Source organism: Modestobacter sp. SYSU DS0290 (genome assembly GCF_054050955.1).
Map to the genome: position 1 here is coordinate 1 of NZ_JBJHAI010000001.1, position 112349 is coordinate 112349.

Below are 112349 nucleotides of genomic sequence, written 5' to 3' on the forward strand. Positions count from 1 at the left end.
GGCCCGGTCCGCGAAGCGGGCCGGGCCACCGGTCGGCCCCCGTGCAGGGGCCCGCCGCGAGCGTGCGAGCGGTGGGGGGCACGGGGGTCCTTCGTCAGGCGTCGCGGCGTCGGAAGACGACGTAGCCGGCGACCAGCACCACCAGCGCCTCGGCGGCGAAGACCGCGAACCCGGTCCACGGGGCGAGGGAGGCACCGCCGGTGAAGGGCACCACCTGAGCGACCGCGCCACCGGCGTTGCCGGGCATCAGCTTGGCCACCCACTCACCCCAGGTGCCGGGCAGGGCGTACGCCAGGTTCCCGACGACCAGCACCAGCGCGATGCCCACGGTCAGTGCCGCGCCGGTGTTCCGGATGAGGAAGCCGGCACCCAGGGCGAGCACCCCCATGCCGGCGAGGTAGAGCCCGTTGCCCAGCAGGGCGCGCAGCACGCCGTCGTCGGACAGCGCCAGGCCCACGCCCTCCCGGTCGAGGAACCAGTTGCCACCCAGGTAGCCCACGAACGCGGTGACCACGCCGGCCAGGAACAGCATCCCGATGAGGACGAGGGCCTTCGCCGCCACCACCCGCCCGCGGTGCGGGACCGCCGTCACCGTCGCCCGGATCATCCCGGTGCCGTACTCGCTGGTGACCACCAGCGTGCCCAGCGCGATGGCGGTGAGCTGGGAGAACAGCAGCCCCCAGGTGATGAAGGTGGCCGGGGACTCCCCCGTGTCACCGGCGGCCAGGTCCGCCGCGGCAGCCCAGCAGATGAGCGTGGTGAGCCCGGCGCCGAGGCCGAACAGCAGCCCCAGCGACCAGCGGGTGGAGCGGACGGACCAGAACTTGAGCCACTCGGCGTGCAGGGCCGCCCCGAAGCCGGGGTCGCGACGGCCGGGCACGTGCCGGTCGGGGTCGAGGGAGACGACGTCGGTCGGCGGTCGATCGGTCACGGTCTGGCTCATCGCACTGCTCCTGCGGTCGCGACCGGCCCGGCGGAGTACTCGACGCTGCCGGCGGTGAGGGTCATGAAGGCGTCCTCGAGCGAGGACTGGACGAGGGTGAGCTCGTGCAGGTGGAGGCCGGCGCCGCCGACCAGCTCCCCGACGCCGGCGGCGTCCAGGCCCTGCACCCGCAGCTCGTCGCCGTGCCGGTCGACGTCCAGGCCGGAGCGCTGCAGCAGCTCGGCGACCTCACCGGGCCGCGGGCTGCGCACCCGCACGTAGGAGGCGGCGTGGTCGGTGATGAACTGCGCCATCGAGCAGTCGGCCAGCACGCGGCCGCGGCCGATCACGATCAGGTGGTCGGCGGTCAGCGCCATCTCGCTCATCAGGTGGCTGGAGACCAGCACGGTGCGCCCCTGGCCGGCGAGCTCCCGGGCGAGGTTGCGCACCCAGCGGATGCCCTCGGGGTCCAGGCCGTTGACCGGCTCGTCGAGGACGACGACCGGCGGCTCGCCGAGCAGCGCGACGGCGATGCCCAGCCGCTGCCCCATGCCGAGGGAGAACCGGCCCACCCGCTGGTCGGCGACGTCGGTGAGCCCGACCAGGTCGAGCACCTCGTCGACCCGCTTGGCCGGGATGCCGTTGCTGGCGGCCAGCCACCGCAGGTGGTTGCGGGCGCTGCGGCCCGGGTGCAGCGCCCGTGCCTCCAGCAGCACGCCGACCGAGCGCAGGGGCGCCGGGACGTCGGCGTAGCTGCGGCCACCGATGGTGACGCTGCCGCTGGTGGGCCGGTCCAGGCCGACCATCATCCGCATCGTGGTGGACTTGCCGGCCCCGTTCGGGCCGAGGAAGCCGGTGACCCGGCCGGGCTCCACGGTGAAGCTGACGCCGTCCACGGCGGCCTTGGAGCCGTACGTCTTCGTGAGGTCCCGGGCGACGATCATCGCGTGGCCCGGACCTGCTGTGCAGCGGTTGTGTCCATGCCGAGAAGCCTGTCGGCGCGCGCTCCCGGAGTACATCGGGGAGCCCCCCCAACCGACCCTGAGGCTGCCCCGACCCCCGACCCTGGGGTCCCCTGACCTGCTCCCTGACCCCGTCACCTGCCCGTTCCCCGCGGTCCCCCGGCCGTTACCCGGCCGTTCGCCGACGATCAGCTGAGCCCCCGGGCGAGTGGTCCGGGCCGACCCGGGTCAGCTGCCCGCGGACCCGAGCGCGGTGCCGAGCAGGAGGCTGAGCAGGAACGCCCACCCACCGGTCAGCCGGCGGCGGCCGGGACGCGGCGCCGGCAGGCCGGGGAACGGCCCGGACAGCACCAGGAACGCCAGGGGTCCGACCGGGTTCCAGGCGAGCCAGAACCAGGCCCAGCGGGTGGCGCGCGCCGGCTCCGGGCCGCCGACCAGCAGGAGGCCCACCGCCACCGCGCCGAGGAGGAAGACCGGCCCGATCCAGGAGGACACCCGCCAGCCGAACACCTCCGACCAGGACCAGCGCTCGGCCAGCGGGACGACGCGCAGCTCCGGGTGCACCGAGCGCACGTCGTCGGCCAGGTCGCGAACGGTCGGGCGGGTGCCGTCCGGCGCCTGCTGCCCGGGGCTGACCTCCCACACCTCGGTGTGGTGGGCCAGCAGCCCCGACCGCCACACCGCGGTCCGGACGGCGGTGCCGGTGGTTCCCGGCTCCAGCCCCGCGGTCACCTGGACCTCGGCGACCTCGCCGTCGGCGATCGCGCGGTGCAGGTCGTCCAGCGAGGCCTGCCGCTGGCCGGTGAGGACGACGACGAGCGCGAGGCCCAGCCAGCCGATCGCGAGCACCACCCGCAGCGCGGTCCACGGGTCGCGCAGCCGGGCACGGGGCCGCGCGGGTGCGGTCGGTGCGGGGGCCGGCTCCATGGCAGCGACCGTAGGGCCCGCCACCCACGGCCGGGCGTGGAACACGCCCGGCCGACCCGTCAGCCGCGGGCGCCAGCGACCCCCAGCACGGCGGCCAGGCCGAGCGCGCTGCGCGGGGCGTACGGCGATCGCCACAGCCCGCCGTGCGCGGCGGCGTGCGCCTCGTCCTGCCACGGATGCGCGTGCGCCGGGCCCCCGCCGGTGTGCAGGTCGTACACCAGCAGGGCGGCCATCAGCACGTTCGACGTCGCGGGGTCGAAGACCTCCACCCCGAAGCGGTGCGCCCCGGCGTAGGCGGCGGCCAGTGCGCGGTTCTTCACCACCGAGCGGGTGCGCGTCGGGGGTGCGACGTTGAGCGACACGGTGGCCCCGCCGGCGCGGGCGACGGTCGCCCGCCAGCGCTGCACCCGCTTGGCCAGCGCGTAGTTGGGGCCCTGCTGCGGCACCAGGCTGTCGTTGACGCCGGGGTCGGCGCCGGGCACGTGGTTCCGCTGCAGCAACCGGCCCGCCGACAGCGTGCGCAGCGGCCGGCCCAGCAGCTTCGCCGTCCGCGACCGGTCGGCGTAGGCCGCGACCGAGGCCGCCACCGCGTCCCGGGGCACCACGAAGACGTCGGTGGGGGTGGCCAGGAACGCCAGCGCGAGATCGGGACGCTGCCGCTGCACGCGCACGGTGAGCGCGTCGACCGCGGTGGAGACCCGCACGTTGGTGGCGCCGTCGGCGTAGACGTAGTTGCCGAGCACCAGCCCGTCGGGCAGGCCCAGCAGCCACTCGGCGACCTCGGGCACCTCGGCCACGAGGTCGGCCCCGGCCTCGGCGGCCGGGTCGGCGTGGTCCCGCCGGGCCGGCAGGAGCACCGTGCCCGCGCCACGCTGGGCGGTGTCCAGCAGCCGGCGCCAGAGCGCCACGCGGGGCAGGTCGACGGCGGCCACCCGGGCGCCCCAGCGCAGCAGGGCGGGCAGCGGGCCCATCTCGGCGCCGGCGCCCAGCACCGCGACCGTGCGCCCGTGCAGGGCCAGCCACTCCGGGTGGTCGAGCACGGTGCGCACCGCGTCGGCGCAGCTGGGCTCGACCACCCCGCCGTCGACCCAGGTGTCCAGCCGGCGGCGGACGTCGTCGCCGCGCAGCCGCTGGCCACGCCAGGGCAGGGTCAGCTCCCGCTCGGGCTGCGCCGCGCCGCGCACCTCGACGGTGGTCAGCGTCCGGCGGGGCGCGGCGGTGCGCAGCGTGCCCAGCTCGGCCTCGCCGTCCGGGCCGGCAACCCGCATCCGGACGTGCAGGGAGTCCAGGCCGGCCGCGGCGATGGTGCGGGCGGCCGCCGGGGAGGCGAGACCGGCCTCCACCGTGCGCCGGACGTGCGCCAGGTAGCCGGCCCGCCAGTTCGTCTCGTGCTCGGCGGCGCGGGCCCCGGTCGGGTCGACGGGGCGCAGCGCGTCGGCGATCACCGCGCGGCCGACCGCCGCGGTGCTGCGCCGGCCGTCCGGGCCGGCCGGGAAGACGACGCCGCGCTGGTCCGACTGCTCCGGGGAGGTCATCCGCAGATCCTGCCGGACCTGCCGGGGCCGGCGCCTGGTGGCGGCGCCGGCCCGCGGGGATCAGCTGCCGTCGCCGGGGCGGCCGATCCGGTCGTCGGCGAAGTCGCGGCCCTTGTCGATCTGGGCGTCGTGCGTGCCGCCGGTCTTCTGGTCGGCGAACTGCTCGCCCTTGTCCAGGCCCTTGTCGCTGACCTGCTCGCCCTTGTCGCTGTTCAGCGCGCTCTTGGCCTTGTCCATCATGCCCACGGTGTCCCCCTGTGGTCCGGCCGCGCCGGGCGGCGCGACGTCAGGGACTCCATGCCCGCGGCGGGACGGGCGGACACCCGTCAGTTGCCGACGATCTGCGCCGGCGGTGCCACGGGCGCCCCGGCCTGCAGCCAGCGAAGCAGGGTGCGGACGGCGAACCCGGTGCCGCCCTTGACCACCTCGGCGGTGTCGGTGCCGGCGCGGGCCGGGCCGGCGACGTCCAGGTGCGCCCACGGCAGGCCGCCGGTGAACGGCTGCAGGAACAGCGCCGCCGTCGTCGACCCCGGGTTGCCCGGCGCGTTGTTGGCGTCGGCGACGTCGGAGTCCAGCTGGGCGCGCAGGTGACCCACGTGCTCCTCGGCCAGCGGCATCCGCCAGAACGACTCCCCCGCGTGCCCGGCGGCGGTGAGCAGCCCGTCGGCCAGCCCGTCGCCGGTGGCGTACAGCCCCGCGGTGCGGGCGCCCAGTGCCGTCTTCATCGCCCCGGTCAACGTGGCGACGTCGACCAGGACGGTGGCGCCGAGCCCGGTGTGCGCGTAGGCGAGGGCGTCGGCGAGCACGAGCCGGCCCTCGGCGTCGGTGTTGCGCACCTCGGTGGTGCGCCCGCCGACGTGCCGGATCACGTCAGCCGGGCGGTACGCCGAGCCGGAGACCGCGTTCTCGGCGAGCGCGACCACGGCGGTGACCGTGACCGGCAGCTCCAGCCGGGCGGCGGCGTCGACGGCGGCGAGCACTGCGGCAGCGCCGGCCATGTCGGTCTTCATCTCCCGCATCCCCGCGGTGGTCTTGATCGACAGGCCGCCGGTGTCGAAGGTGATCCCCTTGCCGACCAGCACCGGGTGCCCGTCCCGCGCGCCGGGCGGTGCGTACCGGACGACGACCACCCGCGGCGGGGACGCCGAGCCGCCGCCGACGGCGAGCACCCCGCCGAAGCCACCGGCGCGCAGCTGGTCGGGGCCCAGCACCGTGACCTCGACGTGCGCCAGCCCGGCCAGGCGGGCCAGCACCTGGTCGGCGAGCCAGGCCGGGGTCTTGGTGTCGCTCGGGGTGTTCACCAGGTCGCGTGCCCAGGCGACGGCGTCCGCGGCGACCGAGCCGGCGAGCTCCCCGGCGGCCACGGCCGGGTCGTCGGCGTCGGCGACCACCACGGCCACCTCGGCCAGCCGGGGCGGGTGCGGCGCGGCCGAAGTGCGGAAGCGGTACCCGGCCAGCACCACCGCCTCGACGGCGGCCCGCACCTCCTCGGCGCCGGCCGGCCCGGCGGCGGAGTCCAGCGGCAGCACCAGCCGGCGGGCACCGTGCTCGGCGAGGGTCTGCGCGCGGCGCACCGCGACAGCCACGTAGCTGCGCAGCTCAGGCACGGTGGCGTCGCCGATGCCGACCGCGACCACGCTGCGCGGCCGCCGGCCCGGCACCGGCAGGTTGGTGATCCCGCCGGGCTTGCCGCCGTTGCCGGTGTCCGCGAGCGCGCCGGCCAGGAACTCCGGGTCGACGGGGGCCTGCTGGCCGGCGTCCGGGCCGGTCAGCCAGGGCGGCAGTGCCCCCTGCGCACCGACCGGCACGGCCAGGACGTCGTCGGGACCGAGCGGCGGCAGTGCGGGCAGCACGGTGACCTGCGGGAACGGCGCGGCCCCGGTCGCCGGCGTGCTGCCGGCGGCCGGGGCCGTGTCGTCGCCCGCGGGGCTGCCCGGGGGCAGGCTCGCGGCGGTGTTCAGCTGATCGCGCCCTTCAGGGCCTCGGAGAGGGCGCTCGCCTCGTCGGGGGACAGCTCGACGACCAGCCGCCCGCCACCCTCCAGCGGAACGCGCATGACCAGGCCGCGGCCCTCCTTGGTGACCTCGAGGGGACCCTCACCCGTGCGCGGCTTCATGGCCGCCATGCGTGCCTCCTTCGCCCGCCACCCGCGGCCGGACGGCCGCGGTGTGGCACCTGTTGTGCAGAGAACCGGGTGCCATGATCCCGTATGGGGGGCGGATCGACCAACCCGGACCCTCCGGCGCGGCTCGGACGGGTCAAGCGGGGCGGGCCCGGAAACACGTCGCGACGTGGTCGTCGACCATCCCGGTGGCCTGCATCAGCGCGTAGCCGGTGGTCGGCCCGACGAACCGGAAGCCGCGCCGTTTCAGCTCCTTCGCCATCGCCACCGACTCCGCCGAGGTGGCCGGCACGTCGGCGAGCGTCCGCGGCCGGGGACGCGGCCCGGTCGGCGCGAACGACCACAGCAGCGCCGAGAGGCCCTCCGGCACGGCCAGCGCCGCGCGGGCGTTGGCGACCGCCGCGGTGATCTTGGCCCGGTTGCGGACGATGCCGGCGTCGGCCATGAGCCGTTCGACGTCCTCCTCGGTGAACTCCGCGACCGCCGCGATCGAGAACCCGGCGAACGCCGCCCGGAAGGCCGGCCGCTTGCGCAGGATGGTGATCCAGGCCAGCCCCGACTGGAACGCCTCCAGGGTGAGCCGCTCGTAGAGCGCGTCGTCCCCGGACAGCGGTGTGCCCCACTCCTCGTCGTGGTAGGTCACGTACTCGGGGGCGCTGGTCGCCCAGCCGCATCTCGGGCGGTCCACGATCACCGACGTTAGCGTTCGACGTCGTGCGCATCCTGATCACCGGAGGGGCGGGCTTCATCGGCTCGCACGTCGTCGCCGCCTGCCGGGCGGCCGGGCACGAGGTGCGGGTGCTCGACGCCCTGCTGCCCGCGGTGCACCCGAGCTACCCCGACGGCGTCCCCGGCCTGGACGGCGTGGAGCTGCGGCACGGCGACGTCCGGGACGCCGCGACCGTCGACCGGGCGCTGGCCGGGGTGGACGCCGTCTGCCACCAGGCGGCGATGGTCGGCCTCGGCGTCGACGTGCAGGACATGCCCGACTACGCGGGGATCAACGACCTGGGCACGGCGGTGCTGCTCGCCGCGATGGCCCGCGCCGACGTCGGCCGGCTGGTGCTGGCCAGCTCGATGGTGGTCTACGGCGAGGGCCGCTACGAGTGCCCCGAGCACGGCGTCGTCCCCGCTGCGCCGCGGCGGCGGTCCGACCTGGACGCCGGGGCGTTCGAGCCGCCGTGCCCGGCCTGCGGGCGGCAGCTGAGCTGGGGCGAGGTCGCTGAGGACACCCCCGCCGACCCGCGGAACACCTATGCGGCGACCAAGCTCGCCCAGGAGCACCTGGCCGCGGCGTGGGCCCGCTCGACCGGGGGCGGCGCGGTCGCGCTGAGGTACCACAACGTCTACGGCCCGCACATGCCGCGGGACACGCCCTACGCCGGGGTGGCCTCGATCTTCCGGTCGGCGCTGGAGGGCGGCCGGGCGCCGCAGGTGTTCGAGGACGGCGGGCAGATGCGCGACTTCGTGCACGTCACCGACGTGGCGCAGGCCAACCTGCGGGCGCTGGAGGCGGCTCCCCCGTCCGCCGGGGGGCACGATGGAGCGCTGCGCGCGTACAACGTCGCGTCGGGCGTGCCGCACAGCGTGGGCGACATGGCCGCCGCGCTGGCCGAGGCGTTCGGCGGCCCGGCGCCGGAGGTCACCGGCGAGTACCGGATCGGCGACGTCCGGCACGTGGTCGCCTCCCCGGCGCGGGCCGAGGCCGAGCTCGGCTTCCGGGCGCGGGTCACCTTCGCCGACGGCATGCGCGAGTTCGCCACCGCCCCCCTGCGCCCCGCCCCCTGAAGGCAGGAAGGGCCATTCCCGCCCTCAGGGGCGGTCAGCGGCGCAGGTCGAGCAGCCCGATCGGCGCGCCCCGCCAGAGGTCGCGGGTGGCCTGCCCGGGGTAGGGCCGCACACCGCCCCGCTCACCGGTGTCGAACACCCGGGTGAGCGCGCGCCGCTCGTCGAACGCCGGCCAGCCGGGGTCGCCGTCCCGGGCGAAGGCGGCCCAGGCCCCCTGCAGCTGCGCGGAGACCTCGGCGGCCTCGGCCGGCGGCGGGCTGCCCAGCAGCTGCGCGCCGAGCCCGACGCCCAGCCCGCCGAACACCAGCGGGACGTCGAGGGCGTGGCAGGCGCCCAGCACGCCGCCGGCCCCGGGCGCGGGCCAGGTCAGCTCGTACAGGTGCGCCCGACCGCCGCCGGCGGTCTGCGCCCGTGCGACGTCCAGGCTGGGCACCCGGAACATCCGGTCGGAGTGCGCCAGGACGAACAGCTCCTCGGTCCCGGCCTCCGGGTACGCGGCCCGCATCCGGGTCTCCGGCGTCGCGCCCGGACCGAACACCGCCATCGCGGTGGCGGCCATCTCCTCGGTGACCTCGCCGACCTGACCGGCCAGCGCGAGGAACAGCCGCCACTCGTCCCGGTTGTGCCCGACCAGCAGCGGCACGTCGCGGGCGGCGCCCTCGGTCAGGCCGGTCCACGGGTCGGTGGTCAGCACCTCGCCGTCGACCACCGGCGAGAACGGCGTCGGGGTGTGCGCCACCAGGCCCCAGCGGTCCAGCTCGGGCAGGCGCCGGTCGAGCTCGCCCAGCGCGTCCACCAGCCGCTGCGGCGGGACGTCGGCGAGCGCGGCCGCCGTGGGCGGCACGCCCAGCGGCACGACCAGCTCGGCGCTCACGTCGCGCGCCAGCTCCGGGGTGAACCAGGTGCCCGGCACGCTCTGCAGCACCGCCCGGGAGAACAGGCCGCCGGCCGCCGGCATCACCAGCAGCCCGGCGATGATCCCCGCGCCGGCCGACTCGCCGAACACCGTCACCCGCGCCGGGTCCCCGCCGAACCCGGCGATCTCCTCCTGCACCCAGCGCAGCGTCGCCTCGACGTCGAGCAGCGCCCGGTTGGCCGGCGCGCCGTCGAGCTCGGCCCAGCCCTCGACGCCGACCCGGTGGTTGGCGGTGACCACCACCGCACCGGTGCGGGCCAGCGCCCCGCCGTCGTAGTCGGGCGCATCCGCGCTGCCCAGCCGGTAGGCACCGCCGTAGACCCACACCAGCACGGGCAGCCCGGTCGCCCCGGGGTCCGGCGTCCACACGTTGAGGGTCAGCCAGTCGGTGGGGTCGTGGCGCACCGGCCCCGTGCGCGGCTGCACCGGGGGCGGCGGGCCCATCGGGGCCTGCGGCGGCGGGGGGCCGAAGACGTCGGCCTTCCGGACCCCGTCCCACGGCTGGGCGGGCCGGGGCGCCTGGAAGCGCAGCGGGCCGACCGGCGGCGCGGCGAACGGGATGCCACGGAAGACGGCCACGCCGTCCGCGCGCTGCCCGCGCAGGGCGCCGGCACGGGTGCGGACCACCGGAGACGTCATCGGCTCGGTCATCGCATGCTCCTCGGGAAGGGGTCAGGGGACGGCGCTGTCGACCTCGGTGAGTTCCGAGCGGCTCGGGCGGGTGGGGCTGCGGCGGGTGGCCAGCACGCAGCCCAGCAGCACCAGCGGCAGCCCGACGGCGAGGCCGAGGGTGAACGGCTCGTCGAGCAGCAGCACCCCCAGCAGGACGGCGACCGCCGGGTTCACGAACGTGATCACCAGGGCCCGCTGCGGACCGGCCTCGCGGATGAGCGCGAAGAACAGCGCCATGGCGAGCGCGGTGCACACCAGGCCGAGCGTGGCCAGCGACACCAGCGCGTCGACCGGAGCACCGGGCAGCTCCCCCAGCTGCGGCAGCGCGAACGGGGCGTAGACCACCGCGGTGACCGCGAGGGCGATGGAGGCGGCCGCGACGCCGGGCACGTCGGGCAGCGCGCGGGTGACCACCATGGGCGCGGTGGCGTAGCCGATCACCACCAGCCCGACGGCGCCGATCGCGGACAGCTGCGCGCCGGCGACGTCCAGCCCGAGCAGCGCGGCGATGCCGACGACGCCGACGAGCATGCCCAGCACCCGCACCGGCGAGAGCCGGTCCTCGTCGCCGGCCAGCCGGGCGGTGAGCGCGGCGACGAACGGGACGGCGGCCACCAGCAGCCCGGTGAGCGAGCTGGACAGCGACTGCTCGGCCCAGGACAGCAGCAGCCACGGGCCGGTCATCTCCAGCACGGTGAACAGCAGCAGCGCCCGCCAGTGCCGCAGCGCCGGGCGCAGCTGGCCGCGGGCGATCGTCCAGGGCAGCAGCACCGCGGCGCCGATGACGCAGCGGGCGAAGACCACCAGCACCGGGGAGAACTCGCCGACGGCGACCTTGATCAGCAGGTAGGGCACGCCCCAGATCAGCGACATCGCGACGAACAGCGCCCAGCCCCGCCGGCTCACCGTCGTCCTCCCGGGGTCCGCACGCCGGTCATCCTGGCCCACGCCCCCGCGCCGTCGTCGGCCCGGTCACCACTCGGCCCGGTCACCACTCGGCACGGTCACCACTCGGCACGGTCACCACTCGGTGCGGACGAGCACCTCGATCGCCAACGCGAGCACCACGGAGCCGGCCAGCCACCCGCGGCGCTGCCGGGACGGCAGGAACGCCGTCGCGGCCAGCAGCCAGACGTAGAACGGCAGCCAGATCCGCTCGGTCTCCCCGCGCACCAGCCCGGTGGCGTCGGAGACGAGGACGCCGGCGAGCGCGGCCAGCGGCACCAGCGCCAGCCGGTGCCGGCGGAGGGAGGCGAGCCCGGCGACGGCGGCCGGCCCGATCGCCAGCGCGGCGGCGGCCAGGTTGCTGACCAGGAAGAAGGGCAGCGGGCGGTTCGCGTACGACGGGCCCGAGCGCACCCGGTCACCGGCGACGGTGAAGCCCTCGACCCACCAGTAGCCGCCGGCGGCGAACGCCGCGACCACCAGCAGCACCCCCACCGCGCCGACGCCGAGCACCCGGGCCACCCCGGCCCAGCCGAGCCGGTCGCGGTGCACCAGCACGACGACGAGCACCACCAGCCCGAGGGCGGTGAGCCCGAAGGAGAGGAACAGCGCGAGCCCCACGAGCAGCCCGCCGACCAGGGCGCGCAGGTCGGCAGCGGTGCCCGGCGCGCGGGCGGCCGCCGTCGCCAGCAGCGCGACGCCCCAGGCGGCCACCCCGGCGAAGAGCGCGTCGGCGCTGGTCGCCACCCAGAGCGCGACCGGGGCGAGCACGAGGAACGGCGCGACCACCCGGGCGCTCGCCTCGTCGGCCACCGCCCGCACCGCGACCAGCACCGCGGGGACGGCGAGCGCGCCGCCGGCGATGCACAGCGCCGCCGCCCAGCCGAGGCCGCCGAGCCCCAGCCGGTCGAGCAGCACGAAGGACAGCAGCGCGCCGGGCGGGTGGCCGGCGACGTGGGTGGTCCACGGATCGGCGGAGTCGGCCGGCACCGAGGCGGCGAACCCGGTGAGGAACTCCCCGATCCCCCCGACCCGCGGCACGTCGTTGGGGTACTCGTAGACCGAGTCCAGGGGCTCGCTGAGCCGGTGGACCCCGGAGCTCAGCGCGAGCGCGACCGCCCAGCCGGCGGCGGCCAACGCGGAGCCCGGCAGCAGCAGCCGCCAGCTCGCCCGGGCGGCCAGCGCCGGCCCCCAGAGCACGCCCGCCAGCCCGACGGCCACCGGCAGCAGCACCGCCGGGGTGAGCACCGGGTCGACGGCGCCGCGCAGCACCCAGCCACCGAGGAGGTGCAGGCGCACACCGTCCTGGGTCAGCCGCCGGCCGACGACGCCGGTGCCCACGACGACGACGGCCGTCAGGGCGACGGCGAGCGGCGGCACCCACGGGCGCCGCGGCCCGCCCGCCGGGGAGTCGACCGGAGCGGGCGCCGTCTGCACCGGGTCGACCCTAGGGGCGCGGCGGCGGGCCGGCCGGGCGAGGTCAGCCGATCGGTGGTCCACGACCGAACAGCGGGCGAGGTTCGTCGAACCCCGCTACCGTCCGTCCGTGCCGGACGTCGTCTTCCCCTGTCTCGACGAGGCCGGGGCGCTGCCCGCGGTGCTCCCCCGGCTGCCCGCCGGCTACCGCGCGATCGTGGCCGACAACGGCTCGACCGACGGCTCGGCGCAGATCGCCGCCGACCACGGTGCGACCGTCGTGCACGTGCCGCAGCGCGGGTTCGGCGCGGCCGCGCACGCCGGGCTGGAGGCCGCCACCGACGACGTCGTCTGCTTCTGCGACGCCGACGCGTCGATGGACCCCGCCGACCTCCCGCGGGTCGCCGACCCGGTGCTGGCCGGGGAGGCCGACCTGGTCCTCGGCCGGCGCCGCCCCACGCACCGCAGCGCCTGGCCGCCGCACGCGCGGGTCGCCAACCTGGCGCTGTCGGTGATGATGCGCCGCCGGACCGGGCTGGCGCTGCACGACCTCGGGCCGATGCGCGCCGGCCGCCGGGAGGCGCTGCTGGCGCTGGGGATCACCGACCGCCGGTTCGGCTACCCGCTGGAGATGGTCACCAGGGCGGCCGACGCCGGCTGGCGGATCGTCGAGGTCGACGTGGACTACGCCCCGCGGGCCGAGGGCACGAAGTCGAAGGTCACCGGCACGGCCCTCGGCACGCTGCGCACGATCCGGGACATGCGGGAGGTGCTCGCCCGATGAGCGCGACCCAGCTGCTGGTGATCACCAAGGCGCCGGTGCCCGGCCGGAGCAAGACCCGGCTCACCCCACCGTGCACGCCGGAGCAGGCCGCCGCGATCGCCTCGGCCGCGGTCGGCGACACCCTCGACGTCGTGCGCGCGGCACCGGTCCAGCGCCGGGTGGTGGCCCTGGACGGCGAGCCCCGCGACCTGGACCTGTCCGGCTGCGTCGTCGTCCCGCAGGCCGACGGCGACCTGGGCACCCGGCTGGCGCACGCGTTCGCCGACGCGATGGCCGGCCCGGACGGTGCGCTGCCCACCCTGCTGATCGGGATGGACACCCCGCAGGTGACGCCGGAGCTGCTCGCCGACTGCCTGGCCCGGCTGGTCGAGGCCGGTCCGGGGACGGCGGTGCTCGGCGTCGCGCCGGACGGCGGCTGGTGGGCGCTGGGGCTGCACTCCCCCGACGGCGCGCAGGTGCTGCCCGCCGTCCCGATGTCCCGGGAGGACACCGCGGTCACCACCCGCGCCGCGCTGGAGGGAGCCGGGCTGACCGTGCTGGACCTGCCGCAGCTGACCGACATCGACCACTTCCCCGACGCGGTCGCGGTGGCCGCGCACTGCCCCCCGGACAGCCGCACCCGCCGGGTCGTCGACGAGGTGGCGGCGGGGCTGCCGTGACCCGTCCACTGGACCGGGTCCTCGGCGCGCGGCTGCCCGGCCCACCGGACGGGCTGCGGCGCGGCCCGTTCCAGCGCGGCGCGTTCACCAGCCCGCTGCACTCCGAGCGCCGCTCCGCCCGGGCCGGGGTGTGGCTGGGTGCGGCCTTCCTGACCTGCTTCCTCACCGGGCTGATCAGCCACTGGATCCAGGACCCGCCCGGCTGGTTCGGCTGGCCGGCCCGGCCGGTCTGGCTGTACGGGGTCACCCAGGGGCTGCACGTCACGGTCGGGCTCACCGCGATCCCGCTGCTGCTGGTGAAGCTGTGGACCGTCTACCCGAAGCTGTTCGAGTGGCCGCCGGCCGGGTCGCCGTCCCGGGCGGTCAGCCGGCTGTCGATCCTCGTGCTGGTCGGCGCCACGACGTTCCAGCTGCTCACCGGGCTGGTCAACATCGCCCAGTGGTACCCGTGGGGCTTCTTCTTCCCCGACACCCACTACTGGACCGGCTGGATCGCCATCGGCGCGGTCGCCGTGCACGTCGGCGCCAAGGCACCGGAGATCCGCCGCGGGCTGGCCCGCCGCGGGTCACCCGGGGCCGTCGCCGGGCTGGCCCCCGAGCAGGCCGCCGAGCTCACCGCCGACGACGAGTCCGCCGAGCACGCGGCCGTCTCCCGGCGCGCGTTCGTGCTCGCCGCCGGAGCCGGGGCCGGGGCGGTCACGCTGACCATGGTCGGGCAGACGTTCTCCCCGCTGGCCGACGTCTCCGTGCTCGCCCCGCGGCACCCCGGCGTCGGCCCGCAGGACCTCCCCGTTCGGCAGACCGCCGAGCGCGCCCAGGTCACCGAGACCGCCGTCGACCCGGCGTACCGGCTGACCGTCGAGGGCCCGGACCGGCTGGAGCTCACCCTCGCCGACCTGCAGGCGATGCCGCAGACCACCGTGGACCTGCCGATCACCTGCGTGGAGGGCTGGAGCGCGGGTGGCACGTGGACCGGCGTCCGGCTGGCCGACCTGCTCGCCGCCGCGGGACTGCCCCGGGACACCGAGGTCGTCGTCGAGTCGCTGCAGACCGGCGGGCTCTACCGGACGTCGGTCGTGGCCCCACCGCACGCCAGCAGCCCGCTGACCCTGCTGGCGCTGCAGCTGCAGGGTGAGCCGCTGGACCTCGACCACGGCTACCCGCTGCGGCTGATCGCGCCGAACCGGCCCGGGGTCATGCAGACCAAGTGGGTCACCGCGGTGCGGCCGGCATGAGCCTGGAGGGCGAGCGCAGCCGGGAGCACGACCCACGCGCCGCGGAGCTGGTGCCGGCCGACCCGTACGCCTCCGACCCCGACCGGCCGCTGACCTCGGCGCTGCGGCCGTGGTGGCGCTGGCTGTTCCTCGCCCCGGGGCTGGCTGCGGTGCTGTGGGGCGGCCACGGCCTGGTGACCGCCGGGGCCCGGATCCCGCTGGGGTCGTGGGCCACCTGGTTCCTCGGCAGTGCGCTGCTGCACGACCTGGTGATCGCGCCGCTGTGGATCGGGCTGGGCTGGCTGGCCACCCGGTTCCTGCCCCGTCCCGCCCGGCCGCCGGTCGTCGTGGCTGCGGTGGTCAGCGGGGTGCTCACCCTGGTGACGCTGCCGTTCCTGCTCACGCCCGGCGACGGCCCGGCGAACCCGTCGTTCCTGCCCCGCGCCGAGGGCCGCAACCTGCTGCTGATCGTGGCCGGGGTCTGGTTGGCCGCCGCGGTCTGGGCGGTGGTCGCCGTCCGCCGGGGCCGGACGACGTCCTCATGATCACCACGGGCTGAGCGCGGTCATCCCGGTGGCGAGACAGCGCTGAGCCCGAGGTGATCAGCGCGCTCAGCCGAGCGAGCGGGCCGCGCGGTCGACCATCCGGCGGCTGGCCGCGGTGCCGGCCAGCACCAGCGTGCACCCGACGAGGACGGAGCCGGCGAACAGCACCAGCCCCATCGGCTCCTGGGCCAGCATGTCGCTGAACGGGCTGATCATCAGCAGCGCGGTCACCGACGCCCCGCCCACGCACACGGCCAGCGGCAGGCCGGTCTCCCGCATCCGGGCGGCGTGCAGCACCGACACCTCGGTGCCGGCCAGGTGCAGGGCGCGGTACTCGGCGGCGGAGTCCAGCGCCCGGCCGGCCTGGGTCACCCCGGTGGAGACCGCGGCCAGCAGCGCGGCGATCACCAGGGTCACCGCCGTCCCGACCGCGATGTCGCTGCCCAGGTGCTCCTCGCCCTCGGCGCTGGCGCCCATCGCCGGGCTGACGCTGAGCACGCCGGCGACGAAGGCGATCAGCGCCACCCCGCCGACGCTGCGCCAGGCGGCCTTCGGGTCGTCGAGCAGCCGCCGCGCGGCCAGCAGCGTGGGCACGCTCTGCGCCCGGTGGACGGCGACCCGGCCGACCACCGTCACCAGCCAGGGCCCGACCAGGGTGAACACCCACATCGCCCCGGCGAGGCTGCCCAGGAGCACGGCGAGGAGCACCACGAGCTCGGCCTGGAGCATCCCGCTGGCGGTCCCCGCGAACACCCCGCCGAGCACGACCAGCGGCAGCAGCCGGGTCCAGGACAGCCCCTTCGGCGGCAGCCGGCGGGCCACGCCGAGCGGGGTGATCGCCACCCGGCGCAGCGCGGTCAGCGCGGAGAGCAGCGCCACGACCGGGACGGCGGGCAGGGCGATCGCCGCCCAGCTGCCGACCCACAGCTCGGCGACGTCGAAGGTGCGCCCCTGGAAGGGCAGCAGCGCGACCAGCGGCAGCGTCGCGCCGTGGAGCACCGCGCCGAGCAGCGCCCCGGCCACCGCCTGGGTCAGCGCCTCGGCCACCGCCATCGCCGACACCTGCCCGGTGGTCGCCCCGGCCAGCCGCAGCGCCGCCATCCGGGCGTTGCGCCGGGCGACCGCCAGCCGGGCCGCCGCCCCACCGAGCGTCACCAGCGGCACCAGGATCAGCGCCGCCGCGGTCAGCGCCAGCACCACGTAGATCTCGCCGATGCCCTCGCCCTGCCCCTCGGCGCGCCCGACGAAGGCCCGGACCCCGCCGAGGGTCGTCAGCAGCGCCCAGGTCACCGCGGTGAACGCGAGCACCGCCAGGCCGGTGGTCAGCCGGTCCCCGCCCTGCCGACGGGCCAGGCCCGCCCACAACCGCAGCGCGGCGATCACCGCGGCACCCCGCCCGCGACCGGGGTGGTGCGCCGGTCGTCGACCAGCCGGCCGTCGGCCATGGTCACCACCCGGTCGCACCCGGCCGCGACCCGGTCGTCGTGGGTGACGACGACGAGTGCGGCACCGGCGGCGCTCGTGGCGCTGACCAGCAGGCGCAGCACCTCGGAGCCGGTGGCGGCGTCCAGGGCACCCGTCGGCTCGTCGGCGAAGACCACCCCCGGCTCGCCCACCAGCGCGCGGGCGATGGCCACCCGCTGCCCCTGCCCGCCGGAGAGCTCCCCGGGCCGGCGCTGCTCCAGCCCGGCCAGGCCGAGGCGGCCCAGCCACTCCGCGGCCCGGGCGGTCGCCGTCCGGCGGCCGGCCCCGGCGAGCATCAGCGGCAGCGCGGCGTTCTCCACCGCCGGCAGCTCGGGCAGCAGCTGGCCGGACTGGAAGACGAACCCGAAGTCGGTGCGGCGCAGCGCAGTGCGCCGGGCGTCCGACAGCCGGGCCAGGTCCTGCCCGCGCCACGTCACCGAGCCCGCCGTGGGCCGCACGATGCCGGCCAGCACGTGCAGCAGCGTGGTCTTGCCCGAGCCCGACGGGCCCATCACCGCGAGCGAGCCCGGGCCCACGTCCAGGTCGACGCCGGCGAGCGCGTGGGCGGCGGTGGGGCCGGCGCCGTAGGTCATCCGCACGTCGCGGGCGGAGAGCACTGCAGTCATGACCTGATCGTCGGGCGAGCGGGTGCCCGGCCGCGTCGCCCCGGGGACGGATCCTGTGCGGACGGCGTCCCCCGGTGGTCGTACGACCGGCGGGCGTCGCCGAAGATCACCCCGGGCTGAGCGCGGTCATCCCGGCGGGGAGGCAGCGCTGGGCCCGGGGTGATCATCCCCCGTGCGCGGCGGGGCGTTTCCCGGGCCGCGAGGCCGGGCAGCGAGAGGCGACCGCCGCCGGCCGAGGGAGCCCCGTGACCGAGCCCGCACCCCGCGACCACCGCCGGCTGCTGTGGGCCGGCCTGCTGTTCGGCGCGGGGGCGATGGGCGCGGTCGACGAGATCGTCTTCCACCAGCTGCTGCACTGGCACCACTTCTACGACCGCGCCGGCGGTGACCTCGCGCTGGTCTCCGACGGCCTGCTGCACGCCGCCACCTGGTCGGCGACCGTCGCCGGGCTGGCGCTGCTGGCCGACGTCCGCCGGCGGCGCACCTTCGCGCGACGCCGCTGGTGGGGCGCGGTGCTCACCGGCGCCGGGGCGTTCCAGACCTTCGACGGCGTCGTCGACCACAAGGTGCTGCGGGTGCACCAGGTGCGCTACGGCGTCGACCTGTTGCCCTACGACGTGGTGTGGATCGGCACCGGCGTCGTGCTGCTGGCCGCCGGGCTGCTGTTGCTCGGACGGCGGCGCGCTGCCGCGGGCTCGTGACCGGCGCGGTCCTCGCCGTCCTGGCGCTGCTGGCGGTCGGCTACCTGCTGGCGGCGGTCGACCTGCGCTGGTCACCGCTGCGGACGGCGAGCTGGCTGGCCGGGCTGGCCGTGGCGGCGGCCGGGCTGACCGGGCCGCTCGCGCAGGCGCACGGCGACCTGCGGGCGCACCTGGCCGCCCACCTGCTCACCGGCATGGTCGCTCCGGTGCTGCTGGTGCTGGCCGCGCCGGTCACGCTGCTGCTGCGCGCGCTCCCGGTCTCCCGGGCGCGGGCGGTGAGCCGGCTGCTGCGCTCAGCCCCGGCCCGGGTGCTCGGCGACCCGTTCGTCGCGGTCGGGCTGAACGTCGGTGGGCTGTGGGTGCTGCACGGCAGCGGCCTGCTCGGCACGGTGGTCCACTCCCCAGGCTGGCACGTGCTGGTGTCGGTGCACGTGCTGCTGACCGGCTGGCTGGCCACCGCCGCCGTGCTGGCGGTCGACCCGGCACCGCACCGGCGCGGGGTCGTCGCCCGGGCCGTCGCGCTGGGCGCCGGGATGGCCGGGCACGACGTGCTGGCGAAGTGGCTCGCCGTCCACCCGCCGGCCGGGGTCACGCACGCCGAGGCCGGCGCCCGGCTGCTCTACGACGGCGGCACCGCGGTGCACGTGGTCGTCGCCGCACTGCTGTGGTCGGGGTGGTACCGCAGCCGGGCGGCGGTCCGGGACGCCGAGCAGGCTGCCGCTGGTCAGTGGGCGCGCGCGTAGGCGGCGAAGCGTCGCAGCGAGATCCGGTAGGCGTAGGCGATCACCGGGCGGACCAGCGGCCAGCCGGCCCGGCCGAACGCACCCAGCGGCAGGTCGACCACCTCGGTCCACACGAACGTCGACCCGCCAGCGCCGCGGGGCAGCACCTCGAAGGTGCCGGTGCCGCGCACGACCTTCCCGGTGTGCCGGACGTCGACCCGCCGGGGCGCCTCCCAGCGGGTGACCAGCATGGTGTCCAGCACGCCGAGCCGGCGCCCGCCGCGGAGCCCGAACGGCAGCCGGACGCCGGTGACCGCGGCGATCCGCCCACCCACGCCCTGCGCCCCGGAGCCCTCCTCGGGCTCGACGTCGGTGAAGAGCATCCACTCGCCCTGCCGCTCCCAGTCGACCAGCGCGGCGAACACCTGCTCCGGCGGTGCGTCGACCTCGATCCGCTCGACCAGCTCAGGCATCGGTCCGCTCCTCGTCCTCGGTGGTGGTGGACCGTTCGGTCGTGGGGTGCTCGGCGGTCGCGGCGGCGGCACGCAGTGCCGCGATCTCCGCGTCGCGTTCCTCCAGGGCCTGCGCGAACTGCTCCAGCAGCCAGTCGACCTCGCTCATCCGGTAGCCCCGCACCGTGACCGACATCCGCAGCGCGCGCACGTCGTCGGCGGTCACCGGCCGGTCGTCGGGCAGTTCGACCGGGGAGCGGTCCGGGTCGGCCGGCGGCTGGGTCTCCCCGCGGCCGAGCAGCAGCGAGCCACCGAGGAACAGCAGGCCGCCGACGACCAGCAGGCCGAGGACGAAGACGACCGCGGACACGGTCAGTCGTCGACCGGGGCCGGCGCCGGGGCGTCCGCGGCCGGGTCCCGCACCCGCTCGGCCTCGGCGGCGGAGATGATGGCCACCGCCTCGGCGACGTCGTCGGTGACGTGCAGCAGGTCCAGGTCCTTCGGGCCCACCGTGCCGGCCTCGGTCATCGTGGTGCGGATCCAGTCCAGCAGCCCGGACCAGTACTCCGAGCCGAAGAGGATCACCGGGAAGCGGGTGACCTTGCGGGTCTGCACCAGGGTGAGCGCCTCGAACAGCTCGTCGAGGGTGCCGAAGCCGCCGGGGAGGATGACGAAGGCCTGGGCGTACTTCACGAACATCGTCTTGCGCACGAAGAAGTAGCGGAAGCTGATGCCGACGTCGACCCACTCGTTGAGCTCCTGCTCGAACGGCAGCTCGATGCCCAGGCCGACCGACATGCCACCGGCGTCGCAGGCGCCCTTGTTCGCCGCCTCCATCGCCCCCGGCCCGCCGCCGGTGATCACCGCGTAGCCGGCCTCGGCCAGCGCGGCGCCCAGCTGCACCCCGGTCTCGTAGTACGGGGAGTCCCGCGGGGTGCGGGCGCTGCCGAAGACGCTCACCGCGCGCGGCAGCTCGGCGAGCAGGCCGAAGCCCTCGACGAACTCGCTCTGGATCCTGAGGACGCGCCACGGGTCGGTGTGCACCCAGTCGCTGGGGCCGCGCAGGTCCAGCAGCCGCTGGTCGGTGGTCGAGCCCTCGGCCTGCGGGTCGGGCTCACCCCCGCGCAGGGTGATCGGTCCCCGGTGCCGGGTGGGGCGCGGCCGTCGGCCGTTCTCGGTCGAGCTCATGCGTCGCTCCCGCTGAGGTAGGCGATCAGGGCGTCCTCGGCCGGCTGGAGCCGGTCGATGCGCGTGTACTCCCCGACCTGGTGGGCGAGGTTCGGGTCTCCCGGGCCGTAGTTGACCGCGGGGATGCCGAAGGCGGCGAACCGGGCCACGTCGGTCCAGCCGAGCTTGGCCCGCGGCGGCTGCCCGACAGCCGCGACGAAGTCTGCCGCGGCCGGCTCGCCGAGGCCGGGCAGCGCGCCGCCCGAGGAGTCGGTGACCTCGAGCGTCACCCCGGCGGCCAGCGCGTCGGCGAACACCTCGCGCACGTGCGCCTCGGCGGCGTCCTCGTCCCGGTCGGGGGCGTAGCGGAAGTTCACCGTCACCCGGCACTCGTCGGGGACGACGTTCCCGGCGACGCCGCCCTCGATCCGCACCGCGTTGAGCCCCTCCCGGTAGTGCAGGCCGTCGATCTCCACCTGGCGCGCGTCGTACCCGGCGAGGGTGGTGAGGATGCCCGCGGCGCCGTGCACGGCGTTGACGCCCAGCCACGACCGGGCGCTGTGCGCGCGCGTGCCGGGGACGGTGAGGACGACGCGCAGCGTGCCCTGGCAGCCGCCCTCGACGACGCCGTCGGTGGGTTCGAGCAGGATCGCGAGGTCGCCGTAGAGCCAGCCGCGCCGCTCCCGGGCCACCCGGCCCAGCCCGTTGCGCGTGGCCTCGACCTCCTCGTTGTCGTAGAAGACGAAGGTGAGGTCACGAGCCGGCCGGGCGCCGGGGACGCCGAAGCGGGCGGCCAGCCGCAGCATCACCGCGTCGCCGGCCTTCATGTCGCTGGTGCCGCAGCCGTAGAGCCGCTCCTCGCCGTCGACGGTCTCCACCCGGCTGGGCAGGTTGCCCGCGATCGGCACGGTGTCCAGGTGGCCGGCGAGCACGATCCGGGTGGGCAGGTCGAGGTTGGTGCGGGCCAGCACCGTGTTGCCGACCCGCTCGACCTCCAGCCCGCCCAGCCCGCGCAGCGCCGCCTCCACCGCGTCGGCCAGCGGCTGCTCCGCGCCCGACACCGACGGGGTGTCCACCAGCGCCCGGGTGAGGGTCAGCACGTCGGCGGTCAGGTCCAGCGGGGCAGGAGCGGTCACGGGCCGAGCCTAATCAGGCCCGGCCCGTGACCTGTCCGCGCGCGCGGGTTCGGTCAGCGCGCCCGCAGCCGGACGAACACACCACCCGGGCGGTACACGGCCTCGACCTGGCAGCTGCCGGTCGTCTCGACCACGGAGCCGAAGGTGCCGCGCACCGACGGGGCCAGCAGCACCGGCACCTCGCCGCCGTGCGCCCACCGGCGCGGGTCGGTGACGGTGAGCTCCAGCCGGCTGCCCGCCCCCAGGGTCGCCGTGCCGATCACCGACAGCGGCGGCTGCGCGCCCGAGCCGAAGGTCAGCTGCAGCGCACCACCGGCGAGGGTGACGTTCCCACGGGCCGCGACCACGGTCGCGCCGGCGTCCAGGCGCAGGGCCCCGCCGTCGACCTGGACGGGGCCGTTGCCCAGCGCGCCGTTGGACCGGGCCACCAGGGTGCCGTCGGTCACCCGGGTGCCCCCGGTGAAGGTGTTCGCCCCGGCCAGCTCGAGGGTCCCCGAGCCGGTCTTCACCAGGCGGCCGGGGCCGGCGATGTCGTTGCGCCAGGTGTCCCGGGCGGCGAACCCGGTGGCGGCGGCGTCCAGCGCGACCCGCACCTCGCCGTCGAAGCGGCCGTAGCCGTCCGCGGCGGTGAACAGGTCCAGCCGGCCCCAGTACTCGGGCCCGTCCAGCAGCGGGTGGCCCGACGGGAGGGCGGTGGTACGCAGCACCTCGCGCCGCTGCTCGGCGGTCAGGTAGGGCAGCCGGGTCTCCAGCAGCGCCTCGGCGCCCTTGGGCACCACCATCGGGACGGTCGTCGACCCGCGGGTGGGCAGCCCGTAGGTCAGCCGCTGCAGGTGCTGCCGGCGGGTCGCCTCCCGGTCGACGCCGGACTGCGCGAACTCGGCGAGCGTGTCGGCCGTCGTGCCGGTGCGGGCGGTGAAGTACGCCAGCGCCTGCGCCCGGGCCTCTGCCTTGACCTGGGCGTTGCCCGCCTCGTACAGCTTCGCCGCGGCCAGCGCGGTGCCCAGGATGCGGCCGCCGATCACGTCGACCGGGGAGTGCATGCCGGTGACGATCCGGTAGTCGGAGAGCCGGGAGGCCCAGGCCACCATCTCCTGGTAGCGCTCCGGCACCGCGTAGGCCAGGGCGAGCGACGCCAGCCAGGTCGCGTTCGTGTGACCGCTGGGGTAGCCGCCGTCGCGCTCCGGGGTCGTGCTGCGCTGGCGCAGCAGCTGCGGGGCGACCACCACGTCGGACCGGTACACCGGGTAGCCGAACTCGTCGGTGGCACCGGTGGGCACGACGGTGCTGGCGCTGGTCAGCCGCCAGGGGCGCGGGTACTGGTAGGTGTACTTGGTGGGGTTGCTCGAGGTGTTCGAGCCACGCAGCGTGTTGACCAGGTCGACCACCCGGCCGAGCTCGGAGGACGACGAGCCGGCGCCGGTCGACGAACCGGCGGGCGCATCGGCCGGCAGGACGTCGTCGACCTTGGTGGGCGGGGTGCCGTCAGGCGCGGAGGTGATGCTGGTGACCGCCTTGGCCCCGGTGCGGTAGAGCTCGGTCAGCGGGCCGAGGCCGCCGGTCACCGAGTAGCTCTGGTGCTGGCGGTCGTAGATGAACGACTGCTTGGCCTCGGCGGCGGTGCGCGCCCGGGTGACCTGCACGACGTGGGTGATGTTCTGCCGCAGCAGCGGGTCGATCGCCACGCCGTTGTCCCAGCTGGACCCGGTCACCCACAGGTCCTGCATCCCGGACAGGATGACGACAGCGGCGTTCGTCTCGGCGCTGAGGTTGTCGGTGGTGTTGGTGTCGTAGTGGTCGACGAACGGCAGCAGCGGGCTGTCGCTCGCCACCTGGGTCGCCTCTCCCGGGGCCGCCAGCGCCCGCGCCGGGCGGAACAACGTCGCCGGCGCGAGCAGCAGGGCCGAGCCCGCCGCGCCGACCTTGAGGAAGTTCCGCCGGTTGACGCCCTGCACGACCTGGCCGTCCGACGACGCGCGGTCCTTCACCTGCACTGCATGCCTCCTGGGTCCGGTGGCGGCCTGTCCGCCGCGCAGGACCCTGGCCGAGCAAGGCCACGGCACGGCCAACAGCGGGCGTCATGATCACCAACAAGCCGGGACCGCCGGCTCGGATCGGCTGCGGCGTCGATCACGGGGATGGGTAGCGTGGTCGCCCGTGACGACCCCTGCAGAGACCACCGGCGCGAACGGCGTCGGCATCGCCACCGTCAGCGCCGACGGCACCGTCCTCGACGTCTGGTTCCCGGCCCCCTCGCTGAGCTCCGCCGACCAGGGCGGCAGCGGCACCCAGCAGCTGGGCGTGCTGGAGCTCGAGGGGCTGCTCGGGCCGGACTTCTCCGGGCTGGTCCGCTCCGACGAGGTCCGCGGGGTCACCTCGATCGCCGTCGCCACCACCATCGCCGACCTCGCCGAGCCCCCGGCCGACGCCTACGACGCGTGGCTGCGGCTGCACCTGCTGTCGCACCGGCTCGTGCGGCCGCACGGGGCGAATCTGGACGGCGTGTTCGGTCTGCTGGCCAACGTGGCGTGGACCAGCGCAGGGCCGGTGCTCGCCACCGAGCTGGACGCCGTCCGGGCCCGGATGCGCTCCGCCCACGGCCAGCTGACCGTCTTCGGGGTCGACAAGTTCCCCCGGATGGTCGACTACGTCGTCCCCTCGGGCGTGCGGATCGCCGACGCCGACCGGGTGCGGCTGGGCGCACACCTGGCCGAGGGCACCACGGTGATGCACGAGGGGTTCGTCAACTTCAACGCCGGCACCCTCGGGCCCTCGATGGTGGAGGGCCGGATCAGCGCCGGCGTCGTGGTGGGCCGCGACTCCGACGTCGGCGGCGGCGCCTCGATCATGGGCACGCTGTCCGGCGGCGGGAAGCAGGTCATCTCCATCGGCGAGGGCTGCCTGCTGGGCGCCAACGCCGGCATCGGCATCTCCCTCGGGGACCGCTGCGTGGTCGAGGCCGGCTGCTACGTCACCACCGGCGCGAAGATCACCCTGCCCGACGGCTCGACGGTGAAGGCCGCGGAGCTCTCCGGCCGCGACGGCCTGCTGTTCCGGCGCAACTCGGTCACCGGGGCGCTGGAGGCCACGCCGCGGGACGGCGACTGGGGCTCGCTCAACGCCGCCCTGCACGCGAACTGAGGCCGTCCCGGCCCGTCGGCCCGGCTGCAGGGGCCCGCGCCGAGCGGAGCGAGGTGCGGGGGGCAGCCGGGTCCTCTCTCTAGCATCGACGGCGATGGCGAGCTCCCCGGCCGCGACGCGGCGCCCCCCGGCCCGGTCGGGGCGGCCCCCGGCCCGGCCGCCGGTGCGCGGCACCCGCCGGGCTCCGTCGCGGAAGCGCCGCCGGCGGCGGCCGGCCGGACCGGTGGTGCTGGTCCTGGCGTTGCTGCTCCTCGGTGGGCTGGCGGTCTGGCGGGGTGGGGACGAGGCTGCGTCCGTGGCCAGCGGCACCTGCACGGTGACCGGGTCCGACGTCACCGTGACCACCGAGCAGGCGGCCCACGCCGCCACGATCGCCGCCGTCGCCCGGTCCCGCGGGCTGCCGGCGCGGGCCACGGTGATCGCCCTGGCCACCGCGCAGCAGGAGTCCCGGCTGCGCAACCTGGACCACGGCGACCGGGACTCCCTGGGTCTGTTCCAGCAGCGCCCGTCCCAGGGCTGGGGCAGCCCGGAGCAGGTGCAGGACCCGGTGTACGCCGCCGGCAAGTTCTTCGACGGCCTGGTCGAGGTGCCCGGCTGGGAGACCGGCCGGCTCACCGAGGTGGCCCAGGCGGTCCAGCGCAGCGGCTTCCCGGAGGCCTACCAGCAGTGGGAGCCGCTGGGGCAGGCACTGGGCGGTGCGCTGCTGGCCGACGGCCCGGGAGCGCTGGCGTGCAGCTACGCCCCCACCGCCACCGGCACCCCGGCGGACCAGCGCATCGCCACGGTGGCCGAGACCGTGCGGCGGGAGGCCGGCCCCGCCGAGCTGGGCGTCGGCGGGGCCCTGACCGTGCCCGGGGAGGGCTGGCCGGCGGCCCACTGGGCGGTGGCGTCGGCCGAGCGGCTGCAGCTGGCCCGGGTGTCGCTGGACGGCTGGCGGTGGACGCTGGACGACGGGTGGACGGAGGCACCGGGCACCGGCGGGCGGCCGCTGCGCCTGGAGCTGACCAGCTGACGTCAGCCGGCGGCACCGACGGCGAGCAGCGCCGCGGCGGCCGTCGCGGCCAGCGCCCGGACGGTGTTCCAGCCGGTCCACCGGCGCACCCAGCCCGGCCAGCGCTCCCCCGCCGCGGCCGACCCGGCGTCCAGCCGGGCCAGCGCCTCGTTGAGCGGGACGTTCCCGGCCACCGTCACCCCGGCGACGCCGACCAGGTAGGCCGCCGCGCCGGCGAGCACCGCCGGCCTCCCGTCGCCGGCCAGCTCCCGCACCCCGATGACCAGGCAGAGCGCGGCGGTGCCGAACAGCAGCGTGAGGAAGGCCGGGCGCAGCGCCGTGCGGTTCACCGACTGCATCGCCGCCACGCCCTGGGCCGGCGGCAGCGCCGCCAGCGCCGGCAGCACCATGAGGCTGAAGACCGCGAAGGCGCCGCCGACCAGGCCGGCGCCGAGCGCGGTCACCCCGGGCAGCGGCTCCACCGGGTCAGGCCGGCACGGACGCCGCGCGGTGGACGTGCGCGGCGACGTCGGCCGGCTCCCGCCCCAGCACCCTGCGCACGCCGTCGGTGGCGGCGGAGTTGCGGCCGTCGAGCACCTCGGTGAACAGGTGGCGCATCAGCTCCCGGACGTCATCGGGCACCCCCGCGGCCGCCAGCCCGGCAAGGTGCTCCTCGACCGGCTCGGTCCGGAACCGCGCCGGCCGGCCGGTGGCCGCCGCGACGGCGGCCACCGCCTCGGCGAAGGTGAGCGACCGCGGCCCGGTCAGCTCGTGCACCCGGCCGGCGTGCCCGTCGCCCAGCAGCGCGGCGACCGCCACGTCGGCGATGTCGTCGGCGTCGATGAACGGCTCCCGCACCCCGGCCACCGGCAGCGCGAGCTCACCGGCGGCCATCGCCGGGGCGAACGCCCCCTCGGTGAAATTCTGCGCGAACCAGCTGCACCGGAGCACGGTCCAGTCCACCCCGCCGGCGTCCGCGGCCGCGGCGACCGCCTGCTCGGCGGCCTGCGCCCCCGGCTCGCCCCGGCCGGACAGCAGCACCACCCGGCGGGCGCCGGCTGCGGCGGCCCGGCCGGTGAACGCGGCGAGGGTCTCCCCCGAGCCGGGCACCGCCAGGTCGGGGGCGTACGCCAGGTAGACCGCCTGCACGCCGACCACGGCGTCGTCCCAGCCGCTGGGCTCGGACCAGTCCAGCCGGCGCGCACCGCCCCGGCTCGCCGGCACCGCCTGGTGGCCGGCCGCCCGCAGGCGCGCAGTCACGCGGCTGCCGGTGGTCCCGGTACCGCCCGTCACGAGGATCGTCGTCATGCCCTGGGTCGTCATGTCCTGAGTACAGCCGCGGCCGGGAGGACGGTCCATCGCCAGGACTCCCCCGCGCATGCGCCGGCGTCTACGGTCCCGGGCATGGACGCCGTCTCCGCGCTGCTGACCGCGCCGCGCGCGCAGGACGCCTTCCTGCTGCGCTCCGTGCTGCGAGCACCCTGGTCGCTGCGGGTCGCCGACGAGGCGCCGCTGACCGCGCTGGCGGTGCTGGCCGGGTCGGCCTGGGTGCTCGACGACGACGGCCGGTCCACCCGGGTGGACGCCGGGGACGTGGCCCTGCTGCGCGGTCCGCGGCCGTACACGATCGCCGACGACCCCGGCACCTCCCCGCAGGTCGTCGTCGGCCCCGGGCAGGAGTGCGCGGCGGTGCCCGGCAGCGGCACGGGGATGGCCGTGCTCGGGGTGCGCACCTGGGGCAACGACACCGCCGGTGAGACGGTGCTGCTCACCGGCACCTACCCCGATCCCGGCGAGGTCGGCCGGCGCCTGGTGCGGGCGCTGCCCGAGCTCGCCGTCGTCCCCGGGAACGCGGGCACCGGTGCCCTGGTCGGGCTGCTGGCCGACGAGCTGGCCCGGGAGGCACCCGGGCAGACCGCGGTGCTGGACCGGCTGCTCGACGTCACGCTGGTCTCCGCGCTGCGCTCCTGGTTCGACCGGCCCGGAGCCCGTGCGCCCGGCTGGTACTCGGCGCACGCCGATCCGGTGGTCGGCCCGGCGCTCACGCTGCTGCACGACGAGCCGGCCCGGCCGTGGACGGTCGACTCGCTGGCCACGGCGGTCGGCGTGGCCCGGGCGACCCTCGCCCGCCGGTTCAGCACGCTGGTCGGCGAGCCGCCGATGACCTACCTGACCGGCTGGCGGATCGCGCTCGCCACCGACCTGCTGCGCGACCCCGACCTCACCCTGGCCGCGATCGCCCGCCGCGTCGGCTACGCGACGCCGTTCGCGCTGAGCACCGCAGTGAAGCGCTCCACGGGGCGCAGCCCCGCCCAGCACCGCAGCGCGGCCGGCTGACCGGGCGGGTTCAGCCGGCCAGGCGGGCGACGGCTGCGTCGATGCGCTCGTCGGTGGCGGTGAGCGCCATCCGGACGTGACGGGCGCCCGCCGGGCCGTAGAAGGAGCCCGGGGCGGCCACGATGCCCAGGCCGGCGAGCCAGTCGATCGTCGTCCAGCAGTCCTCGTCGCGGGTGACCCACAGGTACAGCCCGGCCTCGGAGTGGTCGACCCGCGCACCGCTGGCCCGGACGGCGGCCACCAGCCGCTCCCGGCGCGAGCGGTACCGCTCCCGCTGGGCCTCGACGTGCGCGTCGTCGGCGAGCGCGGCGGCCATCGCCGCCTGCACCGGCGCGGGCACCAGCAGGCCCAGGTGACGGCGGACCTCCCACACCCGGCGGACCAGCGCCGGGTCACCGGAGAGCAGCCCGCCCCGGTAGCCCGCGGCGGTCGACTGCTTGGACAGGGAGTGCACCGCGAGCAGCCCGGTGTGGTCGCCGCCGGCGACGTCCGGGTGCAGCACCGACCGGGGCGCGACGTCCCAGCCCAGCTCGATGTAGCACTCGTCGGCCACCACCGGCACGCCGTGCTCACGTCCCCAGGCGACCCAGGCACGCAGCTCGTCGTCGCCGAGCACCCGGCCGTGCGGGTTGCCCGGCGAGTTCAGCCAGACCAGCACCGTGTCGCCGGCCTCGGCCGGCGGGGCGTCGGTGCGGACGACGTCCAGCCCGGCGACCACGCCGCCCACCTCGTAGGTCGGGTAGGCGACCTCGGGGACCAGCACCGTGCCGGAGTGCAGCCCGAGCATGGTGGGCAGCAGCGCGACCAGCTCCTTGGAGCCGATCGTCGGGATCACCGACGGGTCGGCGCCCAGCGGGTCGGCCAGCTGCACGCCGTGCCGGCGGGCGAGCCAGCCGGCCGCGGCACGGCGCAGGTCCGCCGTGCCCAGCGCGGTCGGGTAGCCGGGTGCGTTGCCCGCCGCGGCCAGCGCCTGGGTGAGGACGGCGGGGGTGTCGTCGACCGGCGTCCCGATGGACAGGTCGACGACGCCCCCGGCGTGCTCAGCCGCGCGGGTGCGGGCCGCGGCCAGCGAGTCCCACGGGAAGTCCGGCAGCTGCGGCCGGCCGGCGGGCCCGGTGGTGCTCAGTGACCCTCGCCCTGCGGCGGCAGGGCGGCGACCAGCGGGTGGTCCTTGGCGATCTTGCCGGTCTTGGCGGCGCCGCCGGGGCTGCCCAGGTCGGAGAAGAACTCCACGTTGGCGTTGTAGAAGTCCTTCCACTTGTCCGGGACGTCGTCCTCGTAGTAGATGGCCTCCACGGGGCAGACCGGCTCGCAGGCACCGCAGTCGACGCACTCGTCGGGGTGGATGTAGAGCATCCGCTCGCCCTCGTAGATGCAGTCCACCGGACACTCGTCGATGCACGCCTTGTCGAGGACGTCGACACAGGCCTGGGTGATGACGTAGGTCACGGGTCTCCTCCGGGACGTGCAGGGGCGGCGACCCCGGACTGACCAGGGGCGCAGCGGTACGCCCTCAAGTATCACCCGGCACCCCCGCGGTCAGCGCGACGGGTGGTCGGTCGGCCCCCCGGCGGGTGACCCGGCGGCGCGCACGGGAGGGGCACCGCGCAGGATCGGGAGCATGGGACAGAGACGGTCACCGCTCGGCGTGGTCGACCTGGAGCGGGTCGCCGCCCGGGGCTGGCGGGCCACGGAGGAGCAGCCGCTGGGCGACTGGCTGCTGCGGGCCGGCGGCGGGTTCACCGGCCGCGCCAACTCCGTGCTCGTCGCCGGTGACCCGGGGATGCCACTGCCGGAGGCGGTCGACGCCGTCCGCGGCTGGTACGCCGAGCGGGGCCTCCCGCCGGTCGCGCAGCTGCCCGGGGTGCAGTCGCGGGCCGCCGACGCGGCGTTCGCCGCGGCCGGCTGGGCCCGGGACGAGGACGTGCACGTGCTGACCGCCCCGCTGAGCGCGCCGCCGGCGCCCGACGTGCCGGTCGACCTCTCCCCCACCCCGGACGACGCGTGGCTCGCCGGCTACCGGCACCGCGGGCGGGCTCTGCCGCCGACGGCGCGGGAGGTGCTGGTCAACGCCGAGCAGGTGGCGTTCGCCTCGGTGCGGCTGGCCCCCGCGCCCGCCCCTCTGGCGGCGGTGGGCCGCGGGGTGCTCACCGACGGGTGGCTCGGCGTCAGCGCGGTGACCGTGGCCGAGGAGCACCGGCGACAGGGCCTGGCCACCGCGGTGATGGGCGCGCTGGAGCGCTGGGCCGCCGGGCACGGCGCCCACTCGGTGTACCTGCAGGTGACGACGAGCAACGCCCCGGCGCGGGCGCTCTACCGCCGGGCGGGCTTCATCGAGCACCACCGGTACCACTACCGGCGGCTCGCGGGCTGAGCCCCGGACGACGCGGGCCGCCGAGGGCCTGCCCCACGGCGAAGGCGGCGGAGACGACGCCGAGCAGCAGGAAGGCCAGGTTGACCGTGGTGGTGACCGCATCGCCGCCGGGCAGCAGCAGGTCGCCCTCCGGGCGGGGGCTCGACGCGGCCAGCACGATCACCAACCAGGTCAGCGCCGGCAGCACGCCGACCAGCCGGGAACCGGACAGCTCCCGGGCCGCCCGGCCCAGCAGCACGTTGCCGACCACGGCGGCCACGATCGCGACGGGCACCGGGATGCCGGCCAGGCGCCAGGGCAGCCAGAAGACCTCGACCAGGGCCAGCCAGCCGGAGACGACGACGGCGGCGACCGCCCAGCCCGCCAGTCGCAGCGCGCTCACCCGGGCAGCCCGGCGAACAGGTCGTCCTCCCAGCCCTGGGGGCCGGGCCCCGCCGGGCCGCGGACGCCGCGGACCAGCCGGTAGTGCTCGGTGGCCAGCACCTGCTGGCCCAGGTTGTTCGACAGCGCGAAGAACGGGCCGTCGACGGTCATCTGGGTGCGGTGGGCGCGCATCGCGGCCTCCTTGCGGGCCGCCTGCGCAGGCGCGTCGACCACCGTGGTGACGACGTCGTCGGGCACCGCGAACGGCACCTCGTCGAGGTCGCCCAGCGACGCGAAGGGTGACGCCTCCCCCAGCGCGGCCATCGCCTCGATCCCCTGCTGCACCACCGAGCGGGGCATCGCGTTCCAGTAGACCTTCGCCACCGTCCAGGCCGGGCCGAGGTCGGGTCGGTGGCCGGGGTCGGCGGCGGCGTCCACGGCCGCCATCGCCACCCGGTGGGCCTGGATGTGGTCGGGGTGGCCGTAGCCGCCGTTCTCGTCGTAGGTGACCAGCACCTGCGGGCGGACCTCGCGGACGACGGCGACGGCGGCGTCGACGGCCTCGGCCAGGTCGGCCCGCCAGAAGGCCCGCGGGGCGTCGTTGGCCGGGGTGCCCATCATCCCGGAGTCGCGGTACCGGCCGGCCCCGCCGAGGAACCGCCGGTCGGTGACCCCCAGGGCGTCCATCGCGGCGGCCAGCTCACCGATCCGGTACCCGCCCAGCTGGTCGGCCTGGTCGGCGGCGAGCTGGGCGAGCCCGGGCACCAGCACCTCACCCTCCTCGCCGAGGGTGCAGGTGAGCAGCGTGACCTGGACGCCGGCGTCGACAGCGGCGGCCATCGTGGCGCCGTTGTTGATCGTCTCGTCGTCGGGGTGGGCGTGCACGAGCAGCAGGCGACGATCAGCGGTCACCGGGACATTGTCGCGGGCGCCGACCCCAGGCGGTGACCCCGGTACGGAACACGCGCTGGAAGCGCTGTCGGCCCCCGGCGCGGGGCTCGGAGAGCTCCCGCCGGGGGCCGACGCAACGGCTCAGCGCAGGTGCGGCAGGGCACCTGGCCGCGGTGCGACGCGGGAGCGTCGCAGTGTCACGACCGCGATGTCACAGCACCGACTTGACCTCGGCGTAGTGGCAGGCGTTGAGGTGACCGGTGCCCCGCTCCTCGAGCGGCGGGTCGACGTCGATGCACTGCTGCCGCTGGGAGTCGGTGAGGACGTTGGCGAACTTCCAGCAGCGGGTGCGGAACCGGCAGCCCGAGGGCGGGTTCGCCGGGCTCGGGACGTCGCCGGAGATGATGATCCGCTGTCGCTGCCGCTCGCGGCGGGGGTCGGGCAGCGGGATCGCCGAGAGCAGCGCCTGCGTGTACGGGTGCGCCGGCCGGGTGAACAGGTCCTCCTGGTCGGCGACCTCGATGATCCGCCCCAGGTACATCACCGCGACCCGGTCGGAGATGTGCCGCACCACCGACAGGTCGTGGGCGATGAACAGGTAGCTCAGGCCCAGCTCGTTCTTCAGGTCCTCGAGCAGGTTGATCACACCGGCCTGGATCGAGACGTCCAGCGCGGACACCGGCTCGTCGAGCACGAGCACCTTCGGCTGCAGCGCGAGCGCCCGGGCGATGCCGATGCGCTGCCGCTGCCCACCGGAGAACTCCGCGGGGTAGCGGTTGGTGTGCTCGGGGTTGAGCCCGACGGTCTCCACCAGCTCGCGCACCCGGGCGCGCAGCTCGGTGTCGTCCTTGGTCAACCCGTGGATGATCAGCGGCTCGGCGATGATGTCGAAGACCGGCAGCCGCGGGTTCAGCGACGCGTAGGGGTCCTGGAAGACCAGCTGGATGTCCCGCCGCAGCGGCCGCATCTCCTTGCGGCCCAGGCCGACGAGCTCCCGGCCCTGGAACACCACCGACCCGGCCGTGGCCGGCTGGAGGTTCAGGATGGCCCGTCCGGTGGTCGACTTGCCGCAGCCGGACTCACCGACCAGCCCGAGCACCTCACCCGGGTACAGGTCCAGGTCGATCCCGTCGACGGCGCGCACGGCCCCGACGGTGCGCTTGATCAGCCCACCACCCTTGATCGGGAAGTGCTTCTCCAGCCCGCGCACGGAGAGGATCGGTTCGCGGGTGGTCGCGTCCCCGTCGGGACGCTGGGTCGTGGGGGCGCTCATGCCCGTCCTCCGTTGCTGCCACCGCGGTCGCTGACCACGCTGCCGGTGTCACTGCCGGCGCGCGCGGCACCGGGCTCGGTCTGGTCGGCCGGTGGGGTGCCGCGGTCGCCGGCACCTCCCGCGCCGTCGAGGCTGGCGGGGTCCGCGGTCGACGGCCCGCCGGTGAGGACGGCGTCGCCCGACGACTGGTCGAAGACCTCGGCGGCGTGCCCGTGGGCCGCGGCCACCTGCTCGGTGCGGATGCAGGCGGCCTCGTGCCCCGGGGACACCTGCAGCAGGGGCGGCTCCGCCTCGTCGCACGCCGCGACGTGCAGCGGGCAGCGCGGCGCGAACGGGCAGCCCGGCGGCAGGCTCACCAGCGACGGCGGGGCGCCGACGATCGGGGTCAGCCGCTCCCGGGTGCTGGCGTCCAGCCGCGGCAGCGACCCGAGCAGCCCGAGGGTGTAGGGCATCCGCGGCTCGTAGTAGATCTCCTCGACGCTGCCGATCTCGACCGGCCGGCCGGCGTACATGACCAGCACCCGGTCGGCGATCCCGGCGACGACGCCCAGGTCGTGGGTGATCATCACCATCGCCGCACCGGTCTCCTGCAGCGCCGTCTGCAGCACCTCGAGGATCTGGGCCTGCACGGTGACGTCCAGCGCCGTCGTCGGCTCGTCGGCGATGATCACCTCGGGCTGGTTCGCCATCGCGATGGCGATGACCACGCGCTGGCGCATGCCCCCGGAGAACTCGTGCGGGTAGGAGCGCACCCGCTCGGCGGCGTTGGGGATGCCGACGAGCTCCAGCAGGTCGACCGCCCGGGCCTCGGCGGCCTTCGACGACAGCGACTTGTCGTGGATCCGCAGCGTCTCCTCGATCTGCGCCCCGACCTTGTAGACCGGGTCCAGCGAGGTCATCGGGTCCTGGAAGATCATCGAGACGCCCTTGCCGCGGACGCGCGACATGCTGCGGTCGTTCTGCCCGAGGAGCTCCTGGCCGCGGTACTTGACCGAGCCGGTGACCCGGGCCGACGCCGGGAGCAGGCCCATGACCGCCAGCGAGGTGACGGACTTGCCCGAGCCGGACTCGCCGACGATGCCGAGCACCTCACCGGAGCGCAGCGTGTAGTCGACGCCGCGGACGGCGTGCACCAGGCCGTCCTCGGTGGGGAACCGGACGTTGAGGTCGACGACCTCCAGCAGCGGGGCGTTGGGGTCGACGCCGGTGCCGGCGGCGGTGGCGCGGGAGTCGCTGAGGCTGCCCAGCGAGGTCGCGCCGGCGTGGGTGGACCCTGTAGAGGTCGACATGGAGCTCTCCGTCTTCAGGACTGTCAGGCCCGCACGCGGCGGTTGCTCGGGTCGAAGGCGTCGCGGATGCCGTCGCCGATCAGGTTGATCGACAGCACGATCAGCAGCAGCGTGATGCCCGGGAAGTAGAAGAGCCACGGCCGGGTGGAGGCGGCCTGGACCCCGTCGGAGACCAGCCGGCCCAGCGACGTCTGGTTCGCCCCGTTCACACCGAAGCCCAGGTAGGTCAGCGACGCCTCGAGGATGATCGCGGTCGCCGCGGCCAGCGTCGTCCAGACGATGAGCGAGCCCAGCGCGTTGGGGATCAGGTGCTTGAAGATGATCCGCTTGTTCGACGCGCCCATCGCATGGGCGGCCTCGACGTACTCCTTCTCGCGCAGCGAGAGGAACTGGCTGCGCACGATGCGGGCCAGGTCGAGCCAGCCGAACAGGCCGAGGATGATGCCGACGCCCAGCGGCGTCCGGGAGCCGGGGAAGTTGCTGGCGACGACGATCAGCACGACCAGCAGCGGCACGGTGAGGATCAGGTCGACGAAGCGCATGAGCACGCTGTCGACCCACTTGCCGAAGTAGCCGGCCAGCGCCCCGACCAGCAGCCCCAGCGGGAAGGCGATCACGACGTACAGCAGGACGATGAACATCGACCGCTGCACGCCCTGCATCAGCCCGGCCAGCAGGTCGCGGCCGATCTCGTCGCTGCCCAGCGGGTAGCCGGCGACGCCCGGGCTCACCGACTGGGCGTTGCGGTTCAGGGTGCCGTACTCGGTGCCGTAGAGCAGCGGGCCGACGAAGCCGAACACGAGCAGCAGGACGAAGGCGACCAGCCCGGTCATGCCGACCTTGTTGTGCAGGAAGCGCCGGGCGATCTGCTGCCGCTGGCTGCGCGCCTTGACCCCGAACTCGCCGTCGACCCCGCCGCCGGTCGGTTGGCCCGGCTCGGCGGGCAGCGCACTGCTCGCGGTGGTGGTGGCCTGGGTGGTGGCCATGTCTGTCTTCTCTCTCTCGTGCCGCGGCGCGGTCAGCTGAGCCGGATCCGCGGGTCGAGCACCGCGTAGAGGATGTCGGCGATCAGGTTGAACACGACGACGAAGAACGCGCTGACCAGCAGCCAGCCGAGCACCACGTTGAGGTCGTTGTCCCCGATCCCGTCGTCGAGCAGGTAGCGACCCATGCCGTTCCAGACGAAGACCCGCTCGGTGATCACCGCCCCGCCGAGCAGCGTGCCGACGCCGAGGGCCACCACGGTGGTGAGCGGGATCAGCGCGTTCCGCAGGCCGTGCTTGACCACCGTGCGGCGGTAGGTCAGCCCCTTCGCCCGGGCCAGGCGCATGTAGTCGCTGCCCAGCACGTCGAGCATCGCCGAGCGCTGGAACCGGCTCCAGGCGGCGAAGGAGAGCAGCGCGAGGCTGATCGTCGGCAGCACCAGGTGACCGATCCGGTCGGCCCAGATCTCCCCGCTGGTGGCGTACAGCTCCAGCCCCGGGGTCTGCTCCCCGATCGTGTAGAGCACCTGCTGGCCGAACAGGTCGTTGACCCCGCCGGCCACGAACTCCTTCAGCAGCGCGGCGAACCAGAAGGTGGGCAACGCGATGAGCAGGTAGGCCAGGAAGGTGAAGGTGTAGTCGGAGGCCTTGTACTGCCGGACGGCGCCGATGACGCCGACCACGATCGCCAGCAGGACCGCGATGATCATCGCGGCCACCAGCATCCGGCCGGTGACCCCGATCCGGGTGACCAGCTGGCCCGCGACCGGCGTCCCGTTGATCGTCTCGCCGAAGTCGCCGGTGAGCACCCCGGACAGCCAGTCCCAGTACCGGACGAAGAACGGGTCGTTGAGCCCGAGGGACTCGGCGACGTTGTCCAGGTACTCCTGCGTCGGGGGCGGCTGGATCTGCCGGAACCGGGCCAGCGGGTCGAAGCTCGCCGCACAGAGCGCGAAGACGAGGAGCGAGCTGGCCAGCAGGACCAGCACGGATGCGATCAGCCGTCGCACCACGAAGAAGAACATCAGTGCACCTTACGCCGGGAGCGGACGTCCTCCGGCAGGCAGGACGGGCGCTCGGACGGTCTGCGGTCGGGCGGCGGTCGGGCGAGACGCCGTCCGGGGAACGCCTGGCGCTGGCGCCGTCACGAGGACGAAACACCGGCGCCGGGCACACCGCAGCCCCCGGTCAGGTGCACCGGGGGCTGCGGGTCGCGCGAGGGGTTCGTGCAGGGGGCGGCCGGCGGGGCCGGCCGGGGTGGCCGACGCCCCTGGGGTCAGGGACGCCGGCCGGCGATCACTGGGCCAGGGCCCACTGCTCGGAGTTCCAGAGCGGACCGGCCTGGCTCGAGTTGTCCTCGACGTTCTCGATGTTGGCCTGGTGCGCGATGAAGGTCGGCTTCTGGAACAGCGGCAGCGTCGCCATCTGCTCCCACAGCGCCACGTCGACCTGGTTGGCCAGCTCGGCGGCGGCGTCGGGGTCGGGCTCGGAGACCATCTGCGCCAGCAGCTGGTCGATCTCCTCGGTGCCGGTCCGGGAGTAGTTCTGCCCCAGGCCGTTGGCCGGCGAGTAGTAGATCGACTGGTTGGACGCGACGAACGGCGTGGACACCCAGGCGAACAGCGCGGCCTGGAAGCCACCGGCCACGAGGCTGGTGGGCTTGTCGACGTCGGCGAAGATGTCCGGGTTGGCGTTGAAGTTGGCGTCGATGCCCGCCGCCTCCAGCTGCGGGATCATGACCTCGATCGTGGTCTGCCGCAGCGGGTTGTTCGTCGTGGTGTCGATCGTGATCTCCAGCCGCCCGCGCTCCGGGTGGGTGTAGATGCCGTCGGCACCGCGGGTGTACCCGGACTGCTCGAGCAGCTGGGCCGCCTGCTCCGGGTTGGCGCCCTTGTACTCCTCAGGGGCGTTGTCCTGGTACTGCGGCTGGTTGTTCACGTACAGCCGGTTGTTCAGCACCTGGGCGTCGGAGGAGAACTGGCCCACGGTCTGGGCCACGATCTCCTCGCGGTCCAGCGCCATGGCGAACGCCTTGCGGACGTTCGGGTCCGCCAGGTGCACGTCCTGGGTGTTGAAGTCGACGTGCTCGAAGGACAGACCGAAGGTGATCTCGCTGACCACGTTCGGCTCCAGGTCGCGGACCTGGTTGACCAGGTCCAGCTGCGGCTGCGGGTAGATGACCCCCAGCTCCTGGTTCTGCAGGCCCTGGACCGCGGTCGTCGGGTCGTTGCCGATGTTCTGGATGACCAGCTGGTCCAGCTCGGGACCGTCGCCCCACCACTCGGGGTTCGGCGTCAGCACGACGACCTGGTTGCCCACGTCGATGTTGCTGGCCTTGACCTGCCACGGGCCACCGGAGATGTCCTCGGGCAGCCCCTCGGAGATCGGCCAGCCCTCGCTGGTGGTCGCGCAGCGCTCGGCGTCGTCCTCGGCGTCCATGAGGTGGGCCGGGAGGAGCCCGTCACCGAAGACCGACTGCCAGTCCGCGTACGGCTCGGCGTAGGTGACGGTGACGGTCTTGCCGTCGTCGGAGCCCTCGACGGACTCGATGTTGGCGTAGCCGTTGGTCGACAGCACCGTCTCGCAGCCGCCGTCGGCCGGGTCCGCGCTGCGGTTGGCCTCCCAGGTGAACGCGAAGTCGTCGGCGGAGATCGGGGTGCCGTCGCTCCAGACCGCCTCCTCGCGGATCGTGTAGACGTTCACCTGCTGGCCGCTGCTGGTGTCCAGCGTCGGCTCCTCGGTGAGCAGGTTCTCGTCCCACTCCACGTTGAAGTCGGCATCGACGTTGAACGGCGCCGGCAGGACCCGGCCCATGATCGTCTGCACCGAGGTCGCGTTGCCGGCGGAGATGTACCGGTAGAGGTTCTCCGGGAAGTCGGTGGACTCCCCGAACACCACGCGCCCGCCCGAGGCGTCGCCGCCGCCCCCACCGCTGTCACTGCTGCCCCCGCACGCGGACAGCACCATCGAGCCGGTGACCCCGGCAGCGATGAGCATCGCGCTGCGCTTGCTCAACTTCACGTTCGATTTCCTCCTCGACCCGCGACTGGCACGGGAGGCGGTCGGGAACCGGGACCTGCCGAGTGACGGCGAGGTGGCCGGTCGGTGACGAGTTCGTACGCATCTGGCAGACACGCGGTCGTGCAGAGCGGACGGGGAGGACAGTAAGCAGCCCCAGCAGGGGCGTCCACGACCGTCATCAACTTGTGACCTGTGCTCAGGATCCGGGTCGGCGGCCCGAAACATCGGTGCAACACCTGCTCCGCCAGCCACGGGATTTCCGCATGGAGACCCTGCCGGACGAACGATCTTCCGTGTGGGCGGGGACACACCCGAACACGCCGGCAACACGCCCGGTGTGCACCCCGAGCACGCTGGGTATCCGTCGTCCCAGTCGACCCGACGACGGCCGACCCGACAGAGGAGAGCGCATGAGCGCCATGGACAAGATGAAGAACAAGGCTCAGGAGCTCGGCGGTCAGGGCAAGGAGGCCGTCGGCAAGGCGACCGACGATCGCGAACTGCAGGCCGACGGGCAGAACGACCAGGCCGCCGGCAACCTGAAGCAGGCCGGCGAGAAGGTCAAGGACACCTTCAAGTGACCAGCTGAACCAGCAGGTCGAGAGCGCCGCACCCGGTCCGACGGGTGCGGCGCTCTCGTGCGTCCCGGGGCTTTCGGTACCGAGAACCCCGGGCTCTCTGTCCGAAAGCCCGGGGTGGGTCAGAGGCGGGTGAGGAGGGCGCGGACGGCGGGGAGCAGCGGGCGGTCGGCGGGGATCCAGTCGAGCTCCTCGAGCTCGTCCTCGCCCACCCAGCGCAGCTCGCTGTGCTCGTGCGCGACCAGCTCGCCGCCGGTCACCCGGCCCCACCACACCCGCAGGGTGGAGGCCCCGGGCGCACCACCGGCGACGACGCCGTCCAGCGGCACCTCACCCAGGAACGCCTGCGGGGAGATCGCGACGCCGAGCTCCTCGCGGCACTCGCGCACCAGCGCGTCCAGGTCCGGCTCCCCCGGCTCGACCTTGCCCCCGGGGAACTCCCACAGACCGGCCAGCGGCCCGGACCCGCGCCGCGCGACGAGCACCCGCCGACGGTCGTCGACCAGGGCGGCGCCGACCACCTGGGTCACCGCCAGTGCGCGCTCCGCCGCCGCCGCCGCGTAGGCGTCCAGGTGGGCCTGCATGGCGCGGACCACCCGGCGGCGCAGCAGCAGCTGGTCGACCAGCCCGCCCAGGGCGCCGGGCAGCGCGGTCTCCCAGTCGACCTGCTCCTCGACCAGGGTGCCGGCGCCGGTGGCCGAGAAGGACCGGGTGTGCACCAGCCGGCGCAGGCCCCGGCAGGGGCCCGCCTCGTAGACGTCGGACCACGGCCGGTCGGAGACGACCTCCTGCAAGGGCCGCGACCACGGCCGGCCGAGGGACCGCGCCACGTCGAAGGCCACGGTGAGCGGCGCCTCCACCAACGTGGTGAACCTCAGCTGGAACACGCGGCTCAGCCAACCATGCACGGCAGGATGAGCGCCGTGCGCATCTCAGCCCGGGTCGACTACGCGGTGCGGGCGGCCGTCGAGCTGGCCTCCGTGGCGCCGGAGTCGCTGACGTCGGAGCGGATCGCCCAGGCGCAGGGCATCCCGGCCCGGTTCCTGCAGGCGATCCTCGGCGACCTCCAGCACGCCCGGCTGGTCACCAGCCAGCGCGGCCGGGAGGGCGGCTACCGCCTGGCGCTGCCGCCCTCGGAGGTGTCCATCGCCCGGGTCATGCGGGTGGAGCAGGGCTTCCTCGCCGAGGTGCACGGCCAGCGCCCGGAGGACGTCGAGTACCCGGGGCCCGCCGCGTCGCTGGCCCCCGTGTGGGTCGCCGCCCGGGAGGCCTACCGCCGGGTGCTGGAGAACGTGACGCTGGCCGACGTCGTCGCCGGCACCATGCCCCCGCAGGTCGCCGAGCTCATCGAGCTGGAGAGCGCCTGGCGCTCCTTCGGCGTCACCTCGGCCGAGTGAGCGCCGCCGCGGGACCGGTGTGGCACCATCGAGTCGTGACGGACTGCGGCGCCCTGCTCGTGGCGCGCCTGCACGTCGACCTGGCGCGGGTCTCCAGCGCCGCCTGTCGCGCCGCGCGCTGACCCCGGCTCCGCTCCCCCGCAGCCTCCCTGCTGCACCCCACCGGCCGCGTCGCGCACGCTCCCCGTGCCGGCGCAGAGGAGAACGACTGACGTGTCGACCCCCACCCGCAGCAGCAACCGCCCGGTCCGCGGTCAGGGCCAGTGGGCGCTGGGCTACCGCGAACCGCTGAACCCGAACGAGCGGATGAAGAAGGACTCCGACGGGCTGGACGTCCGGCAGCGGATCCTCGACATCTACGCGCACACCGGCTTCGGCGGCATCGACCCCGGCGACCTCCGCGGCCGGATGCGCTGGATGGGGCTGTACACCCAGCGGGCCCAGGGCATCCCCGGCGGCAAGACCGCCGTGCTGGAGCCCGAGGAGCTCGAGGACGAGTACTTCATGATGCGGGTGCGCATCGACGGCGGGCAGCTGAGCACCGAGCAGCTGCGGGTCATCGGCGGCATCAGCACGGAGTTCGGTCGGGACGTCGCCGACGTGACCGACCGGCAGAACGTGCAGCTGCACTGGATCCGGATCGAGGACGTGCCGGAGATCTGGCGGCGACTGGAGTCGATCGGCCTGTCCACCACCGAGGCCTGCGGCGACGTCCCCCGGGTGATGCTCAACTGCCCGCTGGCCGGCGTGCTCGAGGACGAGGTGATCGACGCCTCCGAGGTGCTGGCCGAGACCGTGGCGAAGTACCTGGGCGACCCGCAGTTCAGCAACCTGCCGCGCAAGTGGAAGACCTCGATGTCCGGCTGCGTCGACCACTGCACCGAGCCCGAGATCGACGACGTCTCCTTCGTCGGCGTGGTGAACGAGGCCGGCGAGGCCGGCTACGACCTGTGGGTCGGTGGCGGGCTGTCGACCAACCCGATGTTCGCCAAGCGGATCGGGGTGTTCGTCCGCCCCGACCAGGTGACCGACGTGTGGGCGGCGTGCACCTCGATCTTCCGCGACTACGGCTACCGCCGGTCGCGCAACCACGCCCGGATCAAGTTCCTGATGGCCGACTGGGGCCCGGAGAAGTTCCGCCAGGTGCTGCAGGACGAGTACCTGCACGAGCAGCTGCCCGACGGCCCCGCCCCGGCGCCGGCGAAGCACGACCAGCGCGACCACGTCGGGGTCAGCAAGCAGAAGGACGGCAACAACGCCGTGGGCTTCGCGCTGCGCACCGGCCGGCTCAGCGGCACGCTGCTCACCCGGATCGCCGACCTCGCCGAGGAGTACGGCACCCAGGGCGGGCGCATCCGGACCACGACCCAGCAGAAGCTGGTCATCCTCGACGTCCCGGACGAGCGGGTCGAGGACCTGGTCGACGCGCTGGCCGAGCACGACCTGCTGGTGCGGCCCAGCGCCTTCCGCCGCGGCACCATGGCCTGCACCGGCCTGGAGTTCTGCAAGCTGGCGATCGTCGAGACCAAGCACCACGCCCAGGAGCTGTACGCCGAGCTCGAGCGACGGCTGCCGGACTTCGACGAGCCGATCGGGATCAACGTCAACGGCTGCCCGAACAGCTGCGCCCGCTTCCAGACCGCCGACATCGGTTTCAAGGGCATGATCGTCCGCAACGCGGCCGGCGAGAGCGTCGAGGGCTTCCAGGTGCACCTGGGCGGTCACCTCGGGGTCGAGGCCTCCTTCGGTCGCAAGTTCCGCGGCCACAAGATCACCAAGGAGGAGACCGCGGACTACTGCGAGCGGGTACTCCGCGGCTACCTCGAGCGCCGCGAGCCCGGCGAGCGGTTCGCCGCGTACGTCTCGCGCGCGGAGGAAGAGTGGCTGGTCTGACGTGACGGAGCCGACCGAGCCCACGCGGCCGGGAAGGACCCGCCAGCTCCCGGTGTTCCACTGCCCGTACTGCGGCGACGAGGACCTCGTCCCGGAGGGTGAGGGCTGGCACTGCGCGTCGTGCCTGCGCACCTTCACCGTGCACCTGACCGGAACTGGGGTGAACCGACCGTGACCACGTCCCTCGTCCAGCCGACACCGGAGCTCGCCGCCGAGGCCGACGCCCGTTTCGCGGGCATCGCCGACCCGGTGGAGCAGGCCCTCGCCGTGCTCACCTGGGCCGGAGAGACCTTCGGCGACGGGTTCGCGATCACCTCGAGCATGGCCGACGGGCTGCTGGCGCACCTGGCCAGCCGCGCCGTCCCCGGCGTGAACGTCGTCTTCCTCGACACCGGTTACCACTTCGCCGAGACGATCGGCACGCGTGACTGGATCACCGGGGTGCTGCCGATCACGCTGCACAACGTGCAGCCACTGCAGTCGGTGGCCGAGCAGGACGCCGCCCACGGCGCCAAGCTGTACGAGCGCGATCCGGACCTGTGCTGCTCGCTGCGCAAGGTGCAGCCGCTGGCGCAGGCGCTGGCGGGCTTCGTCGCCTGGGGCTCGGGCGTGCGCCGCGACGAGGCGGTCACCCGCGCGGGCACGAAGGTCGTCGACTGGGACGCCAAGCGGGGCATGGTGAAGGTCAACCCGCTGGCGGCGTGGACGCAGGAGCACGTCGACGCCTACATCGCCGAGCACCAGGTGCCGGTGAACCCGCTGCAGGAGATCGGCTACGCCTCCATCGGCTGCGCCCCGTGCACCCGCCCGGTCGCCCCGGGCGAGGACCCGCGCGCGGGTCGCTGGGCCGGCAAGAACAAGGTGGAGTGCGGCCTGCACCTCTGAGCGCCATGATCGGGGCATGGCCCGCCGCACCCCACTGACGCCCGACCAGCTCACCGCCGCGCTCGCCGAGCTGCCCGAGTGGTCCGGGGACACCTCCGGCATCGAGCGGACGGTGCAGGGGATCGACTTCGCCGACGCAGCCGAGGTGATGGCCGACCTCGCCCTGGCCGCGGACGAACTCGACCACCACCCCGACGTCGACGTCCGCTGGCGCACGCTGCGGGTCTTCCTGACCACGCACTCCGCCGGCGGTGTGACGGACCTGGACGTCGAGTACGCCCGCCGCACCGACGAGGCCCTGGCCCCGTTCACCGACACCGACCCGGAGCTCGCCGCGCAGGTCGACACCCTGCTGGCCCGGGACCGTCAGCCCGGCAGCGGTGCGTAGAGGTCGACCGCGTAGCCGTCGGGGTCGGCGACCGTGGCGTACCGCTGGCCCCACGGCGCGTTCCACGGCGCCGTCAGCACGGTGTGGCCGGCCGCGACCACCCGGGCCACGGCGTCGTCCACCTCCCCCGGACTGCCGCACCGGCACGCGAAGGCCGAGCCGGTGCCCGGCCGGGGCACCTCACCCAGCAGCTCGGTGAGCATGGCGACGGTGTCGATCATCAGCCGGGCGCCGGGACCGGGCTCGGTCTCCACGTGGTCCTCCCCGTCGTCGAACGGCGGGAACCGGAAGCCCAGCAGCTCGTAGAACGCGACGGCCCGGCGCAGGTCGGTGGCGGCGACGCCCACCGCGGTGATCTCCATGCCGGTGGTCTACCAGCGGGATCCGACAGGACCCGGGCTGCCGGCGGGGATCAGACGCGGACCACCCGGGTACCGGCCACGAGGTCGTGCAGGGCGCGGTGCGCCGGGTCGCGCCAGGCGATCGCGATGCTGACCGCCGGGATCACCAGCGACAGCGCGTACGTGGTCGCCACGGTGACCGGCGCGTCCACCCCGGCGATGATCCGCGCCACGCTCACGTGCGCCAGCTGCCAGGGCAGCAGCTTGACCGCGTTGCGGACGGCCACCCGGCCGGCACCGGCCCGTTCGCCGTCCCCGGCGACCACGGCGAGCCCGGTTCGCCGCTTGCCCCAGGTGCCGCGGCGGGGACCGGCCTCGGTGACGGTCAGGTGGGCCCAGACCGGCAGCACGGAGAAGCCGAACGCGACTGCGTCGGCGGCCACCGGCGGGATCGGGCCGGGGTGGGGGAACGCCCGCCGCACCGCCAGGCCCAGCACGGTGAGCACGGCCAGCCAGCCGAGGATGACCAGGTAGTCCCACCCGGAGGCGCGCCACCGGTCACCGCCGGGGGCGGCGGCCGGTGCGGTGGCGACCATCGGGTCACCGTAGGGCAGCCGAGTGCGCAGCTGCGGTCGCCGACCCGCGAGGACACGCCGCCCCGGGCCACCACGACTGCGCAGTCGGGGCTCAGCCCTCGACGGGCAGCACCAGCAACCGGAGCAGGCGGTCGGCCTCCGCGTCGGGGTCGACGGTGAGCCCGGTGTGCACCGGACCCGGCTGGACGACGGTGCTCCGCGGCGCGGTGAGCCAGCGGAACCGCGAGCCCAGCACCTCCCGGCCGGCCGCCCCCGCGGCGGGCTCGGCCGCGCAGACGTCGCCGGCCGCCTGGAGCGCGGCGCCGATGGCGGCCGGGTCGGCGGTCGGGTCGAGCGCGCGCAGCCGGTCGACGTCCAGGTGCAGCCGGGCGCCCAGGTAGTCCAGCTGGCGGCAGTAGACCAACACCCCGGCGTTGAGGCACTCCCCCCGCTCGACGCGAGGGACCACGCGCAGCACGGCGTACTCGAAGGTCTGCCTCACCGCTGCGTCACCCCCTCCGGTGGTGGCGGCCCCAGCCACGACGGCCGGTTCTCCCCCCGGGGCGCCGAGCGCCGCCCGGCACCACCGGTCCGGGCGGCGCCGACCAGGCCGGGCAGCCAGGCGTCGCGGGCGGCCAGCCGGGCCAGCAGCTGGTCGACGTAGCGGGCACGCACGATGGCGGGCCCGTCGTCGGGGGCGGGACCTTCCAGCCACGCGTCGGGCACCAGCGCGAGCACCTCGGCCAGCAGCTCCCGGGTGACCCGTGGGGCCAGCGCGGCGTCGGCGGCCGGCACGTCGGGCTCGCACTCGACCAGCGCGTGCTGGGCGGCGTCGTACGGGCGGGTGACCGCGGCGGCGGCCCCGGCCCAGTTGTGGTGGAAGGTGAGCGAGGCGCCGTGGTCGATCAGGTGCAGCCGGTCGTGCCAGAAGAGCATGTTCGGGTTGCGCCAGGACCGGTCGACGTTGCCGATGAGCGCGTCGAACCACAGCACCCGCCCGGCGAGCTCCGGCGACACCCGGGCCGCGCCGGCCTCGAAGTCCAGCGCCCCGGGCAGGTAGTCCATGCCCAGGTTCACCCCCGCCGAGTTCCGCAGCAGCTCCTGCACCTCGACGTCCGGCTCCCCCACCGCGAGCTCCGGGGCGACGTCGACGGTGACCAGGGCCGGCACCGGCAGCGACAGCCGGCGGGCCAGCTCGCCGCAGACCACCTCGGCGGCGAGCACCTTCACGCCCTGCCCGGCCGCCCGCCACTTGACCACGTAGGTGCCGAGGTCGTCGGCCTCCATCAGGCCGGGCAGCGAGCCACCCTCGCGCAACGGGGTGACGTAGCGGGTGGCGGTGACGGCGGGCAGCACAGTGGGCACAACGTACCGCCCCGGGCCGGCGCATCCCGCTCGCCTGAAGGGGTGACCGATCCCGGGATGCCTCAAGCCGGGACGGGTGGCGACCGACCGTGTACCGATGGGCACCCGATCACGGAACGGTCGGCGCCCCGGCCGACGGGGAGGCAGCGTGGGCGGGACGGGCAGGGACGTCGCCGGGTTGCGCCGCACCGTCCTGGTGGAGTTCGGTGTGGTCGCCCTCCTCACCCTCGCCCTGGGCGTGGCCAGCGTGGTCGGGGACCTGCCCGCCACCCTGGCCCGGTGGTCCCAGGGGCCGGTCCCGGTCGACCACCTGGTGGTGCTGCTGGCCGGCAGCCACCTGTTCATGATCGTCTTCGGGGCCCGGCGCGGTGCCCAGCTCAAGCGCGAGGCCCACCGCCGGGCGTGCGCCGAGTCCGACCTCTCCTACCGGGCCGGCCACGACCTGCTCACCGGACTGCTCAGCCGCGATGCCTTCACCACCGCGGTCGCCGACGCGCTGGCCCGGGAGGTGGCCCCGTCGCCGGCGGTGCTGTTCATCGACCTGGACGGGTTCGGCGACCTCAACGCCACCCTGGGCCACGACACCGCCAACGACCTGCTGCGCGCCGTCGGCGCCCGGCTGACCGCGGAGGCGCCCGCCGGCGCCCGGGTGGCCCGGGTGGGCGGCGACGAGTTCGGGGTGCTGCTCACCGGGCCGGCCGCCACCGACCCCGGCACGTCCGCGGCCGGCCTGTTGACCGCCCTGCAGCAACCGGTCCAGCTGGGCGACCTCGCCCTCGACGTGTCGGCCTGCGCCGGCCTGGCCGCCGGCCCGGCGAGCGATCCGATGGAGCTCCTGCGGCGGGCCGACGTCGCGTTCGCCGCCGCCCGGGCCCGCCGGACGGGGCTGGTCGTCTACTCCCCCGCGATCGACACCTTCGACGCCGAGCGGCTGGTGCTGCACGGCGAGCTGCGCCGGGCCGTCGGCGCCGGCGAGCTGCGTCTGCACTACCAGCCGCAGGTGTGCCTGCGCACCGGCCGGGTGGTCGGGGTGGAGGGCCTGCTGCGGTGGGAGCACCCCCGGCGCGGCCTGCTGCTGCCCGGGTCGTTCATCGACCTGGCAGAGCACACCGGGCTGATCCGCGAGCTGACCGACGCCGTGCTGGCGCAGGCCGTCAGCGACAGCCGGGCCTGGGCCGACGCCGGCCGCCCGCTCCGGATCGCCGTCAACCTGTCCGCGCGCAGCCTCGGCGACCTGGATCTGCCGGGACGCATCGCCACGCTGCTGCGCGAGGCCGGGGTCGCTCCGGAGGCGCTCGAGCTGGAGATCACCGAGACGGCCGTGATGGACGACCCGGAGCGGGCGCTGGAGGTGCTCCACCAGCTGCGGTCGCTCGGCGTCGGCCTGTCGGTGGACGACTTCGGCACCGGGCACGCCTCGCTGGCCTACCTCACACAGCTGCCGGTGCAGACGCTGAAGATCGACCGGTCGTTCGTGATGGGCATGCTGACCGACGCCGGTTCGCGGACGATCGTCAAGGCCCTCGTCGGGCTGGCCCACGACCTGGGGCTCCGGGTGGTCGCCGAGGGAGTGGAGACCGCCGCCACGTGGCGGGCGCTCCACGCGATGCGCTGTGACGAGATCCAGGGGTTCTGGCTCGGCGGGGCGATCCCCGCCGCCGGGCTGCCGGCGTTGATCGTCGAGCTGGAGCACCGGCTGCGGGCGCACAGCACGACATCCTGACGGGGCCGGGCACACTGGCCGCGTGGGAATCCTCCGCCGCACGACGCTCGCCCAGCTGGCCGACGCCCCGTTCACCTACCCCGAGGTGGGCGCCACCCGGGACGCCGAGCTGCCGGCCGGCTACCACCACGTGGACCGCCGCGAGCGGATCGGCTCGGGTCCCACGGAGTTCGACCGCGCCGCCGCTGCGGTGTTCCGCTGGGCCGCCCAGCGCGGCGCCGGCCTGCGGATCCAGGCCAGCGGCCCGGCCAGCACGCCCGGCACCGTCGTGCTGATGACCGCCGGGCTGCGCCGGCTCGGTCTGGACGTCCCCTGCCGCGTCGTGTGGGTGGTCGACGAGCCGGACCGGCGCGGGTTCGGGTACGGCACCCTGCCCGGTCACCCGGAGAGCGGCGAGGAGAGCTTCGTCGTCACCCGGGCGCCCGACGGCGAGGTGCACTACGAGCTGCGCGCCTTCTCCCGGCTCGCCTCCCCGCTGGCCCGCCTGGGGGCGCCGGTCAGCAACCGGGTGCAGTCGCTGGCGCTGGACCGCTACGTGACGGCGATGCGCCGGGCGGCACGCGGCTGACCCGTCAGTCCCCGGCAGCGGCTGCGGCCCGCTCCTCCTGGATCATCCCCTTGCTGCGCACCAGCCGGAGCAGGGTCACCACGAACAGGCCGCCGGCCATGTTGAGCAGCGTGGTGTACCAGAACCAGGCCAGCCAGTCGCCGTAGCCGAACGGCGCCCCGGCGTGCAGCGCCGCGAAGATGATCAGCGAGTCCAGGATCGAGTGGAACAGCTGCAGGCCGGCGAGTACCAGGGCGCCGGCGACCGCCGCCACGATCTTGGCCGGGTCGGACTCGGTGCCGTGCTGCATCCGGGTCATCAGCGTGATCGCGATGCCGGCCAGGAAGGCCAGCGAGGCCGACTGCAGGTCCAGCGGGGCGTCGACGAAGTGGACGGCGCTCTCGATCGCGGTGGCCCGCAGGTCGGGGAAGGCCCGGACGACCAGCCACATGAACATCCACCCGCCGAGCAGGTTCGTCAGCAGGGTGCCGCTCCACAGCTTCCCGAGCTGCCCGTAGCCGGCCCGGCCGGCGGCCACGGCGGTCACCGGCACGAGGAAGCCCTCGGTGAACAGCTCGCTGCGGGCCAGCAGCAGCGCGATGAAGCCCACCGAGAAGGCGAGCCCGGCCAGCAGGTGGCTCTCGGTCTCGGCGTACACGGCGAACAGCAGGAGCACGCCGGTGGCCACCTCGAGCCCGCCGGCGAAGCCGGTGGTGAGGACCTCCCGCCAGCTGCGGTGGAGGCGCTGGGCGCCGTCGCTGACGATGACGTCGAACGCCTGCTGCAGCTCGTCCTCGGTGGGGCCCGGCGTCTCGCCGAGCTCCTCCCGTGCGTCCTCCTCGCGGATGCTCACGGCGTTCCTCCCCTGACCGGTGGCCGGGCAGGGCTCGCCACGGTCCGGCCGCGCACTACCCACTGGGGCGCGGCGCACACCCCTCAGACGTCGCGGCGGACGAGGAGCACCGCGGCGAGCAGCCACACCCCGCCGGCCCAGGCGGCGGTCACGGCCAGGCCGACCGGCCAGCCCGGCCCGTCGGCCAGGAACGGCACCCCGCCGACCCGCAGCACCGGCAGCGCCTGCGCCAGCGACGTGGTGACGTCGCCGAACAGCGGCAGCACCAGCGGCAACCCGAACACCAGCCCGATGCCCGCGCCCACCCCGCCGGCGGTCGACCGCAGCGCGGCGCCCAATCCCACCGCCAGCACCGCGGTCAGTGCGGCCCCGGCGGTCTGCAGCAGCAGGGCGCCGCCCACGCCGGAGCCGGCGAGCGGGACACCGCCCGGCACGCCGGTGAGCGTCCGGGCCGCCACCCAGCAGACCAGCGAGAGCAGCGCGGTCAGCAGCCCGACCGCGCCGGCGACGACGACGGTCTTGCCCGCCAGCCACCGCACCCGGCGGGGAACCGCGGCGAGGGAGGCCAGCACCATGCCGCTGCCGAACTCCCCCGCGCCGGCGACGACGCCCAGCACGACCACCACGAGCTGGGCGAAGCCGAACCCGATCAGCGCGATCCCGACGGCGTCGCCCGCGTCGTCGGCGGACGGAGTGGTGGCGGCCGCCAGCCAGCCGAACCCGACCGCCAGCAGGGCGTACACCGCGACGGCCCACCAGGTGGAGCGCAGCGAGGCGAGCTTGGTCCACTCGCTGCGCAGCAGGCCGGTCACCGCGTGCCGGTCCGATACTCGACGTCGGCCCCGGTGAGCGCGTAGTAGGCCGCCTCCAGCGACGACGTCGTCCGGGTCAGCTCGTGGACCGGCACGCCGACGGCGAAGGCGACGTCGCCGACCTGCCCGGGGTCCAGCCCCCGCACGGACAGGGCACCGTCCGGCTCCACGGCGACCCGGGCGCCGGCCCGCTCCAGCGCCCCGGCGAGCGAGGCGCTCCGGGGCGAGCGCACCCGGACCGCGGCGTCCGCGCCGAGCAGCTCGGCCATCGGCACGTCGGCCAGCAGCCGGCCGCGGCCCATCACCAGCAGGTGGTCGGCAGTGTCCTGCATCTCGCTCATCAGGTGGCTGGAGACCAGCACGGTGCGCCCCTCGGCGGCCAGGTCGCGCAGCAGCTCCCGGACCCACCGGATGCCGTCGGGGTCCAGCCCGTTGACCGGCTCGTCGAGGACGAGCACCTCCGGGTCACCGAGCAGGGCGACGGCGATGCCCAGCCGCTGGCCCATGCCCAGCGAGAACCCGCGCACCCGCTCGTCGGCGACGTCGGCCAGCCCGACCAGGTCGACCACCTCGTCGACCCGGACCCGGGGCAGCGCGTTGCTCTGCGCGAGCGCCAGCAGGTGGCGGTAGGCGGTCCGCCCGGGGTGCCGGGCACGCGGGTCGACCAGTGCCCCGACGCTGCGCATCGGCTCGCGCAGCCCCGCGTAGGGCACGCCCAGCACGGTGGCGGTGCCCGCGGTGGGCCGGGTGAGCCCGAGCACGCAGCGCATCGTCGTGGTCTTGCCCGACCCGTTGGGGCCCAGGAAGCCGGTGACCCGGCCGGGTTCGACCCGGGCGGTGAGCTCCTCGACCGCCACACGCGCCCGGTACCGCTTGGTGAGGCCGTCGAGCTCGATCACCCCACCACCCCAGCAGACGCCGGCGCACCCCGGCGGCGACACGCGGGGCCCCGTGCCCCCACCCCGAGCGTCAGCCAGGGATGGGGCACGGGGGCTCTGCCTCAGCCGAGCGCGGGCACCTCGGTGGCCGGGTCGCCGTCGGCCGCGGCGGCCAGCGCCGGCACGACCTCGTCCAGCAGGTAGGGCATCGACAGCGGGCTGCCGAAGCCGAGCGCGGCGGCGACGTCACCGTCGTAGCCGCCCAGCAGGACCGTGCGCCCCTCGCTGACGACGTCCAGGCCGGAGAAGAGCGGATCGGCCGCCGCGTCCTCGGCGGTGTACCCGAGGACGGCGAGGACGTCGGCGTCGAGCAGGTCCAGCCGCTCCGGGCTGACGTCGGTGCTGGTCTCGGGGACGGTGAACCCGAGGTCGGTGAAGAACTGGGTGCGCAGGTCGTCCTCGCCGAGCAGGTAGTGGCCGGAGCCGACACCGGTCAGGTCGACCGCGATCGGCGTCCCGGCGAACCCGGGGTGCTCGCTCGTCGCCTGCTCGAACTGGCCTTCGACCTCGTCGACGAGCTGCTGCGCCGCGTCCTCCCGGCCCAGCGCCTGCCCGGTGAGCAGGGTCTGCTCCTGCCAGGGGGTGGCGCCGTCGGCGTACTCGTCGGTCTGCGCGAGCGTCGGGGCGATGCCGGACAGCTGGTCGTAGACGCCCTGGTCCATGAAGGAGTAGACCCCGACGATCAGGTCGGGGTCGAGCGCCGCGACGGCCTCGACGTCGATCTCCGCCCCGCCGATCGTCGGCAGTTCCGCACCGTCGAGCTGCTCGGCCGCCCAGGGGCGACTGGGGGCGTCGTAGTCCCCGAGGTTCTCGCGGACGCCGACCGGGGTCACGCCCAGGGCCAGCACGAAGTCCGCGTCGTTGAAGCCGACGGTGACCACCCGCTCGGGCTCGGCCGGGATCTCGGTGGTGCCGAACTTGTTCTCGATGGTGACCGGGAAGGCCTCCGAGGACGAGGACGACCCGGCGGCCGGCGCGGTGCCCTCCTCGTCGGAACCACCGCAGGCGGCCAGCCCGAGGACGGCGGTGAGGCCGGCGACCAGGACGGCGGCGCGGCGGACGGGACGGCGGGGCACGGCGGGCTCCTCAAGATCAACGACAGACGGGCAGAGGTTAGCCTTGCCTTGGTCGACCTGGGAAGCCGCCCCTTCTGTCAGCGCGCCGGCTGCTCCAGCGCCGAGGGGCCGAACCGCTCCACCCGGATCGAGGACGGGTCCAGGCCCAGCCCGACGAGCAGCTGGCTGGCGGCCTCGGCGAACGCCGCCGAGCCGCAGACGAACGCGGTCTGCCCCTCCTCCCAGAGCGGCAGCAGGTCCATCGCGGTCAGCCGGGCGGCCGGGCGGATGCCGTGCGCCTCCCGGGTGGTCGCGATCAGCGCGCCGGCCGCCGCGAGCTCGTCGGCATAGGGCAGCTCGGCCAGCGTGCGGGCGGAGACCGCCACCCGGAGCAGGTCGAGCCGCCCGATGTCGCGGGCGTGCCGCACCATCGCCACCAGCGGGACGACGCCCGTCCCGCCGCCGACCAGCAGCGCCGGGGTCCGCCCGTCCCAGACGAACCACCCGCCGATGGGCCCGCGCACCTCCAGCTCGTCGCCGGGCTCCACCACGTCGGCGAGGTAGGTGCTCACCTCACCGTCGTGCAGCCGCTCGACGAACAGCTCGACCAGCGGGTCGCCCGGCGCCGAGGCGACCGAGTAGGACCGCTGCGCCGTGTAGCCGTCCTCGGCGGTCAGCCGGACGACGTAGTGCTGGCCGGGCAGGTGGTCGACCCGGTCGTGCACGTCGAGCCGCAGCTCCACCGACCGGGCGATCGGCCGGCGCACCCCGGCGACGGTCGCAGCCCGCCAGCCACCGGCCGGAGCGGGGCTGCCGCCGGGCGGTCCACCCGCGGTGACCGACGTCGCGCCGGAGGTGGGCGTCACGGCGCCCGAGTCCGGTCCCGAGTCCGCCATCAGTCGCCCTGGTACCGCTGCTGCTTCCACGGGTCGCCCCGGTCGTGGTAGCCGTTCTGCTCCCAGAAGCCCGGCTGGTCGCGCTTGAGCAGGGTGATCTTGCTGATCCACTTGGCGCTCTTCCAGAAGTACAGGTGCGGGACGAGCATGCGCACGGGGCCGCCGTGCTCGATCGGCAGCGGCTGACCCTCGTACTCCCACACCAGCCAGGCCTTGCCGCCGGTGACGTCCTCCAGCGGCAGGTTGGTGGTGTAGCCGGTCTTCGACGTCGCCATCACGAACCGCCCCTCGGCGGTCGGCCTCGCGACGTCCAGCAGCGAGTCGACGCTGATCCCGGCGAAGTGGGTGTCGAACTTCGACCAGGTGGTGACGCAGTGGATGTCGCCGCTGTAGGCGGACGCCGGCAGCGCGTGCGCCTCGTCCCAGGTCCAGGTCGTCGGGTTCTCCACCTCGCCGTCGACGGTGATCGTCCAGGTCTCCGGGGCGATCCGCGGCGTGGGCTCGGCGGTGAGCACCGGCCAGTCACCACCGACGTCGTACTGGCCGGGTGGGAGCCGTGGGTCGCTGGGGCCGCGACGGCGGCCGAGGAAGCCGCGAGTGGGTCCGGGCACGTCCGAAGTTCCTCTCTGACCGGCCCTGGCGGGCGGGTGCGGGGCCGAACGGCGGAGATCATCCTCCTCCTCGGCCGCCGGCGTCGCCTCCGGGTCGCCGCCGCCGCGGACGACGCCACAGGTGAGGGTCGCCTTACATGAGCCGTGTCACGGCGGGTTCACCTGGGTGTCACTGGGCACAGGGAATACCTTGGGTCCCGTGGCGACGACGACGACGCAGCAGGCTCCACGGAGGGCCCCGAAGACCGGCCGGTTCAGCAACTCGGTCGTCAAGAAGACGGTGATGGCGGTCAGCGGGATCATCATGATCCTGTACTTGATCGCCCACATGATCGGCAACCTGCACGCCTTCGAGGGTGCCGAGTCCTTCAACCACTACTCCGGGTGGATCCGCAGCATCGGCGAGCCGGCCGTGCCGACCCAGACGGTGCTCTGGATCATCCGGCTCGTGCTGCTGGTGTCGGTGGTGGCGCACTTCTGGGCGGCCATCTCGCTGTGGCGCCAGGCCAAGCGCGCCCGCCCGGTGGCCTACGCGACGAAGAAGCGCGTCCAGCAGAGCTTCGCCTCGCGCACCGTCCGCTGGGGCGGCGTCATCCTCGCGCTGTTCATCATCTGGCACATCCTGGACCTGACGCTGGGCACCGTGAACCCGGCCGGGCACGACACCACGCCGTACGAGCGCCTGGTCGCGAGCTTCTCGAACATCCCGATCACGCTCTTCTACGTCGTGTCGATGCTGCTGCTGGGCCTGCACCTGCGGCACGGGATCTTCGCCGCCACCCAGACCCTCGGGCAGACCAACAAGAAGCGCGAGCGCGCTGTGAACGCCCTGGCCTACGTCGTCGCCACCGTGCTCACCGTGGGCTTCCTGCTCGTGCCGCTGTCCATCGCCTTCGGCCTGATCGACTGACGGGAACCCAGCCATGCCTCTCGAGCTCTTCACCGTCGGCGAGCCGATCGCCGACACCAAGGCCCCCCGCGACGTCCCCATCGCCCAGCGGTGGGAGGAGCGCAAGTTCCGCGCCCGGCTGGTCAACCCGGCCAACCGCCGGCGGCTGTCGGTCATCGTGGTCGGCACCGGCCTGGCCGGTGGCTCGGCGGCGGCGACGCTCGCCGAGATGGGCTACCGGGTCAAGAACTTCTGGTTCCAGGACAGCCCCCGCCGCGCCCACTCGGTCGCCGCGCAGGGCGGGATCAACGCCGCGAAGAACTACCGCAACGACGGCGACAGCGTGCACCGGCTGTTCTACGACACGGTCAAGGGCGGCGACTTCCGCTCCCGCGAGGACAACGTGCACCGCCTGGCCGAGGTGAGCACCAACATCATCGACCAGTGCGTCGCCCAGGGCGTCCCCTTCGCCCGCGAGTACGGCGGCCTGCTGGACAACCGCTCCTTCGGTGGCGCCCAGGTGTCGCGCACCTTCTACGCCCGCGGCCAGACGGGCCAGCAGCTGCTGTACGGCGCCTACCAGGCGCTGGAGCGGCAGATCGGGCTGGGCAACGTCGAGCAGCACCCGCGCACCGAGATGCTCGACCTGATCGTCGTCGACGGCCGCGCCCGGGGCATCGTCGTCCGGCACCTGATCACCGGAGAGATCACCTCGCACATGGCCGACGTCGTCGTGCTCGCCTCCGGCGGGTACAGCAACGTCTTCTACCTCTCCACGAACGCCAAGGGCTCCAACGTCACGGCGGCCTGGCGGGCGCACAAGCGGGGCGCGCTGTTCGCCAACCCCTGCTACACCCAGATCCACCCGACCTGCATCCCGGTCAGCGGCGACTACCAGTCGAAGCTGACGCTGATGAGCGAGTCGCTGCGCAACGACGGCCGCGTGTGGGTGCCCAAGGAGCGCGGCGACACCCGCGACCCGCGGCAGATCCCCGAGGACGAGCGCGACTACTACCTGGAGCGCATCTACCCGGCGTTCGGCAACCTGGTGCCCCGCGACATCGCCTCCCGCCAGGCCAAGAACGTCTGCGACGAGGGCCGCGGCGTGGGCCCGAACGGGCTGGGCGTGTACCTGGACTTCTCCGACGCCATCCAGCGGCTGGGCCGCAAGGCGATCGAGGCCAAGTACGGGAACCTCTTCGACATGTACAACCGGATCACCGGGGAAGATGCGTACGAGACCGGCATGCGCATCTACCCGGCGGTCCACTACACGATGGGCGGGTTGTGGGTCGACTACGACCTGCAGTCCACGATCCCGGGCCTGTTCGTGATCGGCGAGGCCAACTTCTCCGACCACGGTGCGAACCGCCTGGGTGCCAGCGCCCTCATGCAGGGGCTGGCGGACGGGTACTTCGTGCTGCCGAACACGATCAACGACTACCTCGCCGACGGCCCGTTCCCCAAGGTCGACACCACCCACCCCGCGGTGGTCGAGGCCGAGCAGGGCGTCCGGGCGCAGACCGAGAAGCTGCTGTCGATCAACGGCACCCGCACGGTCGCCTCCTTCCACCGTGAGCTCGGCAAGCTCATGTGGGACCTGTGCGGGATGGAGCGCTCGGAGGAGAGCCTGCGCAAGGCGCTGGACCGCATCCCGGAGATCCGCCAGGAGTTCTGGACCAACGTCAAGGTCTCCGGCGAGCAGGGCATCTTCAACCAGAACCTCGAGCACGCGGGCCGGGTGGCCGACTTCATCGAGCTCGCCGAGCTGATGTGCGTCGACGCCCTGCACCGCAACGAGAGCTGCGGCGGCCACTTCCGGGCCGAGAGCCAGACGCCTGAGGGTGAGGCGCTGCGCGACGACGAGAACTTCGCCTACGTCGCCGCGTGGGAGTACACCCCGGAGGGCGTGCCGCCGGTGCTGCACCGCGAGGCCCTCGAGTACGAAGTCGTCCACCTCGCACAGCGGAGCTACAAGTGACCACCACAGAGCCACGCATGATGAGCCTGACCCTGCGCATCTGGCGCCAGCGCGACCGGACGCAGAAGGGCAAGATGGTGACCTACCACGTCACCGACGTCTCGCCGGACATGTCCTTCCTCGAGATGCTCGACGTGCTCAACGAGAAGCTGATCCTCGACGGCGACGACCCGGTGGCCTTCGACCACGACTGCCGCGAGGGCATCTGCGGCTCCTGCGGTCTGATGATCAACGGCATCGCGCACGGCCCGGAGCAGGCGACCGTCTGCCAGCTGCACATGCGGTCGTTCTCCGACGGCGACGTGCTGGACATCGAGCCGTGGCGCTCCGGCGGGTTCCCGGTGGTCAAGGACCTCGCGGTCGACCGCTCGGCGTTCGACCGGATCATCTCCGCCGGCGGGTTCATCAGCGTCCCGACCGGCACCGCTCCCGACGCGCACGCCGTCCCGGTGCCGAAGAAGGACTCCGACGCGGCGTTCGACGCGGCGACCTGCATCGGCTGCGGCGCCTGCGTCGCCGCCTGCCCCAACGGCTCGGCGATGCTGTTCACCGCCGCCAAGGTGGCCCACCTCGGTCTGCTCCCCCAGGGGCAGCCGGAGCGCGACACCCGGGTGCTCCGGATGGTGGCCCAGCAGGACGCCGAGGACTTCGGCGGGTGCAGCAACATCGGCGAGTGCTCCGCGGTGTGCCCGAAGGGCATCTCGATGGAGACCATCTCCCGGCTCAACCACGACCTGCTCGGCGCCCTCCGCGCCGGGGCGGTGCCCACGAGCTGACGGAGGACCCCCTTCCAGGCGGGCGGGCACCCTCTCGGGGGTGCCCGCCCGTCGTCGTACGGGCCCGCGGGGCCGTTCCTCAGGCGGCGTCGGCCGCCCGGCGCGCCACCAGCGCCCGCAGGTGCGGGGCCAGCGCGTCGGCGACCAGCGCGTAGCCGGCCGAGGACGGGTGGAACCGGTCGGCGGAGAACAGCCCCGGCTCGGCGGCGAACCGGGCGGACAACGCGGGGGTGACCGGGGCGACGACTGCGCCGGCCGCCTCCGCGGCGGCGGTCTGCCGGGCGCGCGCCTGGTCGCAGACGGCCGCCACCGCGGAGCGGAACGCCGGCGGCACCCAGGCCACCGCGGACAGGTCGGGGGTCGGGACGACGAGCACCCCGGTCCCCCGCCGGCGCAGCTCGGCGACCGCGGCACCGAGGGCCGCGGCCCCCTGGACCGGCGGCACCTGCCGGGTCAGGTCGTTGGCGCCGATCACCAGCAGGGCGACGTCGGCGTCCTGCGGGGCCCGGCGCACCTGGACGTCGAGGTCCAGCGAGGTCGCCCCGGGGACGGCGGCCACGGTGCGGCGCACGCGGTGCCCCGCCGCCTCGAGCTCGCGGGTCAGCCGCGCACCGAGGGTGTCGTCCGGCGTGGCGGCACCGGTGCCGAAGGCCAGGGAGTCACCGAGGACGAGGAGGTGCAGGGTCACGCCGGGTACAACGGCGCACCGTCGTGCGGTGTTGCGTGAGCTGCGGCTCGGTCCGGCGTGCGTCAGCCGCCGCGGGCGAACAGCTCGGCGGCCATGGCGTCGTCGATGAACGGGTACTTCACCTTGAACTGCGCCAGCGCGTCGGCGACGGAGAGGACGTGGGTCTCCCGCCTCCCGGCGGCGTCCACGGTCTGCACCGTGACCATCTCGCCGTTGATCGGGACCCAGTGCGTCTCGGCGTAGTCGGTGAAGACGTTCACCCGACCATCCTCCCCCGCGATCGCGGGAGGACCACGCCGGCCCGGCACGGCGCCGGGCCGGCGCGGTCGAGCCGGGTCAGGCGGCCTTGCCGGTCATCCCGTGCGGGTCGATGACGTACTTGCGCGAGGCCCCGGAGTCGAACTCCTGGTACCCGCGCGGGGCGTCGTCGAGGCTGATCACCGTGGCGTTGACCGCCTTCGCGATCTGCACCTTGTCGGCGAGGATCGCCTTCATCAGGCCCAGGTTGTAGCGCATCACCGGGCACTGCCCGGTGGTGAACGACAGCGACTTCGCCCAGCCGGTGCCCAGGCTCAGCGACAGCGCGCCGACCTTCGCCGCCTCGTCGATGCCGCCGGGGTCGCCGGTGACGTAGAGGCCGGGGATGCCGATGGCGCCGCCGGCGGCGGTGACGTCCATCAGCGAGTTGAGCACCGTGGCCGGCGCCTCCGTCGCCGCACCCTCACCGTGCCCGCGGGCCTCGAAGCCGACGGCGTCCACCGCGGCATCGACCTCGGGCACCCCGAGCAGCTGCTCGACCTGGTCCTTCGGATCGCCCTTGCTGACGTCGACGGTCTCGCAGCCGAACGACCGGGCCTGCGCCAGGCGGTCCTCGTTCAGGTCCCCGACGATCACCACCGAGGCGCCCAGCAGCTGCGCGGAGACCGCCGCCGCCAGCCCGACCGGCCCGGCCCCGGCGATGTAGACCGTCGACCCCGTGGTGACCCCGGCGGTGTAGGCGCCGTGGTACCCGGTCGGGAAGATGTCCGAGAGCATCGTCAGGTCCAGGATCTTCTCCAGCGCCCGGTCCCGGTCGGGGAACTTCAGCAGGTTCCAGTCGGCGTAGGGCACGGTGACGTACTCGGCCTGCCCGCCGACCCAGCCGCCCATGTCGACGTAGCCGTAGGCCGCGCCGGGCCGGGCCGGGTTGACGTTCAGGCAGATGCCGGTCTTGCCCTCCTTGCAGTTGCGGCAACGCCCGCAGGCGATGTTGAACGGCACCGAGCAGATGTCACCGACGTCGATGAACTCGACGTCGCGGCCCTTCTCCACGACCTCCCCGGTGATCTCGTGGCCGAGCACGAGGTCCGGCGGAGCGGTGGTCCGGCCGCGGACCATGTGCTGGTCGCTGCCGCAGATGTTGGTGGTGACCACCTTGAGGATCACCCCGTGCTGCAGCTGCCGGCCGACGTTCGCCGGGTTCACCCCGGGACCGTCCTGCAGCTCCAGCTTGGGGTAGTCGATGTCCTGGACCTCGACCTTGCCCGGTTCGATGTACGCAACGCCTCTGTTGCCGGCCATCTTCTGGCTCCTCCTGCTCGGGGACCGTGCTCCGGTGCGACTCCCCGGCCGACGGGACCGGCCGGCGGGCCACGGCCCGATCCTGCTCCTCGGCCCCCTCCCGCGCAGCCCTTCCGGCACGGCGCCGTCGGCTCCCGCGCGAGAGCCCGGACGATCTCGATCCGCGCACCGGACTCCATTGCGGAGAGATCTGGATCACACCAAGCTGGGCTCCGTCCACCCGCCGCCGCGTTGGAGGGGACCGTGTCCGAGCCCGTCAAGCAGCGCACGCTCGCCGCCGAGATGGCCGCCGAGTTCGCCGGGACGTTGATCCTGATCCTGTTCGGCGTCGGCGTCGTCGCCCAGGTGGTGGCCGGCGGGCTGGGCGACCACGACAGCATCGCCTGGGCGTGGGGCCTGGGGGTGGTGCTGGGCGTCTACACCGCCGCCCGGGTCAGCGGCGCGCACATCAACCCGGCGGTCACCCTCGCCCTGGCGGTGTTCCGCGGCTTCCCGTGGCGGAAGGTCGGCCCGTACGCGCTGGCCCAGACGCTGGGCGCGATGGCCGGCGCGGCCCTGGTCCGCTGGAACTACAGCGAGGTCATCGCCGCGATCGACCCCGATCACACGATCGCCACCCAGGGGATCTTCTCCACGCTGCCGGGCAACGGCGAGCTGCCGGTCGGCACCTGGGGCGCCTTCCGCGACCAGGTCATCGGGACGGCGATCCTGCTGTTCCTGGTGCTGGCGGTGACCGACCTGCGCAACACCGCGCCCGGGGTCAACATGGGCCCCTTCGTGATCGGCCTGATCGTGGTGGCGATCGGCATGGCCTGGGGCACCAACGCCGGTTACGCGATCAACCCGGCCCGCGACTTCGGCCCCCGACTGGTCTCCTACCTGACCGGCTACGGCGGGGCCTGGCGGGATCAGAACGGCGACGTGTACTGGTGGGTGCCGATCGTCGGCCCGCTGGTCGGCGCCGTCGTCGGGGCCCTCCTCTACGACCTGCTGGTCGGCCGTCGCTTGCCGGTGGAGGACGAACCGGAGGCCGGCCGCGCACCCATCGAACCCGACGCGGTCACCGGCGACCGCACCACCGCACGCCCGCGGGCTGTCGCGGACGAGAGCCACCCGGCCGAGGCACGCGGGCGGCCCCGCGCCGCCGACGGACCCTGACCACCCGAGGAGACCCGTGCAGAAGCTGATCAACTCCCCCGCCGACGTCGTCGCCGAGTCGCTGCGCGGCCTGGCGATCGCCCACCCGGAACTGCGGGTCGACCACCCGAACCGGGTCGTCTTCCGCGGCGATGCCCCCGTCCGCGGCAAGGTCGGCATCGTCTCCGGCGGCGGGTCGGGGCACGAGCCGATGCACGGTGGGTTCGTGGGGTCCGGGATGCTCGACGCCGCCTGCGCCGGGGAGGTGTTCACCTCCCCGGTGCCCGACCAGATGGTCGCGGCGACCACCGGCGTCGACGGCGGTGCCGGGGTGCTGCACCTGGTGAAGAACTACACCGGCGACGTCATGAACTTCGAGATGGCCGCCGAGCTGGTCGCCGCCGAGGCCGGCACCGAGGTCGTCTCGGTGGTCGTCGACGACGACGTCGCGGTGCAGGACAGCCTCTACACCGCCGGACGGCGGGGTGTGGGGGCCACCGTGCTGGCCGAGAAGACCGCCGGGGCCGCCGCCGAGCAGGGGCGCCCGCTGGCCGAGGTGGCCGAGGTCGCCCGCACGGTGAACGCCCGCAGCCGCAGCATGGGCGTCGCGCTGACCTCGTGCACCGTGCCCAGCGCCGGCACCCCCACCTTCGAGCTGCCCGAGGGCGAGATGGAGGTGGGCATCGGCATCCACGGCGAGCCGGGCCGCCGCCGGGTGCCGGTGGCACCGGCCCGGGAGGTCGCGGAGATGCTGCTCGAGCCGGTGCTCGCCGACCTGGACTTCACCGCCGGGGACGGGACGCTGGTGTTCCTCAACGGCATGGGCGGCACCCCGCTGATCGAGCTGTACCTGGTGTTCGGCGAGGTCGCGCAGGTACTGGAGAAGGCCGGCGTGCAGGTGGCCCGCTCGCTGGTGGGCAACTACATGACCAGCCTGGAGATGGCCGGGTGCTCGGTGACCCTGCTCCGGATGGACGACGACCTGCTCCGGCTGTGGGACGCACCGGTGCGCACCCCGGCGCTGCGGTGGGGGGTGTGAGCGTGGCCGACGAGCTCTCCCTCGACGCGCTCCAGGCCTGGGTGCGGGCCTTCGCCCGGGCCGTCGCCGAGCACCGGGACGAGCTGACGCGGCTGGACCAGGCGATCGGCGACGGCGACCACGGCACGAACATGGACCGGGGCATGGCCGCGGTGGTGGCCGCGCTGGACGACGCGCCGCCGGCGGATGCCGCCGCGTTGTTCAAGCAGGTGGGGACCACGCTGGTGAGCAAGGTCGGGGGCGCCAGCGGCCCGCTGTACGGCACCTTCTTCCTGCGCCTGGCCGCCGCGGGCGGCCCCGGCACCTGGGACGCGGCGACCTTCGCGAAGGCGCTGCGCGCCGGGCTCGACGGCGTCGTGGCCCGAGGGAAGGCCGAGGCCGGGGACAAGACGATGCTCGACGCGCTCATCCCGGCGTGCGACGCGCTGGACGCGGGCCTGGCCGCCGGACAGCCGCTCGGCGAGGCGCTCGCGGCAGCCGCCGCGGCCGCCCGGGCGGGCCGGGACGCGACCGCACCGATGACCGCGCGCAAGGGCCGGGCCAGCTACCTCGGTGAGCGCAGCGCCGGCCACCAGGACCCGGGGGCCACCTCGACCACGCTGCTGGTCGAGGCCGCGGCCGCCGAGCTGGGCTGACCGGCGGTGGCGCAGGTCGGGATCGTGGTCGTCTCGCACAGCCGGCCGCTGGCCGAGGCGGCGGTGACACTGGCGCGGCAGATGCTCACCTCCCGGGACGTGCCGATCGAGGTGGCGGCCGGGCTGGACGACGGCGAGCTGGGCACCGATGCGGTGGCGATCTCCGCGGCGCTGACCGCGGCGGACCGCAGCGACGGCGTCGTGGTGCTGATGGACCTGGGCAGCGCGGTGCTCTCGGCGGAGACCGCGCTGGAGCTGCTCGACGACGAGCTGCGCGAGCGGGTGGTGCTCTCCCCCGGGCCGCTGGTCGAGGGGCTCGTGGGCGCCGCCGTCGTCGCCGCGGGCGGCGGCGACCGTGGGAAGGTCGCCGCCGAGGCGGCCCGCGGCCTGGCGCCCAAGCAGGCACACCTGGGCTGATCCGCGCCGCCGGCGCGGGTTGCTTGCGGCAACTCAGTTCACTCCCGCCTCTCAAGCACCTCCGGCACCACGCCGATCAGGTGGTCAGGTCACCCGGACGGGTGAACGGACCAGCTGAGGAGCGCGATCGTGAGCACGCAGGTGTCGGCCGGACGCGGGGTCGGAGCACGGCTGGCGCGCCGGGCGGCAGGCGTCGTCGCCGCGGTCGCCGTCGCGCTGGTGGTCGCACCGGGCGTCGCCGCCGCCACGCCGGGGAACCCGAGTGACGCCCAGCTGCAGGCCGCCGAGCAGGCCAAGGCCGACGCCGCCGGGCAGGTGGGCGTCGTCGCCGCCCAGCTGGCCGGCGCCCAGGCCGAGCTGGCCGCCGCCCAGGCGCAGTCGGCGATCGCGCTGGACACCTTCCAGGGCAAGCAGGCCGAGTACGAGGCGGCGCAGGCCGCCGCCGAGGAGGCCGCCGCGGCGGCACGCCAGGCCGCGGCCGACCTCGCCGACGCGCGCGGCGCGGTCGCGGCCTTCGCGCGCAGCAGCTACGTCCAGGGCAGCACCTCCCCCGGCATCACCGCCCTGCTGAGCGCCGGCGGCCCGGCCGAGGTGCTGGAGCGCGCCGCGCTGCTGGACGCCGCCGGGGCGCACCGGACCGACGTGCTCGCCCAGGTCACGGTCGCCGAGCAGCAGGCGACCGCGGCCGACACCGCAGCCCGGGACTCGCTGGCCCACGCCGAGGTCCTGCGCCAGGAGGCCGCCGGCGCGCTGGCCGCCGCCGAGCAGGTCGAGGCCGGCGCCCGCCAGCAGGCCGCCGCCCTCTCCGCCCAGCAGGGCCAGCTGCAGGACCAGCTGGACGCCGCCCAGCAGACGCTGTCCGGGCTGCAGGGGGCGCGGACCGCCGCCGAGCAGCTGCAGCGGCAGCAGGCCGCCGAGGCGCAGCGCAGGGCGCAGGCCCAGCCGGTGCGTCAGCAGGTCTCGTCCAGCGGTGGGACCACGAGCACCCCGACCGCGCCGCGGGCCGGGGCCGGGGCCGGCTCGGCCTCGGCCGTCGAGACCGCGATCGACGCGGCCGAGCGCCACCTGGGCACCATCTACTCCTGGGGCGGCGGCTCGCTGACCGGCCCGAGCGTCGGCTGGGGCGTGGACGCCGGCGTCGTCGGCTTCGACTGCTCGGGGCTCACCCGTTACGCCTACGCCCAGGCGGGGATCAGCATCCCGCGCAACAGCCGCGCCCAGTACGCGGCGCTGCCCAAGGTCGCCCGCGCCGACCTGCAGCGCGGCGACCTGGTGTTCTGGGCGACCGACACCAGCAACCCGGCGACCATCCACCACGTGGCCATCTACCTGGGCAGCGGGCAGATCCTCGAGGCCCCGCAGAGCGGCTCGGTCATCCGGGTCACCTCGATGCGCTGGGGCGGCTTCATCGGCGGCGTCCGCCCCAGCGCCTGAGCGTCAGTCGGCGACGGCCTCGGCGGTCAGCTCCACCGAGCGCAGCCGACCCTCGGTGGTGGGCGACTGGTGGGCGACGATCAGCTCGTCGGCGTCGGCCAGCTTCACGAACCGGTCGAGGAAGTCCCCGACCTGGGCCGGGGTGCCGACGGCGGTGTGGGTGAGCATCGAGCCCACGTGGTGGCCGGCGCCCTGCTCGAGCAGCACGTCCGCCTCCTCGTCGGTCAGCGGCCGGCCGCGGCCGAACAGCCCGATCGCCAGGTTCCGGCGCACCGCGACCAGGTTCTGCTGCGCGGCCTCCTCGGTGTCGGCGGCGACCACGTTCACCCCGGCGATCACGTACGGCTCGGCCAGCTGGTCCGAGGGCTTGAACTCCCGCCGGTAGGTGGCGACGGCGGCCTCCAGCGCCTGCGGGGCGAAGTGGCTGGCGAAGGCGTACGGCAGGCCCAGCGCCGCGGCGAGGTGCGCGCCGAAGAGCGAGGAGCCGAGGATGTACAGCGGCACGTCGGTGCCCTTGCCGGGGATCGCGTCCACGCCGGGGACCCGGGAGTTGCCGGTCAGGTAGGCCTGCAGCTCCAGCACGTCCTGCGGGAAGGTGTCCGCGGAGTTCGGGTCCCGCCGCAGCGCGTACATGGTGTTCTGGTCCGAGCCCGGGGCCCGGCCCAGGCCCAGGTCGATGCGGTCGGGGTACATCGCGGCGAGCGTGCCGAACTGCTCGGCGATCGTCAGCGGCGAGTGGTTGGGCAGCATGACGCCGCCGGCTCCGAGCCGGATGGAGCTGGTCTGCGCGCCCACGTGGGAGATCAGCACGCTTGTCGCCGAGGAGGCGATCGTGGGCATGTTGTGGTGCTCGGCGTACCAGACGCGCCGGTAACCGGCGGCCTCCGCGCGCTGGGCGAGGGCCACGCTGGCCGCGATGCTGCTGCTCACGGTCTCCCCGCGGGCGATCGGGGCGAGGTCGAGGACGGACAGCGGGATGCGCATGAGGTGCAGGCCTTCCAGTCGGTTGCCCGGCACAACGCGCAGGTCGCGGGGCTGCTTCCCGGCGAGCGGGTGCGCTGCCACACTGCGCCGGTGACCCGCCCGGACACCCGCCGTCCGCGACGGCGCGCACTCGGGCACGGGGCCGCGAGCTACGTGCTGGGCGTGGCGGTCTCCTTCGTGGGCGGCCCGCTCCTGCTGGGGGCGGCCTTCGGTGGGCCGACCTGGGTCCTGGGGGCGCTCGCCGTCGTCGTCGTGGTGACCGCCGCGGGCTGCTCCGCCCTCGACCGGTTCGCCGGCCCGCCCGATCCCGACCGCACGGGCGTCGTCCTGCGGGGCACCACCGTGGCGGTGGTCGGCTGCGGCACCGTGCTGCTCGGCGCCTGGGCCGGGCTGCAGCTGCGGGTGCACGACGTCGTCCCGGCGCCCCTGCTGTTCGCCGCGGCCGGCGTGCCGTTCGCGGCGGTGGCCACGCTGCAGTGGCCGGGGCGCCCGCGCCGGATCACCGTCGGGGTGCTCGCGCTCGCCGTCCTCGCGGCGGTGCTGCCGCAGGTCCCCGGCGCGCTGGACGCGGCCCGGGACCGCAGGGTGCTGGCCGTGGCCGGGACGCTGCAGCGCCCGTGGGTCACCGACGCCCCCGGGCTGGAGCTGGCGTCGGTGCACTACGACGGCAGCGAGGGCGTGCTGGCCAGCTACCTGCCGGTCGACGGCCCGGCCGGGGAGGAGATCACTCTCCGCGTCCAGCCGTCGACGGCAGCACCGGCCGGCTGCGGCTCCGCCGCGTCCCTGGTGTCCCGGTACTGGGAGGGCCTCCCCCTGGTCGACTGCCGGCCCGTCGCCGCCGGGGCCTGGCGGCGCACCAGCGCGGCGGGTCACGAGTTCCTCCGCGAGGTCGACGGGACGACGGTGGCCGTGGGCGCTTCCCTGGCGGTGCCCGCGGAGGTCCTCCGGACCGCCTTCGACGCCGCACGGCCGATGACCGACGACGAGCACTCCGCCTGGGTGGACGCCGAGGCCGCCGACTGAGCGGTGCGGAGATGGCCGGCGGGCGACGTCCCGTCTCGTCCGGCACGCGGGTCACATCCGTCGCGCGCCTCACCCGGCGTACATGATCAACGCCATACAGTCCGCCTCGTGCCGGATCTGGGGATGACGACGCTCGCGGGCGCACCGTTGGACATCGAGTTCTTCCACCTGGGCGAGTGGTTCCCCGCCGCCCTGCTGGGCTGGCGCCACGACGCCTGGGGGACCTGCGAGCTGCGGGTCCAGTTCGAGATCGGTGGGCTGAAGCGGGCCAGCTGGATGCCGCTGGCCGACGTCCGGCTCCCCCGGTGGCAGGCCGCCCGGTACACCCCACCGCCGGTTCCCCGGCACCGGGCCGACGACGACCTGGTCGTCCCGATCCGCTACGACCGCGGGTGGGACACCCCGGCGCCGGCGGAGTGGGACGTCCCCCGTCCGCGGACCGGGGAGCACTCCTACAGCTGGGCCTGAGCCCTTCCACCGGACGGGCACCGGTGGGACCCTCGGGAGACCACGCCCCGGCCGGAGCGCGCGTCTCGACGAGGAGCCGCCGTGTTGAGCCACAGCAGTTACAGCCAGGACCACATCGACGCGCGACGGGCCGCCGTCGACGCGCGGGTGGCCGCCTGGCGGCGACTGGTCGCCGCCGTCGGCGACCACGCCGCGCTGGACGAGTTCGAGCCGGTCTTCTTCAACGACCTGGTGCTGGTGCTGGAGGGCTCCTTCGTGCACCGTGGCCGCGACGTCGAGGGCGACGGCAACGCGCTGAGCGAGGTGCGGATCCTGGCCGCCTCGCTGCTGGGCGGCGGCCGGGTGCTCGCCGACCGGAACCTGCGCTGCCCCCCGGGACACAGCGTGCTGGGCCTCCGGGTGGGCGACGAGATCGCGCTGCGCGAGGCGGACTTCATCGCCCTGGCGAAGGCGTTCTTCGCCGAGCTGGAGGCCCGCTACCTCTGAGCCGGCGCCGGCTCCCCTGTGCGGCTCAGCGGCTCTGCAGCGCGTCCAGGGCCACGGCCATCGACGCGGCCACCCGGAAGTCCAGCCGCGGGTCGGGGACCGTCACGTGGTAGCGGTCGCGGATCGCCTTCTGCCGCTCGCTGACCAGCACCGGCTGACCCGTGGCGGTGTCGGTGAAGTCGAAGTGGAAGATGAACGGCACCGGGACGTCGCCGACCACCGGGAGCATGGTCCAGACCCGGCGGACGATCGCCAGCCCCGCACGCCGCTCCTGCCCGACCGCCTCGAGCCCGGGGACGGAGAGGTTCCAGGTGGAGCGCAGCAGGCTGGCGCCGAACTGCTTGCTGAACATGCCCAGCGGCTGGCCGTGCTCGTCGTACACGTCGTGCTCGGCCGCGACGTCCAGCCGCTGGCGGGCCTTGAAGGAGAACACCCGGCGGCTCTTGGACTCGTCGGCGAAGAAGACGACCTCCTCCTTGAGCTTCATCCGCTTCTGCTCGGCGAGAGCCAGCAGCTGCCCCTCGGAGCCGTCCGGGTTGGCGCCCAGGACCTCGTAGCGGTTGACCATCATGGTGACCCGCTGCTTCACGAAGAAGGCGGGCACGACCATGGCGGCGGGCTGGTGCTGCGGGCTGGTCACGGCTGAGGGCTCCCGTCGAGCGTCGGACGACGGGGCGATCCTGCCGCACAGCGCCGCCCGGCGGGGACAACCCGCGCGGTGGAACGCCCGCGCCGCACCGGCTAACGGGAGCTGCCGGAGTCCGGCGCGAGCTCCCCGACCGGGAACGTCCTGTCCAGCACCCGCGCGGCCAGGTGCTCGAGTGAGACCCCCTCCGCGTAGGCCCGGGCGCGGAGCAGGGCCAGCGCGTCCGGGCTGGACACCTCCAGGGCCGCGTTGACGACGCCGATCGCCCGCCAGACCGTGGAGCGCTGCTCCGCCGCCGGGGCGTCCAGCCAGCCCGGCCCGTCGGACCGCCCCCTCCTCCCCTGGCTCTGCGCGTGCAGCAGCGCGCCGATCTCGCCGCTGACCACCAGCGCGTCCTGCAGGCTCAGCGCGCCGACGTCGCGGGGCGGCACGAGGTAGAGGTCGAGGGCGCCGATGCCCCGCAGCTGGTCCCGCAACGGCAGCGAGATGGTGCCCCGGATCCGGGTGCGGGCGACCAGGGCGTCGTGGAAGCCCGGCCACCGGTCGCGGATGGTGGCCTCGTCGGCGAGCACGGGTTCACCGCTGACGTGGGCGGCCAGACACGGGCCCTCCCCGGAGGTGAACTGCAGCCGCTCGGCCAGCGCCGACTCCTCGTCGCTGGAGCCCAGCGGCAGCCGCCGGTCGTCGAGGAAGAAGAGGCTGATGCCGGCGCCGTCCACCGGCAGCACGCGGGCGCACGCCCGGGCGAGACGTTCGGGGAGCAGCTCGGCGCCGGGCAGGTCGGCCGCTGCGACGGCGAGGGCGTGGTGGAAGTCCTGGACGAGGGGCACGTCGCTCCGGCTGGTCGTGCGCCAGCGCGGGTGCCTGACGACTGCAGCCGGCAGGTCCTGCCGGCTCCCCGTGACTGTCCTGATCTCGCTGGTCGGAAACCCTGCGGTGGCCGCGGACCCGGCGTCCGGCCGGCGCTCAGTCCTGATCGCCGGACCACACCACCCGCTGGGGGAACGGGATGGTCATGCCCGCCCGGTCCAGCGCGGACTTGACCGAGATCGCGACACCGCTGCGCACGCGCCAGCGGCTGGCGATGTCCGCGGCGTGCCAGTAGCGGACCGCGAGGTTGATCGAGGAGTCGGCGAACTCCTCCACCCACACCTCCGGGGGCGGGGTGTCCGCCACGCCGTCCGCGGCCGCACAGGCGGCCAGCAGCACCTCCCGGGCCCGGGCCAGGTCGGTGTCGTAGGCCAGCCCGACCGTGAGCGACGTCCGGCTCAACGGGGTGCGGGTGTAGTTGATGATCGGGTTCTTCAGCACCTCGGCGTTGGGCAGGTACACGATCAGGCCGTCGTAGGTCTGCAGCACCGTCGTCCGCAGGTTGACGTCGGCGACGACGCCCTCGAAGTCGCCGCTGGCGACCTGGTCGCCCAGCCGCAGGGGACGGCGGATCTGCAGCATCACGCCGGCGATCAGGTTCTGCAGCATGTCCTGCGCGGCGAACGCGACCGCGATGCCGCCGACGCCGAGGGCACCGACCAGCGGGCCGATCTGCACGCCCAGCAGGTCCAGGCCGTACACGACGCCGACGGCGACCACGACCAGCCCGAGGAACCGGCCGGCGACGAGGCCGACGTGCCGGCTCGCGTCGTGGTCCAGGGCGCGCACCAGCAGCCGCCGCAGCAGCACGGCGAGCAGGATCGAGGCGAGGAAGACCCCGGTCGCCTGCAGCACCTCGGTGAGCGCGATCTCGTCCTCGACGACGACGTCGACGTCCTCGGTCGCGGCGAGGACGTCGGGCTGCGGGTCGACCGGCATCCCCGGTGGATGCTCAGCCGCGCCGCGGATCAGTCATGCCCTGCGTCCGCGGCCCTGCCGGGCGGGTCCCGCGCTACCGCTGCTGGCGTCGGGCGACGATGACGAGGGCGCCGAGCAGCACCACGATGGGCGCCCAGGACGGCAGCCCGAACGGTCCGATGACCACCTCGACGAGGAACAGGGCGAGCTGGAAGACGACCAGGAAGGCAACCGCCATCCCTGCCCAGAAGAGCAACGGCCGCTCGGCCTGCAACTGGCGCAGGTAGTCCATGGGTTCTCCTCGGTCGTGCGGTGCAGGTGACGACCCGACGTCCCGGGCCTGCGGGCACATCGGCAGCGCGTGGGGGTTCCTGGAGCCCAGCGCCCGGCCCGGGGTCGACCTCAGACGTTGAAGCGGAACTCCACGACGTCGCCGTCGGCCATGACGTAGTCCTTGCCCTCGATGCGCACCCAGCCGCGTGACTTGGCCTCGGCCATCGACCCGGCCTCCACCAGCTGGTCGAAGCCGACGATCTCGGCCTTGATGAAGCCGCGCTGGAAGTCGGTGTGGATGACGCCGGCCGCCTCGGGGGCGGTGGCGCCGACCGGGATGGTCCACGCCCGCGACTCCTTGGGCCCGGCGGTCAGGTAGGTCTGCAGGCCCAGGGTGCGGAAGCCGACCTTCGCCAGCTGGTCCAGGCCCGGCTCGTCCTGCCCGATCGAGGCCAGCAGCTCGGCGGCCTCGTCGGCGGGCAGCTCGATCAGCTCGGACTCGGTCTGCGCGTCGAGGAAGATCGCCTCGGCCGGCGCGACCAGGGCGCGCAGCTCGTCGAGCCTCGCCTCGTTGGCCAGCTCGTCGGCGTCGACGTTGAAGACGTACAGGAACGGCTTGGTCGTCAGCAGCGACAGCTCGCGCAGCGGCTCGGGGTCGACCCCGGCGGCGAAGAGGGTCTTCCCGGTGTTCAGCACCTCCTGCGCGGCGACGGCGGCGTCGTGCAGGACCTTGCGGTCCTTGTCCTTGCGCGACTCCTTCTCCAGCCGCGGAACGGCCTTCTCCAGGGTCTGCATGTCGGCGAGGACGAGCTCGGTGTTGATCGTCTCGATGTCGTCGGCGGGGTCGACCTTGCCCTCGACGTGCACCACGTCGGGGTCGGTGAACACCCGGATCACCTGGCAGATGGCGTCGCTCTCGCGGATGTTGGCCAGGAACTTGTTGCCCAGCCCCTGGCCCTCGCTGGCGCCACGGACGATGCCGGCGATGTCCACGAAGCTCACCGTGGCCGGGATGGTCTTCTGCGAGCCGAAGATCTCGGCCAGCTTCTCCAGGCGCGGGTCCGGGACGCCCACCACGCCGACGTTGGGCTCGATCGTCGCGAACGGGTAGTTCGCCGCGAGCACGTCGTTCTTGGTCAGGGCGTTGAACAGCGTCGACTTGCCGACGTTGGGCAGGCCGACGATGCCGATGGTGAGACTCACGGGGCAACAGCCTAGGTGCTGCACGCCAGGACGCCGCTGACGGCGGAACTGTCAGACCCCTCGCGCACACTCGTGGGCACCCGACCCACGGGCCCAGGGAGGCGCAGTGTTCGACGAACTCCGGGTGGCCGACCTCGACCTGACCGCCGTCGAGGGCGCGCTGCTGCGCGCCGCCGTCGGCGACTACGCGGCCGAGGCCGCGGTCCTCCTCCTCGCCAACGACGGCCACTGGCTGCCCCGGCTGCAGGCGGCCGGGCTGATCACCATCGCCCTGGACGGCGCCCTCGACGGCGGGCCCTGGGCCGCCGTGCTGTGGCCCGAGCTGGACGGCGCCCTGCGCACGGGGGTGCTCACCGGCACCGGCAGCCAGCGGCGCCTGCTGCGGGCCGCCGCGAGCCTCGCCGACGGCCGGTCCGTCGACCTCGGCGACCTGGCGGCCGGCCTCGACCGGAACGCCCTGACGCTGCTGCTGGCCGCGCTGTCCCACGCCGCCGGCAGCCACGAGCACCGCGCGGTCCACCACGACGCCGACGGCGTGCCGCACGAAGGGGAGCTGCTGGGGCCGGTCGTCCCGTGGGCGACCCGCGACTGAGGCAGGCCGGGCACCCGGGTCACCCCGGGCCGGGGCGAGCCAGAGCTGGGTCGCCAAGGCACGGGTGATCGAGGAACGTCGTCAGGTGAGCAGGGGCCCGATGAGGATCTCGGTGCCGTCGGGCCGCCACGTGCGCCATCGTCCGTCGGGTTGTCGCTCGATCCGGAACCCGTGATGCACCTTGGTGTGGTGCCGTTCGCACAGCAGGGCTGAGTTCTCCAGGCTGGTCTCGCCGCCGTGGATCCAGTGGATGAGGTGGTGCACGTCGCACCACCAGGTCGGCGCCCCGCACCCGGCGAACACGCAGCTCCTGTCGCGGCGCTCCACGGCCCGCCGCAGACCCGGTGTCACGACCCGGTGGTCCCGCCCTAGATCCAGCGGGGTGCCGTCGGGGCCCATCACGATCCGGGAGATGCTCCCGTCACACGCCAGGTAGCGGGCCCGGGCCGCGGAGATCGTCGCCCCGAACCCCATCTCCGCAGTGCCCGCGCCGGTGGCCGGGTCCACGAGGTCCTCGACGTCGATGCCGACGACGACGTGCGGCTTCACCGTGCGCAGCGTCGGCAGGCTGCCCGACGCCAGCTGGTTGTCGCACAGCTGCACGAGCGCGTCGGCGTTCTGCTGCGCCCGGGTCCGCCCATCACCCTTCGGGCGGTCGGCCTGCACGATCGACTCGATCGCCGCCTGCACCTTCTCCCCACCCACCGCGTCCAGGTCGAACCGGCCGGTCACCGAACCGTCGGCGTGCTTGGCGATCGACAGCCGCCTCCCCTCGGTGGGGTCCGGCTCGGGACCGTCGGGGTCCAGCGCCTCCTCGAACAGCGCGACCGCGGTCTTCAATGACTCATGCGGAGCGCCGGCGGCGATCACCGCCCAGTCCCGGTCGAAGGCGTCCAGGTCCACGCCCTGCTCGTGGGCCTGCGCGACCTCACCCGGCCCCACCTTCTCCGCGACCACGTTGACCTGCGCCGCGGTCACCGACCCCTCGGCGAAACCGGCCGTCAGAGCGGGGAGGGCCTCCAGCGCCCGACCGGCCCGCACGATCCGCGACGCCTCGACCGGGGCCAGCCGCACGTGCCCGATCAACCACGACCGCATGCTCGTCAATCCGTCGCGCTCCGCGGCCTGAGTCGTCTCCGCGTGCCGCACCGTGCGGGTCAGCTCGGCGTCCAGCCGGTTCCGCGCCGCCACCAACGCCGCCGTCCGGTCCAGCACCTGACCATCGGTCAGGCCGTGCAGCCCGGCCCCGGCCAACCCGTCGAGCACCGCGTTCAGCTGGCCCAGGCCCTCGGCCGGCAGCTCCGCGACCAGGTTCGGCGCGGGGGCATCCAGCGTCGCCGACCGGCTCACGGACACCCTCCCCACCCATTCGAACACACGTTCGAAGTCTAGCGGCTTCAAGGGGTTCCGGCCAGATGAATCCGCAGCTCAGAAGCCTGTCCACAGATCCGCGGAGGTCCTCGACGACCGGGCGTGCCGCCCGGTCAGCCGGACGACGCGCCCGGTCCCGGGAGCAGGCCGCGCTCGACCGCGACGAGCACCGCGCGGGTGCGGTCGTCGACCCCGAGTTTGGCGAACACCCGCAGCAGGTGCGTCTTCACCGTGGCCTCACCGATGAACAGCTCCCGGCCGATCTGCGCGTTGGTGAGCCCGCGCGCCACACCGCCGAGCACCTCCAGCTCCCGCGCGGTCGGCGCCTCGACCGCCGGCGCCCGCATCCGGGAGACCAGCCGGGCCGCCACTGGCGGAGCCAGCACCGTCTCCCCGCGGGCCGCCGCCCGCACCGCATCGGCCAGCTGCGGCAGCGGGGTGTCCTTGAGCAGGTAGCCGGCCGCGCCCGCCTCCACCGCGCGGACGATGTCGGCGTCGGTGTCGTAGGTGGTCAGCACGAGCACGCGGACGTCCGGGTGCGCGGTGACGATCCGGCCGGTCGCCGTCACGCCGTCCATCCGCGGCATCCGCAGGTCCATCAGGACGACGTCCGGCGCCTGCTCGGCCACCGCGGCCAGCGCCGCCAGCCCGTCACCGGCCTCGCCGACCACCTCGAGATCCGGCTGCGCGGCCAGCCATCCGACCAACCCACCCCGCACCACCGGGTGGTCGTCGACCACCAGCACCCGGGTGGTCACGGCGCCGGCACCCGGACGGTCACGCGGGTGCCCTCCCCCGGTGCGGAGACGACGTCGACCGCGCCCCCCACCTCCGCCGCCCGGTCGCGCAGCCCGGCCAGGCCCACGCCGGGCGCCGTGGCCGGGTCGAACCCCACCCCGTCGTCCGCTACGTGCACGGACACCTGCGCCGACTCCCCGGTCCCCACCCGGCTGACCTGCAGCACCACCGAGCTCGCCGCCGCGTGCCGGCGCACGTTCGCCAGCGCCTCCTGGGCGCCGCGCAGCAGCACGATCTCCTCGGCCCGGGTCAGCGCACCGGCCTCGTCCAGCGCCGCGAGGTCGACGCGGGTGGCGATCCCGGTCTCCCGGCCGAACCGCTCCGCCAGCCGCTGCAGCGCCTCCACCAGGGTGGCCGAGTCCAGCCCGGCCGGGGCGAACGCCGCCACCATCGCCCGGGCCTCGGCGAGGTTGTCCCGGGCCACCTCCTCGATCAGCGCCAGCCGTTCGGCCGCGGCCGCCGGGGCGATGGGCAGCTGGGCCGCGGCGGTCTGGGCCAGCACCACGATGCTCGTGTAGCCCTGCGCGAGGGTGTCGTGCACCTCGCGGGCCCATCGCTCCCGCTCGGCGGCGATCCCCTGCTGGTGGTGGGCGTCGGCGAGCTCCCCGCGGGTGGCCTCCAGCTCGGCGATCAGCCGGGCCCGCTCCCGGCTCTGCTGCAGCACGCGGCTCACCCACACGCCCAGCGCCAGGCTGAACAGCAGCCCGATGCCCGAGTCGAGCACCTCCGACAGCGGCTCGGCCCCGCGGGTCCAGGCAGTCGCCGGGCCCACCGCACTCGCCAGCGCGAGCAGCACCGTCCACACCGTGCCAGGACGGGGCGACTCGACGAGGAACCAGATCTGCGGATAGGCCAGGAAGAGCAGGAAGAGCAGTTGGGGCGCCTGCCAGCCCAGCACGCCGAAGACGGCGACGAGCACGGTCAGGTAGCCGACCGCGCGGGCCGGGCGCTCCTCGGCGAGTGCCGGCGCACCCAGGAACAGGTAGGCCACCGACAGGACGCCGAGCGCCGTCAGGGCCCAGCCCGTCGAGCCCTCGACCCGGCCGACCTGCGTGGCCAGCACCGCGAGGCCGAGCAGCGTCACGAACGCCACGTGGAAGCCGACGACGGTGGCCCGCCAGCCGCGCCCGGACAGCGGTGCGCCGCTGTCCTCACCCCGGGCGGGGAGGACAGCGGCCCGCAGCCGGGAACCGACGCTCAACGGTCGGCCCGGCTCAACGGTCGGCCCGACTCATCGATCGGCCTGGCGCCAGCGGAACGTCCGGGTGCACACCACGATGCCGATGATCACCCATCCGGCAAGCACCAGGGCGGTCCTGCCGTGCTCCCATCCCCCGGCCACCTCGAACGCCGCGGCCTGCTCGGGCAGGAAGGCCGACCGCATGCCCTGGGTCAGCCACTTCAGCGGGAACACCGCCGCCACCTGCTGCATCCAGCCGGGCAGCTCGGGGAAGGCGAAGAAGACCCCGCTGAAGAACTGCAGGACCACGGCGAATGCCGTCACCCCGGTGGTCAGCGACTGGGCGCTGCCCGGCAGCCCGGCGACGGCGATGCCGAGCACGGTGCCGGCCAGCGACCCGAGGACGGCGACCCAGCCGAACGTCGCCCAGTCCGCCGCGTCCGCGGGCATCGGGACGTCGTAGCCCCAGTGCGCCACCGGGAGCAGCAGGGCCAGCTGCACCGCCGCCGTCACCAGCACGAGCCCGGCCTTGCCGGCGAAGTACGCCACCGGCGGGGTGCCCAGCACCTGCAGCCGCTCCAGCTGGCCGGCCTCCCGCTCCGCGGCGATCGAGGTGGCGATCGACTGGAAGCTGGTCAGCATGATGCCGGTGGCGGCGATGCCGGCCAGGAAGTACTGCGGGAACGGGACGCCGCCGGGCAGCACGTCGCCGCCGAGCACCGAGCCGAAGACGACCATCATCACGATCGGGTAGGCGAAGGAGAACACCACCTGCTGGCGTTCCCGGGCGAACAGCCGCAGCTCCAGCCGGGTGCGGGCCAGCGCGATCCGGGCCGCCGAGGGCGGCGCCGGGCGGACGGGGGCGTCGAGCGTGGTGGTCACCGGTCTCCTCCGGGGGTGCTGACGAGCTGCAGGTACACGTCCTCGAGGCCGGGCCGGGTGACGGACAGGCCGGGCACCTCGTCGGCGGGGTGGGCGGCGAGCAGGTCGCGCAGGACGGCGCCGGGGCGCTCGGTGCGGACCTCGCGGCGCACGGTCCCCTCGGTCCACCGGACGGTGGCCCGGCGGCGCAGCGCGGCACCGAGCTCGTCGGGCGGTGCCACCTCGACCAGCCGGCCGCCGGCGATGACCCCGACCCGGTCGGCGAGCTCGGCGGCCTCGTCCAGGTAGTGGGTGGTCAGCAGCACCGTCGTCCCCTCGGCGCGCAGGCCGCGGACCAGCTCCCAGAACTGCCGCCGGGCCACCGGGTCCATCCCGGTGGTCGGCTCGTCGAGGAAGACCAGCTCCGGCCGGCCCTGCACGCCGAGTGCGACGGCCAGCCGACGGCGCTGTCCACCGGAGAGCCGGCCCACCCGGGTGCCGGCCTTCTCGTCCAGCCCCACCGCCGCCAGCAGCTCGGCCGTCGGGCGGGGACGGGCGTGGTAGGCGGCGAAGTGGTCCAGCGCCTCCCGCACGGTCAGCGCCTGCGCCGCCCCCTCCCCCTGGCTGACGACGCCGAGCCGCGCCCGCCAGGTGCGGCCGGCCCGGGCCGGGTCCGCACCGAGGACGGTGACCTCGCCGCCGTCCCGGTCGCGCACCCCCTCCAGGATCTCGATGGTGGTGGTCTTGCCCGCGCCGTTGGGTCCGAGCAGGGCGAAGCACTCCCCGCGGTGGACCTCCAGGTCCAGCCCGTCGAGCACCGCCCGGCCGCCGTAGCGCTTGCCCAGGCCCCGCACGGCGACCGCCGGCGGAGCCGCTGTGGTGGTCGGCGCGAGCGGCGCCGCCGCTGTCGTGGTCATGCCCCGAGCCTGTCCGCGGCGACGGTGTGCCGGGACCGCCGAACCGTGGGGCGTGCGTCCACCGACCGGTGGACGCCGCCGGTCCACCGCCGTGTCCGATACCCGCCAGTCGCCGGCCCGCGGTGGTGCCATGCTCGACGCCGTGACCGAGCTGCTGGACGCCGAGCGCTGCTACCGCGCCGTCGCCAGCCGGGACGCCCGTTTCGACGGCTGGTTCGTCACCGCGGTGCACAGCACGGGCATCTACTGCCGCCCCTCCTGCCCGGCGCGCACCCCGCTGCAGCGCAACGTCTCCTTCCACACCACCGCGGCCGGGGCGCAGGCGGCGGGCTTCCGCGCCTGCCGGCGGTGCCGGCCGGACGCCGTCCCCGGCTCGCCGGCGTGGGACGTGCGCGCCGACGTCGTCGCCCGGGCGATGCGGCTGATCGCCGACGGCGAGGTGGAGCGCGGCGGGGTGGGCGGGCTGGCCGCCCGGCTGGGCTACTCCGAGCGGCAGCTGCACCGGCTGCTCACCGCTGAGCTGGGGGTGGGTGCGCTGGCGCTGGCCCGGGCGCAGCGGGCGCAGACCGCGCGGGTGCTCATCGAGACGACCGCGCTGCCGATGGCCGACGTCGCCTTCGCCGCGGGCTTCGCCAGCATCCGGCAGTTCAACGACACGATCCGGGCGGTGTTCGCGACCACGCCCACCGCGCTGCGCCCGGCCAGCCCGCGCGGCGACGGCGGCGGCCCCGGCCGGCTGACCCTCCGACTGGCCGCCCGGGCACCGTTCGCCGCCGACGAGGTGCTGCTGTTCCTCGGCGCGCACGCCACCCCGGGGCTGGAGGAGTGGGACGGCACGACGTTCTCCCGGGTGCTCGCGCTGCCGCACGGCCCGGCCGTCGTCCACCTCTCCCCCGCACCCGACGGCGGGCCGGCGGTCACCGCGCAGCTGCGGCTCACCGACCTGCGCGACCTGGGGACCGCAGTGTCCCGCTGCCGCCGGCTGCTCGACCTCGACGCCGACCCGGCCGCCGTCGACGAGCTGCTCGGCGCCGACCCCGCGCTGGCCCCGCTGGTGGCCGGCGCCCCCGGACGCCGGGTGCCGGCCTCCCCCGACGCCGCGGAGCTCGCGGTGCGGGCGGTGCTCGGCCAGCAGGTCTCGGTCGCCGGCGCCCGCACGCTCACCGCCCGGCTGGTCACCGCGGCCGGACGTCCGCTCGCCGAGCCGGTCGGCACGCTCACCCACGCGTTCCCCTCCCCCGAGGCGCTGGCCGACGCCGACCTCTCCGCGGTGGGCCTGACCGGCGCCCGCCGGCGGACGGTCACCACCCTGGCCACCGCGCTCGCCGACGGCACGGTGACCCTCGGGCCCGGGGTGGACCGAGGCGAGGCCGAGCGGGCGCTGCTCGCCCTGCCCGGCATCGGCCCGTGGACCGCCGCCCTCGTCGGCCTCCGCGGCCTGGCCGACCCCGACGTCTGGCTGCCCGGCGACCTGGCGCTGCGCCGCAGCCTCGCCACGCTCGGCAGCTCCGACGCCGACGCCGCGACCCGCTGGCGGCCGTGGCGGTCCTACGCCGTGATGCACCTCTGGGCGCTCGCGGTGCCCGATCTGTTCACCCGCGGTCCCCTCTCCGAACGGAGCGCCTCATGACCGATGCCCGCGTGACCACCGCCCGGTACGCCACCGTCGCCACCCCGCCCGGCCCCTTCACCGTGCTCGTGAGCGGCGAGGACGACGCCGTGCTCGCCAGCGGCTGGACCGCCGACCTCGCCGACCTGCTGCCCGTCGTGCACCCGACGCTGCGGCCGGACTCGGTGGAGCGCGCCGACCGGCTGCCCGTGCTGGACGTGGTCGAGGCGTTCGGTGAGGGCGAGGTGGCCGCGATAGACGGGGTGCCGGTGCGGCAGCGCTCCGGTCCGTTCCTCACCGAGGCGTGGGAGGTGCTCCGCACCGTGCCCGCCGGGCGCCCGGACACCTACGCCCAGTTCGCCGGCCGCTGCGGTCGCCCGGCCGCCGTGCGCGCCGCGGCGGGCGCCTGCGCCCGCAACGCCGCGGCACTGTTCGTGCCGTGCCACCGGGTGCTGGCCACCGGGGGCGGGCTGGGCGGCTTCCGCTGGGGGACGCCGGTGAAGCGCTGGCTGCTGGACCACGAGGCCGCCTATGCCGCGGCGACCGTGGGCTGACCGGAACTGTCGGACCCCTCCGGCAGGGTGTCGCACCATGGACGCCGCCTCCCTGCTGCTCGGGCTTCTGCTCGGTGCTCTGCTGGCCACCGCGATCACCTTGGGCGTCGTCGCGCTGCGCGGCCGGTCCGGTGCGGCGCCCGACGCGCTGGAGCCGGTGCACGAGTCGCTCGACCACCTGCACCGGCTGCTGGCCGGCATCGAGCGCGACCGGGCCACCGCGCACGGGGAGCTGCGCGAGCAGGTCGGCACCATCGGCCAGACCTCCGCCCTGCTGCGCCAGGAGACGGCGGCGCTGGTCACCGCGCTGCGCACCCCGCACGTGCGCGGCCGGTGGGGCGAGCTCCAGCTGCGCCGGGTGGTCGAGGTGGCCGGTCTGCTCGAGCACTGCGACTTCGTCGAGCAGCCAGGCGCCACCACCGCCGAGGGCGCCGCCGTCCGGCCCGACCTGGTGGTCACCCTCGCCGACGGCCGCCAGGTGGTGGTCGACGCGAAGGTGCCGTTCACCGGCTACATCGAGGCCGTGCAGGCCACCGACCCGGCGGTGCGCGCCCAGCGGGTCGCCGACCACGCCCGCCAGCTGCGCACCCACGTCGACGCGCTGGCCGCCCGCCACTACCCCACGGCCTTCGGCTCGGCCGCGCCGTTCACCGTGCTGTTCGTCCCCTCCGACGGCTTCCTCACCACCGCCCTGGAGGCCGAGCCCGCGCTGCTCGAGCACGGCTTCGCCCGCGACGTCGTCATCGCCACCCCGAGCACGCTGCTGGCGCTGCTGCGCACCGTCGCCTACTCCTGGCGGCAGGAGCGGCTGGCCCGCGACGCCGCCGCGGTGCTGGAGGTGGGCCGCACCGTGCACGCCCGGCTGGGCACCCTCTCCGGCCACCTCACCCGGCTGGGCTCGGCGCTGGGCTCGGCCCTGACCCGGTACAACGAGACCGTGGGCTCCTACGAGCGCTCGGTCCTCGGCGCCGCCCGCCGCTTCGACGAGCTGGGCGTCGCCGCCGACCCGGTGCCCACCCCGCCGCCGGTGGAGACCGCGGTCCGCGCCCTGCGGTCGGTGCCCGACGTCCCACCGAGCACCCCCCGGCCCGCCGCGGCGCCCTCCGCCGGTGCGCCGGCCGACGAGCGGGACGGCACCAACGGCTGACCGCCCACCGGGCCGGGGCCGGGCCCGCTACGCCTGTGGTCACGGGGAGCGATGGTGCGGCTGGGACAGCACTCGACACAATCCGCCACCGGGGCCTGTCGGACACGGGCACATCTGACCCGCCGCTGTCCGCGGGCTGCAGCGTCTACTCAGGAAGGGCCGCTACCGTGGCCCGACCGGTGAGGGGCGCACCTCCTCTCGATGACGTGGGAGGTGCACCATCGCTCCGGTCAGTGTCGATGCCAGGCTCCAGGACAGGCGGGAGGACGCCGTGCGGGCAGAACGCAGCGACACCGGCGCAGCCGCAGGCCGCTCGTACCCCTCGCCGCGGGCATCCGGTGCCGCGCCGCGGGGTCGCCAGCCGCAGCCGCGGGACGTGCGCGGCGGCGCAGCCGAGCGCGGTCGCGCTCCCGAACGCCACCGGCCCGATCCGCGGCAGGCCGCCGGCTCGTACCGGCCGGCCGACCTGGACCCGCGCCGGTCCCGGGACTCCCGTCCGGTGCCCCCGCAGCGCCGCACGACCCCGCCGGTCGAGACGCCCCGTCGCGGCGGCTCCTCGGCAGCCGGCCGGCCGGCGCCGACCTCCGGCCCCCGGGTGCCCGGGCTGGTCGCGGTGCTCGGCGCGTTCCTGGTCACGCTCGCCGCAGCCGCCGGGGACTCCTACATCGGCATCGGCCTGGGCACGATCACCCTGGTGGTGCTCACCCTGAGCAGCGCCTTCGCCACCCTCGTCGTCCGCCGTCGGGACCTGATGACCGTGCTGGTCTCCCCGCCGCTGGTGTTCGTCGGCGTGGCCCTGCTCAACATCGCGCTGGCCCCCTCGGCCACGTTCACCGTGCCGACGCTGGCCACCCTGCTGGTGCGCGGCTTCCCGGCGATGGCGATCGCCACCGCCGCGGCCGTCGCCGTCTGGCTGTTCCGGCTGGTCACCCGCCGCTGACCAGCGGTCGCAGACGCCGACGGCCCGGCACCCCCACGGGGTGCCGGGCCGTCCGTCGTCCGTCGCCGCGGAGGGCGCCTACTCGGTGTCGACCGCGAGCGCCGCGCGGCGCGGCTTCAGCTCGTGCGGCAGCGCGAACACCAGCCGCTCCTCGGCGGCCTTGACCGTCTCGACGTCCGGGTAGCCGCGGGCCGCGAGCCAGTCGAGCACCTCACTGACCAGGATCTCCGGCACCGACGCACCGCTGGTCACCCCGACGGTCCCGACGCCGGCCAGCCACGCCTCGTCGATCTCGGAGGCGAAGTCGACCAGGTGCGAGTCGCGGGCGCCGGCCTCGAGGGCCACCTCGACCAGCCGGACGGAGTTCGACGAGTTCGTGGAGCCGACGACCAGCACCAGGTCGCACTCGGCGGCCATCTGCTTCACCGCCTGCTGACGGTTCTGCGTGGCATAGCAGATGTCGTCGCTGGGCGGGCTCTGCAGGCCGGGGAACCGGGTCTTCAGCGAGTCGACGGTCGTCAGCGTCTCGTCGACCGACAGCGTGGTCTGCGACAGCCAGACGACCTTCTCCGGGTCGCGCACCTGCACGTTGGCGACGTCCTCGGGGCCGTCGACGAGCTGGATGTGCTCGGGCGCCTCGCCGGAGGTGCCCTCGACCTCCTCGTGCCCGCGGTGGCCGATCAGCAGGATGTCGTAGTCGTCCTTGGCGAACCGCTTGGCCTCCATGTGCACCTTGGTCACCAGCGGGCAGGTCGCGTCGATCGTCCGCAGCGAGCGGGCCTGCGCCTCGGCCTTCACCGCCGGGGAGACCCCGTGCGCGCTGAACACCACGACCGAGCCCTCCGGCACCTCGTCGGTCTCGTCGACGAAGACCGCGCCACGCCGCTCGAGCGTGGCCACCACGTGCTTGTTGTGGACGATCTGCTTGCGGACGTAGACCGGTGCCCCGTGGATCTCCAGGGCGCGCTCGACCGCGACCACCGCCCGGTCCACGCCGGCGCAGTAGCCCCGGGGGTCGGCCAGCAGGACACGTCCGCGCGGTTCAACCATGCCCCCATGGTAAAGACCGGCCGCCACCTGCTCCCCCTGAGCGAGCAAGGACACTGGTCACGCTGCCGCGCGGCGCCTGGTACGGCACGCTGGGGACATGTCTCGAGAGATCCCCGAGGTGGTCCGCGCGGCCGCCGGACTGGCCGCCACCGTGCTGGACGAAGCGCGCAAGCTGCCCGAGACGCTGCCCGGACTGCCGGTGCGGCTGATCGGCCAGGCACTGCAGACGTCGCTGCGGCTGCAGCAGCAGTACTCGGGGCTGGTCGCCCGCGGCGACGAGGTGTTCACCGGCCTGCGCGGCGACGCCGAGCCGGGGCTGGCCACCTTCGACGACGACCTGCCGGCACCGCCCCCGCCGGCCGGCACCCCCGCCCCGCGCAGCTCCGCCTTCGACCGGGTCGCCGACCTCCCGGAGGAGACCGACGCCGACGAGCGCGCCGACGTGCTGGCCGACGACCTCGCGGTCGACGCGCTGCCGGTGGCCGACGCCGAGGTCCTCCCCGACGACGTCGCCGTCGCCGTGCTGGGCCAGGACGCGCCCGCCGCCGAGGAGATCACCCCCGCCGAGGTCGCCGCGCTGCCCGACGACCCGGCTGCCGACGCGATCACCGCGGTCGTCGACGAGCTGGCCGACGAGGTGGCCGACGAGATCTCCGAGGAGGTCCCCGACGCCCTGCCCGACGAGGTGCTGGCCGACCTCACCGCCGACACCGTCGCGGACGTCGCCGAGGACGAGCGGGCGATCGAGGACGCCGTCACCGACGAGGTGATCGCCGACGCCGCCGTCGGGGGCACGCCGCCCGGGGACGTCGCCGGCGCGCCGGCGGACACGGCGCCGGTGGAGGACGACCTCGGCCCCGACGTCCCCGCGCTCGAGGACGCGGCCGCGGAGCTCGTCGACCTCGGTGGCCCGGAAGCGGCGGAGAGCGTGACGCCGGGCAGCCCGGTCACCGACAGCGCCGCGAGCGATCCGCTGGTGCCCGCGGGCGACCAGCCCGCCGGCGCCCGACCCGCGGTGTCCGCCCCGGTCGAGGGCTACGACGGCTTCAGCATCCCGGCGCTGCGCGGACACCTGCGGTCCTACCCGGCCGAGACCGTCGCCGACCTGCTCGACTACGAGCGGGCCACCCGGGCGCGGGCGCCCTACGTGACGTTGCTGCAGAACCGGCTGGAGAAGCTCAGCGCCGACCGCGGCTGACCCGCACCACCGGCCGGACCGGACACCGCCGGGCGCAGCCCGCCGGCGGTGCCAGGATCGTGCCCGTCCGGCGGGTGGAGCCGGTCAGTCCACCGAGCGGGAGAAGCCAGTGACCGACAGCAGCAGGCCCGGCGGCACGCCACGGCGACGGCGGGCCCGGCTGCTCCGCCTGCTGCTCGCCCTGGCGGTCGTCGTCCTGGCGGTCGCCGCGGTCCTGGTGGTCCGTGAGGGCCGCGCGCCGTCGCCGGCCGTCACCGCCGTCACCACGCCCCCTCCGCAGCCCGCCGCGTCCCCGACGCCGCCGGCCGTCACCCCCGCGCCCAGCACGCCGGCCGAGCCGACCTTCGACCGCGGCCAGTTCTCCCTCGACGACCCGGCCAGCCCCTGGGTGGTGCTGAACAAGACCCGCCCGCTCACCCCGATCGACCACGCACCCACCGACCTGGTCCCGGTCGGCGACGGCTACCAGCTGCGCGCCGAGGCGGCGCAGGCGATGGAGGCGATGCTCGCCGCCGCCGCGGAGCAGGGCCTCTCCCTCAGCCTGCAGAGCGCGTACCGCTCCTACGACTACCAGGTCGGTCTCTTCGACGCCCAGGTCCGCCGGTTCGGTGAGCAGCGGGCCGAGGTCCAGGTGGCCCGCCCCGGCTACAGCGAGCACCAGACCGGGCTGGCGGCCGACGTCGGCGGCGGGGGCTGCGACATCGAGAGCTGCTTCGCGACCACGGCCGAGGGCCGGTGGGTGGCCGAGCACGGTCCGGAGTTCGGCTACGTCGTCCGGTACCCGGAGGGCGCGCAGGACGTGACCGGGTTCAAGTACGAACCCTGGCACGTGCGGTACGTGGGACCTGCGCTGGCCACCGAGCTGCAGCGCTCGGGGGTGTCGACCCTGGAGGAGTTCTTCGGGCTGCCCGCGGCCCCCGGGTACCCCGGCTGAAGCGCATGGCACCCTCGGTCCGGTGACCAGTCCGTCGTCGCCCGAGTCGCCGTGGCCGGTGCGCACCGTCGCCCGCAAGGTCGCCGAGTGGATCGGCCGGCTCGGCGAGGTGTGGGTCGAGGGGCAGGTGGCACAGCTGTCCCGCCGGGGCGCGGCGGCGACGGTCTTCCTGACCCTGCGCGACCCGGCGGCCGACCTGTCGGTGCCGGTCACCTGCCACCGCGACGTCGCCGACCGGCCCGGGCTGGAGCTGACCGAGGGCGCCCGGGTGATCGTCCGCGCCCGCCCGGACTACTACGTCGCCCGCGGCTCCTTCTCGCTGCGCGCCACCGAGATCCGCGCCGTCGGCCTGGGCGAGCTGCTGGCCCGGATCGAGCGGATCCGCCGGCTGCTGACCGCCGAGGGGCTGTTCGAGGCCCACCGCAAGCGGCCGCTGCCCTTCGCCCCCGCCGTCGTCGGGGTCATCACCGGGCGGGACAGCGCCGCCGAGCGGGACGTGCTGGTCACGGCCCGCCGCCGCTGGCCGGCGATCCGCTTCGCCGTGCACAACTGCGCGGTGCAGGGGCCCACCGCCGCGGAGTCGGTGATCGCCGGGCTGCAGCGACTTGACGCCGACCCGGCCGTCGAGGTCATCGTGATCGCCCGCGGCGGCGGCTCGGTGGAGGACCTGCTGCCCTTCTCCGACGAGGGGCTGGTGCGGGCCATCGCCGCCTGCCGCACCCCGGTGGTCACCGCTGTCGGCCACGAGACCGACACCACGCTGGTCGACCACGTCGCCGACGTCCGGGCCGCCACGCCGACCGACGCCGCCCACCGGGTGGTGCCCGAGATCGGTGAGCAGTCCCGGCTGGTCGAGGGGCTGCGGGCCCGTGCCCGGCACCTGGTCGGCGCGCGCCTGGAGCAGCAGGAGCGCTGGCTGGAGTCGGTCCGCAGCCGCCCGGTGCTGGCCGATCCGGGGCGGCTGCTGGCCGGCCGCGCCGACGACGTCACCGGGCTGCGGCAGCGCGCCACCCGGACGCTCACCCACCGGGTGGAGGTCGCCGAGCGCGATCTCGAGCACGCCCGTGCCCGGGTGACCGCCCTCTCCCCCGCCGCAACCCTCCAGCGCGGCTACGCGGTCGTGCAGCGGGCCGACGGTGCGCTGGTCCGCGACCCGGCGGAGGTCGGCGACGGGGAGCAGCTGCAGGTGCGGGTCGCCGGCGGCCGGCTGCCGGTGCGCGTGGACCGGACGGGCACCGGGGAGGATGACCGGTCATGAGCGAGTCCCCCACCCAGGAGCCGACCGGGCCGGAGCCGACCCAGACCTACGAGCAGGCCCGCGAGGAGCTCGCCGACGTCGTCCGGCGGCTGGAGGCGGGCGGTCTCACGCTGGAGGAGTCGCTCGCGCTGTGGGAGCGCGGCGAGCAGCTGGCCGAGCTGTGCCAGCACTGGCTGGACCGGGCCCGCGAGCGCCTCGCCGCCGCCACCCCCACCGACGGCGCCTGACCGCGGACCGCTCGCTCTCCACGCGCATCGGCTGCTCTCCACGAGGTGCAGCACGAGGAAGGCGCGGGAAGAGCGTGGGAAGCGCGGCCGGGGCGTTCTCCGGGGTGCCGCTCAGGGGTCCAGCGGCTCCACGGCGACGGCGAGCTCCTCGAGCTCGGCGTCGGACGCCGACCCGGTGACCAGCACCGTCGAGGGACCCTCGGTGCGGGTCAGCACCGTCTCCCCGCGCGCGCTGGTGAGCCGCTGCCACGTCTCGCCGTCCAGCTCGGTCGGGGTGCCGCCGGTCGCGTCGTCGAGCACGTCGGTGAGCGCTTCGGCGTCCGGGACGTCGCTCACCACGAACCCGGCGTACTCCTCCCCGGGGGTGTACCAGCCGATCTGGAGGATCACCGGCGCCTGGACGTTGCTGCGCACGCTGGTCGGCCGCCACGAGTCGGGCAGCCCCTGCGGCACCGGCAGCGGGTGACCGGCGGCGGTCGCGGTGCGCTCCACGGTGCCTGCGATGGCGACCTCCCGGATCGGGTCCTCCGGGTTCTGCCGCAGCGCGGTGAAGCCGACGATCACCAGGCAGATCACCACCAGCGGCAGCAGCGACCGGACCATGTTGGCCGGGGTGAACCGCTGCATGCGGTCGACCGGCGGCGCGCTCGCCCCGGCGGCAGGGGGCGCGGCGACGTCGGGCGCAGCGGTCGCGGCGGGCGGCTGGTGGCGGTGCTCGCCGGAACGCTGGGCGTCCTGGCCGGTCTCGGGCATGCCCCTAGGATCGCAGCACCGTTCCACCACCCCGCCGCACAGCGCCGTGCGGACGTCAGGAGGTCCCGTGTCCCTGCCCGTGCCCGACGGTCCCCTGCCGGCCCGGCCCCCGTCCACGCTGCGCGCCGACCGCCCCGCCCCCGACCGCAACCTGGCCCTGGAGCTGGTCCGGGTCACCGAGGCGGCCGCGCTGGCCGCCGGCCGGTGGGTCGGGCGCGGGGACAAGAACGGCGGCGACGGCGCGGCGGTCGACGCGATGCGCGCGCTGATCGGCACCGTCCACATGCGCGGCGTCGTCGTCATCGGCGAGGGCGAGAAGGACGAGGCGCCGATGCTCTACAACGGCGAGCACGTCGGCGACGGCTGGGGCAACGACTACGACGTCGCCGTCGACCCGATCGACGGCACCACGCTGATGGCCAAGGGCATGCCCAACGCGATCGCGGTGATGGCCGTCGCCGACCGGGGCGCGATGTACGACCCGTCGGCGGTCTTCTACATGGACAAGATCGCGACCGGGCCGGCCGCGGCCGACGTCGTCGACATCACCGCTCCGGTGGGCGAGAACATCCGCCGGGTCGCCAAGGCCAAGCGCAGCTCCGTCGGCGACGTCACGGTCTGCATCCTCGACCGGCCGCGACACGAGCAGCTGGTGAGCGAGGTCCGCCAGGCCGGTGCCCGGATCAAGTTCATCACCGACGGCGACGTCGCCGGCGCGATCGCCGCCGCCCGCGAGGGAACCGGCGTCGACCTGCTGATGGGCATCGGCGGCACCCCGGAGGGGATCATCACCGCCTGCGCCCTCAAGTGCATGGGCGGTGCGCTGCAGGGCCGGCTGTGGCCGCGCGACGACGCCGAGCGGCAGAAGGCGCTCGACGCCGGTCACGACCTGGACCGGGTGCTCACCATCGACGACCTGGTCCGCGGCGACGTCTTCTTCGTGGCCACCGGCATCACCGACGGCGAGCTGCTGCGCGGCGTGCAGTACCGGGCCGGCGGTGCCACCACGCAGTCGCTGGTCATGCGGTCGCGGTCGGGCACGATCCGCTCGATCGACAGCCTCCACTCGCTGGCCAAGCTCAACCAGTACTCGGCCGTGCCCTTCGGGGAGGACGACCAGGCATAGGAAGGTCTGCGCCCGGTTCCCAGGCGGAGACCGGGCGCAGGACTCCTATGCCGGGGGCGGCGGGGGTGTGTGCCGGGCCGCGAGCCGGTCCACGAGGCCGCGCCACCGGCTCGGTGACTCCCCCGGCGCCAGGCTGCGCAGCCGCAGGTCCCCGAAGACGGTCCAGCCGCGGACGACCACCAGCGGCGTGCCCGCCAGCCGGGGCACCGGCGCCAGCTGGGTCTTGCGGTCGCCGAACACCGTCCAGCCCTCGATCTCCGCGGCGACGCCCTCGCTGACGATCACGTCGACGTCGCCGAAGACGGTGCCCAGCTGCAGGTGCACGGTCTCCGCGGCCGTGCGCAGGCCACGCAGGTCGATCCGGACGTCGCCGAACACGGTGCTGGCCCGCTCCGGCACGCCGACCACCGGGGTCAGCATGACGTCACCGAACACGCTGGCGACCGCGCCGTTCGTCCGCTCCCCGACGATCTCCCCCACCGCCGGGAAGGCCGAGGCCGGCGAGGGGAGGTCGGCCAGCAGGGCGTCGAGCTCCGCGACCGTGGTCGCGGCGTAGGCGGCGTCGGCCCGCTGGGTGAACTCGTCCACGCCGATCCGGCCCTCACCGAGAGCGGTCTGCAGCCGGGTCACCACCGCTTCGCGGTCGGCGTCCCCGGCGCGGACCGCAGGGACCTCGGGTCCCGGTCGCTCGTCCATGCCCGCACCCTAGGGCCGACGGGCGCTCAGTCCAGCTCGGTGCAGGCGAGGACGGCGAACTCCTTGACCCGGCCACCGCAGGTGGTGGCGTAGCGCTCGTAGTCCGACAGCGGCGGCGCCCCGGCGTACAGGTCGTCGCAGGACTGCAGGTCGCCGTCGAAGCACTGCTGGGCGTAGGCGTCCAGCGCCGGGTCCGCGCCCAGTCCGGTCGGGGCGGTCGGGTCGAACTGCTCCACCGGCTCCGCGGCCCAGGGGTCCTCCGCACCCCAGCCGCCGCCGAGCCCGCCCATCACCTCGTCCATCGCCGCCATCGAGGACTCCCCCATCGCCTGGCCCATGCTGCGGCCCAGCTCGTCGGCCCCGGACCGCACCACCAGTGCGCCCAGCACGGCGGCCAGCACCAGGCCCACGGCGACCACGCCGGCGACCGCGAGGGCGACGCCCGTGGTGAGCCCGGGAGCCCGCCCCGCGGGAGCGGCAGCCGGCACCGCTGCCGGCTGCCAGGTGGGCGCCTGCGCAGCGGGCCACCACCCGGCCGGCTGCTGCGCGGGGAACTCGCCGGGGACACCGGGCGACGGCTGGTGGGGGTGCTGGGGCTCGGACACGGGTCCCTCCGGGGATCGTCCGGGACCCCGGACCGGCGGAGGTCGCCGGCGAGGGGGACCGGCTCGTCGTCGGGCGCAGCGTAGGGCCGGCACCCCGGCCGGACGGCCGGACACCGACCACTGCCCGGGCGGCGTCACCCCACGGGGTGTCTAGGGTCGCTGCCGGAGCACTGACACCATCCACACCACACCGGGAGCGCACCGTGGCCACCGAGACGGACTACCGCGTCGAGCACGACTCCATGGGGGAGGTCCGCGTCCCGTCCTGGGCGAAGTGGCGGGCCCAGACCCAGCGCGCCGTCGAGAACTTCCCCATCTCCGGCACCCCGATCGAGCGGGAGCTCATCGGCGCCCTGGCCTCGATCAAGGGCGCCGCTGCGACGGTCAACGCCTCCCTCGGCGTGCTGCCGCAGGAGGTCGCCGACGCCGTCTCCGCCGCCGCGGCCGAGGTCGCCACCGGGAAGTGGGACGCGCACTTCCCGATCGACGTCTTCCAGACCGGCTCGGGCACGTCGAGCAACATGAACACCAACGAGGTCATCGCCACCCTGGCCTCCGAGGCGCTGGGCTCGCCGGTGCACCCCAACGACCACGTCAACGCCTCGCAGTCGTCCAACGACGTCTTCCCCTCGGCGATCCACGTGGCGGCGACCCGGGCGATCGTGGTCGACCTGGTGCCGGCCCTGGAGCACCTCGCTGCCTCGCTGGAGCGCAAGGCCACCGAGTACGCCGAGGTCGTCAAGAGCGGCCGCACCCACCTGATGGACGCCACCCCGGTCACCCTGGGCCAGGAGTTCGGCGGGTACGCCGCCGCCGTCCGGTACGGCATCGAGCGGCTGCAGGCCTCCCTCCCCCGGATCGGCGAGCTGCCGCTGGGCGGCACCGCCGTCGGCACCGGGATCAACACCCCGCCCGGCTTCGCCGCCGCCATCATCGAGAAGCTCGCCGCCGACCTGGGCCTGCCGCTGTCCGAGGCGCGCGACCACTTCGAGGCGCAGAGCTCCCGGGACGCGCTCGTCGAGGGCTCGGGCCAGCTGAAGACCATCGCCGTCGGCCTGATCAAGATCGCCAACGACCTGCGGTGGATGGGCTCCGGCCCGCGCACCGGTCTGGGCGAGATCGCCCTGCCCGACCTGCAGCCGGGCAGCTCGATCATGCCGGGCAAGGTGAACCCGGTGATCCCCGAGGCGGTCATCCAGGTGGGCGCCCAGGTGATCGGCAACGACGCGGCGGTCACCTACGCCGGCACCACCGGCGTCTTCGAGCTGAACGTGACGCTGCCGCTGATGGCGCGCAACGTGCTGGAGTCGATCCGGCTGCTGGCCAACGTCAGCCGGCTGCTCGCCGACCGCTGCGTCGACGGCATCGTGGCCAACGTCGAGCAGTGCCGCGAGTACGCGGAGTCCTCGCCGTCGATCGTCACCCCGCTGAACAAGTACATCGGCTACGAGGAGGCGGCCAAGGTCGCCAAGCAGTCGCTGGCCGAGCAGAAGACCATCCGCCAGGTCGTCGTGGAGCGCGGCTACGTGGCGCAGGGGAAGCTCACCGAGGAGCAGCTGGACGCCGCCCTGGACGTGCTGTCCATGACCCACCCCTGATGAGCGACCCGGATGGTGTGCCGTCGGCAGAAATCCTGCCCCCTGGCACGCCATCCGGGGGCGCGGGGCAGTAGCGTCCAGAGCTGATGAGCGAGACAGCGAGCACCGACGACGTGGCCCTGCGCTTCCCCGGCGGCGAACTCCCCCTGCGGGAGATCCCCGCGACGGAGGGCGCGCCCGGCATCGACACCAGCAAGCTGCTGTCCACGACCGGCAGGGTCGCGTTGGACATCGGCTTCGTGAACACCGCGTCCTGCACCTCGGAGATCACCTACATCGACGGTGACGCCGGGATCCTGCGGTACCGGGGTTACCCGATCGACCAGCTGGCCGGGCAGGCCAGCTTCCTCGAGGTGTCGTACCTGCTGATCTACGGCGAGCTGCCCACCGCCGACCAGCTGGAGGCCTTCGACCAGCGGATCCGCCGGCACACCCTGCTGCACGAGGACCTCAAGCAGTTCTTCAACGGCTTCCCGCGCGACGCGCACCCGATGCCGGTGCTCTCCTCGGCGGTCAGCGCGCTGTCGACCTTCTACCAGGACTCGCTCGACCCGTTCAGCCCCGAGCAGGTGGAGCTCTCGACCGTCCGGCTGCTGGCCAAGCTGCCGACGATCGCGGCCTACGCCTACAAGAAGTCCGTGGGCCAGCCGATGCTGTACCCGGACAACTCGCTGGGCCTGGTGGAGAACTTCCTCCGGATGACCTTCGGCTTCCCGGCCGAGCCCTACGAGGCCGACCCGGAGCTGGTCAAGGCGCTGGACATGCTCTTCGTCCTGCACGCCGACCACGAGCAGAACTGCTCCACCTCCACGGTGCGCCTGGTCGGCTCCTCGCACGCCAACCTGTTCGCCTCCGTCTCCGCCGGCATCAACGCGCTGTTCGGCCCGCTGCACGGCGGCGCCAACCAGTCGGTGCTGGAGATGCTCGAGGCGATCAAGCGCGACGGCGGCGACATCCCGCGCTTCGTCGAGCGGGTGAAGAACAAGGAGCCCGGCGTCAAGCTGATGGGCTTCGGGCACCGGGTCTACAAGAACTACGACCCGCGCGCGGCGATCGTGAAGCAGACCGCCGACACGGTGCTGAGCAAGCTCGGCGGCAACAACGAGCTGCTCGACCTGGCCCGCCAGCTCGAGGAGATCGCCCTCTCCGACGACTACTTCATCGAGCGCAAGCTCTACCCGAACGTCGACTTCTACACCGGGCTGATCTACCGGGCGATGGGCTTCCCCGTCCGGATGTTCACCGTGCTGTTCGCGCTCGGCCGGGTGCCCGGCTGGATCGCCCAGTGGCGGGAGATGATCGAGGACCCGGCCACGAAGATCGGGCGTCCCCGGCAGGTCTACACCGGCCCCGCCGAGCGCTCCTTCCTGGAGATCGCCCAGCGCTGAGGAAGGACCTCCTCCCTCCCCACGCTTCGCACGCTCAGCGCGGGGCCCCTGGGAGGAGGCCGCTCCAGCACGTCACCTGGCCCCCGTCGTCCCCTGCGGACGGCGGGGGCCTCGTCGTCTCCGGGGGGTGTGAGACCGGGGCCCCAGTGAGCAGTACTCGCCGTCGCCGACGGCGAGTCCCGCTGTGTCGGCGACCGGAACTGCTCACTCGGTCTCCCGGGGCACCCCCCGTAGGGGTGAGACCGACCCCCCGAACGCGTGAGGACCCTCCACCCCCGGGCGGGGGAGGTCGATGGGATCAGGACACGGCTGCCACCCGGCAGCCCGACGATCCGGCCGACGACCCGAGGAGCCTCCGGTGCCCGCACCGCGCGCGCAGTCAGCTGCGCCACGGCCCCGCGCCCAGGCCCCCCGCCAGCGTCCGACCACCGGCACCCGCGCCACGGCCGGCCGCACCTCCGGCACCGGGCGGCCGCGCACCGCGGCTCGCCCCGCACCGCGGCGTCGGACGACCCCGCAGCGCCCGGCCCGGGCCACCGGCGCACTGCGGCTGTGGTGGCGGCGGCTCGGCGTGGTCACCGGGGCGACCGTCGCGATCGTGACCCTGATGGGCTCGGTCGTCCAGCCCCCGACCGAGGCCGGCCAGGTCGCCGACCCGGCGCGGACGTCGGGTACCGCCGCGGCGCTGGCCGACGCCGCCGCCCGCTACCGGGCCGCCGCCGAGACCGCGGCGCGCCACACCGCCCAGGCGCAGCAGGCTCGCGACGCCGGCGCCGCCGCACGGGCCGAGGTGGCCGCCGACCGGGTCGCCGTCGGCGAGATCGCGGCAACCGCCTACCGGCGGAGCACCGAGGAGCGGTGGCCGCTGGCCCAGCTCTCGCTGCACTCCCCTGCGACCACCGGCGACGTGCTGCACGCCCAGGGCCTCGCCGAGCAGCTCGCCGACGGCCAGGACGCCCGGGTGGCCCGGGTCGCGCAGGCGGCCGTGCACGCCGCGGAGTACACCGATGCCGCCACCACCGCCGAGGAACGCGCCACCGCCGCCCGGCGGGAGGCCACCGAGGTGCTCACCGAGGTGCGCTCCCTGGTCGCCGAACTCGACCCCCTCGCCGCCGCCTCGTGGGCCGGTTCTGCCGGCGCGCCGGTGGGTCCCGCCCAGGCGGCCGACAACGCAGCTGCGCTCTCCGGCTGGCAGGACTACCTCACCCGGCTGGCCGTCGCCGGGGTCACGCCGCCCGCCGCGGCCGAGCTCGCCTCCGCCGAGACGCTGCCGATCGGCCTGGCCGCCGTCCGGGACGCCGCCGGCGCCCCGGTGCCCGGTGTCGCCCTGACCTACGCCGCCGGATCGACGCTCACCGTGCTGCCCGCCGAGACCGTGGCCGCGGTCAGCGCCGGCTTCGCGCTCCTCGGCCGGCCGTACCTCCCCGGCCGCAGCGGCCCGGACGGCTTCGACTGCGGCGGCTTCACCTCCGCCGTCTGGGCGCACGGCGGATTCGGCCTGCCCGTCGGCCTGGCCGGCCAGTGGGCGCAGGGCACGCCCGTGCCCGAGGGCCAGCTGCAGGTCGGTGACCTGGTGTTCAGCACCGTCGGCGGCACCACCCTGGACGACGTCGGCATCTACGTCGGTGGCAGCAGCGTCCTGTCCGCCTCCGCCGACCGCTGGCAGGTCGCGGTGCGCGAGGTGCCCGACCTGCGCACCGCCGTCCGCGTGACCGTGCCGGCCGGCACCCCGACACCGCTGCCGGTCGCGGCGACCACCCCGCCCACCTGCAGCGCCCCGGTGCCCGCACCGGGCAGCGACCGGGCGCCGGTGAGCGGCGCGTGGGGCGGCTTCGCCAACGGCGAGATCCCCCGCGACCAGCTCTGCTCGATCGGGTACCCGCACCGCCTGCGCTGTGACGCGGCCGCCGCGTACTCCGCGATGTCCGCGGCCTACCAGGCGACGTTCGGCGCCCCGCTGTGCATCACCGACTCCTACCGGTCGCTCGGTGCCCAGATCGACGCCCACCACCGCAAGCCGCGCATCACCGCCGTCCCGGGCACCTCCAACCACGGCTGGGCCCTGGCGGTCGACCTCTGCGGCGGGATCAACGTCTTCGGCACCGTGCAGACCGCCTGGATGCAGGCCAACGCCGGCCGCTGGGGGTGGGTGCACCCCGACTGGGCGCAGGCCGATGGCAGCAACCCCGAGCCCTGGCACTGGGAGTACGGCACCCTCACCTGAGGCTCGGTGTCCGGGAGGACGGGGAGGTCAGGTCCAGCTGAGGTCGGCGACACGCCGCCAGGGCAGGGTGACGCTCTGGTCGGCTGCCTCGGCCACCAACCGGCGGGCGACGCCGGCCTCCGCGCAGGCGACCGGGCGCCGCGGCGTCACGACCACGTGCGCGTCGCGCAGACGCAGGCCACGCGCCGCCATCTCGCCCAGCATCCGCTCGGGGTGGACGAGGACCGCGGAGTCGGCGCCGGGGACGCTCGTGGTGGTCCACAGACCCACCGGGCCCTCGATCCGCAGCACCGCCTCCACCGCGGCCGACCGGTCCCACGCCGCGGAGCGGGTGCGGTGCACGTCGGGCAGCGAGGCGGTCCGGGACGGTCGCCAGGGCACCAGCAGGCCGGCCCGCCGGACCACCACCCGCCAGCCCAGCATCTCGGTACGGCCCTCGGCCCAGTCGAGCACGGCGACCCCGGCCGCGGCGGCCACGGGGTCGGGTACCGGCCGGTGGTCCAGCCAGGTGCGCAGCGCGGCCAGCACGGCGTCCGGGGTGCCGACGACGCGCGCTCGGGACATCTGGGCGGCCAGCTCGGTGAGCAGTGCCCGGCTGACCCGGCCGGCCTCCTCGACGACCAGCAGCGCGCCCCGTGGTCCCTCGGCCACCGACATCCGCAGCCCCGGCAGCCCGTGGGTCCCGGCCAGGTGGTCCACGGCGTCACGGACGTCGTCGACGTCCACCTCCGTGCGCACCAGCCGGCGCAGCAGCCCGGCCGGGGAGCCGAACGGTGAGTCGGTCACCGGCTGCGACCGCCGGTCAGGGCCGCCCGGGCGACGGGGGCGAGGCCGGTCAGCGACAGCACGCTGGCCAGCTCCACGGCGGAGAGCCGGACCGGGACGACGTCGTCGCCCCAGCCGGTCGCGCTGCGGACCCGCGCCACCGAGGCCGGCCAGACCAGCTCGCGGGCGGCCGCCACGTGCAGCTCGGTGAGCACGTCGCCGAGGTGGACGGCCGCCACGGGGTGCACCGGACCGCCGTCGAGGGCGGCCTGCACGGCCCGCTCGACCTCAGCGCGGTCGGCGGCGTCGAGCCAGTGCGGCACGAGGACGGGCTGCAGGGCGTCCTCGGCGGGCGGGACGCTCACGAGCCGCTCCCCCGGGCCTCCCGCGCGCGGCGGCGGGAGCGGTCCGGGGCGGTCACGAGAGGGATATCGGCAGGTCGGCGGCCAGATGGACCCGTGTCGGGGCACTTTCCCCGACGGCCCGACCGGGCCCGGAACGCCGACCGCCCGGCCACCCGGGTCGGGTGGCCGGGCGGTCGCCGGGCAGTGCGGCGGGGGTCAGCCGCCGAGCTCGGTGAGCCGGGTCTTCAGGGCCTTCTCGGCGCGGTCGGCGTGCACGTTCATGTTGCGCACCGAGGTGCCGAGGTCCGCCGAGAGCTGGGTCTTGGTCTTGCCGCCCCAGGTGGTCAGGTACCAGGTGGCCCAGCCCAGCACGTTGGGCTGGGCGGCGCGCTGGTCCCGTCGCGCGGTGGGGTCGGGGGCGCAGGCCGCGGTGAGCGCGTGCGAGAGCAACGTCTGCTCCGCCTCGCCCATGATCTCGTCGGGCACCTCCGAGCTGTCGGGCAGCACGAACTCCACGGCGTCGGCACCGCCGTCCAGCGACTGGAGGTTGCGCAGCCCGGTCAGCGTGGCGACGGTCTGGGAGTTGCGGCGCAGGGTGGCCACGCTCTGCCCCATGTAGGCGGCGAGCTCCTTCTCACTGGGCCGGCGCTGGTGCTCGGCGGTGAAGGCGGCGACGGCCTTCTGCTGCTTGTTCTCGGTGTCCGCGGCGGTGCGCCCGTAGGCGTTGCGGCCCAGGTCGTGCACCCACTTGGACAGCTGGGTGGCCAGGTAGGCACCGAACGGCACCGACTTGGTCTCGTCGTACGTGGACACCGCCTTGAGCACCCACTCGGCCACCTGCTGGTCGATGTCGTCGTTGTCCGGCAGGTGCAGCCGGATGGTGCTCATGTTCCGCTGCAGGCGCTTGAGGCTGACCCGGCAGTAGTGGCGGCACAGGTCGGCGAGGAAGGCCGGCGGCAGGTCACGGGGAGCGCGGCGGCGGACGCCGGCCTCCGGGCGCAGCCCGACGGTGGCGATCCCCTCCCCGGCACACCATCCCCGGACCAGGCCGGCGAGCGCCTCCCCCGTGCCCGGGCGGCCGTCGACCCGGTAGAGGCCCTCACCCTCGTCGTAGGTCACCTCGACCCCGGCGGGCAGGGCGGCCCGGAAGTCGGTCAGCGACAGCTCCCGGTCGGTGCGGAAGTGCACCCGGTCACGCGGGGTGATGGGTGCGATGGCCCACCCCTCGGCCTCGGACAGTCCGCCGAAGACCAGCGGTTCGCGGTTGCGGCCGCGCTCGTCGTCGGTCGCGGGGAAGCTGTCGACGGGGATGGTGGTGTGCTGGGGCACCGGGTCCTCCTGAGGGGAAGTGCAGGTGGGCGGGGTGACGGGTGGCCGGTCGTCGGGCGGTGCCCGACGACCGGTTCAGGCCGGGACGGGGATGCCGCGGAGGCCGGCGACCGCCGCACCCGTGACCGAGGACGGGGTCCGCGGCGTGGGGATGCGGGGCATCGGCGAACGAGGGGCGGGGGTCCGTCCCCCGCCGACGGCGTCGAGCACACCGGCCGCGGCGACCCGCTCGGCCTCGCTCGGCTCACCGACGTAGACCGGCATGAAGTCGTACAGATCGGTGAACAGGGCGTCGACGAAGGCGTAGGCCGCCTGCGCCTCCGTGGAGAACCGGGCGATCTGGTCGCGCGGCCCGAGCTCGACGCCGACCGTCACCCGCACCGCGCGGGCGTCACCGGACAGACCGGTCAGGGCGAAGGCGACCGTCTCGTGCCGTGCGGCCAGCGCGGTGAGCGCGGCGAGGCAGCGACGGGTGGCCGAGCGGCGCGGACGCAGCTGCACGTGCACCACGACCGTGTCCGACCAGGCGGCGTCCGGGCACACGAGGTGCTCGTCGCCGGCCGAGCGGTGCTGGTCGGCGGCGGTGGTGTCGTCGAGCAGGCCGACCGCATCGACCGTGCTCATGGTGCGTGCGCTGAGTGCCATCTTGGTCTCCCCCTGTAACTGGCGCGGTAGGGGAAGACTTGCGCACGATCCGGATGCCCAACGGCGAGACTCGCCGCCCTGTGACTACTGTGGCGAACGGGTCGAGCGGTTATTGGCCCGATATGACCAGGGTGTTGTCACTTCTTGCTGGACGCCTGCTCCGACTCTGGCGCGAATGCTGCCAAGGCACCCAGTGCGTCGGCGGCCACCTCGGCGGCGAGGGCGTTCGCCTCCGCGATCTGCCGGTAGACCTCCTCGCGGTGGATCGCCACCTCGCGAGGGGCCTTGAAGCCCAGTCGCACGGTGCCGCCGCGGACCTCGACGACGTAGACCTCGATGTCCTCGCCGATGCGGATGCTCTCGCCGACGCTGCGGGTGAGAGTGAGCATGTGACCCCTCCATGGGTGTGTGTGGCCATCCGTGGCACGCCCCGCCGGTGCGGGGCCGGACGCCGCCGCGCGGCGCCCTGCACTTCCCTTCTCGGCAGGTCAGGTGCCTGTCCGGCACCTGACCTGCCCCTGATCAGCGCAGGAAGTCCAGCAGGCTCGGCTGGATCGCCTTCGCCGTCGCCGACAGCGCGGCCTCGTAGCCGGTCTGCTGCATCTGCAGGTTCATGATGGTCTTGGCCAGGTCGACGTTCTCGATGTCGGCCGAGCGGCTGGTGAGCGAGAGCTGCTGGTCGGCGTTCACCTGCCGCGACGTCTCCAGCCGCGAGGTGCGGGTCCCGATGTCCGCGGCACCCTTGAGCATCCGGCTCAGCGCTTCATCGAGGGCGGCCAGGTGCCCCTCCAGCGCACCGAGGTCCGTTACGACGTCGGCCGCGATGTCCCCGACGATCGCGAACAGGTCACGGCTCGCCGGGGTGGCGCCGGGTGGAGTCGTCACGCCGAACACCTCCGGACCGGTGATGTCGATCCGGATGAGGTCGGCGTCGGAGACCTGCCGGTTGATCGGTGTGCCACCGTCGCCACTGCCCACGTATGCACCCGTCCCGACGTCGTACGCCGTGCTGCCGGCGGTGATCCCGCCGAAGATCGGCCGGTTCTGCACCGACGTGTTCGCCAGCCCGAGCAGGCTGTCCCGGATGCCGGCAACCTGGGTGGCGATGGCCGCGCGTGAGCTGTCCGAGGCGGCACCGTCGTTCAGCCCCGAGACGGTCAGCTCCCGCACCTTCTGCACCTGGACGATCATGTTCTGCAGCGCCGAGTCGGTGGCGTCCAGGAAGCCCATGCCGTCGGTGATGTTGCGGGCGTGCTGCGTCGCGGTGGCGAGCTCCTGCCGCGCGAGGATCGCGGCGTTGGTGCCGGCCGGGTCGTCCGATGGCTTGCTGATCGTCTTGCCGGAGGTCAGCTGCTGCTGCAGCTTCTGGATCGCGTCCATGTTCCGGTTCAGCCCCTGGAGGCTGGTGGTGACGACCGCCTTGTGGGTGATCCGCATCAGGTCACAGCCCCACGCGGCCGGTGCGGTTGATCAGCACGTCGAGCGTCTCGTCGATCGCGGTGATCATGCGGGCCGCCGCCGAGTAGGCGTGCTGGAACCGGAGCATGTTGGTCATCTCCTCATCGAGGTTCACCCCGGAGACCGACTCCCGGGAGGCGTCCACCTGGCTGGTGATCACCGTCTGCGTCTTCAGGTTGCCGGTGGCGACCGACGCCTCGACCCCGAGCTTCACGATCAGCTGCCGGTACGCGGCTGCCGTGCCGTCCGCCGCGCCCTGCAGCTTGGCGATCACCAGGGCGTTCGTGTTGTCCGTGCTCGGCGTGGCCCCCGTGGAGGCATCGGCGGCAGCGAGCTGGTCGGTGTCGCTGATGGCCAGGCGGAGCGTCCTCGCCGTGATGCCGGTCGGGGCGCCGGCCCCGCCGTCGAAGAGCGCACCACCGGGGTTGCCGTCCTTGTCCCGCCCCAGCGCGTGCTGCGCGTTGAACTCCCCGGCCAGCCTCTGTGCGAGGCCGTCGAGCTGCAGCCGGTAGCCGGGGATCGTCTCCCGCAGCGCGGCGAGCTGCCCACCGACGGTCCCACCGGGGTTCAGCGTCGTGCCACCGGGGTCGGCCACCAGCCGCGGGGGCGTCGTGCCCGCCTCCAGCGGGTCGTTGGTGCCCACGACCCGAACCCCGGTGGCAGACGCGCCGGAGATGAGCGTCGCCCCGCCCACCGCGACGTTGACGGCGCCGGAGTCGCCCATCGAGGAGGTGGCGCCGATCCACTGGGACAGCTTCAGCACCAGGGCATCGCGCTTGTCGGCCAGCTCGTTGCTCGGCAGGCCGGCCTGGGTGGCCTTCTTGATCGCGGAGTTGAGCTCGGCCACCTGCGTGATCGTCGTGTTGACGTCGTCGGCGAGCACGTCGAGGGCGTCCCGGGTCTGCACCCACGCCTTCTCCAAGGCCGCATCCGTGGTGTGGAACTCGGCGACCAGGGTGGCGGTCTTCTGCAGCACCGCGGTGCGGGCGCCGTCCTCGGTCGGGTTGTTGGCCAGGTCGCCCCAGGCCTTGAAGACGTCGGTGAGCTTGGCCTGGATGCCGGTCTCCCCCGGCTCCCGGAAGGCTTGCTCGATCTGCGCCAGCGTCGTGTCGTGCACGGTCATCGACGCGGTCTTGCCACTCTCGGCCTGGGCCCGGGCCTCCAGGAAGGCGTCCCGGATGCGGATGACCGTGTCGGCGTTGACGCCGCCGCCGACTCCGGTGCTGACCGACCAGACCGCCGGCACCGGGTTGCCGCCCACCGACTGCAGCTCCGCGCGCTGGCGGCTGTAGCCCTCGGTGTTGACGTTGGCGATGTTCTGGCCGGTGACGTCCAGCCCGCGCTGCTGGGCCCAGAGCGCCGTCGTCGCGGTGTTCAGCCCCCCGAAGGTGCCACTCACATCGCACCGTCCAGGGTGACCGAGCGGTAGGCGTTGCCCGCGGTGCGGCCGTTCTGGGTGTAGGTCCCGGACTGCGTCCCGGTGCGGGAGGACAGCAGCGCGTCGCCGATCACCGACAGACCACTCTCGATCAGCTCCTTGTTCGCGTCGGAGAGGCTGCGCAGCTCGGTGACGAGCGTCAGCAGCGCCTCGTGGTGCTTGGCGTAGAGGTCGTTCCACGGCGCGGGCGCGGAGTCGGCGAGCTGCCGCAGCGAGGGGTTGGCCTCCAGGCCCAGCCGCCCGGCGATCTGCTCGGTCGCGGCGGCACGCTCCACCTCGAGGGTGCGCAGCTGCTCCAGGACGACCTCGATCTCGTGCGCGATGCGGGGCAGCCAGCGGCTCTTCCCGGTGAGGATCAGGTACTGCTTCTCCTCGGCCTTGAACAGCAGCAGGTCCAGGAGCTCCTGCTCGCGCCACAGCAACGTCGACAGGTGCTGGTGGTCCATGCCGGCCGCCTTCCTCGTCCTCGTGTGTCCGTGTCCGTCTGCGGCACGGCCCCGGACGGGGCGTGCCGACGCCACTCCCATCGGCACCGCCCGCCGCCCGGTCAAGCCGAGCAGCGCGGTCGCACAGATTTCCGTGCACAGCCGGTCCCGGACCGGCTCCGGTCCGCCGAGAGAGGGGGCGTGACCGCAGCCAGCCCCACCCCCGTCGCCGGGGGCGAACGCCGACACCCCGACGTCGACGCACTGGTGACCACCCATCTCCCGCTGACGCACTTCGCGGTCAACGCGGTGGCCTCGCGCATCTCGTTGCCCAGCCACGTCAGCCGCGAGGACCTGCAGGCCTGTGCCCGCGTCGCGCTGGTCGAGGTGGCCCGCCGGTTCGACCCGACGGCCGGCGCGACCTTCGCCACCTACGCCCTGCCCCGGCTGCAGGGCGCCGTCCTCGACGAGCTGCGCTCCGGGGACTGGGCGAGCCGCTCGGTCCGGGCCGCCGCCCGGCGAACCGACGCCGCCACCGACGCGCTGACCATGAGCCTGGGCAGGCCCCCGACGCGCGCCGAGCTCGCCGCCAGCCTGGGCGTCGGGCGGGCCGAGCTGGACTCCCTCCAGGTCGACGTGCACCGCGCGGTGATGGTGAGCATCGACGCCGAGACCGGCGTCGATGGCACCTCCCTGGACCTCCCCGACACCGGCGACTCCCCCGAGCGCGCCCTGCTGCGCGCCGAGCGGGCCCGGCACCTGCACGAGGCGATCCGCGCGCTGCCGGACCGCCTCGACGAGGTCGTCGAGCGGAACTTCTTCGGTGACGAGTCGCTGACCGAGATCGCCGACTCCCTGGGCGTGACGCTCTCCCGGGTCTCGCAGATGCGCGCCCGCGCGCTGACCCTGCTGCACGCGGCGATGAGCGAGGTGTGGGACGGCGCTCCGGTCCAGGCCGACGGCGGGGTGCGCGCCCGCAACCAGCAGCGCGCCTACGTGGACCGGGTGGCCGCCCGGCAGCTCGCCGGCCGCGGACCGGTCACGCCCACCCCGGTTCCGCTGCCCCGGCCGCACCCGCGGAACGGCTGGTCGGCGCCCGCCCGGAGCACGGCAGCCCAGCCGGCCTGAGGAACTCGAAAGAAATCCTGCGGTTCGGGTCAAGCAGAGCCCGATCCCTGCCGTTACCAGTGAGGCAACGCCCCGCAGCACGGATGCAGCGGGTTCCACCAAGAAAACCCACTTCCACGGAGGAACACCATGGGTCTCAGCGTCAACACCAACATCGCGGCGATGAACTCGTACCGCAACCTGTCGGTCACCGACGGGCAGATGAACAAGTCGCTGGAGAAGCTCTCCTCCGGCTTCCGGATCAACCGCGCCGCCGACGACGCGGCCGGCCTGGCCATCTCGGAGGGCCTCCGGTCGCAGATCGGTGGCCTGAAGGTCGCCGCCCGCAACGCCCAGGACGGCATCTCGGTCGTGCAGACCGCAGAAGGCGCCCTGACGGAGACCCACTCCATCCTGCAGCGCATGCGTGACCTCGCCGTCCAGGCCTCCAACGATGGCGCCCTGAGCGACACCGACAAGGCCAAGGCCGACAAGGAGTTCCAGGAGCTGGCGCTGGAGCTGGACGACATCGCCACGAAGACCACCTTCAACGGCACCAACCTGCTCGACGGCACCTACACGGCCAAGAACTTCCAGGTCGGCGCCAACGCGGGTGAGACGCTGGCGGTCAGCATCGGTGACATGGGTGCCACCTCCGCCACCGGGCTCTTCGGCGGCACGGTCGGCGAGATCACCGATGTGACCACGGCCCAGGCGGCCCTGACCGCGGTGAACACCGCGATCGGCACGGTCTCCGACGCTCGCGCCGGGCTGGGTGCCACCCAGAACCGGCTCGAGCACAAGATCAACAACCTCAACGCCACCGTTGAGAACCTGTCGGCGTCCGAGAGCCGCATCCGCGACACCGACATGGCCCAGGAGATGACCAACTTCTCCCGGACCCAGATCCTGAGCCAGGCCGGCACGGCCATGCTGGCCCAGGCCAACCAGTCGTCTCAGGGCATCCTGAAGCTGCTGGGCTGATAGACCCGCACCACCGCACCACCCGGTGAGGGGGGAGGCCCCACGGCCTCCCCCCTCACTGCGTCACCCCCCGGACCGAGACCACAGGAGACCGACATGGCCGGCATGAGCGTGACCACGGGCCTGATCTCGGGCATCGACTACGACACGATGATCACCCAGCTGATGCAGATCGAGGCGAATCCGCAGACGCTGCTCAAGAACAAGCTGATCGACACCAAGGCCGACGCCGCCGCCTACCGCGCCGTCAACACCACGTTCGACGCGCTGCGCAGCGCCGCTGAGGCGCTCACCAAGGCCACCACCTGGGCTGCGGCGAAGGCCACGAGCACCAGTGCCGACGTGGTCGCCACCGCCGCCCCCACCGCCTCCCCCGGCGGCAGCGTCACCTTCTCGGTCACCTCGCTGGCCGCCACGCACACGCTGATGAGCCAGGCCGAGTGGAGCTCCAAGACCGCTCCCGCGGCCGACACGGGTCCGGGCTGGCCGCTGACGATCACCGACGGTGCGGGCAAGACCGCCACGGTGTCCCTGCCCGTGGACGGCACGATCACCGACGCCGCCGGCGCGATCAACTCTGCCGGGCTGGGCGTCAAGGCCACCGTGGTGCAGCTGGCCGCCGACCGGTTCCGTCTGCAGCTCACCTCCACGATCGGCGGCGCCGACGGTGAGTTCGTCGTCGAGAGCACGCCCCGCACCGACGGCGGCACCGACACCGCCTTCCTCGTCGCCGCTCAGGCGCAGGACGCCACCCTCGACCTGGGGAACGACATCGTCGCGAGCTCGGCGACCAACACCTTCACCGACCTGGTCCCCGGCGTGACGATCACCGTCGCCAAGGCCGACCCGGCAGCCAGCACGACCGTGAAGGTCGACAGCGACCCCGCCGTCCTCGCCAACGCGGTCAAGACGATGGTGAGCGCCGCCAACACCGTGCTGTCCACCATGGCCCGCTACGCCGACAGCAGCGCCGGCAGCACGGCCGTCCTCAAGGGCGACAGCACACTGCGCTCGCTCACCACCCAGGTGCTGGACACGATCTCCACCGCGATCGGCGGTACCGCGTCGGCCTCCAGCGCGGGTCTGAAGCTGACCCGGGACGGGCAGTTCACGTTCGACCCCGAGGTGTTCACCGCGAAGCTCGCCGCCGATCCGGCACTGGTGCAGCGCCTGGTCAACGGCGCGGACGCCACAAACGGGCCCAACCAGGTGGCCGGTGACGGCGACGACACCGCCGCGGTGCAGGGTGTGGCCCAGCGTCTGCTCGCGCTGGCGAAGCGCGCCACCGACACCACGACCGGCATCCTGGTGCTGCGGGCCAAGGGCGAGGACGAGAAGGGCGCCGGCCTGACCAGCCAGATCGAGGACTGGGACCGGCGGCTGGACCTGCGCAGGACCACCCTCTCCGCCCAGTTCACCGCCATGGAGACGGCGCTGGGCAGGTTGCAGAGCCAGTCGTCCTGGCTCAGCTCACAGCTGTCCTCGCTGCCCCGCTGGTCCTCGTCCGACTCCTGACCAACCGCTCCCCCGGAGGAACAACCGATGAGTGCCGCTGCCCTGCGGAACCGCTACCTCGGCGACGCGGTCACCACCGCCTCGCCCCAGCGCCTGCTCGTGATGCTCTACGACCGTCTGGCCCTGGACCTCGAGCGGGCGGAGGCGGCACTGGGCGCCGGCGACCGCGAGCAGGCCAACGAGCTCCTGCAGCACGCCCAGGACATCGTGCTCGAGCTGCACTCCAGCCTGCAGGTCGAGAGCTGGGACGGCGGGCCTCGGCTGTCCGCGCTCTACAGCTGGCTGCACGGTGAGCTGGTCCGGGCCAACGTCCGCCAGAACGCCCGGGTCGTCGCCGACTGCCGCAAGGTCGTCGAGCCGCTGCGGGACGCCTGGCGGGAGGCTGCGGCCTCCCTCACCGCCGCACCCGCATGACCGGCGACCGGGCGGGCGACGGGACCGCCCGCAACCGGGTCGGCGACTTCCCCGCGCTGGTGGACGAGGCGCGGAGCTGGCCCGCGGTCCTCGACGCGCTCGAGGGTGACGTGCACGACGCCGAGGCGACCCTCGCCCGCGGCCGGGCCGAGGAGATCGCGGCCTGGGGACGGCGGTCCACGGACTGGATCCCGCCGAGCAACCTGGGCCCGCTCCCCGACGACCTCCGCGAGCGCGCCGTCCGGCTGCTGCAGCACCAGCTGGCCGTGGCCGAGGCCCTCGTCGAGCGGATCACCCAGTCGCAGAAGCAGCGCGACGTCGCCGCCCGGATGAGCTACGCACCGTCACGTCCGGTGGCCTCCTTCATCGACCGGGCCCTCTGACCACTCCTCCCCCACGCACCTCCCCCGTCCCCCGGGGCAGAAATGACCATTTCTGCCCCGGGGGACGTGTGCTTTGTGTGACTGGAGGTGCACGATCGGGTGCACGTGGTCATGCCGGCAGCGGCTCCTGCCGATGACCCTGGTGCACGGAATGCACCACCTTCGCCACGGATCGGCGACCCCCCTCACGCGCGCAGGCCCACCTGCGTGCGCGTCCTCGCCGTACCCGGAGGTATCTCGTGCTCCGTCGCTCCACGCTGGGCGTCCGGTGATCACCGACCCGACCATGTCCGCGCTGCACGCCTCGCTCACCGGCCTGCAGCAGCGCCAGCGGGTCACCGCCGACAACATCGCCAACCTCCAGACCCCGGGCTACCTCGCCGGCCGGGTGGACTTCGAGTCCACCCTGCGCAGCGAGATCGCCAACGGGGAGGCTGCCCGCGGCGGGCAGAGCTCCGTGACCCGGTCGATGGACCCCACCCGGATGGACGGCAACAACGTCAACCTGGACACCGAGACGGTGATCGCCCAGGAGACCGGCCTGCGCTACCAGCTGGCGATCAACGCCCTCGACGGCAAGTACGCGCTGCTGCGTTCTGCCCTGCGGACGCAGTGATGAGCGTCTTCGACACCCTGCGCATCGGCGGCTCGTCGCTGTTCGTCCACCGCAAGTGGATGGACGCCGTCGCGGACAACATGGCCAACATCAACACGGTCCGCCCGGCCGGCGAGGACGCGTTCCAGGAACGCATGATCGTCGCCGAGGCCGTGCAGTACGGCTCGGGTGAGGGCGGCGTGCGGGTGGCCCGGACCGAGCTCGGCAGCGCCGAGGGCCGGATGGTCTACGAGCCGGACAACCCGCTGGCCGACGCCGAGGGCTACGTCCGCTACCCCGACATCGACCTGGGCGAGCAGATGACCCAGCTGCTGATGGCCCAGCGCGGCTACCAGGCCAACCTGGCCACCATCGAGCGCGCCACCTCGGCCTACCAGCAGGCCCTGCAGCTCGGGAAGGGCTGACCGTGACCTCCCCCATCGGGCCGATCTCCTTCGGCATGCCCACGGCCGGCGTCACCGGCGTCCAGGAGCTCACCGGCACCGCCGGGATCGCCTCCGCATCCGCCGTCCCGTCCACCAACGGGGCCGGCGGTTTCGCCGCCGTCCTCACCGGTGCCGTGGACAACCTCCAGTCGGTGCAGTCGACCGCGGACTCCCTGGCGCTGCAGGCCGCCACCGGCGACCTGCAGGACGCCCACGACTACATGATCGCCAGCGCTGAGGCCCGGCTCGCCACCGACACCGTGGTGACCCTGAAGAACTCCGCGGTGGCCGCGTTCACCGAGATCATGAGGATGCAGATCTGATGCCCGCCGCCCTCGCCGGCCCGCTGGACCGGGTCCGCTCGATGCTGACGACGATCAGCCTCGGCCAGAAGATCGTCATCGGTCTGCTGCTGGCCGGGCTGCTCCTCGGCGGCTTCTTCTTCACCCGGTGGATCACCGCGCCCACCATGTCGCCGCTGTTCAGCAACCTGTCCTCCACCGACGCCTCGGCGATCGTGGAGGAGCTGAACGCCCAGGGCGCGGCCTACCAGCTGGCCGACGGCGGCCAGACGATCATGGTGGCGCAGGACAAGGTGTACGACCTGCGGCTGGCGATGAGCGGCCAGGGCCTGCCGGCCGGCAACGAGACCGGCTACGCGCTGCTGGACGAGCAGGGCATCACCACCAGCGAGTTCCAGCAGCAGATCTCCTACCAGCGCGCGCTGGAGGGCGAGCTGTCCAGCACGCTGAAGTCGATCAGCGGCGTGCGGACGGCGGTGGTGCACGTCGCGCTGCCCAAGGACGAGGTGTTCGCCACCGACGAGGGCGAGCCGACCGCCTCGGTGCTGCTCGACCTCAAGCCCGGCACCTCCCTGTCCGGTGAGCAGATCCAGGCGGTCACCCACCTGGTCTCCTCCAGCGTGCAGGGCATGGCCCCGGAGGGCGTGACCGTCGCCGACTCGAACGGCGCGGTGCTCTCCGCCGCCGGTGAGGTCACCGGCGCCGGCGGCGACGCGCGCACCGAGATGGAGCAGACCTACGAGGCCCGGCTGGCCGACAACGCCCAGCAGATCCTCAACACCGTCGCCGGCCCCGGCAGGGCCGTGGTCAAGGTCCGCGCCGAGCTGGACTTCTCCAAGCGGGACACCACCACCGAGAGCTACCAGTACAACGAAGGCACCCCGGCGCTGTCGGAGTCGACCACCCGGGAGAACTACACCGGCACCGGCGGGGCCGTCGGTGGCGTGCTCGGCGCCGAGGACCTCGCGGTCAACGGCCAGGGCGAGTCGACCTACGAGAAGGAGTCGACCACCTCCAACAACGCCGTGGACAAGACGGTGGAGACCATCACCGGCTCCCCGGGCACGGTCAACCGGCTCACCGTCTCGGTGGTCATGGACGACGGCATCGCCGTCGACCAGGCCGCGGTGCAGCAGCTGGTCGGCAACGCCGTCGGCCTGGACGTCGCCCGCGGGGACGCGATCACCGTCGCGGCGATGCCGTTCGACACGACCGCCGCCGACCAGGCGGCCGCGGACCTCGCCGCCGCGGAGGAGGCCGAGAAGACCGCCGCGATGTGGTCGATGATCAAGACCGGCGGCATCGCGCTCGGCATCGCCCTGCTGGTGCTCGTCGTCTGGCTCCGCTCCCGCCGCAACCGCGAGGAGTACGAGGAGCTCGACGACGAGGTCGACGCGCTGGAGCAGGCGCGGATCCAGGTCGAGAGCATCCGCGACCCCGAGCTCGACGACGCGCAGGCGCGGCTGGAGTCCGCGCAGCGGGAGAAGGTCCGCGGCGAGATCTCCGAGATGGTCAGCGAGCGGCCGGACGAGGTCGCCACCATGCTGCGCGGCTGGTTCGCCGAGTCCAAGTGACCCACCTCCCGGGCCCCGTCGCACACCGACGGGGCCCGGGACTGCCGATGACGGGAGCGGGCGCCAGCGGGCGCTTCGAGAGCACCGGGGAGATCCGACAGTGAGCATCGCGAGCGTGGAGCAGATGGCCGGCATGCCGCCGGCCGTCCGGACCGGGGCGGCCGTCGCCCGCACGGACATGCCCGGGATCCGCAAGGCGGCGCTCTTCCTGGCCCAGCTGACCAAGGAGGAGGCCGGCACGATCCTCGCCCAGCTGCGCCCCTCCGAGGTCGAGAAGATCACCAGCGAGCTGATGCGCCTGGACAAGGTGGACGGCTCCGACGTCGACGACGTGCTGAGCGAGTTCCACGGGCTGATGATGGCCCGCCGGTTCGTCGGCACCGGGGGCATCGACTTCGCCCGTGAGGTCCTCGCCGCCGGCCTGGGCGAGGAGAAGGCCGACGGCATCCTGTCCCGGCTGAACGTCGTCTACACCGAGCTGCCGTTCGCCTCGCTGCGCAACAGCGACGTGCGTCAGCTGGTCACCTTCCTCAAGGACGAGCACCCGCAGGTCATCGCCCTGGTGCTGGCCCACCTGCCCGCTCCGCAGTCGGCGGAGGTCCTCTCCGGCTTCCCGCCGGACCAGCAGGCCGACGTCGCCTACCGGATCGCGATGATGGACCGCACCGCCCCGGAGATGGTCCGGATGGTCGAGGAGGAGCTCGGCCGCCGGATGGGCTCCCTGCTGGCCTACCAGGACATGGCCACCGTCGGTGGTGTGGACACCCTCGTCGAGATCATCAACCGCTCCCCCCGCCCGACCGAGCGCTCCATCCTGGAGTGGCTGGACAACAGCGACCCGGAGCTGGCCGAGCGGATCCGCTCCCAGATGTTCGTCTTCGAGGACATCGTCACCATCGACGACCGGTCCCTGCAGCTGGTGCTGCGCGACGTCGAGGCCAACGACCTGGCCACCGCGCTGAAGGGCGTCAAGCAGGACGTCCGGGACAAGGTGGTCCGCAACCTCTCCGAGCGCGCCGGCGAGAACCTGCTCGAGGAGATGGAGCTGCTCGGCCCCGTCCGCCAGCGCACCGTCGAGGAGTCGCAGGCGAAGGTCGTCGCCGTCATCCGCACGCTGGAGGAGCAGGGCGTGCTGACCATCTCGCGGGGCGGTGACGACGATTTCGTCGCCTGATGAAGGACCCCGTCCCCCCCACCCCTCACACGCTCGGGGCGGGCCCCTGGACGGGGCCACCAGGAGCGTTGCACCGAGCTCTCGGGAGTCGCTGCTGCTGCGCGGCTCGTCGGCGGCCGACGCCGTCCCCTACCAGCGCACCGGCGACGGCGCGCCGTGGGGACGCCGCACCCGCGACCAGCAAGCCGGTGCTCCCCCGCTCGCGCCCGCCCCGGCGGTGCCGGCTCCGGCCGCCCCCCTCGACTCCGCGTCCGCGGCCACGGTGACCGCGGCCGTGGACGCCGCCGTCGGCCGGTCCCAGCCGGCCGCCCCCGCCGTCGACCCCCGCCTCCCGCTGACCGCCGACCCGGAGCGGGCCCGCTCCTGGGCGCCGGCCGCCGCCCCGGCGGACACCGTCGCGCAGCAGACGGCGGCGCGCACCGGCCCGCGCCTGGGCGAGGTCTACGCCGAGCAGCTCGCGCGGTTGCGGGAGGAGGCCCGCCGCGAGGGCTGGGCCGCCGGGCACGCCGAGGGCCTGGTCGCCGCCGAGCAGGTCGTCGCCGCCGCCGAGCGCGCGGCCGAGGAGCGGCTGGCCGACGTGCAGGCCCGCTGGGAGCGTCGACTGGCCTCGGCCACCGCCGCGCTGGGTGCCGCGGTGGAGCGGCTGGACGCCACCGCCGCCCCGGTCGTCGACGAGCTCCGCGACGACGTCCTGGACGCGGTCGTGACCCTGGTCGGGGACCTGCTCGGCCGCGAGGTGGCCACCGCCGACGCCGCCGGGCTGGACGCCCTGCGCCGCGCGCTGACGCTGTGCCCGACCGACGTCCCCGTCGTCGTCCGGCTGCACCCCGACGACCTGGCCGAGGTGCCCCCGGCAGCCCTGGCCGACCTGCCGCCGTCGGTCCGGGTCATCGGCGACCCCGACGTCGAGCGGGCCGGTGCCCTGGCCGAGGCCGGGACCCTGCGGGTCGACGCCCAGCTCGGCGCCGCCTTCGAGCGGGTCCGCGCGGTGCTGCGCTCGTGAGCGTGCTCACCGGCGGCGTGCTCGCGCGGGCCCGGACCGCGGCCCGCCCGGAGCTCTCCGGCGTGGTCACCGGTGCCATGGGGCTCACCCTCACGGTGGAGGGCGTGCCCGCCGCCGTCGGGGACCTGGTGGAGGTCAGCTCCGGCCGCCGTCCGCTGCTGGCGGAGGTCGTCGCGGTGCAGCGGGAGCGGATGACCTGCCTGCCGCTGGGCGACCTGTCCGGCGTGCACGCCGGTGCCCGGGTCCGCCCCACCGGGCGGCCGCTGCAGGTGCCGGTCGGTGAAGCGCTGCTGGGCCGGGTGCTCGACGGGCTCGGCCGGCCGATGGACGGCGGCCCCCCGCTCGGCTCGCTGGTGTCCTGGGTGGACCTGACCAGTGAGACGCCCAACGCGCTGACCCGGGAACGGGTGCGCCGTCCGCTGGCCACCGGGGTGCGCGCGCTGGACACCATGGTGCCCGCCGGCCGCGGCCAGCGGCTGGGCATCTTCGCCGGCTCCGGCGTCGGCAAGTCGACCCTGCTGTCCCAGATCACCCGGGGCACCGACGCCGACATCCGGGTCATCGGGCTGATCGGCGAGCGTGGCCGCGAGGTGCGCGAGTTCATCGAGGAGGACCTCGGCCCGGAGGGGCTGGCGCGCAGCGTCGTCGTCGTCGCCACCTCCGACGAGCCGCCGCTGGTGCGGCTGAAGGCGGCCTTCGTGGCCACCCGGATCGCCGAGGCCTTCCGCGACCAGGGCCGCGACGTCCTGCTCATGATGGACTCGATCACCCGCACCGCGATGGCCCAGCGCGAGGTGGGCCTCTCCGCCGGCGAGCCGCCGGCCACCCGCGGGTACCCGCCGAGCGTCTTCGCGATGCTGCCCAAGCTGCTGGAGAAGGCCGGCACCAGCACCACCGGCTCGATCACCGGGCTCTACACGGTGCTGGTCGACGGCGACGACCACAACGAGCCGATCGCCGACACCGCCCGCTCCATCCTGGACGGCCACGTCGTGCTCAGCCGCCGGCTGGCCACCGCCGGCCACTTCCCGGCGATCGACGTGCTCGAGTCGATCTCCCGGGTGGCCACCGCCGTCGTCCCGCCGCCGCAGATGACCGACGCCCGAGAGCTGCGCCGCATGCTCGGGGCGCTGCGGGACGTGCGGGAGCTCATCGAGATCGGCGCCTACCAGGCCGGCACCGACCCGCTGGTCGACCGGGCCCGCCGCCTGCTGCCGGAGATCGACGCGTTCCTGCGCCAGGCGACGTCGGACTCCACCCCGCCGCCTGAGGCGTGGGCCCGGCTGCACGGCCTGGTCTCCGCCGCGTGAAACAGCCCGTCTTCCGGCTGGAGCCGGTGCTGCGCCTGCGCCGCACCGAGGAGCGGACCGCGGCGCTGGCCGCGGCCGCCGCCGCCCGCGACGCGGCCGAGGCCGCCCGGCGCGCCGAGGAGGACGCCGAGGCGCTGTCGGCCCGCCGGCTGCCCCCGGCCGTCTCCGGCGCCGCCTTCGTGGCCGCGATGGTCGCATCGTCGGCCGCGGCTGCCGATGTGTCAGCTGCACGGGCGCTCGCCGTCGCCCACGCGGAACAGGCCGAACTGGTCCGGGCCCGCTGGACGGCGGCCGCCCAGCGCACCAAGGGCCTGGAGAAGCTGCGCGAGCGGCACCTGGCAGCCGCGAGCGCAGCCGCCGCGGCAGCCGAGGAGCGCGCGGTCGACGACCTGGTGACCGGCCGCCACACGACGAGGACGAGGGAGGAGGAGACGTGGAGGGACTGACCGCGGTCCACAGCCGGATCAGCGAGATCCACGCCCGTTTCCTGCGCACCCCACCGACGCAGGACGCCGCCTGGTCCACCGCCGCGTCGGCAGCCGGTCTCACCGGCACCCCGTCGACGGCGTCGGCCGGTCTCACCGGCTTCGCCGCCACCGGCACCGGCGCGGAGGTCGTGGGCGCGGCGCAGAAGTACCTCGGCGTCCCCTACCGCTGGGGCGGCACCGACCCCACGAGCGGCCTGGACTGCTCCGGCTTCACCCAGCGCGTCTTCGCCGACCTCGGCATCAGCATCCCCCGGACCTCCTCCCAGCAGGCCACCGCCGGACGTCCGGTGGCGTCGCTCGCCGAGGCCCAACCCGGTGACCTGGTCTTCTTCGACAACTCCAGCAGCCGGCCGGGCATCGACCACGTCGGGCTCTACATCGGCGGCGGCAAGATGATCGCCGCCCCGCAGGAGGGCGACGTCGTCAAGGTGCAGGACGTCGGCAACCCCACGGTGATCCGCCGTGTGCTCCCCGACGGCGCCGCCTCCACCGCCTCCGCGACGACCGGCGGCAGCGGTCTCGGCGGCGTCCCGTACGCCGACCTGTTCCGCGCCGCCGGCAGCCGGCACGGGGTCGACCCGGCCGTGCTCGCCGCGATGGCCAAGACCGAGTCGAACTTCAGCACCACGGCGGTCTCCCCCGCCGGCGCGCAGGGGCTCATGCAGTTCATGCCGGCCACCGCGCGCGGCCTGGGCGTCGACCCCGGCGACCCGGCCTCCGCCATCGACGGGGCCGCCCGCTACCTGGCGAGCCTGACCGAGCAGTTCGGCTCCACGGAACTGGCGCTGGCGGCCTACAACGCCGGCCCCGGCGCCGTGCAGCGCTCCGGCGGCGTCCCGCCCTACGGCGAGACCCGGTCCTATGTCCAGAAGGTGACCAGCGCCGCGGAGGCCTACCGATGACAGCCCCCATGTCCGCCCTGCCGATGACGCCGGCCACCGGCCGCGCGGGCAGCTCCACCGGCGGTCCGGCCACCGGGTCCGCCGAGAACGCAGCCGGGTT

Annotated in this window: 123 protein-coding genes (1 of these 123 running past the window's edge); 57 read left to right on the forward strand and 66 right to left on the reverse strand. The window is 74.6% G+C overall.

Annotation, left to right across the window (positions count from 1 at the left end; all coding sequences use genetic code 11):
• Positions 1-94: 94 nt before the first annotated feature.
• The 8 genes from ACI795_RS00005 to ACI795_RS00040 all read right to left on the reverse strand — a co-directional run bounded on the left by ACI795_RS00005 (position 95) and on the right by ACI795_RS00040 (position 7156).
• Positions 95-943 (reverse strand): ABC transporter permease, encoded by an 849-nt coding sequence (locus tag ACI795_RS00005; RefSeq protein WP_457072894.1) that lies wholly within the window; start codon positions 941-943, stop codon positions 95-97.
• Complete coding sequence (locus ACI795_RS00010) at positions 940-1866, reverse strand: ABC transporter ATP-binding protein (RefSeq protein ID WP_457072895.1); 927 nt, start codon at positions 1864-1866, stop codon at positions 940-942. Before ACI795_RS00010 ends, ACI795_RS00005 begins: the two co-directional genes overlap by 4 nt.
• 246 nt (positions 1867-2112) lie before the next feature.
• On the reverse strand, positions 2113-2811 hold the full coding sequence (locus ACI795_RS00015) for a hypothetical protein (RefSeq protein ID WP_457072896.1): 699 nt from the start codon (positions 2809-2811) through the stop codon (positions 2113-2115).
• Between the two features lie 59 nt (positions 2812-2870).
• Positions 2871-4346, reverse strand: coding sequence for a hypothetical protein (locus ACI795_RS00020; protein ID WP_457072897.1), 1476 nt, complete (start codon positions 4344-4346; stop codon positions 2871-2873).
• A gap of 60 nt (positions 4347-4406) precedes the next feature.
• Entirely contained in the window at positions 4407-4583 is a 177-nt protein-coding gene (locus tag ACI795_RS00025; protein ID WP_457072898.1) for an antitoxin, read from the reverse strand.
• Positions 4584-4672: 89 nt separating this feature from the next.
• A complete protein-coding gene (locus tag ACI795_RS00030; RefSeq protein WP_457072899.1) occupies positions 4673-6199 on the reverse strand; it encodes a leucyl aminopeptidase family protein in 1527 nt (508 codons plus the stop codon).
• Between the two features lie 104 nt (positions 6200-6303).
• The gene (locus ACI795_RS00035) at positions 6304-6471 is read right to left on the reverse strand and encodes a DUF3117 domain-containing protein (protein ID WP_064972432.1); all 168 of its coding nucleotides are present in this window, start codon (positions 6469-6471) and stop codon (positions 6304-6306) included.
• Between the two features lie 133 nt (positions 6472-6604).
• Positions 6605-7156 (reverse strand): DNA-3-methyladenine glycosylase I, encoded by a 552-nt coding sequence (locus ACI795_RS00040; RefSeq protein WP_457072900.1) that lies wholly within the window; start codon positions 7154-7156, stop codon positions 6605-6607.
• Between the two features lie 26 nt (positions 7157-7182).
• Between ACI795_RS00040 and ACI795_RS00045 the strand changes: the two genes are divergently transcribed.
• Complete coding sequence (locus ACI795_RS00045; RefSeq protein ID WP_457072902.1) at positions 7183-8256, forward strand: NAD-dependent epimerase/dehydratase family protein; 1074 nt, start codon at positions 7183-7185, stop codon at positions 8254-8256.
• A gap of 34 nt (positions 8257-8290) precedes the next feature.
• On the opposite strand, the gene ACI795_RS00050 is transcribed toward ACI795_RS00045, so the two are convergent.
• The 3 genes from ACI795_RS00050 to ACI795_RS00060 all read right to left on the reverse strand — a co-directional run bounded on the left by ACI795_RS00050 (position 8291) and on the right by ACI795_RS00060 (position 12226).
• Positions 8291-9823, reverse strand: coding sequence for a carboxylesterase/lipase family protein (locus tag ACI795_RS00050; RefSeq protein WP_457072903.1), 1533 nt, complete (start codon positions 9821-9823; stop codon positions 8291-8293).
• Between the two features lie 21 nt (positions 9824-9844).
• The gene (locus tag ACI795_RS00055; RefSeq protein ID WP_457072905.1) at positions 9845-10750 is read right to left on the reverse strand and encodes a DMT family transporter; all 906 of its coding nucleotides are present in this window, start codon (positions 10748-10750) and stop codon (positions 9845-9847) included.
• Between the two features lie 114 nt (positions 10751-10864).
• A complete protein-coding gene (locus ACI795_RS00060; RefSeq protein ID WP_457072907.1) occupies positions 10865-12226 on the reverse strand; it encodes a hypothetical protein in 1362 nt (453 codons plus the stop codon).
• 109 nt (positions 12227-12335) lie between these two features.
• Between ACI795_RS00060 and ACI795_RS00065 the strand changes: the two genes are divergently transcribed.
• Genes ACI795_RS00065 through ACI795_RS00080 form a run of 4 tightly spaced genes read left to right on the forward strand, consistent with a single transcriptional unit; the run spans position 12336 to position 15407 of the window.
• The gene (locus tag ACI795_RS00065) at positions 12336-12989 is read left to right on the forward strand and encodes a glycosyltransferase family 2 protein (RefSeq protein WP_457072909.1); all 654 of its coding nucleotides are present in this window, start codon (positions 12336-12338) and stop codon (positions 12987-12989) included.
• Positions 12986-13648, forward strand: a complete 663-nt coding sequence (locus ACI795_RS00070; RefSeq protein ID WP_457072911.1) for a TIGR04282 family arsenosugar biosynthesis glycosyltransferase — start codon at positions 12986-12988, stop codon at positions 13646-13648. Before ACI795_RS00065 ends, ACI795_RS00070 begins: the two co-directional genes overlap by 4 nt.
• Positions 13645-14883: a molybdopterin-dependent oxidoreductase gene (locus ACI795_RS00075; RefSeq protein ID WP_457072912.1), complete on the forward strand. Its 1239-nt coding sequence runs from the start codon at positions 13645-13647 to the stop codon at positions 14881-14883. Before ACI795_RS00070 ends, ACI795_RS00075 begins: the two co-directional genes overlap by 4 nt.
• Positions 14880-15407, forward strand: a complete 528-nt coding sequence (locus ACI795_RS00080) for a hypothetical protein (RefSeq protein WP_457072914.1) — start codon at positions 14880-14882, stop codon at positions 15405-15407. Before ACI795_RS00075 ends, ACI795_RS00080 begins: the two co-directional genes overlap by 4 nt.
• 66 nt (positions 15408-15473) lie before the next feature.
• On the opposite strand, the gene ACI795_RS00085 is transcribed toward ACI795_RS00080, so the two are convergent.
• Positions 15474-16790 (reverse strand): hypothetical protein, encoded by a 1317-nt coding sequence (locus ACI795_RS00085; RefSeq protein WP_457072916.1) that lies wholly within the window; start codon positions 16788-16790, stop codon positions 15474-15476.
• Positions 16787-17497: an ABC transporter ATP-binding protein gene (locus tag ACI795_RS00090; protein WP_457072917.1), complete on the reverse strand. Its 711-nt coding sequence runs from the start codon at positions 17495-17497 to the stop codon at positions 16787-16789. Before ACI795_RS00090 ends, ACI795_RS00085 begins: the two co-directional genes overlap by 4 nt.
• A 245-nt stretch (positions 17498-17742) precedes the next feature.
• Between ACI795_RS00090 and ACI795_RS00095 the strand changes: the two genes are divergently transcribed.
• Both ACI795_RS00095 and ACI795_RS00100 read left to right on the forward strand, forming a co-directional pair.
• Entirely contained in the window at positions 17743-18198 is a 456-nt protein-coding gene (locus tag ACI795_RS00095; protein WP_457072918.1) for a DUF2243 domain-containing protein, read from the forward strand.
• Entirely contained in the window at positions 18195-18941 is a 747-nt protein-coding gene (locus ACI795_RS00100; RefSeq protein ID WP_457072919.1) for a cytochrome c oxidase assembly protein, read from the forward strand. The genes ACI795_RS00095 and ACI795_RS00100 overlap by 4 nt, the downstream gene beginning before the upstream one ends.
• Here the strand turns inward: ACI795_RS00100 and ACI795_RS00105 are convergent.
• Genes ACI795_RS00105 through ACI795_RS00125 form a run of 5 tightly spaced genes read right to left on the reverse strand, consistent with a single transcriptional unit; the run spans position 18923 to position 23663 of the window.
• Positions 18923-19393 carry an SRPBCC family protein gene (locus ACI795_RS00105; protein WP_457072921.1) on the reverse strand — a complete coding sequence of 157 codons (471 nt, stop codon included), beginning with the start codon at positions 19391-19393 and terminating at the stop codon, positions 18923-18925. The genes ACI795_RS00100 and ACI795_RS00105 overlap by 19 nt on opposite strands.
• On the reverse strand, positions 19386-19742 hold the full coding sequence (locus ACI795_RS00110; protein WP_457072922.1) for a DivIVA domain-containing protein: 357 nt from the start codon (positions 19740-19742) through the stop codon (positions 19386-19388). Before ACI795_RS00110 ends, ACI795_RS00105 begins: the two co-directional genes overlap by 8 nt.
• 2 nt (positions 19743-19744) lie before the next feature.
• The gene (locus ACI795_RS00115) at positions 19745-20560 is read right to left on the reverse strand and encodes an LOG family protein (protein ID WP_457072924.1); all 816 of its coding nucleotides are present in this window, start codon (positions 20558-20560) and stop codon (positions 19745-19747) included.
• Positions 20557-21675, reverse strand: a complete 1119-nt coding sequence (dapE, locus tag ACI795_RS00120; protein WP_457072925.1) for a succinyl-diaminopimelate desuccinylase — start codon at positions 21673-21675, stop codon at positions 20557-20559. The genes ACI795_RS00115 and dapE overlap by 4 nt, the downstream gene beginning before the upstream one ends.
• A gap of 53 nt (positions 21676-21728) precedes the next feature.
• Complete coding sequence (locus tag ACI795_RS00125) at positions 21729-23663, reverse strand: phosphatase PAP2 family protein (RefSeq protein WP_457072926.1); 1935 nt, start codon at positions 23661-23663, stop codon at positions 21729-21731.
• A gap of 169 nt (positions 23664-23832) precedes the next feature.
• Between ACI795_RS00125 and dapD the strand changes: the two genes are divergently transcribed.
• Positions 23833-24816, forward strand: coding sequence for a 2,3,4,5-tetrahydropyridine-2,6-dicarboxylate N-succinyltransferase (gene dapD / locus ACI795_RS00130; protein ID WP_457072927.1), 984 nt, complete (start codon positions 23833-23835; stop codon positions 24814-24816).
• Between the two features lie 94 nt (positions 24817-24910).
• Positions 24911-25828 (forward strand): hypothetical protein, encoded by a 918-nt coding sequence (locus ACI795_RS00135; RefSeq protein ID WP_457072928.1) that lies wholly within the window; start codon positions 24911-24913, stop codon positions 25826-25828.
• Positions 25829-25830: 2 nt separating this feature from the next.
• On the opposite strand, the gene ACI795_RS00140 is transcribed toward ACI795_RS00135, so the two are convergent.
• Together ACI795_RS00140 and ACI795_RS00145 are read right to left on the reverse strand one after the other, a co-directional pair.
• A complete protein-coding gene (locus tag ACI795_RS00140) occupies positions 25831-26289 on the reverse strand; it encodes an anthrone oxygenase family protein (RefSeq protein ID WP_457072930.1) in 459 nt (152 codons plus the stop codon).
• Between the two features lie 4 nt (positions 26290-26293).
• The gene (locus tag ACI795_RS00145; protein ID WP_457072931.1) at positions 26294-27067 is read right to left on the reverse strand and encodes an NAD(P)H-binding protein; all 774 of its coding nucleotides are present in this window, start codon (positions 27065-27067) and stop codon (positions 26294-26296) included.
• A gap of 144 nt (positions 27068-27211) precedes the next feature.
• Here ACI795_RS00145 and ACI795_RS00150 point away from each other — a divergent pair, with 144 nt between their 5' ends.
• Positions 27212-28144, forward strand: a complete 933-nt coding sequence (locus ACI795_RS00150) for an AraC family transcriptional regulator (RefSeq protein WP_457072933.1) — start codon at positions 27212-27214, stop codon at positions 28142-28144.
• A 10-nt stretch (positions 28145-28154) separates the two neighbouring features.
• Here ACI795_RS00150 and dapC read toward each other — a convergent pair whose 3' ends face one another.
• On the reverse strand, positions 28155-29270 hold the full coding sequence (dapC, locus tag ACI795_RS00155) for a succinyldiaminopimelate transaminase (RefSeq protein ID WP_457073762.1): 1116 nt from the start codon (positions 29268-29270) through the stop codon (positions 28155-28157).
• Complete coding sequence (gene fdxA / locus ACI795_RS00160; protein WP_075012384.1) at positions 29267-29593, reverse strand: ferredoxin; 327 nt, start codon at positions 29591-29593, stop codon at positions 29267-29269. The genes dapC and fdxA overlap by 4 nt, the downstream gene beginning before the upstream one ends.
• Before the next feature lie 172 nt (positions 29594-29765).
• Between fdxA and ACI795_RS00165 the strand changes: the two genes are divergently transcribed.
• On the forward strand, positions 29766-30518 hold the full coding sequence (locus tag ACI795_RS00165) for a GNAT family N-acetyltransferase (protein ID WP_457072935.1): 753 nt from the start codon (positions 29766-29768) through the stop codon (positions 30516-30518).
• Here ACI795_RS00165 and ACI795_RS00170 read toward each other — a convergent pair.
• The 7 genes from ACI795_RS00170 to ACI795_RS00200 all read right to left on the reverse strand — a co-directional run bounded on the left by ACI795_RS00170 (position 30475) and on the right by ACI795_RS00200 (position 38338).
• Positions 30475-30900, reverse strand: a complete 426-nt coding sequence (locus tag ACI795_RS00170) for a hypothetical protein (protein ID WP_457072936.1) — start codon at positions 30898-30900, stop codon at positions 30475-30477. The two genes, ACI795_RS00165 and ACI795_RS00170, sit on opposite strands and share 44 nt — an antisense overlap.
• Complete coding sequence (gene mshB / locus ACI795_RS00175) at positions 30897-31793, reverse strand: N-acetyl-1-D-myo-inositol-2-amino-2-deoxy-alpha-D-glucopyranoside deacetylase (protein WP_457072937.1); 897 nt, start codon at positions 31791-31793, stop codon at positions 30897-30899. Before mshB ends, ACI795_RS00170 begins: the two co-directional genes overlap by 4 nt.
• Before the next feature lie 190 nt (positions 31794-31983).
• Positions 31984-33045, reverse strand: coding sequence for an ABC transporter ATP-binding protein (locus ACI795_RS00180; RefSeq protein ID WP_457072938.1), 1062 nt, complete (start codon positions 33043-33045; stop codon positions 31984-31986).
• On the reverse strand, positions 33042-34334 hold the full coding sequence (locus ACI795_RS00185) for an ABC transporter ATP-binding protein (protein ID WP_457072939.1): 1293 nt from the start codon (positions 34332-34334) through the stop codon (positions 33042-33044). Before ACI795_RS00185 ends, ACI795_RS00180 begins: the two co-directional genes overlap by 4 nt.
• Positions 34335-34357: 23 nt before the next feature.
• Positions 34358-35320 carry an ABC transporter permease gene (locus ACI795_RS00190; protein ID WP_457072941.1) on the reverse strand — a complete coding sequence of 321 codons (963 nt, stop codon included), beginning with the start codon at positions 35318-35320 and terminating at the stop codon, positions 34358-34360.
• Between the two features lie 32 nt (positions 35321-35352).
• The gene (locus ACI795_RS00195) at positions 35353-36342 is read right to left on the reverse strand and encodes an ABC transporter permease (protein WP_457072942.1); all 990 of its coding nucleotides are present in this window, start codon (positions 36340-36342) and stop codon (positions 35353-35355) included.
• A gap of 271 nt (positions 36343-36613) precedes the next feature.
• On the reverse strand, positions 36614-38338 hold the full coding sequence (locus ACI795_RS00200) for an ABC transporter family substrate-binding protein (RefSeq protein ID WP_457072943.1): 1725 nt from the start codon (positions 38336-38338) through the stop codon (positions 36614-36616).
• 410 nt (positions 38339-38748) lie between these two features.
• Between ACI795_RS00200 and ACI795_RS00205 the strand changes: the two genes are divergently transcribed.
• Positions 38749-38919 (forward strand): CsbD family protein, encoded by a 171-nt coding sequence (locus tag ACI795_RS00205; RefSeq protein WP_457072944.1) that lies wholly within the window; start codon positions 38749-38751, stop codon positions 38917-38919.
• A gap of 119 nt (positions 38920-39038) precedes the next feature.
• On the opposite strand, the gene ACI795_RS00210 is transcribed toward ACI795_RS00205, so the two are convergent.
• Complete coding sequence (locus ACI795_RS00210; RefSeq protein ID WP_457072946.1) at positions 39039-39803, reverse strand: NUDIX domain-containing protein; 765 nt, start codon at positions 39801-39803, stop codon at positions 39039-39041.
• 27 nt (positions 39804-39830) lie between these two features.
• Here ACI795_RS00210 and ACI795_RS00215 point away from each other — a divergent pair, with 27 nt between their 5' ends.
• The 4 genes from ACI795_RS00215 (at position 39831) to ACI795_RS00230 (ending at position 43479) form a co-directional block, all read left to right on the forward strand.
• Positions 39831-40313, forward strand: a complete 483-nt coding sequence (locus ACI795_RS00215; protein WP_457072948.1) for an RrF2 family transcriptional regulator — start codon at positions 39831-39833, stop codon at positions 40311-40313.
• 213 nt (positions 40314-40526) lie between these two features.
• Positions 40527-42206 (forward strand): nitrite/sulfite reductase, encoded by a 1680-nt coding sequence (locus ACI795_RS00220; protein WP_457072949.1) that lies wholly within the window; start codon positions 40527-40529, stop codon positions 42204-42206.
• A gap of 171 nt (positions 42207-42377) precedes the next feature.
• Entirely contained in the window at positions 42378-43091 is a 714-nt protein-coding gene (locus ACI795_RS00225; protein WP_457072950.1) for a phosphoadenylyl-sulfate reductase, read from the forward strand.
• A 16-nt stretch (positions 43092-43107) separates the two neighbouring features.
• A complete protein-coding gene (locus ACI795_RS00230) occupies positions 43108-43479 on the forward strand; it encodes a 4a-hydroxytetrahydrobiopterin dehydratase (RefSeq protein ID WP_457072951.1) in 372 nt (123 codons plus the stop codon).
• On the opposite strand, the gene ACI795_RS00235 is transcribed toward ACI795_RS00230, so the two are convergent.
• The 4 genes from ACI795_RS00235 to ACI795_RS00250 all read right to left on the reverse strand — a co-directional run bounded on the left by ACI795_RS00235 (position 43458) and on the right by ACI795_RS00250 (position 45751).
• Positions 43458-43841: a VOC family protein gene (locus ACI795_RS00235; protein ID WP_457072952.1), complete on the reverse strand. Its 384-nt coding sequence runs from the start codon at positions 43839-43841 to the stop codon at positions 43458-43460. The genes ACI795_RS00230 and ACI795_RS00235 overlap by 22 nt on opposite strands.
• A gap of 50 nt (positions 43842-43891) precedes the next feature.
• Complete coding sequence (locus ACI795_RS00240) at positions 43892-44416, reverse strand: RDD family protein (RefSeq protein ID WP_457072953.1); 525 nt, start codon at positions 44414-44416, stop codon at positions 43892-43894.
• A 91-nt stretch (positions 44417-44507) separates the two neighbouring features.
• Positions 44508-44897 (reverse strand): DUF3037 domain-containing protein, encoded by a 390-nt coding sequence (locus tag ACI795_RS00245; RefSeq protein WP_457072955.1) that lies wholly within the window; start codon positions 44895-44897, stop codon positions 44508-44510.
• Positions 44894-45751: a HipA family kinase gene (locus tag ACI795_RS00250; RefSeq protein ID WP_457072957.1), complete on the reverse strand. Its 858-nt coding sequence runs from the start codon at positions 45749-45751 to the stop codon at positions 44894-44896. Before ACI795_RS00250 ends, ACI795_RS00245 begins: the two co-directional genes overlap by 4 nt.
• A gap of 157 nt (positions 45752-45908) precedes the next feature.
• Here ACI795_RS00250 and ACI795_RS00255 point away from each other — a divergent pair, with 157 nt between their 5' ends.
• Positions 45909-47483 carry a putative bifunctional diguanylate cyclase/phosphodiesterase gene (locus ACI795_RS00255; protein ID WP_457072958.1) on the forward strand — a complete coding sequence of 525 codons (1575 nt, stop codon included), beginning with the start codon at positions 45909-45911 and terminating at the stop codon, positions 47481-47483.
• A gap of 22 nt (positions 47484-47505) precedes the next feature.
• Entirely contained in the window at positions 47506-48051 is a 546-nt protein-coding gene (locus ACI795_RS00260) for a DUF1990 family protein (RefSeq protein WP_457072959.1), read from the forward strand.
• 4 nt (positions 48052-48055) lie between these two features.
• On the opposite strand, the gene ACI795_RS00265 is transcribed toward ACI795_RS00260, so the two are convergent.
• The 6 genes from ACI795_RS00265 to ACI795_RS00290 form a co-directional block, all read right to left on the reverse strand.
• Positions 48056-48883, reverse strand: coding sequence for a formate/nitrite transporter family protein (locus ACI795_RS00265; protein ID WP_457072961.1), 828 nt, complete (start codon positions 48881-48883; stop codon positions 48056-48058).
• 83 nt (positions 48884-48966) lie between these two features.
• Positions 48967-49695, reverse strand: a complete 729-nt coding sequence (locus tag ACI795_RS00270; RefSeq protein ID WP_457072963.1) for a hypothetical protein — start codon at positions 49693-49695, stop codon at positions 48967-48969.
• Positions 49692-50594, reverse strand: coding sequence for an ABC transporter ATP-binding protein (locus tag ACI795_RS00275; RefSeq protein WP_457072965.1), 903 nt, complete (start codon positions 50592-50594; stop codon positions 49692-49694). Before ACI795_RS00275 ends, ACI795_RS00270 begins: the two co-directional genes overlap by 4 nt.
• 101 nt (positions 50595-50695) lie before the next feature.
• On the reverse strand, positions 50696-51709 hold the full coding sequence (locus ACI795_RS00280) for an ABC transporter substrate-binding protein (RefSeq protein WP_457072966.1): 1014 nt from the start codon (positions 51707-51709) through the stop codon (positions 50696-50698).
• Positions 51710-51786: 77 nt separating this feature from the next.
• Positions 51787-52584, reverse strand: coding sequence for an FAD-binding oxidoreductase (locus tag ACI795_RS00285; RefSeq protein ID WP_457072968.1), 798 nt, complete (start codon positions 52582-52584; stop codon positions 51787-51789).
• The gene (locus ACI795_RS00290) at positions 52584-53195 is read right to left on the reverse strand and encodes a sulfite oxidase-like oxidoreductase (protein WP_457072969.1); all 612 of its coding nucleotides are present in this window, start codon (positions 53193-53195) and stop codon (positions 52584-52586) included. Before ACI795_RS00290 ends, ACI795_RS00285 begins: the two co-directional genes overlap by 1 nt.
• Positions 53196-53394: 199 nt before the next feature.
• Between ACI795_RS00290 and ACI795_RS00295 the strand changes: the two genes are divergently transcribed.
• From ACI795_RS00295 to ACI795_RS00305, 3 genes are read left to right on the forward strand one after another with little or no spacing between them, the layout of a single operon-like run.
• Positions 53395-54105, forward strand: a complete 711-nt coding sequence (locus ACI795_RS00295; protein WP_457072970.1) for a succinate dehydrogenase cytochrome b subunit — start codon at positions 53395-53397, stop codon at positions 54103-54105.
• A gap of 13 nt (positions 54106-54118) precedes the next feature.
• Positions 54119-56065 (forward strand): fumarate reductase/succinate dehydrogenase flavoprotein subunit, encoded by a 1947-nt coding sequence (locus ACI795_RS00300; protein WP_457072971.1) that lies wholly within the window; start codon positions 54119-54121, stop codon positions 56063-56065.
• A gap of 17 nt (positions 56066-56082) precedes the next feature.
• Complete coding sequence (locus tag ACI795_RS00305; RefSeq protein WP_457072972.1) at positions 56083-56841, forward strand: succinate dehydrogenase/fumarate reductase iron-sulfur subunit; 759 nt, start codon at positions 56083-56085, stop codon at positions 56839-56841.
• Between the two features lie 79 nt (positions 56842-56920).
• On the opposite strand, the gene ACI795_RS00310 is transcribed toward ACI795_RS00305, so the two are convergent.
• The 3 genes from ACI795_RS00310 to fdhA form a co-directional block, all read right to left on the reverse strand.
• Positions 56921-57529 carry a GDSL-type esterase/lipase family protein gene (locus ACI795_RS00310; RefSeq protein ID WP_457072973.1) on the reverse strand — a complete coding sequence of 203 codons (609 nt, stop codon included), beginning with the start codon at positions 57527-57529 and terminating at the stop codon, positions 56921-56923.
• A 62-nt stretch (positions 57530-57591) separates the two neighbouring features.
• Complete coding sequence (locus tag ACI795_RS00315; protein ID WP_457072975.1) at positions 57592-57789, reverse strand: hypothetical protein; 198 nt, start codon at positions 57787-57789, stop codon at positions 57592-57594.
• Between the two features lie 76 nt (positions 57790-57865).
• Complete coding sequence (gene fdhA, locus ACI795_RS00320; protein WP_457072976.1) at positions 57866-59089, reverse strand: formaldehyde dehydrogenase, glutathione-independent; 1224 nt, start codon at positions 59087-59089, stop codon at positions 57866-57868.
• Between the two features lie 243 nt (positions 59090-59332).
• Between fdhA and ACI795_RS00325 the strand changes: the two genes are divergently transcribed.
• From ACI795_RS00325 to ACI795_RS00345, 5 genes are all read left to right on the forward strand, one after another.
• Complete coding sequence (locus tag ACI795_RS00325) at positions 59333-60247, forward strand: MIP/aquaporin family protein (RefSeq protein ID WP_457072977.1); 915 nt, start codon at positions 59333-59335, stop codon at positions 60245-60247.
• Positions 60248-60263: 16 nt separating this feature from the next.
• On the forward strand, positions 60264-61265 hold the full coding sequence (dhaK, locus tag ACI795_RS00330; protein ID WP_457072979.1) for a dihydroxyacetone kinase subunit DhaK: 1002 nt from the start codon (positions 60264-60266) through the stop codon (positions 61263-61265).
• A gap of 2 nt (positions 61266-61267) precedes the next feature.
• Positions 61268-61900 carry a dihydroxyacetone kinase subunit DhaL gene (gene dhaL, locus ACI795_RS00335; protein ID WP_457072980.1) on the forward strand — a complete coding sequence of 211 codons (633 nt, stop codon included), beginning with the start codon at positions 61268-61270 and terminating at the stop codon, positions 61898-61900.
• A 6-nt stretch (positions 61901-61906) separates the two neighbouring features.
• On the forward strand, positions 61907-62317 hold the full coding sequence (gene dhaM, locus ACI795_RS00340; RefSeq protein WP_457072981.1) for a dihydroxyacetone kinase phosphoryl donor subunit DhaM: 411 nt from the start codon (positions 61907-61909) through the stop codon (positions 62315-62317).
• A 129-nt stretch (positions 62318-62446) separates the two neighbouring features.
• On the forward strand, positions 62447-63751 hold the full coding sequence (locus ACI795_RS00345) for a C40 family peptidase (RefSeq protein ID WP_457072983.1): 1305 nt from the start codon (positions 62447-62449) through the stop codon (positions 63749-63751).
• Between the two features lie 3 nt (positions 63752-63754).
• On the opposite strand, the gene ACI795_RS00350 is transcribed toward ACI795_RS00345, so the two are convergent.
• Positions 63755-64735 carry an LLM class flavin-dependent oxidoreductase gene (locus ACI795_RS00350; protein WP_457072984.1) on the reverse strand — a complete coding sequence of 327 codons (981 nt, stop codon included), beginning with the start codon at positions 64733-64735 and terminating at the stop codon, positions 63755-63757.
• A 90-nt stretch (positions 64736-64825) separates the two neighbouring features.
• On the opposite strand from ACI795_RS00350, the gene ACI795_RS00355 reads away from it, so the two are divergent.
• The 3 genes from ACI795_RS00355 to ACI795_RS00365 all read left to right on the forward strand — a co-directional run bounded on the left by ACI795_RS00355 (position 64826) and on the right by ACI795_RS00365 (position 66712).
• A complete protein-coding gene (locus ACI795_RS00355) occupies positions 64826-65758 on the forward strand; it encodes a hypothetical protein (protein ID WP_457072986.1) in 933 nt (310 codons plus the stop codon).
• Between the two features lie 108 nt (positions 65759-65866).
• The gene (locus ACI795_RS00360; RefSeq protein WP_457072988.1) at positions 65867-66226 is read left to right on the forward strand and encodes a hypothetical protein; all 360 of its coding nucleotides are present in this window, start codon (positions 65867-65869) and stop codon (positions 66224-66226) included.
• 81 nt (positions 66227-66307) lie between these two features.
• Positions 66308-66712 (forward strand): hypothetical protein, encoded by a 405-nt coding sequence (locus ACI795_RS00365; RefSeq protein ID WP_457072990.1) that lies wholly within the window; start codon positions 66308-66310, stop codon positions 66710-66712.
• Between the two features lie 25 nt (positions 66713-66737).
• On the opposite strand, the gene ACI795_RS00370 is transcribed toward ACI795_RS00365, so the two are convergent.
• From ACI795_RS00370 to ychF, 5 genes are all read right to left on the reverse strand, one after another.
• A complete protein-coding gene (locus tag ACI795_RS00370; protein WP_457072992.1) occupies positions 66738-67352 on the reverse strand; it encodes a hypothetical protein in 615 nt (204 codons plus the stop codon).
• Between the two features lie 101 nt (positions 67353-67453).
• Entirely contained in the window at positions 67454-68188 is a 735-nt protein-coding gene (locus ACI795_RS00375; RefSeq protein WP_457072993.1) for a GAF and ANTAR domain-containing protein, read from the reverse strand.
• 136 nt (positions 68189-68324) lie between these two features.
• Positions 68325-69167 carry a mechanosensitive ion channel family protein gene (locus tag ACI795_RS00380; protein WP_457072994.1) on the reverse strand — a complete coding sequence of 281 codons (843 nt, stop codon included), beginning with the start codon at positions 69165-69167 and terminating at the stop codon, positions 68325-68327.
• A 73-nt stretch (positions 69168-69240) separates the two neighbouring features.
• Positions 69241-69438, reverse strand: coding sequence for a hypothetical protein (locus ACI795_RS00385; RefSeq protein ID WP_457072995.1), 198 nt, complete (start codon positions 69436-69438; stop codon positions 69241-69243).
• A gap of 110 nt (positions 69439-69548) precedes the next feature.
• Complete coding sequence (gene ychF, locus ACI795_RS00390) at positions 69549-70622, reverse strand: redox-regulated ATPase YchF (protein WP_457072997.1); 1074 nt, start codon at positions 70620-70622, stop codon at positions 69549-69551.
• Positions 70623-70728: 106 nt separating this feature from the next.
• Between ychF and ACI795_RS00395 the strand changes: the two genes are divergently transcribed.
• Positions 70729-71214 carry a hypothetical protein gene (locus ACI795_RS00395; RefSeq protein WP_457072998.1) on the forward strand — a complete coding sequence of 162 codons (486 nt, stop codon included), beginning with the start codon at positions 70729-70731 and terminating at the stop codon, positions 71212-71214.
• Between the two features lie 81 nt (positions 71215-71295).
• Here the strand turns inward: ACI795_RS00395 and ACI795_RS00400 are convergent, their stop codons facing one another.
• From ACI795_RS00400 to ACI795_RS00420, 5 genes are all read right to left on the reverse strand, one after another.
• A complete protein-coding gene (locus ACI795_RS00400) occupies positions 71296-72498 on the reverse strand; it encodes a DUF222 domain-containing protein (protein WP_457073763.1) in 1203 nt (400 codons plus the stop codon).
• A 200-nt stretch (positions 72499-72698) separates the two neighbouring features.
• Positions 72699-73343: a response regulator gene (locus tag ACI795_RS00405; RefSeq protein WP_457072999.1), complete on the reverse strand. Its 645-nt coding sequence runs from the start codon at positions 73341-73343 to the stop codon at positions 72699-72701.
• A complete protein-coding gene (locus ACI795_RS00410) occupies positions 73340-74584 on the reverse strand; it encodes a sensor histidine kinase (protein ID WP_457073000.1) in 1245 nt (414 codons plus the stop codon). Before ACI795_RS00410 ends, ACI795_RS00405 begins: the two co-directional genes overlap by 4 nt.
• Before the next feature lie 30 nt (positions 74585-74614).
• A complete protein-coding gene (locus tag ACI795_RS00415) occupies positions 74615-75445 on the reverse strand; it encodes an ABC transporter permease (RefSeq protein WP_457073001.1) in 831 nt (276 codons plus the stop codon).
• Positions 75442-76341 (reverse strand): ABC transporter ATP-binding protein, encoded by a 900-nt coding sequence (locus tag ACI795_RS00420; protein WP_457073002.1) that lies wholly within the window; start codon positions 76339-76341, stop codon positions 75442-75444. Before ACI795_RS00420 ends, ACI795_RS00415 begins: the two co-directional genes overlap by 4 nt.
• A 130-nt stretch (positions 76342-76471) precedes the next feature.
• Here ACI795_RS00420 and ACI795_RS00425 point away from each other — a divergent pair, with 130 nt between their 5' ends.
• The 4 genes from ACI795_RS00425 to ACI795_RS00440 all read left to right on the forward strand — a co-directional run bounded on the left by ACI795_RS00425 (position 76472) and on the right by ACI795_RS00440 (position 80591).
• Entirely contained in the window at positions 76472-77971 is a 1500-nt protein-coding gene (locus tag ACI795_RS00425) for an AlkA N-terminal domain-containing protein (protein WP_457073003.1), read from the forward strand.
• Entirely contained in the window at positions 77968-78504 is a 537-nt protein-coding gene (locus tag ACI795_RS00430) for a methylated-DNA--[protein]-cysteine S-methyltransferase (protein WP_457073004.1), read from the forward strand. Before ACI795_RS00425 ends, ACI795_RS00430 begins: the two co-directional genes overlap by 4 nt.
• Before the next feature lie 37 nt (positions 78505-78541).
• Positions 78542-79651, forward strand: a complete 1110-nt coding sequence (locus ACI795_RS00435) for a DNA recombination protein RmuC (RefSeq protein WP_457073005.1) — start codon at positions 78542-78544, stop codon at positions 79649-79651.
• A gap of 376 nt (positions 79652-80027) precedes the next feature.
• Positions 80028-80591: a DUF6542 domain-containing protein gene (locus tag ACI795_RS00440; RefSeq protein WP_457073006.1), complete on the forward strand. Its 564-nt coding sequence runs from the start codon at positions 80028-80030 to the stop codon at positions 80589-80591.
• A gap of 78 nt (positions 80592-80669) precedes the next feature.
• Here ACI795_RS00440 and ACI795_RS00445 read toward each other — a convergent pair whose 3' ends face one another.
• Positions 80670-81641, reverse strand: coding sequence for a 4-hydroxy-3-methylbut-2-enyl diphosphate reductase (locus ACI795_RS00445; protein WP_457073008.1), 972 nt, complete (start codon positions 81639-81641; stop codon positions 80670-80672).
• A 97-nt stretch (positions 81642-81738) separates the two neighbouring features.
• Here ACI795_RS00445 and ACI795_RS00450 point away from each other — a divergent pair, with 97 nt between their 5' ends.
• The 4 genes from ACI795_RS00450 to ACI795_RS00465 all read left to right on the forward strand — a co-directional run bounded on the left by ACI795_RS00450 (position 81739) and on the right by ACI795_RS00465 (position 85258).
• Complete coding sequence (locus ACI795_RS00450; RefSeq protein WP_457073009.1) at positions 81739-82839, forward strand: lipid droplet-associated protein; 1101 nt, start codon at positions 81739-81741, stop codon at positions 82837-82839.
• 109 nt (positions 82840-82948) lie between these two features.
• Positions 82949-83773, forward strand: a complete 825-nt coding sequence (locus tag ACI795_RS00455; protein WP_457073010.1) for a M15 family metallopeptidase — start codon at positions 82949-82951, stop codon at positions 83771-83773.
• A 22-nt stretch (positions 83774-83795) separates the two neighbouring features.
• The gene (gene xseA, locus ACI795_RS00460; protein ID WP_457073011.1) at positions 83796-85031 is read left to right on the forward strand and encodes an exodeoxyribonuclease VII large subunit; all 1236 of its coding nucleotides are present in this window, start codon (positions 83796-83798) and stop codon (positions 85029-85031) included.
• Positions 85028-85258: an exodeoxyribonuclease VII small subunit gene (locus ACI795_RS00465; protein ID WP_457073013.1), complete on the forward strand. Its 231-nt coding sequence runs from the start codon at positions 85028-85030 to the stop codon at positions 85256-85258. The genes xseA and ACI795_RS00465 overlap by 4 nt, the downstream gene beginning before the upstream one ends.
• Positions 85259-85369: 111 nt before the next feature.
• Here the strand turns inward: ACI795_RS00465 and ACI795_RS00470 are convergent, their stop codons facing one another.
• A complete protein-coding gene (locus tag ACI795_RS00470) occupies positions 85370-86011 on the reverse strand; it encodes a DUF4245 domain-containing protein (RefSeq protein WP_457073014.1) in 642 nt (213 codons plus the stop codon).
• 67 nt (positions 86012-86078) lie between these two features.
• Between ACI795_RS00470 and glpX the strand changes: the two genes are divergently transcribed.
• Positions 86079-87137, forward strand: a complete 1059-nt coding sequence (glpX, locus tag ACI795_RS00475; protein ID WP_457073016.1) for a class II fructose-bisphosphatase — start codon at positions 86079-86081, stop codon at positions 87135-87137.
• 45 nt (positions 87138-87182) lie between these two features.
• Here glpX and ACI795_RS00480 read toward each other — a convergent pair whose 3' ends face one another.
• Both ACI795_RS00480 and ACI795_RS00485 read right to left on the reverse strand, forming a co-directional pair.
• The gene (locus ACI795_RS00480) at positions 87183-87833 is read right to left on the reverse strand and encodes a DUF1707 SHOCT-like domain-containing protein (RefSeq protein ID WP_457073017.1); all 651 of its coding nucleotides are present in this window, start codon (positions 87831-87833) and stop codon (positions 87183-87185) included.
• 26 nt (positions 87834-87859) lie between these two features.
• A complete protein-coding gene (locus ACI795_RS00485) occupies positions 87860-88438 on the reverse strand; it encodes a hypothetical protein (protein ID WP_457073019.1) in 579 nt (192 codons plus the stop codon).
• A 203-nt stretch (positions 88439-88641) separates the two neighbouring features.
• Between ACI795_RS00485 and ACI795_RS00490 the strand changes: the two genes are divergently transcribed.
• The 3 genes from ACI795_RS00490 to ACI795_RS00500 all read left to right on the forward strand — a co-directional run bounded on the left by ACI795_RS00490 (position 88642) and on the right by ACI795_RS00500 (position 93648).
• Complete coding sequence (locus ACI795_RS00490; RefSeq protein WP_457073021.1) at positions 88642-90036, forward strand: class II fumarate hydratase; 1395 nt, start codon at positions 88642-88644, stop codon at positions 90034-90036.
• An 86-nt stretch (positions 90037-90122) separates the two neighbouring features.
• Positions 90123-91424 (forward strand): citrate synthase, encoded by a 1302-nt coding sequence (locus ACI795_RS00495; RefSeq protein ID WP_457073023.1) that lies wholly within the window; start codon positions 90123-90125, stop codon positions 91422-91424.
• A 358-nt stretch (positions 91425-91782) separates the two neighbouring features.
• Complete coding sequence (locus ACI795_RS00500) at positions 91783-93648, forward strand: NlpC/P60 family protein (RefSeq protein WP_457073025.1); 1866 nt, start codon at positions 91783-91785, stop codon at positions 93646-93648.
• Positions 93649-93675: 27 nt separating this feature from the next.
• Here the strand turns inward: ACI795_RS00500 and ACI795_RS00505 are convergent, their stop codons facing one another.
• From ACI795_RS00505 to ACI795_RS00540, 8 genes are all read right to left on the reverse strand, one after another.
• Positions 93676-94434, reverse strand: a complete 759-nt coding sequence (locus ACI795_RS00505; protein WP_457073027.1) for a hypothetical protein — start codon at positions 94432-94434, stop codon at positions 93676-93678.
• Positions 94431-94778 (reverse strand): hypothetical protein, encoded by a 348-nt coding sequence (locus ACI795_RS00510; protein WP_457073029.1) that lies wholly within the window; start codon positions 94776-94778, stop codon positions 94431-94433. The genes ACI795_RS00505 and ACI795_RS00510 overlap by 4 nt, the downstream gene beginning before the upstream one ends.
• Before the next feature lie 195 nt (positions 94779-94973).
• The gene (locus tag ACI795_RS00515; RefSeq protein ID WP_457073031.1) at positions 94974-96086 is read right to left on the reverse strand and encodes a flagellar biosynthesis protein FliA; all 1113 of its coding nucleotides are present in this window, start codon (positions 96084-96086) and stop codon (positions 94974-94976) included.
• A gap of 75 nt (positions 96087-96161) precedes the next feature.
• Entirely contained in the window at positions 96162-96731 is a 570-nt protein-coding gene (locus ACI795_RS00520) for a hypothetical protein (RefSeq protein WP_457073033.1), read from the reverse strand.
• Between the two features lie 137 nt (positions 96732-96868).
• The gene (csrA, locus tag ACI795_RS00525; protein WP_153361098.1) at positions 96869-97120 is read right to left on the reverse strand and encodes a carbon storage regulator CsrA; all 252 of its coding nucleotides are present in this window, start codon (positions 97118-97120) and stop codon (positions 96869-96871) included.
• A 133-nt stretch (positions 97121-97253) separates the two neighbouring features.
• Positions 97254-98168 carry a flagellar hook-associated protein FlgL gene (flgL, locus tag ACI795_RS00530; RefSeq protein WP_457073035.1) on the reverse strand — a complete coding sequence of 305 codons (915 nt, stop codon included), beginning with the start codon at positions 98166-98168 and terminating at the stop codon, positions 97254-97256.
• A 4-nt stretch (positions 98169-98172) separates the two neighbouring features.
• Positions 98173-99588, reverse strand: a complete 1416-nt coding sequence (gene flgK / locus ACI795_RS00535) for a flagellar hook-associated protein FlgK (protein ID WP_457073037.1) — start codon at positions 99586-99588, stop codon at positions 98173-98175.
• A complete protein-coding gene (locus ACI795_RS00540; RefSeq protein WP_457073038.1) occupies positions 99585-100073 on the reverse strand; it encodes a flagellar protein FlgN in 489 nt (162 codons plus the stop codon). The genes flgK and ACI795_RS00540 overlap by 4 nt, the downstream gene beginning before the upstream one ends.
• 180 nt (positions 100074-100253) lie before the next feature.
• Between ACI795_RS00540 and ACI795_RS00545 the strand changes: the two genes are divergently transcribed.
• From ACI795_RS00545 to ACI795_RS00615, 15 genes are all read left to right on the forward strand, one after another.
• Positions 100254-101180, forward strand: coding sequence for a sigma-70 family RNA polymerase sigma factor (locus ACI795_RS00545; protein WP_457073040.1), 927 nt, complete (start codon positions 100254-100256; stop codon positions 101178-101180).
• Between the two features lie 129 nt (positions 101181-101309).
• Entirely contained in the window at positions 101310-102143 is an 834-nt protein-coding gene (locus tag ACI795_RS00550) for a flagellin N-terminal helical domain-containing protein (protein WP_457073042.1), read from the forward strand.
• Between the two features lie 105 nt (positions 102144-102248).
• Positions 102249-103658: a flagellar filament capping protein FliD gene (gene fliD, locus ACI795_RS00555; RefSeq protein WP_457073044.1), complete on the forward strand. Its 1410-nt coding sequence runs from the start codon at positions 102249-102251 to the stop codon at positions 103656-103658.
• 27 nt (positions 103659-103685) lie between these two features.
• On the forward strand, positions 103686-104072 hold the full coding sequence (gene fliS, locus ACI795_RS00560; protein WP_457073045.1) for a flagellar export chaperone FliS: 387 nt from the start codon (positions 103686-103688) through the stop codon (positions 104070-104072).
• Entirely contained in the window at positions 104069-104455 is a 387-nt protein-coding gene (locus ACI795_RS00565; protein ID WP_457073046.1) for a hypothetical protein, read from the forward strand. The genes fliS and ACI795_RS00565 overlap by 4 nt, the downstream gene beginning before the upstream one ends.
• 268 nt (positions 104456-104723) lie before the next feature.
• Positions 104724-105071 carry a flagellar basal body rod protein FlgB gene (gene flgB / locus ACI795_RS00570; RefSeq protein WP_457073047.1) on the forward strand — a complete coding sequence of 116 codons (348 nt, stop codon included), beginning with the start codon at positions 104724-104726 and terminating at the stop codon, positions 105069-105071.
• Positions 105071-105475, forward strand: coding sequence for a flagellar basal body rod protein FlgC (locus ACI795_RS00575; protein ID WP_457073049.1), 405 nt, complete (start codon positions 105071-105073; stop codon positions 105473-105475). Before flgB ends, ACI795_RS00575 begins: the two co-directional genes overlap by 1 nt.
• 2 nt (positions 105476-105477) lie before the next feature.
• Positions 105478-105819, forward strand: a complete 342-nt coding sequence (locus tag ACI795_RS00580) for a flagellar hook-basal body complex protein FliE (protein ID WP_457073050.1) — start codon at positions 105478-105480, stop codon at positions 105817-105819.
• The gene (gene fliF / locus ACI795_RS00585) at positions 105819-107372 is read left to right on the forward strand and encodes a flagellar basal-body MS-ring/collar protein FliF (protein WP_457073051.1); all 1554 of its coding nucleotides are present in this window, start codon (positions 105819-105821) and stop codon (positions 107370-107372) included. The genes ACI795_RS00580 and fliF overlap by 1 nt, the downstream gene beginning before the upstream one ends.
• 100 nt (positions 107373-107472) lie before the next feature.
• Positions 107473-108546 (forward strand): flagellar motor switch protein FliG, encoded by a 1074-nt coding sequence (gene fliG, locus ACI795_RS00590; RefSeq protein ID WP_457073052.1) that lies wholly within the window; start codon positions 107473-107475, stop codon positions 108544-108546.
• A 262-nt stretch (positions 108547-108808) separates the two neighbouring features.
• Complete coding sequence (locus ACI795_RS00595) at positions 108809-109549, forward strand: FliH/SctL family protein (protein ID WP_457073054.1); 741 nt, start codon at positions 108809-108811, stop codon at positions 109547-109549.
• Positions 109546-110859 (forward strand): FliI/YscN family ATPase, encoded by a 1314-nt coding sequence (locus tag ACI795_RS00600; protein WP_457073055.1) that lies wholly within the window; start codon positions 109546-109548, stop codon positions 110857-110859. The genes ACI795_RS00595 and ACI795_RS00600 overlap by 4 nt, the downstream gene beginning before the upstream one ends.
• Positions 110856-111305 (forward strand): flagellar FliJ family protein, encoded by a 450-nt coding sequence (locus tag ACI795_RS00605; RefSeq protein WP_457073056.1) that lies wholly within the window; start codon positions 110856-110858, stop codon positions 111303-111305. The genes ACI795_RS00600 and ACI795_RS00605 overlap by 4 nt, the downstream gene beginning before the upstream one ends.
• Positions 111293-112249, forward strand: a complete 957-nt coding sequence (locus ACI795_RS00610) for an NlpC/P60 family protein (RefSeq protein ID WP_457073057.1) — start codon at positions 111293-111295, stop codon at positions 112247-112249. The genes ACI795_RS00605 and ACI795_RS00610 overlap by 13 nt, the downstream gene beginning before the upstream one ends.
• On the forward strand, positions 112246-112349 hold the beginning of the coding sequence (locus tag ACI795_RS00615; protein ID WP_457073059.1) for a flagellar hook-length control protein FliK. It continues 1186 nt past the right edge of the window; only the first 104 of its 1290 coding nucleotides appear in the window; the start codon lies at positions 112246-112248; its stop codon lies beyond the right edge, outside the window. The genes ACI795_RS00610 and ACI795_RS00615 overlap by 4 nt, the downstream gene beginning before the upstream one ends.

Bases quoted from the DNA above. Each gene is read 5' to 3' on its own strand.
- ACI795_RS00005 (WP_457072894.1), bottom strand. From the start codon at position 943: ATGAGCCAGACCGTGACCGATCGACCGCCGACCGACGTCGTCTCCCTC.
- ACI795_RS00300 (WP_457072971.1), top strand. From the start codon at position 54,119: ATGCCTCTCGAGCTCTTCACCGTCGGCGAGCCGATCGCCGACACCAAG.
- ACI795_RS00215 (WP_457072948.1), top strand. From the start codon at position 39,831: ATGAGCGCCGTGCGCATCTCAGCCCGGGTCGACTACGCGGTGCGGGCG.
- fliF (WP_457073051.1), top strand. From the start codon at position 105,819: ATGCCCGCCGCCCTCGCCGGCCCGCTGGACCGGGTCCGCTCGATGCTG.
- ACI795_RS00070 (WP_457072911.1), top strand. From the start codon at position 12,986: ATGAGCGCGACCCAGCTGCTGGTGATCACCAAGGCGCCGGTGCCCGGC.
- ACI795_RS00050 (WP_457072903.1), bottom strand. From the start codon at position 9,823: ATGACCGAGCCGATGACGTCTCCGGTGGTCCGCACCCGTGCCGGCGCC.
- ACI795_RS00350 (WP_457072984.1), bottom strand. From the start codon at position 64,735: ATGCGCATCCCGCTGTCCGTCCTCGACCTCGCCCCGATCGCCCGCGGG.
- ACI795_RS00190 (WP_457072941.1), bottom strand. From the start codon at position 35,320: ATGGCCACCACCCAGGCCACCACCACCGCGAGCAGTGCGCTGCCCGCC.
- ACI795_RS00180 (WP_457072938.1), bottom strand. From the start codon at position 33,045: ATGAGCGCCCCCACGACCCAGCGTCCCGACGGGGACGCGACCACCCGC.
- ACI795_RS00090 (WP_457072917.1), bottom strand. From the start codon at position 17,497: ATGACTGCAGTGCTCTCCGCCCGCGACGTGCGGATGACCTACGGCGCC.
- ACI795_RS00380 (WP_457072994.1), bottom strand. From the start codon at position 69,167: ATGCCGGTCGACCCGCAGCCCGACGTCCTCGCCGCGACCGAGGACGTC.
- ACI795_RS00240 (WP_457072953.1), bottom strand. From the start codon at position 44,416: ATGGTCGCCACCGCACCGGCCGCCGCCCCCGGCGGTGACCGGTGGCGC.
- fliD (WP_457073044.1), top strand. From the start codon at position 102,249: ATGAGCGTGACCACGGGCCTGATCTCGGGCATCGACTACGACACGATG.
- ACI795_RS00150 (WP_457072933.1), top strand. From the start codon at position 27,212: ATGGACGCCGTCTCCGCGCTGCTGACCGCGCCGCGCGCGCAGGACGCC.
- ACI795_RS00025 (WP_457072898.1), bottom strand. From the start codon at position 4,583: ATGGACAAGGCCAAGAGCGCGCTGAACAGCGACAAGGGCGAGCAGGTC.
- ACI795_RS00015 (WP_457072896.1), bottom strand. From the start codon at position 2,811: ATGGAGCCGGCCCCCGCACCGACCGCACCCGCGCGGCCCCGTGCCCGG.
- csrA (WP_153361098.1), bottom strand. From the start codon at position 97,120: ATGCTCACTCTCACCCGCAGCGTCGGCGAGAGCATCCGCATCGGCGAG.
- ACI795_RS00435 (WP_457073005.1), top strand. From the start codon at position 78,542: ATGGACGCCGCCTCCCTGCTGCTCGGGCTTCTGCTCGGTGCTCTGCTG.
- ACI795_RS00470 (WP_457073014.1), bottom strand. From the start codon at position 86,011: ATGCCCGAGACCGGCCAGGACGCCCAGCGTTCCGGCGAGCACCGCCAC.
- ACI795_RS00495 (WP_457073023.1), top strand. From the start codon at position 90,123: ATGAGCGAGACAGCGAGCACCGACGACGTGGCCCTGCGCTTCCCCGGC.
- flgL (WP_457073035.1), bottom strand. From the start codon at position 98,168: ATGCGGATCACCCACAAGGCGGTCGTCACCACCAGCCTCCAGGGGCTG.
- fliS (WP_457073045.1), top strand. From the start codon at position 103,686: ATGAGTGCCGCTGCCCTGCGGAACCGCTACCTCGGCGACGCGGTCACC.
- ACI795_RS00230 (WP_457072951.1), top strand. From the start codon at position 43,108: ATGGCCCGCCGCACCCCACTGACGCCCGACCAGCTCACCGCCGCGCTC.
- ACI795_RS00430 (WP_457073004.1), top strand. From the start codon at position 77,968: ATGACCGATGCCCGCGTGACCACCGCCCGGTACGCCACCGTCGCCACC.
- ACI795_RS00285 (WP_457072968.1), bottom strand. From the start codon at position 52,584: ATGGCGGACTCGGGACCGGACTCGGGCGCCGTGACGCCCACCTCCGGC.
- ACI795_RS00205 (WP_457072944.1), top strand. From the start codon at position 38,749: ATGAGCGCCATGGACAAGATGAAGAACAAGGCTCAGGAGCTCGGCGGT.
- ACI795_RS00425 (WP_457073003.1), top strand. From the start codon at position 76,472: ATGCTCGACGCCGTGACCGAGCTGCTGGACGCCGAGCGCTGCTACCGC.
- ACI795_RS00115 (WP_457072924.1), bottom strand. From the start codon at position 20,560: ATGAGCTCGACCGAGAACGGCCGACGGCCGCGCCCCACCCGGCACCGG.
- ACI795_RS00445 (WP_457073008.1), bottom strand. From the start codon at position 81,641: ATGGTTGAACCGCGCGGACGTGTCCTGCTGGCCGACCCCCGGGGCTAC.
- ACI795_RS00235 (WP_457072952.1), bottom strand. From the start codon at position 43,841: ATGGAGATCACCGCGGTGGGCGTCGCCGCCACCGACCTGCGCCGGGCC.
- ACI795_RS00450 (WP_457073009.1), top strand. From the start codon at position 81,739: ATGTCTCGAGAGATCCCCGAGGTGGTCCGCGCGGCCGCCGGACTGGCC.
- ACI795_RS00195 (WP_457072942.1), bottom strand. From the start codon at position 36,342: ATGTTCTTCTTCGTGGTGCGACGGCTGATCGCATCCGTGCTGGTCCTG.
- ACI795_RS00575 (WP_457073049.1), top strand. From the start codon at position 105,071: ATGAGCGTCTTCGACACCCTGCGCATCGGCGGCTCGTCGCTGTTCGTC.
- ACI795_RS00165 (WP_457072935.1), top strand. From the start codon at position 29,766: ATGGGACAGAGACGGTCACCGCTCGGCGTGGTCGACCTGGAGCGGGTC.
- ACI795_RS00105 (WP_457072921.1), bottom strand. From the start codon at position 19,393: ATGCCTGAGCTGGTCGAGCGGATCGAGGTCGACGCACCGCCGGAGCAG.
- ACI795_RS00520 (WP_457073033.1), bottom strand. From the start codon at position 96,731: ATGGCACTCAGCGCACGCACCATGAGCACGGTCGATGCGGTCGGCCTG.
- ACI795_RS00480 (WP_457073017.1), bottom strand. From the start codon at position 87,833: ATGGACGAGCGACCGGGACCCGAGGTCCCTGCGGTCCGCGCCGGGGAC.
- fdhA (WP_457072976.1), bottom strand. From the start codon at position 59,089: ATGGCCGGCAACAGAGGCGTTGCGTACATCGAACCGGGCAAGGTCGAG.
- ACI795_RS00080 (WP_457072914.1), top strand. From the start codon at position 14,880: ATGAGCCTGGAGGGCGAGCGCAGCCGGGAGCACGACCCACGCGCCGCG.
- ACI795_RS00010 (WP_457072895.1), bottom strand. From the start codon at position 1,866: ATGATCGTCGCCCGGGACCTCACGAAGACGTACGGCTCCAAGGCCGCC.
- ACI795_RS00540 (WP_457073038.1), bottom strand. From the start codon at position 100,073: ATGGACCACCAGCACCTGTCGACGTTGCTGTGGCGCGAGCAGGAGCTC.
- ACI795_RS00465 (WP_457073013.1), top strand. From the start codon at position 85,028: ATGAGCGAGTCCCCCACCCAGGAGCCGACCGGGCCGGAGCCGACCCAG.
- ACI795_RS00135 (WP_457072928.1), top strand. From the start codon at position 24,911: ATGGCGAGCTCCCCGGCCGCGACGCGGCGCCCCCCGGCCCGGTCGGGG.
- ACI795_RS00020 (WP_457072897.1), bottom strand. From the start codon at position 4,346: ATGACCTCCCCGGAGCAGTCGGACCAGCGCGGCGTCGTCTTCCCGGCC.
- ACI795_RS00565 (WP_457073046.1), top strand. From the start codon at position 104,069: ATGACCGGCGACCGGGCGGGCGACGGGACCGCCCGCAACCGGGTCGGC.
- ACI795_RS00385 (WP_457072995.1), bottom strand. From the start codon at position 69,438: ATGGACTACCTGCGCCAGTTGCAGGCCGAGCGGCCGTTGCTCTTCTGG.
- ACI795_RS00550 (WP_457073042.1), top strand. From the start codon at position 101,310: ATGGGTCTCAGCGTCAACACCAACATCGCGGCGATGAACTCGTACCGC.
- ACI795_RS00035 (WP_064972432.1), bottom strand. From the start codon at position 6,471: ATGGCGGCCATGAAGCCGCGCACGGGTGAGGGTCCCCTCGAGGTCACC.
- ACI795_RS00305 (WP_457072972.1), top strand. From the start codon at position 56,083: ATGATGAGCCTGACCCTGCGCATCTGGCGCCAGCGCGACCGGACGCAG.
- ACI795_RS00185 (WP_457072939.1), bottom strand. From the start codon at position 34,334: ATGTCGACCTCTACAGGGTCCACCCACGCCGGCGCGACCTCGCTGGGC.
- ACI795_RS00420 (WP_457073002.1), bottom strand. From the start codon at position 76,341: ATGACCACGACAGCGGCGGCGCCGCTCGCGCCGACCACCACAGCGGCT.